This window comes from Streptomyces sp. NPDC059169, from assembly GCF_042755225.1.
Taxonomy (GTDB): Bacteria; Actinomycetota; Actinomycetes; order Streptomycetales; family Streptomycetaceae; genus Streptomyces.
This window is the reverse complement of the sequence record NZ_JBHZCF010000004.1, coordinates 178875-292676: the sequence shown is the minus strand read 5'-3', so window position 1 is coordinate 292676 and position 113802 is coordinate 178875. Positions and strand designations below refer to the sequence as shown.

Below are 113802 nucleotides of genomic sequence, written 5' to 3'. Positions count from 1 at the left end.
ACATGTTGGGGAAGTTGGCGATCGCGGTTCCCTTGTAGCACTGACGGCCCACCTCGTCGAAGACGTCGCCGAGGCTCCGGCCGTCCTTCCCGTGGATCTTCCGGTACGTGGGCGAGTCCGTGACGTGGAAGCCGGTCGCGACGACGATGGCGTCGACGTCGCGCACGGTGCCGTCGGTGGTGACGACGGACTTCTCGCGGATCTCGGCGATGCCGTCCGTGACGAGGTGGACGTGGTCGTGCCGGAACGCCGGGTGGTAGGTGTTGGAGAGCAGGATCCGCTTGCAGCCGAGGCGGTAGCGGGGGGTGAGGCGCCGACGCAGGGTCGGGTCGGGAACGTCCCGGCGCAGCCTCGCCCTGGCGAGCAGTTCGACCGGGCGCAGCAGCACGGGATTCTTGGCCAGGGCGATCGCCTGTGCCTCGTGGGCCCAGTAGATGCCCGAACGCACCAGGCGCTGGTAGAACGGGACGTACGTGCAGGCGAGGCGTTCGAGCCGCGAGTAGCGGCGGTCCAGGCGGGGCAGCACCCACGGGGCGGTGCGCTGGTACACCTGGAGTTCGGCGACTTCCGGTGCGATGGCGGGCACGATCTGGACGGCCGATGCACCGGTGCCGACGACGGCGACCTTCTTGCCCGCAAGGTCGACCTCGTGGTTCCACCTGGCCGAGTGGAAGAGGTGGCCGGCGAAGGTGTCGATCCCGGGGATGTCGGGCACCGCGGGCTCGCACAGCGCTCCGAACGCACCCACCAGGACGTCGGCGGCGAACGGACCCTTGGAGGTCTCCAGCTCCCACTGTGCGGCGTCCTCGTTCCAGCTGGCGCGGTGCACCTCGCACCCGAAGACGTGTTTGTCGCGCACTCCGTGGCGGCTCGCCACACGGGCGATGTAGTCCTGGATCTCCGCCTGCGGGGAGAAGGACCGGGTCCATCCGGGATTCCGGGCGAACGAGTACGAGTAGAGGTGTGAGGGTACGTCACACGCCGCGCCGGGATAGGTGTTGTCGCGCCAGGTGCCACCGACCTCGTCGCCGCGTTCGAGGACCAGGAAGTCGTCCCGGCCGTCGCGGCGGAACCGGACGGCGGCGGCCAGTCCGGCGAGCCCGGCGCCGATCACGATGACGTGCGCGCGGCGGCGCTGCCGGGCGTCGGTACCGGGGCTCCCGGACGCCCGGGGGCGTGGCTTTGCCTTCTTGTGCGTCTGAGTCGGGCTCAAGGGGGATCAGATCTCCCATCTCACCTGTCCCGCAGATATGGACGTCCCGATGCTGCCAAACGGATCTGACGGGACTCTGACGTCGGCTCGTCCGCACGGGCAGAGCGGTTTCAGGGACGTTCCGGATGATGGACCCGCCACCGGCCCGCTGTTCCCCGCGTGCGGCGCGCTCCGCTCCCCCGCACCGGCCGAGAACACGCCGATCGAGAAGGTAAGGAGACGCCTGATGGGTTCTGCACCGGCGAACGCAGGGGAATTCGAGACGCCGGACGTGCTGATCACGGGTACCGGGCTGGCCGGTCTCGGCATGGCGATGAAGCTGCTGGACGCGGGTCATTCCGACTTCGTCCTGTTGGAGAAGGCGGACGGCGTCGGCGGCACCTGGCGGGAGAACACGTACCCCGGTTGCGCGTGCGACGTCGCGAGCGTCATGTACTCGTACTCCTTCGCCCCGAACCGGGGCTGGAGCAGGATGTACGCGAAGCAGCCGGAGATCCTCGACTACGTCAAGGGCGTGGTCAAGGAGCGCGATCTGGAGCGGTACATCCGGTTCAACAGCGAGGCGGTCTCCTACGAGTTCGACGAGGAGAGCGACCGTTGGCGGGTACGGACCCGGTCGGGGCAGGAGTACCGGCCGCGCATCGTCGTCCTGGCACACGGCGTGCTGCACAAGCCGAACGTCCCCGACCTCCCGGGCATGGACCGCTTCGAGGGGGCGCTGTTCCACTCGGCGCAGTGGGACCACTCCGTCGACCTGAAGGGCAAACGCGTCGCCGTCATCGGAACCGGCGCGAGCGCGGTGCAGTTCATCCCGGAGATCGCCGGTACGGCTGCGCATGTGGACGTCTTCCAGCGCAATGCGCACTGGGTGCTGCCGAAGGCGGACCGCCCGATGCGGGAGGCGGAGCAGAAGCTCTTCCGAGCCGTGCCGTTCGTCCAGCGACTGTACCGGCTCGCCGCGTACTGGACGCACGAGCTCCCGGTGCTCGCCTTCCTCAACCCGAAGTTCGTCAAGGTGCTCGAACTGGTGGCGCGCCGCACGCTGGAGAAACAGGTGCCGGATCCGGAGCTCCGCAGGAAGCTGACCCCGACGTACCAGATCGGGTGCAAGCGCATCCTGCTGACGAACGACTACTACCCCACGCTGCTGCGGGACGACGTGGACCTCGTCACCTCCCCGATCGCCGAGTTCACGGAGAGCGGCATCCGGACGGCGGACGGGGATCTGCACGAGGCGGACGTGGTGGTCCTCGGCACCGGCTTCTCGACCGACAACCGGTGCGCCGACGAACACATTGTCGGCCGTGGCGGACTCACCATCCAGGACGCCTGGCGCGACGGCATGACCGCGCACCTGGGCACCACCGTCGCGGGGTTCCCGAACCTCTTCACGCTGATGGGCCCCAACTCGGGTGGTGGAGCCCAGTCGATCCTCTTCGTCATCGAGGCCCAGTTGCACTACGTCATCGAGTGCCTGCGCATGATGCGCAGGCAGCGAGCCACCCGGATCGAGGTGCGCGCCGATGTCCAACGGGCGTTCAACGCTCGGCTGCACGCCAAGTTGGGCCGGTCGGTGTGGAACACCGGTGGCTGTCACAGCTGGTTCCTCGACCACACCGGACACAACAGGCAGTCCTGGCCCGGTACCGGCACGTCGTACTGGAGGGCAACCCGGCGTCCGGACCCCCGGGCGTTCACCCTGACCGCCGGTGACGGTGCGCGACCGCTGCGGGCGGTCCCCGATCCCGTCGACGCCCCATAGCCACTGCCCCTCGGGGCGGGACGCGCGCGGAGGCCACGCCAGCGATTGCAGTAAACATACGGTCGTGCGTACACTCTTTTTGCGCGCACAGGCCTCTCATCCCCCGTAGGGGCCTGTGCGCGGCGGCGGCGACCGCCCTACGTGAGATCTCTCTCACCGACCAGCACAGACGAGAAGGGAATGTCCCCGTGACGAATGCCCGAGACCAGGTCGTGGCGACTGCGGCGCCGCCGGAGAGTGCGGCGCCCGCCGTGCCCTGGCGCGCCGTGTCGATCGTCATGGTCGGGATGTTCATGGCGATCCTCGACTCGTTCATCGTCGTCGTGGCCGGTCCCGCGATCCAGGAGGACCTGGGAGCGTCCGCCGGCGAGTTGCAGTGGGTCCTCGCGGGCTACCAGCTCAGCTACGCCGTGTTCATGATCACCGGAGGGCGCCTCGCCGACCTCTACGGGCGCAGGCTGGTCTTCGTCCTGGGAACGACGCTGTTCACCCTGTCGTCCGTCGCCTGCGCCATGGCGCAGAGCCCCGGCGTACTCATCGTGTCGCGCATCGTCCAGGGCCTGGGGGCCGCACTGATGGTGCCCCAGGTGTTCGCCCTCATCACCCTGACGGTGCCCGAGAAGAGGCGCTCCAGGGTGTTCGGCACGCTGGGCATCGTCATCGGCATGGCCACCATCAGCGGTCAGCTCGTCGGCGGGCTGCTGATCGGAGCCGATCTGTTCGGCTCCGGCTGGCGCTCGGTGTTCTGGGTGAACGTACCGATCGGACTCGCCACGGTCCTGGCGGCCCTGAAGTTCGTGCCGGAGTCCCGCGCGACCGGCGCCCGCAGGTTGGACGTGCCCGGAGTCCTCTCCCTCAGCGCAGCACTGCTACTGCTCACGTACCCGCTCATCCAGGGACGCGAAGAAGGCTGGCCGTGGTGGACCTGGGCCTGCTTCGCCGCCAGCGCGGTCGCGTTCGGCGTGTTCATCGCACTGGAACGGGCCGTCGACCGGCGGGGTGGTGACCCGCTGATGAAGCTGTCCCTGTTCTCACAGCGGTCGTTCTCGCTCGGGATCGTCCTCGTCCTCGCCGTGTACGCGCTACTGAGCTCCTACTACCTCGCCCTGTCCGTCTCCATGCAGGACGGACTCGGCAAGTCCGCCCTCGGCGCGGGGCTGGTGTACACGCCCGCCGCGGTCACCTTCTTCGTCTTCAGCATGGTCGCGGGTCGGCTCGTGCCGAAGTACGGGCGCCGCGTCCTGGAGGTCGGTTCGGTGGTCCTCGCGGTCGGCTACCTGACGACCGCCGTCGTGCTGCTGTCGGGTCCGCGGCTCACGCCGATGCTGGTGATCCCGACACTCATGCTGCAGAGCGTGGGCGGCGGTCTGCTCATCACGCCACTGCTGAACACGGTCCTGACGAGGATCGCCCCGGAGACGGTGGGCATGGCCTCGGGGGCCCTGTCGACCGCCCAACAGATCGGTGGCGCACTGGGCGTCGCGGTGATCGGGGCGGTCTTCTTCAATGCGTTCCACCCCGCAGCCGACGGTGCGGTGGAGGCCGCCGGACACGCTTTCGCGATGGCGTCGATCACCACGTTCGTCATCGCGTCGCTCGCGTCGCTGCTCGTCTTCCTGCTGCCCAAGCCGGCCAAGGCCCAGGACTGAAGGCCGGGCCCGGCGCCCAGCCACTCGGCGCCGTCCCACCTGGCCGAGAGCACCACGCCGGTGCGGCGGACCTCGACCGGTCCGCCGCACCGGCGTTCGTTCTCCTCGGAGAGCCAGCCGCACCCTGCGGCGAGGAACGACCGCGGGCTCGTCCCGAGCGGGCGGGACCGCCCGTCACCGTGGGGACTGGAGGAATCCGTCGATGATGCGGTGGACCTTGTTCATCACGTCGCCCTCACCGGTCCGCAGGGCGGTGTTGGCGGCACACAGCAGGGCGTCGATCTGGAACACGGCCAGGTCGATGTCGAGTTCGGCGATCTCACCCGAGGCCACGGCGTACCGGAGCTCGCTCGCGAGGCTCTCCCGCCACTCCCGCTGGTCGTGGAAGAGCGCGTCGCGCACCGGCCCCGGCTTGCTGTCGAACTCCGCGAGGTTGGCGGCACGGAAGCATCCCCCCGCGAACAGGGGTGCCCCGGCGTAGTCGGTCCAGTGGTCGAGCAGTGCCCGCAGGCGCCTGACGCCGCGGGGCGCGGACCTCGCCGGCCTGATGACGGCGTCGATGAACATCTCGCGCGCGAACTCGACGGTCGCCAGTTGCAGCGCTTCCTTCGTCTTGAACAGCGTCTGGATGCCCGCTTTGCTGAGCCCGGTGTCGGTGGCGAGGCGACCGAAGCTGAGGTGGGTGAGGCCTTCGAGCGAAGCGAGGTCCACGGCCTGGCGGAGGACGACTCCGCGCGTTCTTGCGCCGCGCAGGAGGCGCTTGTCAGTGATCTCCGTCCGCGTCGGGTCCGTGGCGTTTCGCATACGGTCGATCGTACCTCGTTCGATAGGGGTTGCACCATTTGTTCGACACCAGAATTCGTTGAACCATAACGCGAATCAGTCCCGGAAGTACGCCAGCAATCACTGGCCACTATTTCGAGTGGGTTGCCCCACTCGAATGTGTGGGATGTATACGGAACAGCCCCCCGGATAAGCTCAACCCCGTTGATCACCGAGTGTTCAATGATGAACATTTTCCGGCCTGGAAATTCGCAGGTGCGTCTCTTGTCTTTGCTGTAGGGGGATAACGACAGTGGCCATCGCGGAAATAAGCATACTTGGCCCTTTGCGCGTGACAATTCACAATGATGCGGCGGTGCTGAGCGGCCTGAAACTGCGCAGCATCCTCGCCGTCCTCGCGCTCCGCGCCGACCGCGAGGTCCGCCGCGACGAGCTCATCGAGGAACTGGACCTGACCAGGACGACGGGCGACGCCATCAACGCCGTGCACGCCCACGTCGCCCGACTGCGCCGCTGGCTGCACCGTCATGGCGGCAAGGGCGTCCTGGAGACGGTCAACTCCGGTTACCGACTCAACCTGGATCGGGGCGCGGTCGATGCCCACCGGTTCGTCGACCTGGTGGAGCAGGCCTTCGAGCTGGCGCCGTCCACTCCTTCCGTGGTCGCGACCATGCTCGAGGACGCACTGTCGCTATGGCGGGGCGACGCCCTGCTCGACGCCCTCGAAGGACCCGTCGTGGCCGGCGCGGCCGACGAACTGCACCAGTGGCGCGCCGCGGCGCGGGAGACGCTGATGGGCGCGTGGCTCTCGCTCGACGAGAACCAGAAGATCGTGCTGAACGCCAGGCGGTTCATCGCCGGAGATCCGCTCAACGAGTCGATCAGAGCCCGACACATCGTCGCGCTGCAGCGCATGGGCCGGCACGCGGAAGCGGTCGAGGCGTACCGCAACGCCGAGCAAGTGCTGAGGGAGGAGCTGGACATCGAACCCGGGGGCGAACTGCGCGCCGCATCGGGCTCCGCGCCGGACGCCGGCTCGCGCCTCTTGATCCCGTCGACCGGTCGTCCGCGTCCGCGGGTCGCCCTGCGCATGGCGTCCTGACGCCTCCGGGACGCCCCGCGCCGGAGGCGTGAGGACACGGCCGGTCCGTGAAGGCCGGACCGGCCCGCCGTCACGCGTGGGTGGAGTGAGCGAGTACGTGGGCGAGCGACTTGGCCACTTCGGTGGCCATCACCGCCTGCCCCGAGGTGGAGAAGTGGATGCGGTCCGCGCTCAACAGGTTCTCCCGGGCGTTGATCGGGTGGGCCCACATGTCGACGACGACGGCCGAGTACTCGGCGGCGAGGGCCCTGGTGATGCCATTGAGCCTGACCACGCGGTCGGCCCAGTCGGGGAACACCGGCACGACGTACGCCTTCCCCAAGGTGAACGTCGTCAGCTGGGCACCGGTCGACGACGCGAGATCGTACATGCGCCGCATGGTTCGCTCGATCCCGTCGAAGTCGGGCTTCCGGCGCACGAGGTCGTTCGCTCCGCACGGCACGTGGAGCAGATCGGGACCGAATTCCAGCATGTGCTCGATCTGCTTTTCCAGCGTGTCGGCCGTCGTGGCACCGATTACCGCGGTGTTGAGGTACTCCAGGTCCGGCCGGACCCTGCGGAGGATGCCGGCGAACCTGTCCGACCAGCCCGTGTCCGCATATCCGGGAGTGGGATCCCCGGTGCCCGCGGACAGGCTGTCGCCGATGACGGCGTAGCGGTGCCAGGGGGCGTCGAAGAGCAGCGCGGCGGCGTCCAGCGGCGGCAGGCAGAAGGGGTCGGACTCTTCGGTGAGCTGGGTGGCATCCATGAGCAAAGAATACGTTCGGCCGTATGCATGGGCAAGGGTCCGAAGCAGCCGAAGCTTCCACCGCAACGTGGTCGTCGACGAAGGCTGCGCGCACCCCGCGAGCGGAAATGACGGGCGCACCAGTCGGGCTGGGCGCGCGGCCGGCTGCCGACGGGCACGTACGTCGCGCGAGCCGCCGGCGGTCGGACGTGCCCACACACCGCCTCCGGCAGCAGCGTCCGTCCTGGGTACACCGGGGTGCACCCAGGACGGACGCTTCTTGAGCACTGCGGCCGACCACCCCACGCCGCGGTGCTGGACTCCTGGGCGCGGCCGGCCGGATCCACGAGGTAGGTGACCCGGAGCCGTCGTGGTTGATCGCGCCGGGCCGCTTCCCGTGCGGAACGGCACGGCTGGGGCCACCGGGCGGACGACCACCCGGCCGGCCCCCTACTCGCCGTCGCGCGGACTGATGCGGAAGCCGAAGGGCACGGTTCCGGGATCCAGTGCGGTCACACCGCCGTCGACGGTCAGCACGGCGCCGTTGACGAAGGACGCGGACGGCGACATCAGCCAGGCGATGGCCTCGGCCACCTCGCGCGGCTCTCCCGCCCGGCGCGCGGGCAGCAGCCGGGTCGCCTCCCGGTACGCCTCCTCGACTCCGCCGTCGGACAGCCCGGCCTCCTGGGCGAACCGGGTCATCCGACGGTCCGCCATCTCCGTCCGTACCCAACTGGGGCACACCGTGTTGGCGCGCAGGCCCCTCGGCCCGTAGTCGACCGCGAGGGAACGACACAACTGGAGGAGTGCCGCCTTGGACGTGGCGTACGCGGCGTTGCCCACTCCGTTGCGCAGCGCGGAGACGGAGGCCACCGCGACGACGCAGCCCCGGGCCTTCAGCAAGTGCGGCAGGGCCGCCCGCATCAGCAGGAAGGGGCCCGTGACGTTCGTACGCAGCACGCTGTCCCAGTCCTCGTCGGACAACTCGTCCACGCCTCCGCTGCGTCCGGTGCCCGCGTTGACGACCAGCCCGTCGATCCGGCCGAAGCGTGCCACCACGGCGTCGACGAGGCCGCGCACGGCGTCCGGGTCAGCGGTGTCCGCCGGGTGGGCGAGCGCTCCGGTCTCGGCGGCGACCCGGTGCAGCGGTTCCGGCCGCCGCCCCGAGACGACGACGTCGTGGCCGGACTCCCGCAGCATCCGTGCGGTGGCCGCACCGATGCCGGTTCCCCCTCCGGTGACGATCACAACGCGCTGGTCCGGCATGGGTGTTCGGCCTCCCACGGTTGCGTGGACGTGTCGCCCGATCCTACCGTCGGGACCAGGGCGGCGGGGCTGACGCGCCCGTCCCGCACACGGCCCAGGGCACGCCCGCCGCCCTCGTGAGGAGGGACCGTCCGGCACAGGGGAGAGCACAGTGGACGTCGCCGCGTTCAGCCGGTCGCGGGCGCCGAACCACTGCGTCAGCGCAGCCCGTGCAGCCGCAGCTCGCAGGCGAGCATCAGCCCGGTCGGTCCGCCACCGGTGACGATGTCGTCCGTCAACGCCCTTGCGCCAGGCCGGTGTCCAGTTCGCGGAGGACCCGCTCCTGGTCGTCCAGGAACCCTTCCGCGAACAGGGCGCGGGGCAACACCGCCGTCAGGGTGAGCTCGGTCCCCGACCGTTCGACGTCGTCCTTCACCAGGGAGTGCGCCGCGTCCGGGTAGTGCCGGACGGTGAGGTGTTCGGGCCGGAGGATCCTGCGGTACGTGGTCTCGGTGTCAGTGACGTCCACGTTGACGTCGTGCCCTGCGAGAACCAGCAGGTCGCGGCCCCGAGCACTCGCAGGACCCGGACCGCCGCAGCAGCCGGGAAGGCCTCCGGCGACCGTCCCCGCGCGAGCGCCCCGACCCTTCCGACTGCGGGGCTCGACTAGCCGGCGCCCCGCGCGGCCGAACGGCGGCGCGCCATCCGGCGCCGCAGGGAACGCCGTTCGTCCTCCCCGAGTCCTCCCCACACACCCGAGTCCTGGCCGTGCTCGATGGCCCACCGGAGGCACTGTTCCCTGACCGGGCAGCCCCGGCAGACGGCCTTGGCCTCGGCAACCTGCAGCAACGCCGGTCCGGTGTTGCCGATCGGGAAGAACAGGTCGGGGTCTTCGTCCAGGCATGCCGCGTCATGGCGCCAGTTCTCGATCTCCACGGGAGTACCTCCTCCATTCGCAGACGTGCAACCGGTCCTCCTACGGGTCACCGAAGATCCGCCCCTGAAACCACCGGCGTCGACGTGTCGACGTGCGGAACCAGCCGTGGGCACCTCCACGGCGATGCACGGGGACGGCCCGGATTCACCGGTGGGGCAGGGGACTTGGCCAACGGACGGACCCGGGTGCCCTCGGCGAGGCCCAGCCCGGGGACGGCCTCGGTGGGGACGGCGGCGGTGACCTGGCCGATCCCGTCGGGACGCACGCCGACGGTGGACACGGCCACCGCTGGTGGCGGCGATGACGACACCGGGGGACTGGTTGCGGATGCTCGGCCCACGGAGTACACGTCGACCGATCGGCGACGCGGATTCCCCACCTGTGCCACGCACCGTGGCCACCTCGGCCTTCCCCCGGGACCGGGGAGCCGTTGCGGACCACGACGCCTGCGCCGCCGCATACCGCTCGACGGGCGCCGACCGGGCCGTGGAGGGCCACCGGCCCCACCGCGGCCGTCGTTCCGTCGACGCGCCTGCGCCGACCCCGTACGGTCCGGCCTGCTTGGCAGTTCCTCCAGCCGATGCGGCATCTGCGGGTGTCTATCTACAAGAATATTGCATATGCCAGGACCAACGGCCTAGCGTATTGCATATGCAGTTCCTCAACCTCGGCAGGACGGCACGTCTGCACGGGTTCGGTCCGGACAGCGCGCATCGCCGGGCCGACGCCCGCCGTCCCGCGACCCACCGCCAGGACACCGGCCGCCACCTCGTCGCCCGCCGTGGTCGGGCGGCCCTCGCCGTCGAGGTGACACACCGGCACGATGGGCGCGCTCCCTCCACCACTTCGATGCACGACACCGTTCCCGCCACCGCCACCACGGCCGGGCACGGTGACGGACCGGCGGGAGGTGTCCAGCACCGGCGCGCCCCCGCCCGGCTCTCCCCAGACGACGGAGGCATCGGCAGAAGCGGGCCCTGAGAGCCGCAGGCCGGGCCGTCGGTCGCGCGCCGTCCACCGCACTCGTCGACCTCGTTCTACCTGCTGGCGCGACCAGCGGCGCCGCACTCACCGACACGGCCCACCACCTCCCGCTCGGACGGCACCAGCCGGCCCACCTCTCCCCCGAGGAGTTCCCCCATGCCCCCCACGCCCATCAGACGCCGCGCCGCACTCGCCCTGTCGGTCGCGTTGCTCGTTCCGCTCGCCGCCTGCATCGGCGACGGAAAGACGAAGGAGGGCACGACGGGGGCCACCGGCTCGACGAAGGCCCCCGCCGCCGACCTGACGGTCCTGGCCGCCTCCTCACTCACGGACGTGTTCACGACCGCAGGCGCCGTGTACGAGAAGTCCCACCCCGGCACGAAGGTGAGGTTCTCCTTCGCCGGGTCCCAGGAGTTGGCCGCCCAGGTGAAGCAGGGCGCTCCGGCGGACGCACTGGTCACGGCCGACACCAGGACCATGGACGGCCTGAGGTCCGACACCGGGACCCCGAGCGTGATCGCCAAGAACCGGCTGGTGATCGCGACCGGCGGGGGCAATCCGAAGAAGATCGACGGCCTCGCGGATCTGTCCGACCCCACGCTCAAAGTCGTTCTCGCAAGCCCCGAAGTTCCGGTCGGCCGCTACAGCAGGAAGATCCTCGACGCCCAGAACGTCGTGGTGCGACCGGTCTCCCAGGAGCCCAACGTCCGGGCCGTGCTCAGCAAGGTCGAACTGGGCGAGGCGGACGCCGGACTCGTCTACCGGACCGACGCGTCCAGCGCGACCGAAAGGGTCGACGCGATCGAGATCCCCGATGCGCAGAACGCGATCGCCTCCTACCCGGCCGCGACCCTGAAGGGGTCGAAGAACGCCGAGGCGGCGTCCGCGTTCGTCGCCTGGCTCAGCGGTCCGGAGGCGCAGAAGGTCCTCCAGGACGCGGGATTCCAGAAGCCGTAACCCGCCACAGCGGTGAGGGCCGCCCGTTTCGGGGCGGGCGGCCCGACCGCCACCCGCCACCCGCCGCCCGCACCCCAGGGACGTCCTGATGAAGAACCGCCGCACCCTTTCCCGTGCCGCTGCGGGAGAACGCCGTGCACCCGCTGCCCGAGGGCCCCTGGTACTGGTGGTTCCCGCGCTGCTCGCCGTCGCCTTCCTACTCCTTCCGCTGGCCGGCATCCTGGTGCGCACGCGGTGGGACCAGGTCGGATCCCATCTGACGAGCCCGGGCACCAGGGAAGCGCTGCAGCTCTCCGTGCTCGTCTCGTTCTGGGCACTCGGACTGTCCCTGCTCCTCGGCGTCCCGCTCGCCTGGCTGCTGGCCCGGGTGTCCTTCCCCGGCAAGGCGTTCGTCCGCGCCCTGGTCCTCCTGCCCATGGTGCTGCCGCCGACGGTGGGTGGCGTGGCCCTGCTGCTCGCCTTCGGACGGCGTGGGCTGCTCGGCCCCTGGCTGGAGGATTCCTTCGGCATCACGCTCCCGTTCCACACCTCCGGCGCCGTCATCGCCGCGACCTTCGTCGCCATGCCGTTCCTCGTGATCAGTCTCGAGGGCGCACTCGGCGGGCTGCGCCCTCGGTACGAGGAGACCGCCGCGTCGCTCGGAGCGCCTCCGGTGAGGGTGTTCCTCACCGTGACGCTGCCGATGGTGGCTCCCGGCCTGATCGCCGGGGCGGCCCTCACCTGGGCACGTGCCCTGGGCGAGTTCGGTGCGACGATCACCTTCGCGGGCAACCTCCCCGGGGTCACCCAGACCCTGCCGCTCCAGGTGTACCTGCTGCTGCAGGAGCAACCCGAGGCCGCCACCTCCGTCTCCCTGCTGCTGCTCGCGATCGCCATGATCGTTCTCATCGCGCTGCGAGGCCGCTGGGCCGGAACGCCGCGCGGGCGCAGCGCAGGGGCGCACGGGCCCGCGGTGCAGGGCCCCACGGCGGACGCGCCCGCCCCCGAAGCGGCCACGGCGCCTCAGGAGCCTCAGGAGCCACGGGAGCGGTGGGCGCTGCACGCCGAGGTCACCGGTTTCAACAGGCTGACCCTCGACGCCGAACCGGGCACGACGATCGCCGTCGTGGGTCCCAACGGCGCCGGAAAGACCACTTTGCTGCGGTCCTTGCTCGGCCTCACCCCCCGCGCACACGCCCGACTCCGGCTCGGTGACACCGACGTCACCGGTCTGCCGCCGCACCTCCGCCACGTCGCCTGGGTCCCGCAGGACGGCGCGCTGTTCCCGCACATGAGCGCCCTCGCCAACACGGCGTACGGGCTGCGTGCGCGCGGTGTGCGGCGCACCGAGGCGCGCCGCAGCGCGCAGGAGTGGCTCGACCGGCTCGGCGTCGGCCACCTCGCACACCGCAGGCCAGCCCAACTCTCCGGCGGGCAGGCCCAGCGGGTCGCCCTGGCCCGGGCGTTGGCGGCCAAGCCCCGCCTGCTGCTGCTCGACGAGCCTCTCGCGGCGCTCGACCAAACGACCCGCGCCCGCGTACGGCACACCCTGCGCACGCACCTCGACGGCTTCGGCGGCGTCTGCCTGATCGTCACCCATGACCCGGTTGAGGCCGTGTCACTCGCCGATCGGGTGCTCGTGCTCGACGGGGGACGCGCGCTGCAGGACGCATCGCCGGGCGAGGTCACCCGACATCCACGCTCGCCGTGGGTGGCCCGGATGCTCGGCCGCAACGCCTGGCCCGGCACGGTGGCCGGCGGCGGGCTCGCGCTCTCCGCAGGAGGGTTCCTCGTGGTCGCGGACCCCCTCCCCGAGAGCGGCGACGTGCTCGCGATCATCGCTCCCGAGGCGGTTTCCGTGCACCGGGAGAAGCCGACCGGCAGTCCGCGCAACGTCTGGCGGGGAACGGTCCGGGAGATCACCACCAGCGGGAGCCGGCTGCGGGTCTTGATCACCTCCGAGCAGGTGCCCGACCTGGTCGCGGAGATCACTCCCCAGGCGGCGGCCGAACTCCGCCTCGCCGACGGGACTCCGGTCTGGACGGGTGTCAAGGCGACCGAGGTGACCGTCGTGCCGCTGTGAGGTTCCGACCGCCGAGCGGGCCGGGCACGATCCGCTGGACACACCGGTCCGCAGGACCGGGCGCTTCACGGACCGGCACCACCCGTGTGCCCCACGGAGCGCACTGGTCGCCGCGGCCACGGCGACGGCGGTGCACCCGGGTCGCCACGGTGGCCGTCCACCGAGGGCGACGGGGTGTTCCTGGCGGCGGCCACCGGAGGGACGGGGGGCGACCGTTCGCCGCCCCGGATCAGCACGGCGGTCCCGCCGGGGCGGCAGCCGCCCGCCACCCGGGCTCGTACCGGGTTGATGCGTCAATCAGCGCGGGGATAATCTCGACCGGTGACCGAACCTCAGTGGCTGGACGACCTTGAACAGCGCGCCTGGCACGGCTTCATCGCCATGAGCCAGGTACTGGAGGAGCAGGTCAACCAGGGTCTACGCCAGGCGGGCGGCCTGTCGCTCGCCGACTACCGCGTGCTCGTGCCGCTCTCCGAAGCCGAGGACCATCGGCTGCGGATGCAGGAACTCGCCGCCCAGGCCCGGTGGGAGAAGAGCCGGCTGTCGCACCAGGTCCGCCGGATGGAAGGCCGCGGACTCCTCAGACGCGAGGAGTGTCCCACCGACGCGCGCGGCGCCTACGCGGTGCTCACCCCCGAGGGACTCGAGGCGATCCGCTCGGCCGCCCCCGTACACGCCGCGAACGTGCGCCGGATCTTCGTCGACGCACTGTCCCGGGAGCAACTGGAAGCGCTCGCCGCGATGGCGGAGAACGTCACCCACCGGCTGGGCGCCAGAACCGGCGGGGAGTAGGAGGCACGCTCTGCGGCAAGGGCGCGGCCTGTTGGGCTTCCCACGGCAGCAATCACCCGCACCCTAGAGGTTGACACGTCAACATTGAGGCGTACCGTGGAACCCGTGGACGTGTCACCACCTCCTGCGGCTCCCGGTCCGAGCGGTGCTCCCGCGGATGCGCACACGGTCCAGGAGGGTCAGGATCTTCTCGCGGAGGGGTGCACACCGGCGCGGGACCGCTCCGCGCGCACCGGCGGAACACACGGCGGGTGCCGCCCCGGAGCGGCACCGCCAGCGACGAGAAAGGCGCCATCATGACGGACCCCCACCCCTCCCCGGACGGCGCACGCGCCGCTTCCCCGCCAGTCGACCGCACGGACCTGCGCGTCTTCGTCCTCTCCGGCTCCTCGCGCGCGGGTTCCGTGAACTCGCGCCTGGCCTCGCTCGTCGCCTCGCTCGTCGAGGAGGCGGGGGCCGCGGTCGACCTCGCACGGCTGAGGGACTTCGAGACCCCCGTCTACGACGGGGACGTCGAGGCGGCCCACGGGCAGCCGGAGGGCGCCGCCGCGCTCCGCGACCGCATCGGGGCGGCCCACGCGCTCGTCATCGCCTCTCCGGAGTACAACGCGTCCGTGCCGGGCCCGGTGAAGAACGCCATCGACTGGGTGTCACGGTTCCGGCCGCAGCCGTTCAAGGACAAGCAGGCGATGCTGGTCTCGGCGTCCCCGTCCATGGTCGGCGGGAACCGGGGGCTGTGGGCACTGCGCGTCCCGTTGGAGCACCTCGGCGCCCGTGTCTACCCGGACATGTTCAGCCTCGCCGCCGCCCACCAGGCCTTCACCGACGACGGCGACCTGGCCGACGCGGGGCTGCGCGAACGGCTGGCGGCGACCGTCGACTCGTTCCTCGGCCTGGTGGAGGCGGACGTGCGGTACCCGTGCCTGCAGCACCGCTGGTACGAGTTCCTCGGTGACGGCAGCAGCGCGCCCGTGACACAGCGCACCGAGTCATGACGCTCCACCGGCTCCGCTCCACCCCCACGGCTACAGCACCGGGAGGACACCGGTCATGACGACTGCGTTCCCCGAAGGCGCGGAACTGACCCACCTCCTGGTCGTCGGTGACGTCGACCGGTCCCGCGACTTCTACCGTGACGTCGTGGGCGCCGAGCTGGTGCGTGAGTACGGCGGAACCAGCGCCGTACTGCGGCTGTGCGGCACCTGGCTGCTTCTGGTCGCCGGTGGCGGACCGACCGCCGACAAACCCCGGGTCACGTTCGCCCCGCCCGAGGACCCGGACCGGGCGAGCCACGAGATGACCTTCCGGGTGCCCGACTGCCGTGCCGCCTACGACGCCCTGCGGGCTCGGGGCGCCGACTTCCTCACTCCGCCGGTGGACCACGGCATGGAGGTCCGTTGCTTCTTCCGGGACCCGGACGGGCACCTGCTGGAACTGAGCGAAGTGAGGCGGTGAAGGGGTGACACCGGCGCGGCGGTGCCGGGAAGGGGCCTGCGGTACCGGGTAGGCACTGTGGCACTTCGTCCGCCGGGCACTGGGCTGACCGGACGGCTCGACGGAGCCTCGATCCCAGGCCCCGTGCGCCCCGTGCCCGGTCCGCCAGAGGACAACCGGAACGACGCAGAACCGATGCAACTTGAGATGGGCATCCCGCACGGTCAGTCTGATCGTGCTGGGCGCACCGGACGCGCCCCGCCACGACCGTCCTGACGGGCAACGTCACGGCGTCGTGTCCGGACACCACCTGCCGGGCCCGTCCCGGCACAAGGAGCCGACACCATGGTCATCGTCGGATCCGGAACGTCCCCGCACCTCGACGAGCGGCAACTCGCCGCGGGGTTCGCCTCAGGTGACGAAGCGTGCCTGGAGGCGGTGTACCGGCGCTGGGGCACGCTCGTCTTCGCCCTCGCACGGCGGGCCCTGGCCGACGACCGGGAGGCCGAGGACGTGACCCAGCAGGTCTTCCTCGCCGCGTGGCGCGGCCGGGGCGGCTACCGCCCGGGACGCGGAGGGCTCCCCGGCTGGCTCGTCGGCATCGCCCGTCACAAGATCGCCGATGCACTGGCTTCCCGCACCCGGCGCGCCGAACTGGTCGCTGCCGTCGGTGCCCAGTGCGGGACGGCCCGGGGCCCGGCCTGCGGGCGGGGCCCGGAGCAGGCGCTTGACCGGGTGCTGGTGCTCGACGAGCTGGCGCGCCTACCGGCCGCCCAGCAGCGGGTCCTGCGCATGGCCTTCTACGGCGACCTCACCCAGACGCAGATCGCCGAACGCACCGGACTCCCCCTCGGGACGGTCAAGAGCCACATGCGCCGCGCGCTGCTGTCCCTGCGGCACTCGCTGCAGACGGAGCCGGCCTGACCCCCGGAGCCGGCAGGCCGTCGAGGGCGGCACGCGAAGCGTCAACGCCCGCTCCCGGCTGCAGTGTTCAGCGCGCCAGCAGCGAGTCCAGGACGTCGAGCCCCGAGCTCAGGCCGTGCAGCCGCACCGTCCCGGGCGCCGGTGGTCCGCCGCTCCACCCCGGCCCGGCCAGCAGCAGCGAGGGACGCGTCCTGGCGCCGCGCACACCCCACCCGATGCCCGACAGGTAGTGGACCAGGGCCCGGTCGGCCGTCGACCTGGACTGGGCCCACAGGACCACGGCGGAGGGACCGAGGCGGCGTACCGCCTCGCAGAGCGACTCCGCGGGAAGCGCGGCACCGAACATCCTGGCGGGCAGACCGCGTTCGCCGAGCGCGGCGGTCAGCGCCTCGATGGGGAGGCTGTGTTGCTCCCCGGGAGCGCAGGCGAGCAGCACGGGCGGTGCTCCGGCCCGTTCGCCGGAGGGACGCACCCGACGCAGCGCGCAGGAGATGTGCCAGGACAGCAGGTGCTCGACCTCCACATACCGCTCGCCCGATGTGGCCCACTTGCGTCCGACGGCGTGCAGGGTCGGTGCGCAGACCTCCTCCCAGGCACCGACGAGGCCGTGCTCGGCCAGTGCCGATTCCAGCAGTTCCTCCACGGCGGGGGCGTCGAGGCGCACGGCCGCCCTCGCCAGTCCGCGGCACTCCTGCCGCACGTCCCCGAGGGGCAGGGCCCCCGGGCCGCCCGGTGCCCTGCGGGTCGGAGCTGCGGGAGGGACGCCGGTGTCCGGCACCCGCGGAGCGACGGACGTGCGCAGGACGGCGCGGGCCGCCTCGCCCGGAGGGACGCCCTGGGCGGTGAGCCGGCACATCGCCTCCAGCCGGGCGATGTCCTCGGAGGTCCAGCGGCGGTGCCTGCCGTCCTCGCGGGTTGCCGGACCGATGGCGTAGCGCCGCTCCCAGGAACGCAGGGTGGTCGGTGCGACCCCGAGCCTGCGGGCCACCGCTCCCGTGCTCAGGGCGACCGCGGGGCCCGGGCCGGACGGGTCCCCGGCTGGCCTGCGGGCTGTCATACCGCCCATCGTACGACGCACAACCGGTGCAAGCCCGAGCGCCGTGCCCGGCTCATCCGCTGGCCCGGGCACGGGTGAAACGTCCCAGTGCGTCGGCGAGGTCGACCAACGGCTCGGGGTAGTCGTACCGTGCCCGCTCGGTGCCGGCGAGCTTCCACGGAGTGTGCACGGCCGCTCCGGCGATCCCTTCGAGCTCCGGCACCCAGCGCCGCACGTAGGCGCCGTCCGGGTCGTACCGCAGTCCCTGGCGCACGGGGTTGAGCACGCGGTTGGGGCGGGTGTCCGTGCCCGTTCCCGCGACCCACTGCCAGTTGAGCTGGTTGTTGGCGATGTCGCCGTCCACCAGCAGTTCCAGGAAGTGCCGGGCCCCCACCCGCCAGTCCACGTACAGCGTCTTGGCGAGGAAGCTGGCCGCCAGCAACCTGCCGCGGTTGTGCATCCACCCCTCGTGGCGCAGCTGGCGCATCGCCGCGTCGACCACGGGGTAGCCGGTCCGGCCTTCCCTCCACGCTTCGGTCTCGTCCTCGGCCGCGGATCCGGAGCGCCAGCGGTCGTGCCGGTCACGGTAGTCGTGGGCGGCGGCCCCGGGGCGCGCGGCGAGCACCTGGTGGTGGAAGTCCCGCCAGCACACCTGCCGGACGAACGCCTCGGCTCCTGCTCCGCCGACGGAGCGTGCCCTGTGCACCAGCTCGGCCGGCGAGAGGGTGCCGAAGTGCAGATGTGGCGAGAGCCTTGACGTCCCGTCACCCGCGAGGTCGTCGTGCCCGTCTTCGTAGGCCCCGACGCCGCCCCGCAACCACGCGGTGAAACGCCGTCGGGCCTCCCGCTCTCCGCCGGCGGCGAGGCCCGGGGAGGTGCCCGTGACCTCCGTGCGGGACGGGACCTGCTCCGAGCGGACGCCGTCGGGCACGGGTACGGCGCGCGGGGCGCCCAGGCTGCCCCGGATCTCCTGCGCGGCCCAGCGGCGGAAGTAGGGCGTGAAGACGGCGAAGTGGTCCGATCCGGAAGGGACGACGGCGCCGGGCGGGAGCGCGGTGACCACGGCGTCGTGGACGTAGAGCCTGCGTCCGTCCCGTTCCAGTGCCGCGCGCAGCCGCTCCTCGCGACGGCGGGCGTAGCCGCTGACGCCTGCCGCCATGTGCACCTCGTCCGCGTCCGTCTCGTGCACCAGGGCATTGACCTCGTCGACGACGTCACCGGAACGGATGACGAGCCGGCCCCCGCGGTCCCGCAGCCCCCGGTCGAGGTCCGTCAGGCAGTCGGCGAGGAAGGCCTTCCTGTTCGGTGCGGTGAACATGGAGGACGCGGCATCCGACGTGCCGTCGTCCCTCACGAAGAGCGGCACCACCTGTTCGCACGCACTGAGGGCGGCGCGCAGCGGGGGGTGGTCGTGCAGGCGCAGGTCGGAGGTGTAGAGGACGACCGCGACGTTCATGGAGCCCCTCCCGGGGGTGTCCGACGGTGCTGTTGTCGGTGACTTCCCCCGCCGTGTCGCCGGCGGATGCGGACTCAGCCGCTGCGCCCGGCTCCGGGGCCACCGGCGGCGTCCGCCCGCAGTGCCGCGGTCTTGGCGATGTTGCGCGCCATGCCGCCGAACACAACGGCGTGGAAGGGAGACACGCTCCACCAGTACAGGTGTCCGAGGAGGCCACGCGGGTGGAACAGCGCCCGCTGCCGGTAGCGGGACCGGCTGCCGTCCTCGTCCTCCTCGGCGTACATCTCCAACCAGGCCAGTCCGGGGAGCCGCATCTCGGCACGCAGCCGCAGCAGCCGGCCCGGCTCGATCTCCTCGACCCGCCAGAAGTCGAGGGAGTCGCCCACGCGCAGTCGTGCGGCGTCCCTGCGGCCCCTGCGCAGGCCGACACCGCCGACCAGCCGGTCCAGCCTGCCGCGCACCGCCCAGGCGAGCGGGAGGGAGTACCAGCCGTTCTCCCCGCCGATCCCCTCGATGACCTGCCACAGTGCCTTGGGCGACGCGTCGACGGTGAGTGCCCTGCGGTCGGTGTAGAGGCTCCCCCCGGCCCAATCGGGGTCGGTGGGCAGCGGATCGCTCGGCGCGCCCGGTACGGAGGCGGACGACCAACGGGTCATGACCTGGGCCTCCCGTACCCGCTGCAGTGCGAGGACGAGGGCCTGGTCGAATCCGATGGGGGCGCCGGGCGGGTCGGGGACGTAGCGGGCGATGTCGTGTTCGCGGCAAACGACTTCATGGCGCAGGGACTCGGCCAGCGGTCGGGCGAGGGCCGGGGGAACCGGTGTGACCAGGCCGATCCAGTGGCTGGACAGCCGGGGGGTGAGCATGGGCACGCGCAGGATCAGGCGGCGCGGCAGCCGGGCGACCGTCGCGTACCGCCGCATCATCTCCTCGTAGGTCATGATGTCGGGCCCGCCGATGTCGAAGGCACGGTTCACGTCGCCGGGCATCTGGGCGCTTCCGACGAGGTACCGCAGGACGTCCCGGACGGCGATGGGCTGGATGCGGGTGCTCACCCAGCTCGGGGTGACCATCACCGGCAGCCGTTCGGTGAGGTAGCGCAGCATCTCGAAGGACGCGGAGCCGGAGCCGATGATGACGGCGGCGCGCAGGACGGTGGCCGGCACTTCCGACCGGAGGAAGATCTCGCCCACTTCGGCCCGGGAGCGCAGGTGGGGGGACAGGTCCTGCCCGGGCACCTCGGCAGGGGTGAGGCCACCCAGGTAGACGATGCGCCGCACACCGGCGGCGCCGGCCTGTTGGGCGAAGAGACGGGCCGCCTCCCGGTCGGTCTCCTCGAAGCCGCGTCCGGTGCGCAGGGCGTGGACAAGGTAGTAGGCGACGTCGACGCCCCGAAGGGCCGCGGCCAGCGAGCCGGCGTCGGTCACGTCGCCTCGGACCACCTCGGCTCGTCCCGCCCAGGGATGGTCCCGCAGCTTCTCCGGGGACCGGGCGAGGCATCGCACCCCGTGCCCGGCCTCCAGCAGTTCGGGCACCAGTCTGCCTCCGATGTACCCCGTCGCGCCGGTCACCAGGCAGTGCGCGGGCCTCCGGTCCGGATGCGGTGCCTGACCGCTCATCGTTGCCTCCGCTCTGTGGGTGCGCGTCCGCCCCTGCCGGACACGCCGTCCACTCTCGCCCTTCCCCTGGCATTCCGCCCCCGGAGGCGGCCCGGATGCGGCCGCCCCCCGGCCACCGGACCGCAGCCCCGCGCGGCACGTCCCGCGTCGCACGGGTCGGTGGAAGCCGGTTGTGCGGGTAGAGGGAGTCCATGAACAGTTCCCGCGTCCAGCGCATCAGACGGATCTTCCGCACGGGCGACCACGCACTCTTCGGGCTGGTCGCCTCGCGCCACTGGCCGGGCGCGGAGCCCGTACTCCCCCGGCTCAGCCGGAGCGCGAACCACGGACTGTTGTGGTTCGGCGTCGGAGCGGGCATGTGGGTGCTCGGTGGAGTGCGCGGGCGTCGCGCCGCCGTCCGCGGAGCAGCCTCGCTGGCACTGGCCTCGGCCACCGTCAACACGCTCGCGAAGGGAGCGGTCCGCCGCAGCCGCCCGATCATGGACGCCGTACCCGTCATGCGGCACCTTCCGCACCAGCCGTGGACCAGTTCCTTCCCATCAGGGCACTCGGCGTCCGCCGCCGCGTTCGCCGCCGGCGTGGCGATGGAGTCCCGGGGGTGGGCTGCCGCCGTCGCACCGGTCGCGGCTTCGGTGGCCTTCTCCCGGGTCTACACCGGCGTCCACTATCCGAGTGACGTGCTGGTGGGGGCCGCCCTCGGCGTCGGCGCCGCGTTCGCCGTCCGCGGGCTCGTGCCCTCCCGGTCCCAGCTCCCGCCGCCGGCGCGGCCACGGACCGACGCCCCCGCACTGCCCGAGGGCAAGGGCCTGACGGTGGTGGTCAATCCCTCGTCCGGATCCCAGCCTCAACTGCTCGATCCCGTACGCCAGTTGAAGACCGCTCTGCCCAGAGCAGACGTGGTGGTCTACGAACCGGACAAGGGGCCGCTTCCGCAGGTGCTGGAGAAGGCCGCACGGGACGCCGCGGGGTCGGGCGGTGCGCTGGGCGTGTGCGGCGGCGACGGCACGGTCAACGCCGCAGCGGCGTGTGCGCTGCGGTTCGGCGTCCCGCTCGCCGTACTGCCCGGGGGCACGTTCAACCACTTCGCCGCCGACCTGGGTGCCGACACCATCGCGGTCGCGTGCGCCGCGGTGGAGGCGGGCAGTGCGGTCCGGGCCGACGTCGGGCGGGTCAGGCCGCTCGTCGACGGTGGCGACGGGCCCGGCAACCCGTCACCCTCCGCGCAGCCGGACGGATCCGCCTACTTCCTGAACACCTTCAGCATCGGGGTGTATCCGGAACTCGTGCGGATCCGGGAGCAGTGGTCCCCGCGCATCGGCGGCCCGCCCGCGGCCCTGCTCGCCGTGCTGCGGGTCCTGCGGACCGGACGCACGGTCCGGGCCCGGGTCAACGGGAAGCGCCGCTCGATCTGGCTGCTGTTCGCGGGCAACGGTGCCTACCGCAGCTTCGGGATCGCGCCCGGCCGCCGCCACGACCTGTCCGACGGAATGCTCGACGTGCGGATCGCCCACGGCGGCAGGTTCGCGCGCACCCGACTGCTGGCGACCGCCCTCGCGGGCGGGGTGGCGCGGACCCGGCTGTACGCGTCGGCCCGACCGCGGCGGCTGGTGCTGACCGAGCTTCCCCGGGGCACGGAGATGGCGTACGACGGCGAAGTCGTCCCGGCCCCCTCGGCACTCGTGGTCGACAAGCTGGACGAGGCGCTCACCGTCTACCGGCCGGCTCTGGACTGACCGGCACCGAGGACCGGGGAACCGGCGGGGCGGAACGGGTCGGTCGGGCAGCGAGCTGATGCGCGCCGTCCGTGACAGGAGGGACAGTCCTACCGCGGACGGCGCGTCCGCGCTGGCGTCCGCGGCAACGGACAGGAGCACGGACACGGACAGGGGCACGGGCACGACCTCGTCCACGGGTGTCGATGGGCCCCTCACCCCCCACCCGGCGCAGGCCGACACCGGGCGGATCCAGCCGGTGGCAGGAGCCGGAGAAGTGCGGCGAGTGTGTACCCCCGCGTGCCGCGGTCGGTGCAACGGCTCCGGGCCGCCCCGCGTGGTGCCGGGCCCGCGCGTTCAGCGGGCGGGCTTGGTCCAGCGGTGCCACCAGTGGTGCCTGCGCGGGTGCACCGCCCGGCCGAGGCGGCGGCCGAGCACGAGGTAGCCGAGCAGGGCGCCGGTCGTGTTGAGGATGACGTCGTCGATGTCGAAGGCACGGCCGGTGATCAGCGCGCCCTGGACCACCTCGACGAGCACCATGACGAAGGCCGTCACGACCGCCACCCGAAGCAGTCCCCTGGCCCTCGGCAGGAGCACCGGCAGCAGCACGCCGAAGGGAACGCCGAGCAGGACGTTGCCGCCGAGTTGCTTGACGGTGTCGAGGAAGGCGGGCCGCATCAGGTAGTCGCGGATCGAGTCCCCCGGGCGGAAGTTGCTGTGGGTCAGCGCTTCGGAGGCCGCGGACGGCTCCAGCGTCAGCCGGGCGAGGACGATGCCGAAGGCCACCGTCGCCGCGAAGGCCAGCAGCACCGCGAGTGCCCGTACGAGCGGCGTGGTGGGTCGACTGCCCTGCGCCCGCCCCGCGTTCGTGTCCTTCGCCGCCGTGTCGTCCGTTCCAGCCTGCGTCATCGTCGCCCTGCCTCAGTCCGTCGACATGGCGATCCGGGTACCCGCCGGCCGGCCCGGCATGCGGGGGCGCCACCACGTCGCGGAGAATGGCAGCACCGGATGATCCCGCCGTTCACGCACGGCACACGTGCCCACCGCACACCGTACGTGGTACGGCCACCTCGGGGTTGCACGCTCGGCGATCGCCATGCCCCCGACAGCGAGGAGTATTCGTGACCAGGCACCGCCCCGCGCGGCAGCTGGCCCTCGCGGCCGCAGCGGCCTTCGCGGCGCTCACCGCGGCCGCGCCCGCCGATGCGCACACCCCCGACCCGCGCCCCACGGGACCGCTACCGTCGATCGCCCCCCGGGCCGAAACCGCCACGTTGTACGACGACGAGGCGGGCGGCAACGCCAACGCGGACGACCCGGCGATCTGGCGCAACGCCGCGGACCCCGACCGCAGTCTGGTCATCGCCACGGCCAAGGAGGGCGGGCTGCGGGTGTACGACCTCGCCGCGCGCCAGGTGCAGTCGTTGCCCGCGCCCGCCCCGCCGCGTCCCGGCGACGCCCCCGGGCGGTTCAACAACGTCGACCTCGTGCACGCCCTCCGGCTGGCACCCGGCCGGGCCGACGTCGCCGTGACCACCGACCGCGGCCAGGACCGGCTCCGCTTCTACCGGATCGACGGGTCGCGCCGCAGTGCCCCGCTCGTCGACATCACCGACCCGGCAGCCCCTCCGGTCTTCTCCACGGGACAGGCCGACATCAACGAACAGGCCACCGCCTACGGCCTCGCCACCTGGAAGGACCGGACGAACGGCCGCTCGTACGCGCTGGTCAGCCGGCGCAACAGGACTACCGTCGCGCTCCTGCAGATCGTCCCCACCGCGTCCGGCACCGTGACCTACCGCGCGCTGCGCACGCTCGACCTCCCGCACGCGTTCCGGCTGCCGAACGGTACGCCCTGGTCGCCCTGCGCCGAGCCGGGCGAGCTCCCCCAGGTCGAAGGCATGGTCGTCGATCCGGCGAACGGCATGCTCTACGCCGCGCAGGAGGACGTCGGCATCTGGCGCGTTCGGGCGGACCTCACCGGGACCCCCAAGCTGATCGACAAGGTCCGCGAGTACGGCGTCCCGGGTACGTACGACGAGAAGAACCAGACGTGCACGCCGGGCAGGGATCCCGGCTACGGCGGCACGCACCTGACGGCCGACGTCGAGGGCCTGACCCTCTTCACCGAGCCCGGCGGCGACGGCCACCTCCTCGCGTCGAGCCAGGGGGACGACAGCTTCGCCCTGTACGACCGTGAGGTCGGCACCGCCAACGAGTACGAGGGCGGCTTCCGCATCACGGCCGCCACGCCGGCCCTCGACGGCTCCGAGCAGTGCGACGGTGCCGCGGCCCTCAACGCGCCGCTCGGCCGTCGGTACCCGCACGGACTGCTCGTGGTGCAGGACGGCCACGACACGCCCGGGGACGGCGAACGGGAGGCCACCGGCTTCACGTTCGTCGACCTCGGAGACGTCGTGGACAGCATCGACGACTGACGATCGCACCCGCGCCCCGCGGATCCCACCAGCTTCCCCGTCGCCCGCACGCGGCGTCGACGTGCGGGCGAAGAGGAAGGTGCGGGTGTCCGGGTCCTGAGGGAGTTCACGCGGACCGGGCGCGGTGGCGTTCCCGACTCAGCCCCGTACCGTGATGGCGCCCTGGGTGTCCTTGCTCAGCGCACGGCTGATGACCATACGCTGGATCTGGTTGGTGCCCTCGAAGATCTGCATGACCTTGGCCTCGCGCATGTAGCGCTCAACGGGGAAGTCACGGGTGTAGCCGTAACCTCCGAGCACCTGAACGGCATCGGTGGTGACCTTCATCGCGTTGTCGGTCGCCACCATCTTCGCGATGGACGCCTCGCGGCTGAAGCGCTGGCCGCGGTCCCTGAGCCGGGCGGCCGCCAACGTGGTGGCGCGGGCGGACTCGACGGCACCGGCCATGTCGGCCAGCACGAAGGCCAGGCCCTGGTGCTCGATGATCGGCTTGCCGAAGGTCTCCCGCTCCTGCGCGTAGCGGACCGCGTGGTCCAGCGCGCCCTGGGCCAGGCCGGTCGCCACGGCCGCGATGCCCAGCCGTCCGGAGTCCAGCCCGGCGAGGGCGATTTGCAGTCCCTGCCCCTCCTCACCGAGCCGGCGGCCGACGGGGACGCGCACGTCGTCGAAGCGCATGGTCGCCGTGGCCGACCCGGTCAGGCCCATCTTCCGTTCGGGTGAGTCCGCCGTCAGCCCCGGGGTGTCCGCGGGGACGAGGAAGCACGAGATGCCGTGGGAGCGATCGTCCGACGTGCGGGCCATGACCTTGTAGAAGTCGGCGTGACCACCGTGGGTGGTCCATGCCTTCGCGCCGTTGAGGACGTAGTGGTCCCCGTCCCTGACCGCCCGGGTGCGCATCGCGGCCGGGTCCGAGCCGGCGTGCGGCTCGGACAGGCAGTAGGCCCCGAGCAGCTCGCCGCCGAGCATGTCGGGCAGCCACTCGGCCTTCTGCTCCTCGGTGCCGAACTCGGCGAGGCCGTAGGCGGACAGGGCGTGGACGGAGATGCCCACGGCGACGCTGGACCAGACGGCCGCGACCTCTTCGAGGACCTGGAGGTAGACCTCGTACGGCTGGCCGCCCCCGCCGTACTCCTCGGAGTACGGCAGGCCGAGCAGGCCGGCACGGCCGAGCGTGCGGAAGACCTCCCGGGGGAACCGCTCGTCCGCCTCCGCCTCGACGACGCGGGGAGCGAGCTCCTTGGCGGCGATGTCACGGGTCAGACCGACCAGGTCGGCGGCTTCCTGGGTGGGCAGCGTACGCGTGGCAGGCATCGTCGACTCCTCGCGAATGATACGGAACTGAGTACGACAGTATCATTCACAGTACGTGCATGGCGCACGCAGAGGCACCGCACGGGGGAAGGCAGCTCACCGCGAGGCTGCGGGGGCGGCAGCAGCCGGCTCGGGACGGGCGATGCCCCGACCGGAGAGATACGGCCGGGGAGACACAATCGGCAGGGACAACCGGGACCGGACGCAGCGGAGGCAGGGCGTCTGCGAACCACACCTACGGGTCCGCGGACCCGTAAGGGAGCGCCACGTCAACCGGGGGCGACCCCACCCCGGACGGCGGGCGGAAGGTTTCCGGCCACCCGATGGAGAGCTCCGGATCACGAAGAGACGGCATGCACGATGAGCGAGGCGAGTTCGGCGTACGCGGCAGAGTCGCTGAGGCCCGTGCGCGCCGAGACACCGCCGCGCTGGATCTCGTGCATGGTCGAAGCGACGACCTCTCCCACGAAGGCGGCGTGGACGTCCCGGAAGGCCCCCGCGGCCACACCCTCGGTGATCAGCTGCCTGACCCGGTCGGCGGCGTGCCGGGTGTTGGCCTCGTACACCTCCCGTGCGGGCTCGAAGCCGGCCATGTCGTCGAAGAACTCCCGGGACAGCGGCCTGAGCTGCTCGGCGACGGCGCTCAGGTACTCCACGACGCGCTCCGCCGGACCGGAGGCGTCGGCAACCCGCTTCTCGACGGCTTCGGTGGCCCTGCGGAAATAGTGCTTGACGGCCACCCGCACCAGCTCCTGCTTGCTGCCCGCGAGCTGGTACAGCGTCGTCTTGGAACAGTGCAGCCGTTCGGCCAGGTCGTCGAGGGTGAACGAGGCGAAACCCTCCGCCGTCACCAGGGCGACCAATCGCTCCAACAGGTCGTTCTGGCGAGCGGTGCGACGCATGGGCTGCATGGCTTCAGCCTATCCGCAGACCGCGACACACCGCCGCGGCCTGCAAGGACACCGGCGCAAGACCCCTCGCAGCCCGGAACGTTGCAGGAACGGGCGACCCGACGAGCGGACCGGGCTGCGCCCTACTGCGACCCGGCCCGCCCCAACCGGCCACCCGCGGACCGCACGGCACAGCCGGCCCCCGAGCCGCACACCCGGCCCGGCCCCCCGAGGCCGGACGGTCGCACCCACGCGGGCGCGGACCGGCGGGCGCGGACGGGCGGGACACACGGACCCGGTGGAGCACCCGGCACCCGGCACCCACTCAGGTCAGGCGCCGCAGCCCACCGACTGGGCGAGCGTCGCGTGAACGCACTTTCCGCCACCGAACGCCTCGATGAAGAGGTGGGCGCCGAGGTCCTCGGCGATGTGCAGCCCCATACCCCCGGTGCCTTCGGTCATGTCGGGGTCACGATGGGCCGGGGCGACGTCCGAGCCATCGACCACCGCGACGTCGAAGGCTCCCGCATCGGCGCGCAGGGCGAGGGCATAGGGGCCGGACGCATGCGTGATCGCATTGGTGACGAGTTCGGACACGATCAGCAGGACGTCATCACGTCGGGCATGGGCGAGCGGGGGCCAGAGCCCGTCGAGGAATCCGGCCGCCACCCTGCGGGCGAGCGCCGGGGCGTTGAGCCCCGGGGGAAGCGAGATCGACAGCTGGCCGACCTGCCGGCACGCTCCGTCTGCTGCTGTGGCAGTCATGACGCCGCCCCAACCCCTTCACCATGTCCGAAATTTCCCTTTACGCACTAAATGACGCACTACAGTTCGTGAGACGCACGGGAGGGCGCTGAGGTTCCGACGACAGCGCTCCCTGATCCGGCCGTATCGGGGCCCCGCCCATCGGCGGAGGACCTGACCGCCGGCGGTGCCCGTGCTCGCCGCGCCACTCCCACCAGTGGAAACGGCCCACGATCAAGATTCTCGGGGCGTCCCGGTCGCCCCGGACCCGGCTGATTCTCCCGTGCACCGCTTTTGCCACTTCTTTCCCAACGACCTCAAGGGCGTCACGTCCCCCAGAGATCCCCTACCCACCTCTCAGCCGCATGACCCTGTGCCCCTGCACGCGCCACGAGGCATCCCGTCAGCGGGGCGGTTGGCGCAGGGGAAGCCCGATCAGCCGTAGCGGCGGGGCTCCGACGGCACCTCGCCGCACCCCGGCAAGCGGGCGAGGTCGTTCGTCCGGCGCGCCCGGGCCCCTCCCCGCCGGTGTTCCCGTCCGTGCGCGGCCCGTCGGAACCCGGCTCGCCGAAGCCCGGCAGGCTCGATGACGCTCCCCGTGACGCCCCCCCTTCCACCACCCTGACCCCCTCCGGAAGCCCCTCGAGCCATCGGACCGCGGGCCTGTTTCCCGCACACCACGGCAGCGCCGATCACGGATCTCCCCGGAACACGAAGACGCTGGGCACCGGCCCCACCGAATCCGCCGGGTCCGGGCCGCTCCCCGGCATGGCGGCGGCCCGACGACTGAAGCGTGGTCACCTCAAGGCTGGGGCACGGCCCCTGTGGGGACCGAGCCCCCCGAACCGGGCCACGGATCGCGCCTCCGGACAGTGCGTGCCGAACCGAAAATCGTTGCGCATCAAACCAGTTGATGACCAGTCGGAAGGTCGAGCGCGACGGCTCCGGCATGGCACGCCACTGCCGCTCCCACTCCCCATGCGACGCCCGAGCCGAGCGCTGCACGGCGGCACCGAGCTCGTCGGCCGCAGGATGAACGACCAGCTCGAACCGCGCCGCAGGCAACGAACATGACGGCCCTTCCGGTCGATCAGCGGCCGGGAACGCGAGCCGGTACGGGGCGGAGGACGATCCCGCAGCGAACACCCCCTCCCGGCGCGCACCCGCGCCTGTTGCAGCGCCCGTTCGCCACGCCTGGTGGGGGCGGGGCAGCCGCTCCGACCGGTCCCACCCACGGTCAACGCCGTAAGACGGCACCTGCTACTCCGACTTCCTTGCCGCCCAACGGGTGAATGTGCGGCGTGTCGCCACTCGAAGGGCGCACGGTGTCCCTCGAATGCGGCGCTCTCGGCTGGTGCGGACCCGGGTTCCGGCTGACGGTGGAACGTGTCGCTGCTGCGATCCGATGAGCCGACGAAGTGTCAGCCCTCGCAGTCGCGGCGAAAGGAATGGGTTCCCATGCGCTCTGCCCGCACCCTGTGCGCCTCAGCCGCCATTACAGCGGCCCTCACGATCGCCGCCCCCACCGCATACGCCATGACCATGGCGAACGACTGGGGTCAGGACAGCGGCTCGTCGTCGTACGAGAAGGACGACAACAGCAGCAAGGACGACAACGGCAAGAAGGACGGCTACGGCAGCAAGGACGACAACAGCAGCAAGGACGACAACGGCAAGAAGGACGGCTACGGCAGCAAGGACGACAACAGCAGCAAGGACGACCACGGCAAGGGCGACAAGGGCGACGACCACGGCAAGGGCGACCACGACAAGGGCGACAAGGGCGACGACCACGGCAAGAAGGACTGGGGGTCGTGGAAGGGCCACGGCAAGGGCGACCACGACGATGACGACGACGACCACGGCAAGCCGAACGGCGGCGTGCACACCGGCGGCGGCGCCCTCACCCTGACGGTCACCGACGACTCGGACCACGGCAAGGGCGACAAGGGCGACGACCACGGCAAGGGCGACCACGACAAGGGCGACAAGGGCGACGACCACGGCAAGAAGGACTGGGGCGGCAAGGGCGACAAGGGGGATGACTACGGCAAGGGCGACAAGGGCGACGACCACGGCAAGCCGAACGGCGGCGTGCACACCGGCGGCGGCGCCCTCGCTCTGGCTGGTGCGTACGACTCGGACGACGACTCCAAGAAGGACGACCACGGCAAGGGCGACAAGGGCGACGACCACGGCAAGGGCGACGACCACGGCAAGTCCTGGAAGGACAAGAAGGACTGGGGCGGCAAGGGCGACCACGACGATGACGACGACGACCACGGCAAGCCGAACGGCGGCGTGCACACCGGCGGCGGTGGTCTCGCCACGAGCAGCAGCAGCCTGGCCGCCGGCTCGGCCCTGATGCTGCTCGGCATCGGCGCCGGCGCCTACAAGATGCGCCGCCGCAGCATGGGTGGCACGTCGGCCTGATGACGCCGCACCCCCTCTAGCAGTTCGCAGTGCTGTCGCGGTCGCCGTCCTCATCGGACGGCGGCCGCGGCGATTGCGTTTCCGCCGCCGTCCCGATCCGCCCTCGCCCCCACGACCTTCGGCCCGTACACGAAAGGCACTTCTCATGACCGCCAGACAGCCGTCCGGTCCGTTCCCCCAGCAGGCGACGCCCCATTCCCGCCGCGGGGGCCGCTCATTCCTGTGGCCCCTCGCGTCGGTGGGACTGGGCGCACTGCTGTTCTGCAACTCCCTCAACGGGAACAGCATGGACAACGCGAACCCCGCGGAGAGTTCGAGGTCCGACTCGGCGGCCGCCCCCGCCCCTCCCATCCCCGTGATCGCCGTGCCGCCGTTCCCTGTGCCCTCGCCCCCCGCCGCTTCCCCGAGACCCAAGATCGTGCTACCCCGGTCCGCACCCACCCGGATCGTCATCCCCGCGATCAGTGTCGACGCCCCGTTCACCGATCTGTCCCTGAACGCGACCGGTCAGCTGAACGCGCCGCCCCCCAATGACGCCAATCTGGTCGGCTGGTTCAAGGACGGCGTCACCCCTGGGGAGCGCGGCACCTCCATCGTCGCCGGGCACCTGGACACCAGGACGGGTCCTGCCGTGTTCGTGGAGCTCAGCAAGTTGAAGCCCGGCAACACCGTGAGCATCACGCGCAAGGACAAACAGACGGCCACGTTCAAGGTGGACTCGGTGGAGACCTTCAGCAAGGCGGCCTTCCCGAGCGCTCGGGTGTACAACGACGCGCCCACCGCCGAGCTACGCGTGATCACTTGCGGCGGCCAGTACGACAAGAAGGCCAAGGACTACAAAGACAACGTGGTGGTGTTCGCCCACCTCGACAGCGTGAAGAAGGCTTGACGGAGACGAGCGCCGCAGGCGCCCGGGAGGGCACGCGTCCGCCCCGGACCCGCGCGGACGGCGAGGAGTTGCCGCCTCGAACCGGGCGACGGCCGTCGAGCGGTTCCCACGAACCGGAGCGTGCAGTGCGAGGCGCCGCGACGGGATCCGCGATCCGGACCACGGGCGAGGCTCCGTGCCGGGAAGATGGAACCACCGGTCACGCCGCCCTGCGTACCGCCGCCTGTCAAACGGGCGGTGCGCGGCGACGGCGCGCCGGTGAGAACTCTGCTTCTCCGGCGGTCCCGGCCCAGGGGTTGACCGGGGCCGCCGGGGGGCACCCGAGGGGAGCGGTATGCCCAAACAGAACACCGTGGGGCCGACGAGGAGGAGTGTCGTCCGCAGTGCCACACGCAGTAAATATATTTACTGCCAAGTAAGCAAGTGCATGAAAAAATTCATGCACCGCTTGGCGTGAAAACTCCACTCCAAGATCCGCCTTGCCCCCTCCCCCGTCAGTACTCCAGGAAGAAGTCGTGCTGCTCAGCGGCCTGCTCGTACTTCTCGAGGCGTGCCTGGGTGCGCTCGGGATCGGCGTCGGCCATCGCCTGGAGAATGGCTGCCGAGAGCACCCCGGGCGCCGCGTAGGAGTCGAAGACCAGCCGCGATCCGGTTCCGGCGGTCAGCGCGACGTCGGCCGCGTCGACGATCGGCCCCATGGTCAGGTCCGTGATCAGAGCGACGCGCATGCCGGTGCTGCGCGCGGCCCGCACCGCCGCCAGGGTCTCCTTGGCGTGGCGGGGCATCGCGAAGGCCAGCACCCACGTTCCTCCCGCCTCCCGGGACTGGAGCAGCGCGTCGTACGCAACGCTGCCGCCGCGCGCCACCAGACGCACGTCCGGGTGGATCCGTCTCGCGGCGTAGGCGAAGTACTCACCGAGCGAGGTGGAGATCCGCAGACCCAGGATCGTGAGCGGCACCGAGCCGGCGAGTGCACGACCGACCTCCACCACCCGGGCGGGGTCGGCGAACACACGGCGCAGGCTCTCCAGGTTGCCCATCTCGGCGTCGACCGCCGCCTGCAGCTCGTTGCGGCGCCGCTCGCCCGCGTCCGGTGCACCGGCGACCGCACTCAGCGCGATGGGCTGCAACGCCTCACGAAGCGCAGGGAATCCGCTGAATCCGACGGACACCGCGAAGCGGGTCACCGACGGCTGGCTCACCCCCACTCGGTCGGCGAGATCCGTGATCGACAGGAACGCGGCCTCGGTGAGATGGTCCGTGATGTACTGCGCGATTCGCCGCTGACCGGGAGAGAGCCGGTGCCCACCGAACAGGGCACGGACCTTCTCCACAGGACCCGGTTCTTCGTCCGGAGACTGCTTTCCCGGCGTGATCGCAGACGCCTGCGCGCGCGCCTGCTGACCTGATGGCACCGTGTGCCTCCTTCTCGTCCCGCTCGAGCTCAACATAGCTCACCTGACGTGGCGCCCAGTGAACTCCCTGTACAACCGGAAGGCCCCGGCCTTCACGGCCGGGGCCTTACGGAGTGGACGGTGCGGGATCCATCACTGCAGGGGGCCGATGTCCGGGCCGCCGCGTGCGGACGCCCGGGAAAGGCGCCCCCTGCCGCCGCGGGTACCGGCGGTGGCGGCCATGGCCAGGCCCAGGAGCAGCGCCACGACGCCGACGATGACGTTGCTGACGACACTGGCGACGGTGTCGACCTTGCCGGCGACGACCCACGGCGACACGATCGTCCAGGCTCCGATGGCGATGGCACACCAGGCCATGGCATGGGTGCGCTCGTACGCCGAGCCGACGCCTCCCATGCACAGGGCGTAGGCCACGCCGGTGATCAGGTTGCAGACGGCCAGCGTGGTGAGTCCGTTGAAACCGACTATCCACGGCGAGGCCGCCAGGTAGAGGCCCGTGAGCAGGGCCAGCGCCTCTATCGTCTGGCCGCGCGGCGTGGCGGCGGCGCGTTCGAAGCGGGCGCGCATCTCGGCGAGATCAGGATGCTGCTCGATGCTGGGGTGGGTGGTCATGGCGGGCCGCCTCCTTCGGCGTGAAACAGGCCCTTCACCTGCAATGAAACGCTCCATGCGCGGCTCGGGTCAACGCGGGCGGAGGAAGTCGTCGCGAGCGACACGGAGCGTGCTCGCCCTCCGGGCGACAGGTCACCCGCAGTGGTGGACGGAGGCCGGATCGGGGCGCCCCAGTCGTGGCTTGAAGGATGATCAGGTGACGCCGGTCCGCGTCAGGTCGCCGGCCCGTATCCGGTCAGGTCAGGTCACGAGCTGCACCCGACCCGATCGACGCACGACCGTCGGGGCCGGCGGGAGGACGCCCACCACGCCGTAAGGGCCCACCGCCGGCACGTCCGGCGAGCCGGTCGCCGAGGGACGCGGGCCGCTGCCCACCGTGGCCCGGCACCTCCTCTTCGCTCGCGGTCATGTCACCGCCGCCGCATGCCGCTTGGCGGCCGAGATCAGCGCCAGCGCCTGTCCCAAGGGCGCTCGACACGCTTGCTCAGGGCTGCGGCCGCACGGCCGGCGGAGGTGCGTCGGACGGCGCGTCGGGTGCGACGAGCGACTGGGTGAGCGGAATGCGGGCGAGGGCGACCGCACCCGCCGCGATCAGCGCGAAGCCGATCAACTGCGGGAGCAACCACCAGCCGGAGCGGACGTGCTCCTCGTACACCACGATCCCGAGGGCGAGGCTCACCATGGCGTCGCCCAAGGTGATCGCGGGCTGGGAAGCGACCAGCGGACCGGCCTGCATGGCGTTCTGCAGCAGGAACAGGGCACTCGCTCCGGCCGCCGCGAAGGCGTAGGTCTGCCAGGCGGTGAAGAACGCCACGGCCCCGTAGTCGTCCAGGATGTGGGTCGCCTCCTTCATCAGCGCCGCGGTCAACGCGAAGCAGATGGCCGTGGCCGTGCCCAGGCACGCCGCACGCGTCCTGCCCTCGGGCCGCCGCAGCGCAACGCCCGCGAGGATGATGACCGCACCCACGCAGACGGTGAGGGCGGGAAGCCAACGATCCATGGGGACGTGCGTGCGATTGCCCGTCGGGGACAGCGCCGCCAGGGCGATGCCCAGTCCCACCACCACGCAGATCACGGCGATCCATCCGGTGCGCGCGAGATGCCTGCGCATCAGGAGCGAGGCGACGACCAGGGTGAGCGGCAGTTCCAGGACGAAGAGCGGTTGGACGACGGTCAGCGGCCCGGAATTCAGCGCGAGCGCCTGGAACAGGCCGGCGGCGATCACGGTGAGGATGCCCGCGATCCACACCGGGCGCTTCAGCAGATCCAGCATGAGACCGGCCCGGAAGCCCGAAGAACTCGGCACCGACAGGGCGGCCTTGCGCTGCAGCACGGTCGCGACGGCATTGCTGAGCGCCGCGCAGAGCGCGAAGAGAACCGGCAGCAGCAGCGTGTGCACCGTGGGCCCTCCGACAGTCGGGCGACGACGGGTTTCGGGACGTCCCTGCCATGGTGGCCCCCGCTCGTGCTTCCCCGCGACCGACGGGCACCCGCCCCCCGTGCATGCCGAGGTTGCCCCACCCGGCTGGGGCAACCGGGCTGCGGTCCGTATCGGACCGCCCCACAATGGGACCAGGTCGGATGCCCGACCCCCACTCGCGACGTCGCGCCGGCGTCGCCCGAGAGGACGTGCCCATGCGCGCAGAGTGGTCGTCGGCCGCGCGGACTGGGGCCTTCATCGCGGTCGGCTTCGCGCTGTTCTGCATCCAGATCGATTGCGGCGTGTACGCGCCCAGCCTCGCGACGGCGTGGTGGGCTTGTGCCCCCGCCATCGCCTGCTGCGGTCCGGGCTGGACCTTCTCCACCGTGACCGCCCAGCAGGCCGTGGCGCCGTTCCAGGTGGGTGAGGCGTCGCGCGTACCACTGACGTTCCTCGTGGCCGTGGGACTGATCGCGCTCGCGGCAGCGGCCGCCGCCATCGCGGCGATGACTCCCGAGTCACCGCAGGAGGAGCACGACGCGATCCCGAGGTGCGGTGGCCTCGTGTTCCTGGCCGTCTCCGGGGTCGTCACGGTAGCCGTACGCCACCGGCCCGTCGTCCGCGGCAAGGCCCGAACGCTGTCCATGCGCGCGCCGTGGCCGCACGGCGACGCGCCTCCGCACGATGAGGGGGCGCGATGACCGGCGGGCCCGAGCGGGCGGCGATCGTGCACCGCGCGGTCCGGACGACCCTGGCCGCGTGCGCCGGGTTCTACTCGTTCCTGTACGGGCTGCACGAGAGCGTCATGGCGCTCTACGGGCTGTTCGCTCCGATCGCGCTCGGGATTCTCTCCTCGATCCCGGGGTCCGGGCGGGAGCGGGCGGCGGTGATGCTCCGGACCCTACCGGTCGGGCTGGTCCTGGTGACGCTGGGCACCGTTCTCGCGGTACGGACCTGGGCCGCGGTGACCGGGATGCTGGTGGTCGGCTTCCTCCTCGCCTTCGCGGCGGTCGCGGGTCCCCGACCCGCCGGAGCAGCCCCGGGGCTACAGCTGTTCTACATCCTCGCGTGCTTCCCGCCGTACGCCCCGGACACGCTCGGCATGCGGCTGGCAGGTCTCACCGCGGGCGTGCTGATGCTCGCCCTGTGCGAGGTGCTCCTGTTCCCCGAGCCACCGACGCCGTCGTACCGGGAGCGCCTCGCCCATGCGATGTCGATCGCGAGCGAAGCCGCCCCGCGGCCGGCCGCCGCCTCGGCGGCACTTCTGCGCGCCACCGGCGCCAGCCTGCGCCTGTCCAAGATCCCGCCAGCCCAACGGCCCGCGGGGCCCGGGCGCACGGACCGAGCCCTGTCCCAGGCGGGTGCGGCTGCCCGACGGATGCTCGACCAACTGGCCCGGCTCGCCGATCTCGCAGCTGCCCGGGAGGACGGACCGGACGGCGCCGCGGGGCCGGAGGCACGCCGTCGGGCGGGCGGGGCACCGCCCGACGGTCTCGGCGCGGCCCCCGGCCGGACCGGGCCCGAGCCCGCGGGGCCCACGGAAGGCGGGGACGCGACTGCGCTCGCGATGGCGGCGTCGGGCACGCTCCTGCGCAGGGTGGCGTCGCTGTGCGATACCGCCGCCGCGGCACTGCGCACCGGCCGGTCGGCCCCCGAAACCGAGCGCCTCGACGACGCGATCAGCGGATTCCAGGCACTGCGCTTCGAACAGGCGACCGGGCCGCCGTCCGGCGTACCACCGGCCCCCGTACTGCGCCGGCAGGCCGCGGTGCTGGGCGTCGCCGAGTCGGCACGGGTCCTGGAGACGGCCGTGCGGATCGGCCTCCGCGGGAAGCCGACGGCACCCGCCCCGCCCACGGAGCTGTTCTGGTACGCCGACCTGCCCACACCTGAACTGTGGTGGCGGCGGCTCGCGGGCAACGTGGCGCTCCACTCGGTGCAGTTCCAGAACGCCGTGAGGATCGCCCTGGGCCTCGGCGCCGCACGGCTGGTGGCCGGTTCGCTCAACCTCACCCACGGCTTCTGGGTGCTGCTCGCCGTCCTGACGCTGGGGCGCACCACCACGAGGGAGACCTGGACTGCCGTCCGCAAGGCACTCGCCGGCACCCTGGTGGGCGCCTTCACCGCAGCCGTGCTGCTCACGGGCATCGGGCAACACACCGAGGCGTACGCGGTCGCGCTCGCCCCCGGCATGCTGGCGGCGTTCGCACTCGGGCCACTGCTCGGGATCGCCTGGGCACAGGCCATGTTCACCCTCGTGGTGACCTTCGCGTTCGCCCAGATCGCCCCCACAACCTGGAAGCTGGCGGAGGTGAGGATGGTGGACGTGCTCACGGGCAGCGTGATCGGCCTGGTGTGCGGGCTGCTCGCCTGGCCCGCCGGCGCCCGTAGGGAAGTACGGGCCACCATGGCGGAACTGCTGCGCTCCTGCGGACCGCTCGTGGCGGGAACCGTCAAGACGCTCGTGGCCGTCCCACCCGGGTCGGTGCCGGCGCCGAGCACCCGGCCCACGCTGCACAGGCTCCGCCTCGCCGAGACCGCGTACGCCCAGTACCGCAGCGAACCGAGCGGAGGCGCTCCCGTGCAGGCCGACTGGCACGCGGTGCTCATCGTCGCCAACCACGCCCTGCTCGGCTCCCAGTGGCTGCTGCACGTGGACCTGCCACCGGATTCCCTCCCGTCGGACGCAGCCGACTGGGCCCGTGCGACGGCGGAGGAGATTTCGACCGCCACCGAACGCATCGCCGGGCTCTGCACCTCCGGGAAGCCCCCACCTCAGCCGCCGCCACCACCTCCCCCCACGCCGGGCGACCCGGCGCTCCCCATGCTGATCGACCTCGAGCACTGGCTCAGGAGCCTGGCGGCCCAGCTCGGGCGCATCGAGGACTCGATCCGGGACGGGGCAGAGTCGGGACACGGTCGAACGGTGGCAGGTCTCGCCGAAGGCGGCTCCTAAGGTGCGCGGTATGTCTCGGTGGAGTCTGCGTCTGCCGTCCCTGCGTCAGGGATGGGTCTGGTGGCTGCCGTTGGCCATCATGGCCGTCGACGTGGTCGTGGAGCTGATCGTGCGGGGGGAGGAGCCGGTCAGCTTCATGTTGATCGCCGTGCCGCCGCTCGCTTCCGCGACCCGCGGGCCGCGCGTCACCGCACTGTTCGCCGTGGTGTGCATCGGCCTGGAAATGTGGATGGCCGTCCGGCGCCCCGGCCACTTCGCCGAGCAGCACCACGTGGCCGTCTACATCGCCACTCTGGTCATCGGAGTGGCGAGCGTGGCCCTCTCGTGGCAGCGCGAGCGCACCAGACAGCACCTGATCCGTGCCCACTCGGCGGCGGAGGCGATGCAGAAGACGCTGCTGCGGCCGGTGCCGCAGCGGCTCGGACCGGTGCACGCGGCGGCGTTCTACGAGGCCGGGGTGGGCGGCACACTCGTCGGCGGTGATCTGTACGACGTGTGCCGAACGCCGTACGGCGTCCGCGCGATCATCGGTGACGTCCGCGGAAAGGGCCTGGACGCGGTGCAGACGGTCGCCGCCGTCCTGGGCAGCTTCCGGGTGTCCGCCCACGAGTGGCAGAGCCTGAGCAGTCTCGCGGAACGCCTGGAGCTCAGCATCACCCGCAACAGTCCCGCCGGGGACCACGGGGACCCCGAGCTGTTCGTGACGGCACTGGTGCTGGAGTTCCCCCTCACGGGCGGCACGGTGCGGATCGTCGACCGCGGTCACCCGGAGCCGATCGTGGTCGGGCCTCACGGGGCACGGCGGTTGGTCACCGCACCGGCACTCCCGCTGGGCCTCGGCGCTCTGTACCCCGACGGCGCCACGGACCCTACGGAGCATCAGTTGAAGCCCGGTGAGGTGCTCGTCGTACACACCGACGGGGTGAGCGAGGCGCGGGACGCGGAGGGACGCTTCTACCCGGTGCTGGAGAGGCTGGACGAACGGTTCAGTAACGGTACTGCTCCTGACCCGGCGTCCGTCGTGTCGTTCGTGAGGGCCGATGCCGAACGCTGGTCGGCGGCCACGGACAACGACGACCGGGCAGTGCTCGCACTCACGCTGACGCCGGTGCCGATGCGATAGGGGCGGGGCGAGGCCGTCGGGCTCGCCTCCGCTGACGTCCGGATCGTCCGTGGCGCATCGGCAGCAGACCACTGCCGTCGCGCAACGCATCCACTCGACGTTGCTGGGCCGAGGCCGGAGTGCCGCCCTACATTGACATCCTCTCCGCCCTAAAGGACGGGGATTCCTGGCTCACGTTGGCTGGGGACCAGCGGTCCGCCAGCTCTTACACGATCAGCACCAGCCGGGTTGAGACCAGCCCGGACCAGCATCACGCGCGCGGAGTTCTTATCCCGAGGGGAGAGGACTCCGCACGCGGTGCAGGTGTAGGTACGTTCCGAAAGAGGAAGTGCGTGCTTGGTTCTCGCTCCGCACGACGCGCAGTCCATGGTGGTGTGCGCGGGATGTACGAGACGGATGTCCCGTGCATGCTTGCGGCCCATCTCGATCAGGGCCGTCTTGGTGGCGCCGATCGCCGCGTCAGCGGCCTTGCGGGCCATGGTGGTACGGCTGAGGAACTTCGGCCGGAAGTCCTCCACGGCGATTGCGTCGTGGTCGCGGACGACGGACTTGGCCCACTTGCGGGCGGTGTCCTGCCGCTGCCGGGCCACCTTCTTGTGGAGCGTCGCGGTCTGCTTCTGGGCTTCGCGATAGCCCTTGGAAGCGGCTTGTCCGCGCGCGGGCTTACGGCGGGCCATCATCCGCTGGTAGTGGGCCAGGCGCTGCGCCGCGCGCTTGCCGTGCTGGGCGTGGGGGAGGTCGTGGGCGTCGGATGTGGTGGTGGCGGTCTCCTTCACGCCCCAGTCCACACCCAGCACGGCACCCGTTGCCGGGAGCGGCTGTGCTTCGGTGGCGACGACGAACGACGCGTACCAGTGCCCGACGGAGTCCTGGTAGACCCGCACGCTGGTGGGTGCGGCCAAAAGTTCGCGGGACCAGACGACTGTCAGGGCGATGCCGCCCGCGATGTGGAGGCGGCCGTCCTTCAGCCGGAACCCGCGTGTCGTGTAGTTCAGCGTCGGCAGCGCGTCTCGCTTCCGCTTGATGCGGGGCATCCCGGCACGCTGCGGGAGCGGCAGCTTCGCCTTGATGTCCTTGAGCGCCTTGGCGCGGGACCTGGCGAAATCGCGGATGGTCTGCTGCTGCGGCACCGAGGCACCCTCACGCAGCCAGGCCATGGCGTTGCGGGCCTCGGTCAGCATCTTGTCGAGCTGCGCCGGGCCGCACGTCGTCTTCTCGGTGGCGCCCTGGTTCGCGGCGTGGACCTTGCGGGACATGGCCACGCACTCGTTCCACACCCACCGGCAGCGCGCCCACTCGGCTTCAAGGCCAGTGCGGGCGGTCGACGACACGCGAAGCCGGTAGGTGTACCGGGCATGCCCGGCGCCCTCCGATAGTGGTGTCGTCATGCCACCATTCTACCACTACGATTGAGGGCATGGATCATGAAGTGCGCATCACGCTCAGGCTGCCCGCCGACCTGCACGAGTGGCTGGTCTCTCAGGCCAAGTCCGCCCGCAGGTCCCTCAACTCCGAGATCCTGCACCGGCTTGAGGCCGGGCGCGGCAGCGACTCGGCAGACGACCAATCGCCCTGACGGCGATTGCTCTTCCCTTGCCCTGCTCCGCAGGGGTCCGATTCCTCCCCGGCCTGAAGGCCGGGGCATCCTCGCAGGTATCAGGTGACGCCATGCCGAAAGCACAGCACACAGTGGTCGTGGACAGGGGAATCGAGATCCCGGTCCCCGCCGACGGGGAGGTCTGGACCGTCGGAGCGGTCGTCCTCGATCAGCACGGCCGCGCCTTCGCCCAGAAACGCAGCCCCGACCGACGGCTCTTCCCCGACTGCTGGGACATCGTCGGCGGTCACGTCGAGCACGGTGAAACCCTGCTGGACGCCCTGATCCGGGAAATGGAAGAAGAGACCGGCTGGCGCCTGGACCGGGTACGCCGCCTGCTCGGGATGTCCACGTGGACCGGTGACGACCACGGTGGCGTCCGGCAGGAGGCCGACTACCTCGTCGAGGTCGACGGCGACCTCGACCACCCCACGCTGGAATGGTCCAAGCACACCGCCTACCACTGGTTCGGGCCCGACGACCTCCCCCGGCTCAAGGAGAACCGGGCACCCGGCGAATACCTGGTCCACGACCTGGTCGCGAAGGCTCTGCACGATCGGAAGGAGGAGCGCTCGTAGGGCTTCGGCAGTGCTTCGGTCCGCCCCTCTGCCGCTTCGCCGGGGTACGGGGTCGGGGAGCCCGCGGAAGTCGATGCGGTGGGACGGCGACCGCCGCTCGCGGGGCCGGTACCCACGGGCAGCTCCGGTCGGCCGGAACGGCCGGGACACGGGCCCGGTGCCGACGTGGCCGCGGCGGAGGACGCGTTGGCCGCGGCGGACCGTCAGAGCGGCTGCAACCGGGCGCGCAGGAGGCAGAATTCGTTGCCCTCCGGGTCGGCCAGGACGTGCCAACTCTCGGTGCCCGTCTGGCCGACGTCGACGGGCCTGGCGCCCAGGGCGAGCAACCGCTCCAACTCCGCTTCCTGGTCGCGGTCGGTGGGGCTGACGTCGATGTGCAGTCGGAGCTTCCCGGCCCGCGGGACGCCGTTGGGGCTGAGGACGAGGGTGGGCTGCGGACCGCCGAAGCCGGCGTCGGGCGGCCCGATCTCGATGCTCCCGTCGTCCTCCCGACCGAGTTCGACGTAGCCCAGGACCTCGCTCCAGAACGAGGCCAGCCGGTCGGGGTCGGCGCAGTCGACGACCAGTTCGCTGATGCGGCATGCCATGCCCGGCAGTGTACGGAGCCGGCTCGGGAGCCGACCGCCCGCCGTGCGGCAGGCGACGTGTTGCACGATCGCGTTCTGCCGGCGGCACCGGTGCACGATCGCGTGCGCGGCGCTCCGAGCGGTACCGCGTGCACGCCGGCCCCCGCCCCCGAGCTGCGGGGGCCAGACGGTGTCCGGGCCGGATCGACCAGTACGGTGGGCTCCCCGGTTCCGGAGCCGGACCGGTCGTACGGCGAAGGGGCCGACCGGCGGGCAAGGGCGTCGGGACGGGGTGACGCACGTCCGAGCACCGCCGAGCGCCCTGCTGATGCGGTCCGGGAGCGGGGTGGGGCAAGCTGGGGGCACCGCCCCGCGAGGGGAGGAGGTGATCGCGTGACCGCCGACGGCCGGGGCTGGTTCCAGGACCACCACGTGCTCAGCACGGCAGAGGCCGGTGGTCTGGGAGGGCCCCGTGCACTGGAGGACTTCCTGCGGGACGCCGCGGCCGGCGTCTGCGTGCTCGCTCCGGACCTCCGCTACGTCTACGCGAACGACGCCTACCGCCGTATCACCGGGGAGTCCCCGGACCGGCTGGCCGGTCGCTCCCCTGGAAACTCGGCGAAGCAGTACCTCGAACCTGCCGGCCTGCTGGCCGAGGTGCTCTCCGACGGGATCCCCCGCGGCCGGGCGACCGGTCCCGGCGACGGCTGTCGCACCACCTGCGTCCGGCTGGAGGAGCGGGGGACCGTGGTCGGCGTCCTGTGCATCGTGATCGAGGATCCCTCCACCGAACTCCAATCGGAGCTGCGACTCGCACGCGTCCGGTCCGCCGCGGCCGACGAAGCCGTCGAACGGATCGGAACCTCCCTCGACGAGCGGAGGACCTGCGGGGAACTCGCTCATTTCGTCACCTCGTGGCTCGGTGGTGCCGCAGCCGTCGAGCTGCTGCCGTCCCTGCCCGCGGCGCGGACACCGGCCCTCCCCTCGTCGATGCTCCGCGTCGCCGGGGCCGGTCCCGTGGAGCTGCTCGGCAACGGCGAACTGGAAGGGGCAGCCCGGTCGGCTGCCGACCGGGCCGTCGGGTCCGGGCTCCCCGCGACCGAGCACGGGCCCGGTGCAGGCACCGCCGTCCTCGCCGTTCCCCTGGCCGCTTCCGCCGACCGGAGCGGCGCGGACGACGTCATCGGGGTGGTTGTGCTCGCCCGTGTCGGCTCCCCCTACGCCGCGCACGACCTCGCCCTCGCCCGGCACGCGGTGCGCCGCGCAGCCGTGGGCGTACGGCACTCCCGTGAGTTCGCGGCGGAACAGCGCAAGGCCGTCGACCTGCAGCGCGCCCTGCTCACCGAGCCCGGAAAACCCCACCCCAACCTCCAGCTCGCGACCCGCTACCTGCCGGTCGGCGGCAGCGACCTGGTGGGCGGCGACTGGTTCGAGACCGTGCGTCTCCACTACGGGCGGACCCTGCTCGTCATGGGCGACGTGATGGGCCACGGTGTCGAGGCAGCGGTCGAGATGAACACCTACCGGGGGATGCTGCGGGACACCGCCGCGGCCGACCTACCACCGCACCGGGTACTGCGTCGGCTCGACCTCGCCATCGCCGACACCGTGGCCCGGCCGGCGACGTGCCTGCTGGTCCGGATCGACCCGGCGCGCGGGCTCGGGTCGTTCGCCAGCGCCGGTCACCTTCCGCCGGTGGTCTTCACCCGCGACGGGACCGCGGACCTCGTCGACGTACCGGCCGGCCCCCCGCTCGGCACCGGTCTCGGCGGCTACGAGCTGGTCACCCGCGAACTCACCGCCGACGAAACGCTCCTGCTGTACACCGACGGGCTGGTGGAGCGGCGCGGCGAGGACATCGACGCTTCCCTGGCCCGGCTGACCCGGGTGCGGCAGCAGTCCGGCACACCCGTCGAGGAACTGGTCGACACGGTGCTCCGGGAGCTGGACGCGGAGCACGCCGAGGACGACGTCGCGCTGCTCGCGGCGCGTCTGCGCCCCCGCCGCAGCGCCGGGTAAGGTACGCGCAGGAGCCACCGGTCCGGGCGCAGGACGGATCCGGCACGGCCCGCTGAGCCGGAGCCCGTGGCTCCCGCCCGGAGTCCTGCTGACCCGCCGGACGCACGCCCCGGGTCGCGTCTCGGCGCCCCGCCCCGTGCGCCCCCTCACGGTGCGCCCTTCACGCTCCCCCGCCGCGTCCCGTCGGTCGCAACAGCATCAGGGCCACGTCGTCGGCGCGTTCACGGATCTGCTCGGTGTGCCGGATCAGGCTCTCCGCCGCTTCCTCCAACGGTCGGCCGCCCACCTCCGCGAGGTGGGCGGCGAGGTCTGCCAGTGCCGCGTCCGGATCCGTACCCGGCGCTTCGAACAGTCCGTCGGTGTACAGCGCCAGGACGGAGCCGGGCGGCAGGGGCACCTGGGCAGCGGGATAGTCGGTGCCGTCGTCGACGCCGAGGAGCGCACCCCCGGGCACGTCGAGGACGCGCACGGAGCCGTCCGGGTCGCGCAGCAGTGGCTGCGGATGGCCGGCGCGGGCGAGCAGCACCCGGTCTCGCGCCAGGTCGAGCTGCGCGTACACGCACGAGACGAAGAGTTCGACGTCGAGGTCGATCAGCAGACGGTTGGTCCTGGCCATGACCTCCCCCGGCGACTGCCCGACCGCGGTGAAGGCGCGGACGGCGGTGCGCACCTGTCCCATCAGCCCGGCAGCCGCGACGTTGTGGCCCTGGACGTCGCCGATGACGGCGACCGGGCCGGGATGCCGGCCCTCGGTCCCGACCAGGTCGTAGAAGTCGCCGCCGATCTCCATGCCGCGCGTGGCGGGCAGGTAACGGGCCGCGCGCTCCAGGCCGGGGACGTCGGGCAGGGAGTGGGGCATGAGCGCGGCCTGGAGCCCGTGGGCCAGTCGGTGCTTGGTGTCGTACAGCCGAGCCCGTTCGAGCGCCTGGGCGATCAGGCTGACGAGGCTGGTCAGGACCGCTCGGTGGTCGGGCGAGAAGCGGTGCGGCTCCCGGTAGCCGATGATGCAGGTGCCCACCGGGCGACCCGAGGCGATGAGCGGAAGGAACGCCCAGGAGGCCATGCCGTCGCGGGTGGTCTGTCGGGCGGGGTAGACCTGCTCCAGCTCGCGGCGGGACTCGAAGAACGACGGGACGCCGGAGAGCAGCGCCCGGGTCCCCGGGGTGTGCGCGTCCAACGGCATCCCGTGGAAGCGCTCGACGAGGTGGGGGTCGCGGTAGCCACGGTGGCCGAGGACGTGGAGCCGGCCGGCTTCGGGCACGAGGATCACCAGGGACTGGCATCCGACCGCGGGCATGAACTCGGCGCCGACCATCTCGAAGACGTCGTCCACGCCGACGGCCTCGGTCAGCCCGCTGGCCAGGTTCAGGACGCGGGAGACCTCCACGAGGCGCGTGGGCGTGGGTTCACCGACCCGCTCCTGCGGACCCCGTTCCGTGGGGACGGGGTTGATGCGCACGCTGATCCCGGTCGCGCTGGGGTCCAAGCGGAACGAGAGCCAGTCGCGGGGCGGGCGCAGCGCGACGAACGAACTGGCCTGCTGGCTGATGAGGCTGGCCCGGTACCGGTCCTCGTACACGGGGTCGTTCAGCCACGGCAGCGCGCCCCACAGGGGTCTACCGACGAGTTGGCGCCGGGGCAGGCCGAGGAGCCCCGCGGCGGACGCGTTGACGAAGGTGACCCTCCCTTTGAGGTCCAGGGAACACAGTCCTTCGGGGATCCTGGACACCAATTCGACGGCCTCGGCCTCGTCGCCCCCGCCGGTGAGGCCGAAGTCACCGAGCACGTCCCGCTCGGCGCGCAGCGGCAGGCCCTGCTCGCTGACCCGTTGCAGTCGCAGCGCGAGCCGTCGGCAGGCCGCGGTGAGGTGTTCGCGCTCCCACTCGGACAGTTCAGGGGAATGCGAACCCGGCCAGGTGACGAACACCGCACCGTACACGGTGTCGTCGGTGGCCACGGGCAGTGCGGCGAGGGCGAAGGGGTACGGCAGGACCACGGCGATCCGGGGGTAGCGCGCGGTCATCTCCTCCTCGCCGCCGACCCAGACCAGGCGGTGTTCCCGGGCCGCGTCGGCGACCGGGAGCGGGGCGTTGACGCCGACCCGTTCCCAGGGCGCGGCGAATGCCCTCGGCAGGCCCGCCATCACGGCCATCTCCAGCGCCGCTCCTCCGGGGTCGAACAGGTAGACCGCTCCGGCGACCGCGCCGACCTCGTCCATCATTCCGGCCAGCGCAAGCGAGATGAGTGGCTGCCCGCCCTTCCCTTCCTCACTGCCGGGCGTGGCTGCGGACGGGGGCAGGTCGGTCATCGCCGGTTCACCTCCTCCGCGGGCTCACGACTGGGGCACCTGGGCCGAGGGCGGCGGTTCCTGCGACGGGGGTGCGATCGACTGGGGCAGTGACTGGGGAGCGGGTGGTTGTTCCTCCGGCGGTGGCGGCTCGGACGTGGGCTCTTGCGGAGGGGGCTGCTCCGGAGGCGGACCGACCGTGGTGCCCTCCTGCGACGACGTCTCAGGCGCCGGCGGAGACGTGGTCCCCGGGCCTGTGGTCTTCCCGTTCTGCTTCTCGGACGGGCTTTCCGACGACGGGGGCCGTGACGACGGCTCCCCGGACGGGCTCGTCGACGTCCCGCTCCCGGAGGACTCCCGTGCCGGCTTCGACTCCTTTCCGGTGGTCCCGGTGGGTGACGGCGGCACCAGGGTCGGCGTCGACGGGTGGTGGGGACGCGGCGCGGGCCTGTCCTTCGTCCCGTCGTCGCCGCGATCCCGGGCGAAGTAGGAGTCGTCGGCCCGGTCGTAGACGACGAAGACGGTCACCGGCTTCGGGGCGGGCTGGACGATCACGGTGTTGGACGCGCTGTAACCGGACCAGGTGTCGCCCGTCCGTTCGGGCGTGCCCCGCACGGCGACCGGGGGCTGCAGCGGATTGCTGCAGGCGCAGCGGACCCGCGGCACGCCCCGGTCGTCGACCAGGACGGCGGTGCCGGCCTGCAGCACGGCCTGGTGGGGCTCTGCCGCTCCGTTTTCGTACCCGTTGTAGGTGACGCGGGTGTCCATGCGCAGCGAGACGGAGGTGAGGGAACCGAGGTAGCTGGGGACCGAGGTCGGCGCGATGCGCAGGACCGACGCGAAGGCACGGTTCTTGGCCGGCTCGGCACGCAAGGAGCTGATCATCTTCGCGGTGTCGCAGCTCCCGCGCTGCTCGGTGCCGCCGTAGAGGCCGGGGGTCGAGCCGTCCACGCCGCGGGTGACGTTGGCAGCGGTGGGGGCCGTGTTGGTGCTGGGCGGCAGGGCGGCGGGGGGCTGGGACTCGGCGGGACCCCGCACGGCGGAGTCGGTGAAGGGGGACGGCCCGGTCTTCGACGCGGACTGCAGGAAGATCTCGCCGCCGGCCTGGGAGCCGCCGCCGGGGCGAGTGAGCACGAGCGAGACGGCCACGGCGGCGACGATGACCGCGGTGAGCAGCGCGACCTTGGGCACGGAGCGCCACCACGGCCCGCCGCCCCGGTCCCCGTCGGAGGGCCCTGCCGGGCCCCGGCCCGGCGGGGTGGTTCCTCCCCCGCTGCTCGTCGGGCCGCTCGGCGGCCCGGGTGGAGGCGGCGGCGTCGCCGAGTCCGGACCCGAGAGCGGGCCCGAGGGGGGTCCTTCGGGCTGGCCTGATGGCGGTTGGACACTCACGGGCCCTACTTCCCAGACATCCCGGGCGCCGCCGCTCAGGAGGTCCCGGACGTCCCAGCTGTCCCCAGGATCACAGTGGTTTTCTCCACAATTGTGTGCTCAGCCTGGCCACGGCCCGCAAGCCGAATCGGTTGGAGTACCCGACGGGCGGTGAGCCACCCCCTTGCTTACGGTGACAGCGTGAGTTCGCACGCATCCCCCCGGGGCGGCAGGGCGTCGCGCGCCGTGCGCGACTGGCGCGACGCCCTGGTGACGGTCCTCGGGGGCTTCGTCGCCATGATCGTCGTGGCTTCTCTCGGTCTCTGGGCGGCAGGCGGTGCGGACCTTCCCGGGAACGCCTTCCCAAACGTCGTCGCCGCCCTCGTCGTCATGGCTGCCGGGGGTTCGGTGGATCTGACGGGGGACGCGGGCGTGTTCGCCGAGTCGCAGGCCGAACTGAACGTGATGCCCCTGTCGGTGAGCCTCGCCGGGGCCCTGGTGGCGGCCGCGTTCTTCCTCCGGCCCATGCGGCACCGCGCGGTGGCCACGACCGGCGAGTTGCCGGCCAGGTTCGCCCGGCTCGCGGTGCTGTGGCTGCTGGCCCTCGCGGGGCTGTCGGCACTGGCCTCGAAAACCTTCACCGTCGAGCTCGGTGACTCCCTGTTGAGCGACATCGGGGACGCCCTCGACGCCAATCCCCGCGTCGGATTCCGTACGGATCTGGGCCCCACGCTGCTCTTCGGCCTGCTCTGGCTGGTCGGGGTGGTCGCCGTGGCCCTGCTGGTGTCCCGCAGGGCGCCGCTGCCCACCCGTCTGGTGCGCTTCGAGGAAGCGGTGCGTCCGGCGGCGTCCGCGATGGTCCAGCTGCTCCTCGCCTACGTCGTGGTGGGGCTGTGCGCCGGTCTCGTCGTCGCAGCGACCCAGGGACATGCGGACCGCACCTTCGCGGTGATCCTGCTGGGCTTGCCGAACGTGGCGTGGCTGGCGTTCACCCTCGGTCTCGGCGCCTCGTGGAACGGACGGGTGGACGGGCCGTTCGGACTGCCGATGCCGCAGGCGTTGGACGACGTGATGCGCGGGAGGCAGACGACCACCGTGAACGTGTCCACGCTCGCCGAACGGGACGGCCGGGTGTGGTGGCTGGTGGTCGTCGCCGTCGTCCTGGTGCTCGGCTCGGCGTTCCTGATGGCGGTGCGCTCCCCCGCACGGATCCGGCCGTGGCAGCACGCGGTGCGCATGGGGGTGGCGATGGCGCTGACGGTTCTGGTCGTCTGCCTGATCGTGCAGGTCACGGCACGCTACGGGCTGTCGCTCGTCGGCATCGGCGATGTCGGGGGCCTGGGCGGCGAGGTGTTCCTGCAGCCCCGTCCGTGGGCGGCGACGGGCATCGGACTGGTCTGGGGACTCATCGCCGGGCTGATCGGCTCGCTACTGGCCGCTCCGGTGCGGCGCCGGGGCGGTGCGGGGGCGTCCACCGGTGCCCGCGGAGCGGGCTGAGGCCGTTCGCCGGGCGCACCGTTCGGTGCGGCCGGTTCCGTCCGGCACGTCGTGGGCGTCCGGTGGGCGGGTCGGTCCCCACGGGCGGGCGCTTCACGGGGCTTCGCCCGCTTCTTCCGCCCCGGCTTCACCGCGGTCCGTCCCCGGAGGAGCCGGGAACGTTGACGGTCTGCGTGGGCGAGGGGCCGGAGGTGCCCCTCCCCGGGGCGGTGTCGCGGGGCGGAGCGGACGAAGCGAACGGGGTCAGCCGGGTGCCGTCGCAGTAGACCCATCGTTCGTGCTCGGCGTCGTACAGCCACATCGACTCGCCGTCCACGACCATGCCGACCCTCAGGCCCCGGGTACGCCTGCGGAACGTCTCGCCGTCCGACCGGCCGGCCGCGAGGTCTTCCGCCGCCCGCCGGTAGTCGGACAGGGCCTCCTCGACCCGTGCGATCAGTGGCTGCGGGTCTGCGGTGCGAGTGGTCTGCTGTCCGGCCGGCGGCGACTCGGGGACCGCGATGAGCAGCCGTCCGTCCACCCACGCCGACCAACCGTTGGCACACAGCACGTGCCCCCAGTCGCCGCGGCGGTCGAGCAGTTGGACGGGGAGGAAGGGGTCGAGGGGCGAGCTGGGCCGTGCTGCGTCCGGCGCCTCCCACGTGGCCAGTCCGTCGCGGGGAACCACGTGGGTGGGCCGGAAGTCGGGGACGGGTACGTTCACGGCGGCACCCGTCTACTTCCGCATGACCGCGGGCTCCTGGCGCCGCAGCAGCAGTCCGATGACGACCCACAGGACGGCGCAGTACGCCACCAGGACGACGATGCTCCGCAGCCACACTCCGGCGGAATGCCGGAACAGGGGGTCTGCGGTGTCCGGACCCGGCACGATCTTGCCGATGTCGACCGTCCCCGACATGGCCGCGAAGGCCCACCGCGCGGGGACCAGCCAGGCGAGCTGCTCCAGGCCGATGACGCCGTACAGCTTCAGCAGGGCCCCGCAGAACACGATCTGCACCATGGTGAGGAGCACCAGCAGCGGCATGGTGACCTCCTCCTTGGGTACGAGCGCCGACACGAGCAGGCCGATCATCATCGCGGTGAACGCCAGGAGGGCCACCGCCACCGTGATCTCGATGAGCGGAGGCATCAGGACGCCCCTGCCACCGGGTGCGCTCAGGTCGACCCCGAAGAGGCCGACGAGGGTGAGCACCACGGCCTGCAGGACGGTGATCGTGCCCAGCACCACCACCTTCGACATCAGGTATGCGGATCTGGACAGGCCGACGGCGCGTTCGCGCTGGTAGATGACTCGTTCCTTGACGAGCTCGCGCACCGCGTTCGCCGCTCCGGTCAGCACCCCGCCGACGCACAGGACGAGCAGCGCGTCCAGGGCGGTGTCCAGGGTGAACCTGCTGCCGGCGAGGCTCCGGGCCATCGCCCCCATGCCGAACGGCAGGGCCACCATGATGATCATGAACGTGCGGTCGGCGCTCAGCACCGACACGTAGCGGCGCACGAGGGTGTTGAGTTGTGCGAACCAGCTCTGCGACGTGGGGGGTGGCGCGACGTCCCCCGCCTGCCGGTCCTGCCCTGCCGGTGGGTGGGCCCCCACGACGGCGTACCGCTGATGGTACGAGGAGGCCTGGTACTCCCCCGCCCAGTCGCGTTCGCGATCGTTCTCGAAAGCCTCGAATGCCTTGGGCCACTGGTCGAAGCCGAAGAAGTCCAGGGCGTCGTCGGGCGCGCCGTAGTACGCGATCCGGCCCCCCGGTGCCATCACCAGCAGCCGGTCGCACACGTCGAGGCTGAGCACGCTGTGGGTGACGACGATGACCGTACGGCCGTCGTCGGCGAGCCCGCGGAGCATGTGCATCACCGAACGGTCCATGCCCGGGTCGAGTCCGGAGGTGGGTTCGTCGAGGAAGAGCAGTGACGGTTTGGTGAGCAGTTCGAGGGCGACGCTGACCCGCTTGCGCTGACCGCCGGAGAGGCTGTGGATGGGCTGGTCCGCCCGCTGTTCCAGGCCGAGTTCCCGGATGACTTCGTCGACCCGGGCCTCGCGCTCCTCGTCTGCGGTGTCCTCGGGGAAGCGTAGTTCCGCCGCGTATCCGAGTGCCCTGCGCACGGTGAGCTGGAGGTGCAGGATGTCGTCCTGCGGCACGAGTCCGATGCGTCGGCGCAGTTCGGCGTAGTCCCGGTAGAGGTCGCGGCCGTCGTAGACGACGGTGCCGTGCTCGGCCGGCCGTAGCCCGGTGAGTGCGTTGAGGAGCGTCGACTTCCCGGCGCCGCTCGGCCCCACGACGGCGAGCAACGTCTTCTCGCCGACGGGGAAGGTCACGTGGTCCAGGAGGACCTTGCGCCCGTTGTCCACGGCGACGGCGAGATCCTCGACCCGCAGCGAGACCTCTCCCGAGTCCACGAACTGCTGCAGTTCGTCGCCGACCAGGCTGAACGCGGAATGACCGATGCCGACGATGTCCCCTTCGACGACGCGGGCGCTGGTGACGGGCTGCCCGTTGAGGTAAGTGCCGTTGTGGCTGCCGAGGTCCGCGATCTCGAACGTCCCGTCGGCGTGCGCGCGGAGTTCCGCGTGGCTCCTGGAGACGATGAGGTCGTCCAGGACGATGTCGTTGTCGGGGGACCGCCCGATGCGGATGGTCCGCGTGGGCAGTGGTCGCACGGTGGTGGGCTGCCGGAAGGTGCTGGTGGCGGCGGGCATGAAGACGGCTGAGGGGCGCGCAGTTCCCTCCGGGCGCTGCGGCACCGGCTCCGGCTCCCTGCCGACCAGGACTGCACGGGGACCGTCCTGGGGGTTGCCGAAGCGTATGACGCTGCCCGGTCCCACGCCCCATTCCTGGATGCGGTGACCCTCCGCGTACGTCCCGTTGGTGCTGTTCTCGTCCTGCACCGTCCAGCGGTCGCAGACCGCCCTGAGTACGGCGTGGTGCCAGGACACGCGGGCGTCGTCGAGCACGATCTCGCTCAGCGGATCCCGCCCGACGTGGTAGACCCTGCCCGGGCTCATGAGCGTCGAGCCCCCGTCGGTTTCGATGACCAGCTCGGGCGCGGTGGGCGCAGCGGGCCGCTCAGGCATGCCAAGATTCTAACTTTTGGGCGCTTTGCCCGCCCGGGGGCGCTCGCCGGCCGTACGACACCCCGGGGGGCGGGGACCCGGAACACGTGGCCGGACCCCGGTTGCCCCCGTCCGGCGGGTGCCGTCACGGCACGACACCGGCAGCCGGCCGCGACGGGGCGACCCCCGAGTGGGAAGCCGCTCAGGGGCGGTCGATGTGCACGTTCGTGGACTTCACGCGGGCCGTCGCCTGCATGCCCACCTCCAGGCCGAGCTCCTCGACCGCTTCCCTGGTGAGCAGCGAGACGAGCCGGTGCGGTCCCGCCTGGATCTCCACCTGGGCGGCCACGTCACCGAGCTTGATCCCGGTGACGATGCCCGGGAAGGCGTTCCGCGCCGAGGTGTAGGGCGTCTCGTCGTCCTCGGCTGTACTCCTGACGAGCTCCACGGAGAACGCGGCCAGGTCCTCGCCCTCGATGAGGCGGCGCCCGGCGTCGTCGCGGTGGGTGGCGACCCTTCCGGCGTCGGCCCAGCGGCGCGCGGTGTCGGGGCTCACTCCGAGCAGCCGTGCCGCTTGACCGATGGTGTACTGCTGCATACCGGCACGATACGCATCGCACCTAGCATGTACAAGCAAAGTCCTCATTCTTGCTCGCATTTGCGAGCCATTGCCGCGCTCTGAGATCAGGCGACGGAGCCGAGCGCCTCGGCCGGCGCCCGCGGTCCGTCATGGTGGATCGGGACGTGCGCACCGGTCAGCGGGAGCCCGCTGCCTCCCCGACGGCCGGCGACGATCTCCGCCGCGATGGACAGGGCCGTCTCCTCCGGGGTGCGGGCGCCGAGGTCGAGGCCGATGGGCGAGTGCAGCCTCCCGAGCTCCCGCTCGGTGACCCCGACCTCGCGCAGCCGTGCGTTCCGGTCCTCGTGGGTACGCCGCGACCCCATCGCCCCGACGTACGCGACGGGGAGCCTCAGGGCCCGCTGGAGCAGCGGCACGTCGAACTTGGCGTCGTGGGTGAGGACGCACAGCACCGTCCGCCCGTCGACCCCGGCCGTCTCCAGGTACCGGTGCGGCCAGTCGACGACGATCTCGTCCGCCTCCGGGAAACGGGCCCGCGTCGCGAACACCGGGCGGGCGTCGCACACGGTGACGTGGTAGCCGAGGAACTTCCCCACCCGCACGAGCGCGGAGGCGAAGTCGATCGCGCCGAAGACGATCATGCGGGGTGCGGGCACGCTGGACTCGACGAGCAGGGTGAGCGGCCGGCCGCACCGGGAGCCGTCCTCGCCGATGAGCGCGGTGCCGGTGCGTCCCGCGTCGAGCATCGCGCGAGCCTCCGAGGCGGCCGTGCGGTCCAGCGCGGGATGACCGCCCAGGGTCCCCTCGAACGAGCCGTCGCCCCGGACGAGCAGGGCCTGGCCCAAGAGCAGCTCCGGTCCGTCCGCGATCCGTGCCACAGCCACCGTTTCGCGCCCCGCCGCGGCGCAGAGCGCCGCGGCGAACACCTCCCCCGCGGGGGAGTCGGCGCGTACCGGAGTGACGAGGACATCGATGACGCCGCCGCAGGTCAACCCCACGGCGAAGGCGTCCTCGTCGCTGTACCCGAAACGCTCGAGGACGGTCCTGCCGTCCTCGAGCGCCTGCAGGCACAGGTCGTACACGGCACCTTCCACGCATCCGCCGGAGACCGAGCCGATCGCCGTGCCCTCGCGGTCGACGGCGAGCGCGGCCCCGGGCTGACGCGGCGCGCTGCCGCCGACGGCCACCACCGTGGCGACGGCGAAGTCACGTCCTTGCCCGACCCACCGGTTCAGCTCGTCGGCGATGTCCAGCATGGCGGTCTCCTTCGGGGCTCGTGGATGCGTGGCAGGTCCGGAGGGGGTCAGCGGACTCCCAGCCAGCCTTCGATCGGATGGAGAGCGAAGAACACCACGAAGATCGCAGTGAGTCCCCACATGAACGCCCCCACCTCTCGGGCCTTGCCCTGGGCGGCCTTGATGGCCACGTAGGCGATCACACCGGCAGCCACACCGGGGGTGATGCTGTAGGTGAACGGCATCAGCACGACGGTGAGGAAGACCGGGATGGCGACTGAACGGTCGCTCCAGTCCACGTGCTTGGCGTTCTGCATCATCATCGCGCCGATCACGACCAGCGCCGCGGAGGCGACCTGCGGGGGCACGATCGCGGTGAGCGGGGTGAAGAACAGGCACGCGGCGAAGAACAGGCCGGTGACGACCGAGGCGAGGCCGGTCCTGGCGCCTTCGCCAACGCCGGTCGCCGACTCGACGAACACCGTCTGACCCGAACCACCTGCGACACCGCCGATCGCTCCACCCGCACCGTCGATGAACAGTGCCTTCGAAAGACCCGGCATCCGGCCCTTGTCGTCGGCCAGCTTGGCCTCCGTACCGACGCCGATGATGGTGGCCATGGCGTCGAAGAAGCCGGCCAGCACCAGCGTGAACACGATGAAGCCGACGGTCATCGCACCGACGTCGCCCCAACCGCCGAACTCGACGTGCCCGAAGAGCGAGAAGTCGGGCATGGAGACCGCGCCGCCGCTCAGCTCCGGCGGGGCCATGTTCCACGCCTTCGCATCGAGTCCGGCCACGTTGTGCACGACGACCGCGACGACCGTACCGACGACGATGCCGATGAGGATCGCGCCGGGGATCCCCCGTGCCTGGAGCATGAAGATCAGCAGCAGGGTGAGGCAGAAGATCAGGACGGGCCAGCCCGCGAGCTCACCGCCCGAACCGAGGGTGACGGGCGGACCGAACTCGGCCCCCTTACCCACGAAACCGGCCTTGACCAGGCCTATGAGGGCGATGAAGAGGCCGATCCCCATCGTGATGCCGTGCTTCAGTGCAAGCGGGATCGCATTCATGATCAGCTCGCGCAGTCCGGTGACCACCAGCAGGCAGATCACCAAGCCGTACACCACGCACATGGCCATGGCCTGCGGCCAGGTCATCTGGGGCACGACCTGCGAGGCGAGCACGCCGGAGACGCTGAGTCCGGCTGCGAGGGCGAGCGGCACCTTGCCGAGGAAACCCATGAGCAACGTGGTCACGGCGGCCGCGAAAGCAGTCGCAGTGATGAGTCCCGGCTGGCTGAGGACGTTGCCTGCGACGTCCTTGCCGTTGAGGATCAGGGGATTGAGCAGGAGGATGTACGCCATCGCCATGAAGGTGGTGATGCCGCCGCGCACCTCGCGCGCGACCGTCGATCCTCGTTCGGAAATGTGAAAGTAGCGGTCGAGCCAGGACCGTCCGGCGGGGACGCGCGAGCCGGAGCCTGCATCCTCAGCGGTGGTTCTGGGCTCCACTGACGACTGGGTCATGGTGCCTACTCCCAAGGTTCATAGGGGCACCCGCGGCGGACTGGCGGACGTCGGTGAGTGCGCGGGATTTGGGATCACTTCGTTGGCTGCACGACCCGGGGGACGGCCCGAGGCGAACGGTGGCCGCAGAGGTGCCGCCGACCGGAGTCGGGGTCCTGCGCCGGAGGTTCCGGCCTTGCGGTCTTCTTCGGGGTGGTGCTGTGGACCACGAGCGGTGCGGTCCGGGTCTCCGGACGGTGCGGGCCGGAACACGCGGGGTTCCGTCCGGCTCCTGGGGGCGGTCGCCGCCCGGAGGGCTCTGGGGGGCGGATCCGGGGAAGCGGTTCCCCGGACCCGCCGGGTGGGGTTACGTTCCGGTGAGGTGTTCCGGGCGGACCGGTGTCCTGTTGAGCTCCAGGCCCGTCGCATTGCGGATCGCAGCGAGGACGGCGGGAGTGGACGACAGGGTCGGCGCCTCACCGATGCCGCGCAGCCCGTACGGGGCGTGCTCGTCGGCCAGTTCCAGCACGTCGACCGGGATGGTCGGCGTGTCGAGGATCGTGGGGATCAGGTAGTCCGTGAAGGACGGGTTGCGCACCTTCGCGGTCTTCGGGTCGACGACGATCTCTTCCATCACGGCCACGCCCAGGCCCTGGGTGGTGCCGCCCTGGATCTGGCCGACGACCGACAGCGGGTTGAGCGCCTTGCCCACGTCCTGGGCACAGGCCAACTCGACCACCTTGACCAGCCCGAGCTCAGTGTCCACCTCGACGACCGCGCGGTGCGCGGCGAACGAGTACTGGACGTGGCCGTCGCCCTGACCGGTGACCAGGTCGAAGGGCTGGGTGGGCCGGTGGCGCCACTCCAGTTCCACTTCCACGGCCTCGTCCTCGAGGACCTCGACCAGGTCTGCGAGGACCTCGCCGCCGTCGGTGACGACCTTGCCGTCCTCCAGCAGCAGCTCCGCGGTGGCCCAGGCGGGGTGGTACGAACCGAACTTGCGACGGCCGATCTCCAGGACCTTCTCCCGGACGGCTTCGCAGGAGTTCTTCACCGCGCCGCCGGTGACGTACGTCTGGCGGGACGCCGAGGTGGAACCGGCCGAACCGACCTGGGTGTCGGCGGGGTGGATGGTCACCTGCCCGACACCGAGTTCCGTTCGGGCGATCTGGGCATGGACGGTGATCCCGCCCTGCCCGACCTCGGCCATCGCGGTGTGCACGGTCGCGACCGGCTCCCCGCCCACGACCTCCATGCGGACCTTGGCCGTGGAGTAGTCGTCGAAGCCCTCGGAGAAGCCGACGTTCTTGATGCCGACCGCGTACCCGACACCGCGGACGACGCCTTCGCCGTGCGTGGTGTTGGACAGCCCGCCGGGCAGGGCCCGTACGTCCGCCGCGCCACCGGCGACCTCCCACTGGCGCTCCGGCGGGAGCGGCCGCGCCTTGATACGGCGCAGCAGTTCGGCGACCGGCGCCGGGGAGTCCACCGGCTGTCCGGTCGGCATGATGGTGCCCTGTTCCATGGCGTTGATCTGCCGGAACTCCACCGGGTCCATCCCCAGCTTCGCCGCGAGCTTGTCCATCTGCGCCTCGTACGCGAAGCACGCCTGGACCGCGCCGAAGCCGCGCATCGCACCGCAGGGCGGGTTGTTGCTGTAGAGCGCGATCGCCTCGATGTCGACGTCGTCCACGACGTACGGTCCGACGGAGAGGGAGGAGGCGTTGCCGACGACCGCCGGGGAGGCGGACGCGTAGGCACCGCCGTCCAGCACGATCCGGCACTTCAGGTGGGTGAGCTTGCCGTCCTTGGTGGCGCCGTGCTCGTAGTACAGCTTCGCCGGGTGGCGGTGGACGTGGCCGAAGAAGGACTCGAACCGGTTGTAGACGATCTTGACGGGCTTGCCGGTACGCAGGGCGAGCAGACAGGCGTGGATCTGCATCGACAGGTCCTCGCGCCCACCGAACGCACCGCCGACGCCGGCGAGCGTCATCCTGACCTTCTCCGGGGGCAGGCCCAGGACCGGGGCGATCTGGCGGAGGTCGGAGTGAAGCCACTGGGTGGCGACGTACAGGTCGACGCCGCCGTCCTCGGCGGGCACGGCGAGTCCTGATTCCGGGCCGAGGAAGGCCTGGTCCTGCATGCCGAACACGTATTCGCCCTCGACGATGACGTCGGCGCGCTTGCGGGCCTCCGACACGTCGCCTCGGACGATCGGCTGGCGGTGCACGATGTTCGGGTGCGGGACGTGGCCGATGTGGTGGTCGGTGCGGCCCTCGTGGACCAGGACCGCACCGGGCGCAGTCGCCGAGGCCTCGTCGGTGATGACCGGTAGCTCGGCGTAGTCGATCTTGATTTTGGCCGCGGCCCGCCGCGCGGTCTCCGGGTGGTCGGCGGCGACCAGCGCAACCGGCTCCCCGTGGTGGCGGACCTTCTTGTGGGCGAGGACCGGCGTGTCCTGGATCTCCAGGCCGTAGTTCTTCATCTCGGCCGGCAGGTCGTCGTAGGTCAGCACCGCGTAGACGCCGGGCATCGCGACGGCCTCGGAGACGTCGATCGACCGGATCTCGGCGTGCGCCACGGTGGAGCGCAGCGTCTGGCCCCACAACATGTCCTCGTGCCACATGTCCGAGGAGTAGGCGAACTCACCGGTGACCTTGAGGGTCCCGTCGGGACGCAGCGTGGACTCGCCGATGCCGCCCTTGGCCTGCGAGCCCTGGGTGACCTTGCCGGGTGTGCCCGCCGGGGTGGTGGTGACTCGTGGATTCAGCGCCATGGTGCTCAGACCGCCTCTTCCTGACGGGCGGCCGCGAGGCGGACCGCGTCGAGGATCTTCTCGTAGCCGGTGCAGCGGCACAGGTTTCCCGAGAGCGCCTCGCGGATGTCCGCGTCGGACGGGGAGGCGTTGTGCTCCAGCAGTTCGTCGGCCGCGACCAGCAGCCCCGGGGTGCAGAAGCCGCACTGCACGGCTCCGGCGTCGATGAACGCCTGCTGGATCGGGGAGAGTTCCGTGCCTTCGCCGGTCAGCGAGTCGGACGGCTTCGCCTGCCACTGCTGGGCGGCGTCGAGCGGCGTGCCACACGCCCCGCCGGCACAGCCACCGTGCTCGCCGCGCTGCTTGGCGTAGTCCGCCAGGCCCTCTACCGTGACGACCTCCCGGCCCTCCACCTGGCCCGCGGCGACCAGGCACGAGCAGACCGGCACACCGTCGAGACGAACCGTGCAGGAGCCGCACTCACCCTGCTCGCAGGCGTTCTTGGAGCCCGGCAGACCCAGACGCTCGCGCAGCACGTAGAGGAGGCTCTCGCCCTCCCAGACGTCGTCGGCTTCCTGCTTGCGCCCGTTGACCGTGAAATTGACGCGCATGGTCATGCAGCTCCTTCCAGCGTGCGGCCGGTGCCGCGGTACTGCTCCCAGGTCCAGCCGAGGGTGCGGCGGGCCATGATGCCGACCGCGTGGCGGCGGTACCGGGCGGTGCCGCGGACGTCGTCGATCGGGTTGCACGCGGCGGAGGCGAGCTCCGCGAACTGCTTGGCGATCGAAGGGGTGATGATCTTGCCGCTGTCCCAGAAGCCGCCCTCGTCGAGCGCGGCGTTCAGGAACTCCTCGGCGGTCGTCGCCCGCACCGGGGTGGGGGCGGCCGAACCGATGCCGGTCCGCACGGTGCGGGTCTCCGGGTGCAGGGCGATACCGAAGGCACACACTGCGATGACCATCGCGTTGCGGGTGCCGACCTTGGAGAACTGCTGCGGGCCGTCGGCCTTCTTGATGTGGACGGCACGGATCAGCTCGTCCGGGGCGAGTGCGTTGCGCTTCACTCCCGTGTAGAACGAGTCGATCGGGATGAGACGGGTTCCCCGCACCGACGCGACCTCGACCTCTGCGCCGGCGGCCAGCAGGGCCGGGTGGGCGTCACCGGCCGGGGACGCGGTGCCGAGGTTGCCGCCGACACCTCCGCGGTTGCGGATCTGCGGGGAGGCGACGGTGTGCGAGGCGAGGGCCAGTCCGGGCAGCTCGCCCCTGAGGTTCTCCATGATCCTCGTGTACGGGACGGAGGCGCCCAGGCGGACGTGCTCCTCGCCGACTTCCCACTCGCCCAGCTCAGCGATGCGGTTGAGGTCCAGGAGGTACTCGGGCCTGCGGTGGTCGAAGTTGATCTCGACCATGACGTCCGTGCCACCCGCAATGGGCACGGCTGTGGGGTGCTCGGCCTTGGCGGCGAGCGCCTCCTCCCAGCTGGCGGGGCGAAGGAAGTCCATGAGTGGCTCTTTCTTCTACGTGTTCGGGTCGTTCGCTTGAGGCCCGGGGAGCGGCCGGCCCTGGCTGGAATTCATGTCGTGTTAACGCGGTGTGGCCCAAGTACACAAGCGCCGCCCCACCTGGTGCAGTCACCAAAACCATGAAGGAGTTGGCTGGTCGCCATCCTCGTCTTGTAGATTCGAACGAAAGGAGGGGCTCAGTTACCTTTCTGTTTTCCTCCGGAAACGACTGACACGACACTCAGACCGGCTAACGGCTACAACGAGACAGATCGGCGGCGACGAGATGCGGCTCCGCGCACTGCTGGAAACCGACGCGCTGGGACTGCGGCTGCTCGGCGGCGACGACGAGCTGGACAGGACCGTCCGCGGCGTCATGACGACCGACCTACGGGACCCGAGCCGCTACCTCTCGGGCGGTGAACTGGTCCTCACCGGCCTCGCCTGGCGACGCTCGGCCGAAGACTCCGAGTCCTTCGTACGCATTCTCGCAAGCACGGGCGTCGCAGGGCTCGCCGCCGGCGAAGCAGAGCTCGGCGACATCCCGGACGACCTCGTCGCGGCGTGCGCCAGGCACCGGCTCCCGCTGTTCGCCGTGGACGAGGACGTCGCGTTCGCGACCATCACCGAGCATGTGGTGCGCCAGGTCTCCGGTGAGCGTGCGGGCGACCTTGCCGCCGTCGTGGACCGGCACCGCAGGATGATGACGTCCGGGCCCGCGGGCGGCGGCCCGGAGGTGGTCCTGGACCTGCTGGGCTCCGACCTCGACCTGCACGCCTGGGTCCTCTCCCCCACCGGGCGGCAAATCGCGGGCGCCGGTACGCCGATGCCCGCCGACCTGGGCGCGGAGCTCGCCGCGGTACACCTGGCCGCCACGCGCACCGGACGGCGCCCCCCGCACCGCGCCAGTGCCGCAGGATCCACGTATTCGCTCTTCCCGATCCGCAACAGCGGCCGCGGCGCCACCCCCGCCTCCCGCGACGTCCGCGAGACCGTTCTGTCCGACTGGCTGCTCGCCGTCGAGGCCGACGCCGCCGACTGGCCGGCGGCCCGGCTCGATCTGCTCCAGGGCGTCACCCAGCTGATCGCCGTGGAGCGGGACCGCCGCGACGCCGCCCGCACGGTGCGCCGGCGCCTGGCCCAGGAAGTACTGGAACTCGTGCAGACGGGCGCGGCGCCCGCCGAGATCGCGGCCCGGCTGCGGGTCGCCGCGCCCGTGCTGCTGCCGGGCCTGGGCGCCGCGCCGCTCTGGCAGGTCGTCGTGGCCCGGGTCGACTGGGACCAGCAGGACAGAGCCGCTGCGATGGAGGCCGGCCCGATCGCGCAGTCGCTCCTCGAGGAGATCCTGGTCGACCCGGCCACCGCGGGAACGGACTCCGCCGACCGGATCGCCGTCGCCCACACGGGCGACGAGGCCATCGCGCTCGTGCCACTGCCGTCGGTCGCCGTCCCCACGGCCGGCGGCCTCGGGGACGACCCGGCCGAGGCCGCGGGGAAACTCGGCAGCAGTGAGGCAGGGCTGCACGCCGACGAACTGCTCGTCGCGGTCCGCGACCCGCTGTCCGCCGGTCTGGCCGACGACGGCCGGCTCACCCTGGGCGTCAGCGCGGCCGTCCACTCGGCGGATGGCCTGCGCGGCGCGCTGGAGGAAGCACGTCACGCCCGCCGGGTCGCCGCCGCGCGTCCCGGCCGGGTGTGCGCTGCCGGACACCACGAACTGGCGTCGCACGTCCTGCTGCTTCCGTTCGTCCCCGACGACGTGCGCCGCGCCTTCACGGCCCGGCTCCTCGACCCGCTGCGCGAGTACGACCGCCGCCACCGCGCCGAGCTGATCCCCACGCTGGAAGCCTTCCTCGACTGCGACGGCTCGTGGACGCGCTGTGCGGCCCGTCTGCATCTGCATGTGAACACCTTGCGGTACCGGGTGGGCCGGATCGAGCAGCTGACGGGTCGGGACCTCTCGCGTCTGGAAGACAAGCTGGACTTCTTCCTGGCGCTACGGATGAGCTGAACCGCCGCCCCGGCGACGACGTACCGGCCCGGCACTCGGATCCCAGCCGTCGGGCCCGGGGCGCTCGGTCCCGGCGCGGCGGCGAGGAGCAGGCCGGCGGGGGGGCGCCGCCAGGGCCGGCGCGGAACCGCGGTGTCCGGCACGGCGGGCACCGGCCCCGTCTGTGGGTGCCGGTGCCGCTTGGGCCGGCGCACGAGGACCTGGTCGGGGAGAGGCGACCTCACCGGTGCTCTCCCGCCAGGTCCAACGGCTGTGCGTCAATGGTTGGTTCCCGAGGTGGATGTGACGATTCGCCCACACCGTCGGCCTGTTGCCCCGCATGGCGGCTGCCCCATACTCCAGGACCTGACGAACCAACGGGCGAAGGAGCACGGTGAGCGCAGCAGCGGCAGCAGGGACCTGGAAGCTCGGGGACCTGGGAGTGAATCGCATCGGCTACGGCGCGCTGCGGCTGACGGGCAACGGCATGATGGGGAACTCCGACGGCACGCCGATCGACCGCGATGTCGCCGTCAACCTACTGCACAGCGCGTTCGAGCAGGGCGTCGACCACATCGACACGGCCTCCTTCTACTTCTCGCCGCTACGCTCCGCGAACGAGCTCATCAACCGCGCCCTCTCCTCCTGGAACGGCGACGTGGTCGTGGTGACGAAGGTCGGCCCGGCGCGTGATCCCTCCGGCGAGTGGCTCTCCATGGCCCGCCCCGAACAGCTGCGCGGCCAGGTCGAGGAGAACTTGCGCCAGCTTGGCCGGGACTGTCTGGACGTGGTGAACCTGCGCGCCAACGGCCCCGGCACGACGTCGATCACCGAGCACTTCGGCGCCCTCGCTGAGCTGCGCGAGGCCGGCCTGGTCAGGCACCTCGGGCTGTCCTGTGTCCGACCCGAGCAGGTGACCGAGGCGCAAACGATCGCGCCCGTGGTCTGCGTGCAGAACCCCTACGGCCTCGAGTGGCGCCGCGCCGACGAGAGCGGGCTGGTGGACCTGTGCAGGGAGCAGGACATCGCCTTCGTTCCGTTCTTCGCGGTTTCCGGCCTGCGGCGGGAGGGAGCCGCAGGCCAGGAGCACGATGCGCGCGTCCGCTCCGTCGCCCGCGCCCACCGTGCGACGCCGGCCCAGGTGCGGATCGCCTGGACACTCCACCGCGGTCCGCACGTGCTGGCCATTCCCGGCACCACGAACCCGGCACACCTGGCGGAGAACATCGCCGCTGGAAGCCTGCGCCTGACCGAGGAGGAGCTGGCCCTCCTCGACACGCCGGACGAGGAGACCGCCCGGCCCCCTGCCCACGCTGCCCGGTGAAGGTTCGGTCGAAGGCGACGACGTCACGCCCGTCGCGCCCGTCACGGACATGATCACGCGTGGCCGTCAACCGGGAGGCGGCCGATTTCCCGGCGCACGTCCTGGGGCTTGAGGTCGGGGCCGCGTGGGGCCCGTTCATCCCTGTGGCCACCAGCAACGGGGGCATCCTGGGCTTTGCCGCCGTCTCGGCGGAGTCGATCGTCGTGCAGCACTACGCGTTCCTCATTTCCGACGAGGAGTTCGACGCGGCCCTCGGGTGCATCCGGCACGCCGGGGATCACGTACTACGCCGATCCGCGCCTGAAGCGGCCTGAAGAGATGAGACCTGACGGTTGAGTGATCCGAAGTGATCCAGGTGAGGGCGAGTTGTCCGGGTTGACCCCGGTCGCGGGAAGGCTACCGGGGCCGGAACGTGAACGGTGGCTTGGGTCGTGGCCGGTGAGTCGTTCAGCTCTGGGGCATTCAGCGGCCGATGTCGTCCAGCTCCGTCAAGTCTTCATGAGAGAGGGTGAGGCTCGCGCCGGCGATGTTCTCGTGCAGGTGTGCCGTCGATGACGTGCCGGGGATGAGCAGGATGTTCGGTGATCGCTGCAGCAGCCAGCCCAGTGCGACGGACATCGGTGTCGCCTCCAGTCGAGCGGCGACCGCCGAGAGCTCCGAGGACTGAAGCGGGGTAAAGCCCCCGAGGGGGAAGAAGGGCACGTAGGCGACGCCGTCGGGGGCGAGCCGGTCGATGAGCTTGTCGTCGTGGCGGTGGGCGAGGTTGTACATGTTCTGCACGCACACGATCGGCGCGATGCTCTGTGCCTCGGTGACCTGCTCCTCGGTGACGTTGCTGACTCCGAGGTGGCGGATCAGGCCCTGCTGCTGGAGTTCGACGAGCGTCTCGAACGCCTCGGCGAGCGAGCCGGGCTGGGGACCTTCGGCGTTGCCGAGTCGGAGGTTGACCAGGTCGAGTACGCCGAGTCGGAGGGACGTGAGGTTGTCGTGGACCTGGCGGCGCAGATCTTCGGGTCGCCGGGCCGTGGGCCAGCCGCCCTGTGCGTCGCGGGTCGCGCCCACCTTGGTCACGATGTGCAGCGATTCGGGATAGGGGTGCAGTGCCTCGCGGATCAACTCGTTGGTGACGCGCGGCCCGTAGGCGTCGCTGGTGTCGATGTGGGTGATACCGACGTCGACCGCTTCACGCAGAAGGGCCAGGGCACCCTCGCCGTCGGCGGGCGGCCCCATGACCCATGGGCCGGCCAGTTGCATGGCGCCGTAGCCGAACCGGGTGACGGTCAGGTCACCCAGAGTCCAGGTGCCGCCGGGAAGGGAGGGGGAGGGGGTGCTCATCTTGTTGCCTTTCGTCGTGCACTTGGGGGGTGGCGCCTGCTGCCTCCCTGCACCAGCATTGGAGAGAAACTTCCTGCCGGGAAGTAGGCACTTCGGAGTGCGTAACCCACCCATCGGTGAGAGGTGCGATCAGTGACGACGATGAAGGCGGTCCAGAAGAGGGCTCAGGCCAAGGCGGAGTACAACGCCTTCCTGGCAGAGTGCCCCAGTCGGCAACTGCTCGACCGAATCTCGGACAAGTGGGTCGTCCTGATCCTGTGTGCACTGGGCGGCGACGACAGCCCTGACCAGCCCGGTGCAGCACACGCAGACGCTCCGAAAGCGATGCGCTACTCCGAGATCTCTCGCCTTCTGGCCGGGGTCAGCCAGAAGATGCTGACCCAGACGCTACGGTCACTGGAACGCGATGGCCTCCTCACCCGCACCGCGACGCCAACCGTCCCTGTCACCGTCTCCTACGAGCTGACCGACCTCGGCCTCTCGCTCCACCACATGACGCGCGGGCTCAGGAACTGGGCGCAGACACACATGGCCGAGGTCCTCGCAAACCGCGACAACCACGACGCCCGCACCTCCTGACGACTCGCATCCAACCGTGCAACAGCTCTACGGCCCGCTTCGAAGCCGGCGTGTGCCGCCCCAACGGCGTGACCGTTCCCCTCGGAGTGATCCCGAGGGTGTCGACCCCGAGCTGTATTTGTGGACCGGCCGCCCGGTCGGCGAGGGCGTGACGACTTCGATCGTGGGCGCGGTGCTGCCGCGCGAGCACGTCTCCGAGGCGATCGCCCCCTGGCAACCGGCCTTCGAGGGATACCCGGACGCGCGACGCGTCACCAGGTCACGCTTCCAGACCGCCCAGGCGTACGGCCTGACCGTCAGTGACCCTCGGATCGGGCCGGTCGACGGTCAGGAGGGATCCGCGACGTCCAGCACCGGTACGAACAGGCCGGCGTCCTCCTCGCCCTGGGCGGCGAAGGGTTCAGCCTCCCCCTCGTCGAGGGCATGGCCAAGGACCTGCCCGCCCGCCATGAGGTCCGCGGCGCGTACGCACTGAAGACCTGGCGCCTCCTGCGGAAGCCGCGATGCGGCACCACCCGCGTCACCGACGTCGTTCGAGTAGTCCTCGCCCTGGCTCCGACCTGATCGAACTGAGGTCGGAGAGGGCTCACCCTCGCTCGCGAGGTGCCTTGCTTGGGACTGATGCGGGCGCAGGAACTCCCGTCATTCCAGGTCGGCGGGTGTCTCTGCTCTTTCCTTGCTCCAGGGCCGACCGTCGCACGGTGGGTGCAGGCTCAGATCCTCCTGTGTTTCTTATGGGTTTCCTGTGCCTTGTGGTCTCTCTGTTGCCTGGGACGGCCGTCCATACGTACGTTCCGGATGACGTCGGCGGCCAAGTACGGCGTGAACGAACCGAAGGGCGACCGAGCGGGGGGCTCTCGGTCGCGTGACCGGCCTTCCTGCCACGCGGTCGAGGCGGCCGGCCCGGCCATGCTCCACCTACCGGTGAGGTAACTTCCGATGTATCGAATCCGTGCTGCCATTCTGTGTCTCCTGTTCTCTTCTTCGGCTGCCGCCTGCACGGCGGGAGCCGATTCACAAGGAGTGGATCAGGCAGACGGATCGGAAACCACGTACCAAATCGACGTCTGGGCTGACAACTGGATGGCGGTCCATGTCGATGGTTCACCGGTCGGAGAGGACTCCGTGCCGATCACGACCGAACGTTCTTTCAATTCCGAGACGTTCACGTTCACGGCCACGGCTCCGTTCACGGTCGCGATCGAGGCGAAGGACTACAAGGAGACGGATTCGGGACTCGAGTACATCGGCACGGAAAAGCAGCAGATGGGCGACGGCGGCCTGATCGCACAGATCACGAACACCGAGAACGGGGAAGTCGTCGCAGTGACGGACTCCTCCTGGTCCGCCCTTGTCGTGCAACGCGCCCCGCTCAACACCGCGTGCGAGCAGAGCAACGACCCCACCTCGTGCGAGTCCGAGACCCTCGACACGCCGGAGAACTGGACGAGTGCCGACTTCGACAGCGCACCGTGGGCGTCGGCAACGGAGTGGACTGCCGACGAGGTCGGGCCGAAAGAGGGATACGCCGACGTCGACTGGGACGCCGGCGCCAAGCTGATCTGGGGTTCCGACCTCAAGGTGGACAACACAATCCTCTTCCGCAAGGAAGTCGGCGAGTGACGTGCCTCCAGCGTGCCCAGGGCTGTTCCAAAGTCCTCCGGGGGTTGCAGGGCAGCTGCAAGTTCCGTGGCCGTGTGGTGAGTTCGGGTAGCTGCTGGCTTGGGGCGGGCAGAGGTGCGGGCACGGGCTTCGTGATCATCGTGGTGTCCGAACACTCCCGATCCTGCGCATCTTCAACAACCCGGACCCTCAGGGAACTTGATCAAGCCCTGCATTCTCGGCGCTACACCCTCAACCGCGAAGAGCCCACTGAAAGCCGGGTAGGGAAGAATGTGCGCACTGACTTCATGTTCGAAGCCGGGTTCTGCACACAATTCACCCGCTCCGCACTCACCGCTAAGAATTGACGGAAGGGAACTTCGACGACCTGCTCCGTAGCACCCAAGGGAAGTCGCCTCCTCAAGTCGTACGCAACCCGAATTCGACTCCATTGCCGGCAGCACGGCAGAGTGATCATCATGCCGGCAATATGATCACCGAGTCCCGTCAAACTCTCCGGACGAGATCACTCAGACCTCTCGCACCCATCATTTTCCGAAATTCCGCTACCGCTCCTCATAGGCGTGTCGGGTCACCCTGCCATGGTCGCCCTCCTGTTACCTTGCGGCTCCGAGGATTGCCCACAAGGAGCTGAACACGCCGGCCTGCGGACAAGATTCTCCTCAGCCGAGTACTGGCGCAGCCCGGCCGGGAGGATGCAATCATGCACGAACTTTCTCGTCGCGGAGTGCTCAGGGCGACTGCTGCCGTTGGTGCCGGAGCAGTCGCCCTCCCCGGCATTTCGACCGCGGAAGCACCGGCCGTGAGCGCCGCGGACAAGGGGCCCGGAGGCGTGAGATGCGGTCCGGCGACGCTGACCGGTCGCATTGTCCGTCCCAACGACGCCGGGTACGCGAGTGCGAGCCTCGGCTGGGACGAGCTCTTCGTTCACTACCCGCTGGTCATCGTCTACGCCCAAAACACCCAGGACGTGGTCAACGCCCTCACGTGGGCCCGCCAGCACAACGTCGCGCTACGGGTCCGCAGCGGCCGCCACAGCCTTGAGGGCTGGTCGAACGTGGACAACGGCATCGTGATCGACGTCAGCGAGTTGAAGTCGGTTCACATCGACGCTCGCTCTCATGTCGCGACCGTCGGAGCCGGGCTCACCCAATTGGAGGCGGTGACCGCGCTCGCGAAGCAGAACCTCGCGGTGACGACCGGATCGGAGGGCACCGTAGGGCTGTCCGGCGCGACGCTCGGCGGCGGCTTCGGCTTCCTCAACCGCTGGATCGGCATGGCATGCGACAGCCTGATCGGGGCTGAGGTCGTCGTCGCGTCGGGGACCGAGTGCGCCAAGGTGGTCAGGGCGGACCTGAGGCACAACGCGGATCTTCTCTGGGCGCTCCGCGGCGCGGGAAACGGCAACTTCGGGATCGTCACATCACTTACCTACAACGTGACTCCGCTCAAGAGCGTCGCCTACGTGCAGGCGACGTGGAGCGGCCTCGGCGACCTGCACGCGGTATTCGACACGTGGCAGCGTACGGCGCCGATCGCTGACAACCGCCTCGGAAGCCAGCTCGAGGTCCATAGAAACGAGATCCTGCTGTTCGCGGTTCTCGCGGAAGGGTCGGAGGCGGAGGCGAGGAATCTGCTTGCCCCGATCCTGTCGGTCGGCAGCCCCGCCGTCTCGACGCAGATCGGCAACTGGGGCGACGTGTACAACGGATTCCAGATTCCAACCCAGGCCGATCCAGCGAACTGGAAGTTCTTCTCGCAGTTCACCAGCAAGCCGTTCCCGGAGCAGGCGATCAGCCTGATCGGCTCGTTCATGGAGAACGCCCCGTCCGATGCCAGTAACTTCTTCACCCAGTCCTTCGGTGGGGCGGTGAGGAGGAGTCCTCGTGGCGGTACAGCGTTCCCTCACCGCGACGCGATTTTCTACTCCGAGCCCGGCGCCGGTTGGGGGACTCGCGGACAAGCGGGCAGCGGCGACGCGATCACCCCGCAGGCCCAGGCCTGGATCGCCGAATTCAGTCAGGCGCTGCGGCCCTACGTGAACGGCGCCTACGTCAACGTGCCGAACGTCGGGATGCAGGAGTGGGAAACCGCCTACTGGGGGGACAACTTCGACCGACTGCGCGAGATCAAGGCGAAGTACGACCCCCACAACGTCTTCCAGTACGAGCAGAGCATCCCGCCCGCGTCATGCCGGACCGACAGGCCGGGGCACGGGCGCCCCTGACCCACGGCAGGTCCGCCCGTGCTCGTAGCGGCTGTTCAGCGGCGGGGGCGGGACGGGTGCGGGCGCGAGGCCGAACGCCTCGTCCATGGGGTGTGACGTCACGCCGCAACGGGACGGCGCTTCGGCCACGGCTGACGACGCGGGCCCCGGCAGGGCTCCCGAGCCTTGTCGGCCTCGCCGTCCGACCACTTCGCCCGCTCCGGGGACAGCCGGGTCGCGCGGATGGCCCGGGGCGTGCGACGACCCGCGCCGTAGCGGTCCGTCACCTTCGGGGCGGCTGCGGCCGGGCCGGGAGCCCATGGGCGGCCCTCCGTGGCGTGGACCCGGGTACAGGGGCCCGGGCGAAGGACGGCATCCGTGCTGCCCGCGCCTCCTGCCGTCACCCCTGCTCGGCACCACGCAGAACAGCTGTGGGGCGACCCACCCCCTGGATGTCAATGTGCATACACATTCATTCACCCACAAGGAGGAAGGAGGGTCGGGCGTCCCCCTCTGCGACACCCGGCGGAATGCCACTGATCACCACGATCACGCGCCGGCCAAACCCCGGGGCGATTGTGAATTCATTCACCAGACCCCTTGGCCAGGCATGCCTATCCATGCTGAGATTCGGACTGACTCAACAGCACAATGGCGCGCTCGGGGAGGGCAACGTGGCGCATACCGCCATGTCTGGTTCCGGAACGACATCAGCTGACGATCCACTCCAGACCGCGGTATGGCGGCTGCGCTCGCGCGGCTGTTGGGCTGATGCCGCCGCGCTGCTGGCCCCACACTCCGCATCCCCCACACTGACCTTGCAGCGCGCCGCCCTGCTGGTGGAACGCTGCCTGTTCACGGGCACCGGCTGGGCCGACGCAGAAGACGCCCTGCGCAGCGCGGAGGCCGCGGCACGCGACGATGACGAACGCGGCGCGGCGGCCTGCGAGCGCGGACAACTCGCCTACGCCTCGACCGTGCTGGGCGTGCGCGACCGCGCCGACGAGGCCCGCGCAGCCCTCGGCCGCGCGGCGGCACTGCTCGCCCCGGACGCCGCTGGGCGCCCGCTCCTCGACTTCCGCCGCGGCCTCGTCGCCGAACACCTCGCCGACTCACCTCAGGCAGCGCGGGCCGCCTACCACCGCGCCCACGCGGGGGCCATCACGCACGGGGACACCCTGTTGCTGTCCTTCACCTGGCGCCACCTCGCCGCGCTCGCCCTGCGCGACGGCGAAGTGGCCGAGGCCAGGCACGGATTCTCCGAGTCACTGCGGATCCGCGAGGAACTGGGGTACCTCATCGGCACGGCACCCGCGCTGACGGCCCTCGCCGACACCGAACCGGAGCCGGAGGCAGGACGCCTACGGGCCGAGGCCGCCCGGCTGTTCCGCCTCCTCGGAGGCGTGCCGACGTGGCTGGCGGACCAGTTGACCCCGCCGGCCCCGGCAGCCTGACGTCACCCCGCCGGCCCCGGTCGCCTGCGATCGTCCCTGCGAGGACGGGACCCAACCCGTACAGGGGACACCGCGATCCACCTGTTCGACGTGGCGGAAGACGCACCCGGACACTCCTCGTGGAGGACCGCCTTCGGTGTCCTGGTGGGAACGCTCGTCGCGGCAGCGATCCTCGGGGGCTGGTGGTGGCCCCGGGGGTTCGGCTTCGGCTGGGTCTCGGTCAAGGCCGGGGTCGAGGTCGGACGAACTCCCCCGTCGCTGTGGGTGGCGGGACGCCGGCCTCCGCGCCGCGAGCTCGACGCAGAGGCCGGACCGCGACGGAGGCCGGGGCGGGCAACGCACCAACGGCGGGAGCGCGCACCGGGCCGGCAGACGGGACACGCTGAACGGAGTGCCGGCCGAGCAGAGTGCCGGGGCGTACGGCCCTCAGTGCCGGAATCGCGCCGTGAGGCGGACCAGTGAGTCATCCGTACCGACGACGACCGACCGCTCGCCGTCCAGGGCCACCGCACGAACCGGCGGCCCCGGGCGGAAGTCGACGGCCCGGCGCCCGTCGAGGTCGTGGAGCTCCACCAGGCCGTCCGCCCAGGCGACCGCCAGTGAGGCGCCCCCGCCGGAGAGTGCGGCCACGGGACAGTCGCGCCGTGCGACGACCTCGCCCGCCGGCGGCCCGCCCGGCGCCCACGAACGCACCGTGCCGTCCGCACCCCCACTGCAGACAGTCGGCACGCAACTGCCGGTCACGGCCAGGGCGGTGACCCTGCCGCGGTGCGGTGACGCCTGGTCCAGGCCGTCGGGACCGAACGCGTGCAGCGAGCCGTGCCGGTCGCCGACCAGTACGAGACGGTCGGTTGCGGCCAGCGCGGTACCCGGGTGCTCCGCCAGTGTGGCCGCGACCGCTTCCGCGAGGGGCGTGCGCCCATGGGCATGCAGGCGGCCGCTCTCGTCCAGCATCAGCAGGGTGCCGTCGGGCAGCGGCGCAAGTACCGTGATCCGTACGGGCATCCGCACGGAACGGTCCGCGGGCACGGCGTTCTCCGGGCGCAGCGAACGGATCGTTCCGCGCTGGTCGGCCACCAGAAGATGCTCCGCCCAGCGGCCGGTACCACGGGCCAGCGCGGCCACGGGTCCGGGCCAGGGCGGGCTGAGGTCGCCGCGTACCCGGGTCCAATCGGTCCGCCACGGGGCGTCGGCGGCGAGCTCTGCCAGGGCGGGGCGCAGCCGCGGGTCTGCGTCGTCGCCGAGTGCGGCAAGGAGGACGAGGGCCCGTTCCGCCGCCGGCTGGTCGCGCACCAGGGACTGACCGGCCCTGAACCACGCCCTCCGCAGGCCGCTGCTGCCATCGGCGGGCGCTCGGTCTTCGTACGCTGCCGTCACCCGTGCCGGGTGCGCGGCGCACACCGCCGCCGGATCGTCCAGGTCGAGCGGGGCGGCCTCCGCGCCGTACCCGGTGCCGGTGGCCGCGGCGGGACCGGTGTGGAGCTCGACGTCGCCCACCGACCGCAGCGCACGGACGAGCCCCTCGACCCCGTCCGGGTCGTGGGCGGACTGCAGGTCGGACAGCGCCACGACCGTCCTCCGCGGAGCGGACGCCAGGGCACCGATCAGCTCTCCGGGGGTGCGTGCCACCACTCCGAGCTGGTTGGCGAGGGCCCACACCGTGCCCGTCACTCCCTGGCCTGCAAGGGGGACCACCGCGTCCGGCACGGTCGGCCTCAGCGTTCCGCGCCCGCGAAATGCTCCCGCACCAGCGTGTTCACCACGGCGAGGTCCTGGGCGATGAGCGCTTCCAGCAGCGCCGAGTGCTCGGCCGCGTCGGCGACGAGCAGCGCGCGGTCGGGGATGCCCGGCGGGAGCCGGGGCGCGGCCGAAGGGTGGCTGACGAGGGGCCACTGGGAACGGCGGTGGAGATCGTCCGCGACGGCGACCAGTTGGTCGTTGCCCGCGAGGGAGAGCACGGCACGGTGGAAGGCACGGTCCGCCTCGGCGTAGTCGGCCCGGTTCCCGCTCGCCGCCGCGACGGCGGTCGCCTCGGCGAGGGGCCACAGCTCCGCCCACCGGTCGGCCGGCACCGTCCGGGCCAGTCGCAGCATCACGGGGACTTCGAGCAGGGCCCGCACCTCGGCGAGCTCGGCCAGCTCGCGGGCGCTGCGGCTGACGACGCGGAAACCGCGGTTGGGGACGACCTCGACGGCGCCTTCGAGCGCGAGCTGCTGCATCGCCTCGCGCACCGGGGTGGCGGAAACTCCGAAGCGTTCACCGAGCACGGGTGCCGAGTACACCTCGCCCGGGCTCAGCTCGCCGCTGACGAGGGCGGTGCGCAGGGCCTGGAGGACCTGCCCGCGGACCGAGTGGCGCCGGACGGCGGTCGCGGGCGCCGGGGGCTCGGCGTGGGTGTGCTCGCCGCGGACGGGCTCCCCGGGCCGCCGTGTGGCGGGGACCGCCGGGGTCCGGCCGGGTACCTGCTGTGCGTGTGCCTGCCCGGGGATACCGGCGGACGCGTACGGCCGGGCCGCGGCGGGACCGCGCGCTCTGCCCTGCTCCACTCGGGTCCTCCTCCGGGCTCGGTACGGGCCCGGCGCGCCGCACGGGCCCCCAGTGCACGATAGGCGGACACCGCCGGAGTTCAAACCTCGATCATTCTGGGTAAGGTAAGCCTTACCTGAAAACGATCGCGATCGGTGGTCCCTCCATGGCCCTCCACGCCGCTCCCCCCAGCTCGCGACGCGCGGCCCCCACTCCCCTCGGCGAGGCGTACGCACGCCTGACTGCCGTCTTCCCCGGCCTGCGCGTCCTGGAGCTCACGGACGGCGAGGAGACTCCGCGCGGGAACGGCTGGATCGCCGCCGCGGACCTCGCGGCCGGCGGCGTCGCCCTGGACGGGTTCTTGGAATGGGACGGCGCGCAGCTGCGGCGCGACTACGGGCAGGCGGCCCGGCCGGACGTGATCGCGAGCCTCGGACTTCACCGCTACGCCTGGGCCGCCAGCCTGCTGATCACCGTCCCCTGGTTCCTGTGCCGGCGGGTGCCGCGGCCGACCGTAGCGGACGTGTCCGTCCAGCGGACGCACGGCCGGATGGCCGTGCGGGCCCGTGACGTCGCGTGCCTCCCCGGTGACCCCGTGGCCTCACTGCCCGGGATCCGGGTCGTAGCGGACGAGGAGGCACTGCGCAACGAGGTGCGGGAAGCCACCGCCGGGCACCTCGGACCGATCCTCGATGCCTTCGGCCCGAGGATGCGGCGCGGCAGACGGGCCCTGTGGGGCATGGCCACCGACGAGGTCGTCGAGGGCCTCTGGCACATCGCCCGGCTGCTGGGCGAGGAGCGCCGCGCGACGGCCGAGCTCGAGGCGCTCCTTCCGGGCGGTACCGGCCCCTATGTCGGCGCCGCCGGGTTCCGCGAGCTGACCGGTCCCGCCGGCGGGGCACCGACGGGTCCGTCCGGCGGGCCGCCACCCACGCGCGACCGGGTCAGCTGCTGCCTCTTCTACACGCTGCACCCGACGGGCACCTGTGCCACTTGCCCCCGCAAGTGCGATGCCGAGCGGAACCGTCGTCTCGGCGCCTCGTGAGTGCCACTGCCCCGGTCGTGCCGGACCGGAGTACAGAATTCGAACTCATGCCCCTCGCCATGAAGTGCGTTCGAGCGGAACGCCCCGATCCGTGCGCACAACGGCCCCCTTGGTGTCCTCTTGCCCCGAAACCCCCAGACCGCCACGGGACTTCGGCCAATATGACGCCGGACACGCCCTAACGCGATGCAGATGCAAGGGACACGCATGAGACTGACCGACATATCGCTGAACTGGCTGCTCCCGGGTGGCGTGATGCTCGCGGGAGTCGTCGCGGCGGTGGCGGTGCTCGCGCGCAGCAAGCGCGCCGGTGACGACTCCAAGGCCGACGACTCCTGGGAACGCAGTGAGGAACGCCGCAGGCGCAAGGAGGCGGTGTACGGCACGGCTTCCTACGTTCTCCTCTTCTGCTGCGCCGCGGTCGCAGCGGCCCTCTCCTTCCACGGCCTGGTCGGTTTCGGACGGCAGAACCTGAACCTGTCCGGCGGTTGGGAGTACCTGGTCCCCTTCGGGCTCGACGGAGCCGCCATGTTCTGCTCGGTCCTGGCCGTGCGCGAGGCCAGCCACGGCGATGCGGCGCTCGGCTCGCGGCTGCTCGTGTGGATGTTCGCCGGGGCGGCGGCCTGGTTCAACTGGGTCCACGCACCCCGCGGGTTGGGGCACGACGGTGCGCCGCACTTCTTCGCCGGCATGTCACTGTCCGCCGCAGTGCTCTTCGACCGCGCGCTGAAGCAGACCCGTAGGGCCGCGCTGCGCGAGCAGGGTCTGGTGCCGCGTCCGCTGCCGCAGATCCGGGTGGTGCGCTGGCTGCGGGCTCCCCGCGAGACGTTCGGTGCCTGGTCGCTGATGCTCCTGGAGGGCGTCCGCACACTCGACGAGGCTGTCGACGAGGTCCGCGAGGACCGGCGGCAGAAGGAGCAGAACCGGATGCGCAGGCGGGACCGGGAGAAGCTGGAGCGCGCCCGCCTCAAGGCACTCAACCGGCAGCACCGGGCGTGGGGGCGTGCGCGCGGCGGACGTCAAGTGGACGTCACGGGCACGGCCGGCCCTGCGGGCTCCCCTCCATCGATGGGCCAGCTCGCGGAGCCTGCCATACACGAGCCGGAGCAGCTGCCTGTGCACCCCCGGCCCTCCCTCCAGGCCGTGAGGGCCGCTGAACCCGTCACCGTCGACCTCACCGCCGAGGACGACACCCAGACGCTGCCGCGTCTCGACTCCCTCGAGCAGAAGCTCAAGCATCTTGAGCAGCAGTTCGGTTGATGAATAGGTCACGGCTCGGGCGAGAGGGTACGGCGGGCGGGCGGATCACCGGATCACGCCCTCCCGCCGTTCAGTTCGAACCACACCACCTTGCCGGGTCCCTGTGCCCACACCCCCCACGAGTCCGCGAGGCTCTGGACCAGGACGAGCCCCCTGCCGTGGGGGTTTTCGTCCGACGGGGCGCTCACTCGCGGCTCGTACGCCCCCGTCGTGAAGTCCCGCACCTCGACACGGAGTCCGGCCGGAGCGACGGTGGCCGTCACCACGGCTCCGTCCTCCGTGTGGATCAGCGCGTTGGTCACCAGCTCACTGGTCAGCAGCTCGGCCACCTCAGCCGAGCCGGGGTCACCCCAGTGTCCTAATAAGGCGCGCAGAGCGCGCCGCACCTCCGGAACGGCCCTGAGATCCGCGCGCGCCACACGACGACGCAACTGCGCACCCTCGGACCCTTCCTGACGTTTCGTCATCATCCCCCACCGCACGTCGGAACGGTCCTTTCCCGAGACCTTCGCCGGACTGGCGCTCCTGACATGCATGCCCCACCCGGGTGGCGCCACGCATCGGGTTTCACCCGGCGTCACGGGCGCGGCACGTTCCGCAGGTTGGAGCGGGCCATCTGGACCATCCGGCCGACTCCGCCGTCCAGCACGATCTTGCTGGCCGACAGCGCGAAGCCGGTCACCATCTCCGCACTGATCTTCGGGGGGATGGACAGCGCATTGGGGTCGGTGACGACGTCGACCAACGCCGGGCCCGGGTGCGAGAAGGCGTCCTTCAGCGCGCCGGCGAGTTGCCTGGGCCTCTCCACCCGCACGCCGTGGGCGCCCGCTGCACGCGCGATGGCGGAGAAGTCCGGGTTGCGGTTCGTCGTCCCGTACGACGGCAGCCCCGCGACCAGCATCTCCAGTTCCACCATGCTCAGCGAGGAGTTGTTGAAGAGGACGACCTTGACCGGAAGGTCGTACTGGACGAGGGTGAGGAAGTCGCCCATCAGCATGGCGAACCCCCCGTCCCCCGACATCGAGACGACCTGCCGGCTCCGGTCGATCAATTGCGCCCCGATGGCTTGGGGCAGGGCGTTCGCCATCGAGCCGTGACTGAAGGAACCGATGATGCGACGCCTGCCGTTGGGCGTGAGATAGCGGGCCGCCCACACGTTGCACATCCCCGTGTCCACGGTGAACACCGCATCCTCGTCGGCGAGTTCGTCGAGGACTGAGGCCACGTACTCGGGGTGGATCGGGACGTGCTTCTCCACCTTGCGGGTGTAGGCCCTGATCACGCCTTCCAGGGCGTCGGCGTGCTTCCGGAGCATCTTGTCGAGGAACCGCCGGTCGTTCTTCAGCCGCACCCGCGGAGTGAGGCAGCGCAGGGTCTCTCGGACGTCGCCCCAGACCGCGAGGTCCAGCTTGGAACGACGGCCGAGGTGTTCCGGACGGACGTCGACCTGGGCGATCCTGACGTCGTCGGGGAGGAACGCGTTGTACGGGAAGTCCGTGCCGAGGAGGATCAGCAGGTCGCACTCGTGGGTGGCCTCGTACGCGGCCCCGTAGCCCAGCAGACCGCTCATACCGACGTCGTACGGATTGTCGTACTGGATCCACTCCTTGCCGCGGAGCGCATGACCGACGGGGGACTTGACGCGCTCGGCGAACTGCATGACCTCGGCGTGCGCCCCGGCCGTACCGCTTCCGCAGAAGAGCGTTACCCGGTCTGCGTCGTCGATCATCCGTGCGAGTGAGTCGATCTCGGCGTCCCCGGGGCGCACCGTCGGGCGGCTGGTGACCAGGGCGTGCTCGATGGACTTCTCCGGTGCCTGGTGGGCGGCGATGTCACCCGGGAGCGACACGACGCTGACGCCGCCGCGGCCGACGGCGTGCTGGATGGCCGTCTGGAGCAGCCGCGGCATCTGGGCCGGGTTCGAGATCAACTCGCAGTAGTGGCTGCACTCGCGGAACAACTGGTCGGGGTGCGTCTCCTGGAAATAGCCGAGGCCGATCTCGGAGGAGGGGATGTGCGAGGCGAGGGCGAGCACGGGGGCCATCGACCGGTGGGCGTCGTAGAGGCCGTTGATGAGGTGCAGGTTGCCCGGGCCGCACGATCCCGCACAGGCGGCGAGCCGTCCCGTGATCTGAGCCTCGGCGCCCGCTGCGAAAGCGGCGGTCTCCTCGTGGCGGACCTGGACCCATGCGATGGACGCGTTGCGGCGCACCGCGTCGACGACCGGATTCAGGCTGTCGCCCACCACCCCGTACAGCCGCTCCACCCCGGCCCTGGCGAGGATGTCGACGAACTGCTCCGCGACGTGCTTCTTGGCCATGGGTCCATCTATCCACGGCCCGTGCGGTTACGCCTCCCAGACGGCGCAGGCCGTACGGTCGTCGGCGTAACCCTTCACCCTGAGCTGGGCATCGGCGAGGAAGGCGGCGAGGCCGGGCGGCGGCCCGCCCGCCCAGCGCCCTGCCAGTTCCGCCGCGAGCCCGGTCTCGCCGCGCAGCGGCTCGGCCATGCCCGCGCTGCACAGCAGGAGGACGTCGCCCGGGCGGGCCACCGAGGCGCGGAAACGGAAGGGGTCGGCGGGCGGCGGGGCGGGAGCCTCGACGAAGGGGGCGGGCGGCGTGGCGACCCCGAAGTCCATGGTGAGCCGGTCCCCCTCGAGGGTCTCGGACGCCGACGAACCGTATCCGACGACGGGTTCCCCGGTGACGGCGGACGGCTCGGGGACGGAAGGTTCGATGTCCTGCCATGCGCCGTCACGGAGCCGGAAGAGCCCGCCGTCCCCGACGCCGAAGAAGACCCGGGTGCGGCAGGCGGGATCCGCTGGGAGCAGGAGGCATCTGAGACTCGCCGCGTACTCCTCGGGGGCCACGCCCTGTTCCGCGGCACGGGCACGGAGCTTGCCCAGGGAACGGTCGGTGAGCCGGTGCAGCCCGGACTTCAGGTCGCCACGGCGGCCCGCCCTGATGTCCTCGGCCAGCCGGACGTGACTGCGTCCCACCGCTCCGCCGATCCAACGACAGGCGTCCCCGGCAGCCCGGTGCGCGCCCTCCGTGGCACGCGTCCCGGTCGCCACCGCCACCAGCAGCAGTGCGCTCTCGCCCCCACCGAACCGCGCCGTGAGCAGTGCGTCGCGCCGCAGCTCGCCGCGGTAGCGCGCCGAGTCCCCGCGCACCGAAGCGGCGCGCAGCGTGTACGTCCCGTAGCGCGCGCCGTCGAGCACGGTGTCCGCAACGAGTTCGTCCAGTTCCTGCGGGTCCGTGGCCGGCAGTGCGGTGGGCTCGGCCTCGTAGGTCGGCGGACGGTCCCCGATGTACCCGATGCGCGGCCGAGGCGGCCCGGACGACGACCGTTCCCCGCGCGCCGCGGCGCCAGCGGGCACGACGTGCTCTCGCCCGGTGCCCGACGGCGCGTCACCGGCGGGCGCGGCGTCCGGCGGCGCGGGGCTGACGGAGGGGGGCGGCGGCGTCTCTCCGGGCGCCGGGGGGTGGGGGGACGGGGGCCCGCCGGACTCCGTCGACGAGTGTGCGGGAGCTGCGGGCGCCTTCGGGCGGTGTGTCGGCGCCTCCCACGGTGCGCGGCTCCCTACGGGCGACGGCGAGGGAGACGGGTCCCACCACTGTCCGGTGCGCTCCTCGACGGGCGCGCCCGGAGCCGGGACGACACCGACCGTGTCGACCGCGGAGTCGTAGCGATCGTCGAGGGTGTCGCCCGCTGAGGGAGCGGGGCCCGCGTCCAAGGCGGCATCGTCGTACAGCCGGCTCCACCAGTCGTCGCCGGCGGTCGGCGTCTCCCCCTGCTGACTCATGCCCCCTATTGTCGACCGCACCGGCCGCACGACGACGGCGCATTGCGAAAAATGAACCCGTAGTGCGCCCTGCGCGCGTCGGCGAGGTACCGCCGTTCCCTGCGGGCCCGCGACCCGACACCGTTGCGCGCGGCGGCAGCACGCCGTACGGCCCCGCCGGCACGGCCCACCCCGAGCAGGCGATGGCTTCGCGGCACCGGCCCGGTGCGCGCCGTGCACGACGCCGGATGCATGATGCTCCCAACATGATTTTTCGACCCACGGCAGGACAAGACACTTATGTCAGGAGGGCGTTGGAGCTGCGAAGGCGCCGTCTTGGCGCATCCGGCAGGGGTGCGGGGATGATGTGACCGGCGGGTTTACCTCGTGGCCGCCGTGCGCCACGATCGGTCCGCCGCATGCGGAATGGACTGGTCCGGGGAGGGACCGGTCCGGGGAGGGGGCAGGGGTGCTCGGAGTCATTGGTCTCGACGCGCGGCAGGAGTCCGCGTACCGCACGCTGGTGGCGCTCGGCGCCGCGGAAGTCACCGATCTGGCGCACCGTCTCGCGCTCCCGGAAACCGACACGGAGCGCACGCTGCGGAGGTTGGAGCGGAACGGCCTGGCGGCGCAGTCGTCGGCCGGGGCGGACCGGTGGGTGGCCGCTCCGCCGGGTGCCGCGCTGGGTGCGCTCCTCACCCAGCACCGCCACGAGCTGGAGCAGGCGGAGCTCGCCGCCGCGCTGCTCGCCGAGGAGTACCGGGCCGAGGCGGCGGAGACAGCCGTGCACGACCTGATCGAGGTGGTGACCGGGGCGAGCGCGGTGACTCGTCGCTTCCTCCAACTGCAGCTGAGCGCCACCGCCGAGGTCTGCGCGCTGGTCGCCGGGCGGGCCGTCGGGGTGCCGGACGCGGAGGGAGAAGGCGCGGGGCTGGGCGCACGGAACGGAGTCGTGCACCGGGTCGTCGTCGGGCGGGAGGTCCTCGCCCAGCCGTGCGGCATCACCGAACTGTCGGCGGCGCTGGGCCGCGAGGAGCAGGTCCGGGTGGTCGAGCGGGTGCCGACCAGACTCGTCGTGGCGGACCGGAGGACGGCGATGGTGCCGTTGTCGGTTCGGGGTTCGCAGCCCGCGGCGCTGGTCGTGCACGAGAGCGGGCTGCTGGAGTCGCTGGTGGGCCTGTTCGAGGCGGTGTGGCGGGAGGCGCTGCCGCTGCGGTTGGGGGCGGACGACACGCTCTCGGAGGAGGGCGCGCCAGGACCCGACGCGACCGACCTGGAGGTCCTGTCGCTGCTGCTGGCGGGGATGACGGACACGAGCGTGGCGAAGCAGTTGGACCTGGGGCTGCGGACCGTGCAGCGGCGAGTGAGGGGGCTGATGGAGTTGGCCGGGGTCACCACCCGGCTGCAGCTCGGGTGGCGCGCCTACGAGAAGGGCTGGGTGGCGCGCGGCGCGGGCGACCGACCGGTGCACGGGGGCGACGCGCTGCCGGGCGGGGACGGGGAACGCTGAGGCGTCCGGGGAACCGAGTCGGGTGGGGCGCGCCGGCACCTCTCCGTGGTCGCCGCCGACCGCGGAGAGGTGCCGGACCGCGTGCGCGCCCGGCGCTCAGGGAGCCGGCCGTTCCACCAAACGGATGGTCACGGCTTGCCCCGCCTCCTTGGCTGTCGCCCTCCGCAGGTCGGCCTTCACCGGGAGCATGCGCGTGCCGTCGCCCAGCGCCATGGACGAGCTCCGGAACGGATGTCCGTCGATCCTGCCCCGGACCTCGACCAGGCCGCGGGGGCCGAAGAACTCCACCGATCGGCGCCGGACGACGTATGTCCAGCCACCTCTTGAGGATTGCCGTGAAGTGCGCCATGTCATGCAGGGAGGACGCCCGGGGCAGGCGGAACTCCTCGCTAGGTCCCGCGTTCTAGGTCCCTGAACCGACCCGGCCGGGACCCCGGTCCGATGCGGGGCGGCGGATGGGGCGTGATGCTGTCCTCATGACCACATTCAGCGAGGCCGAGCGCGCCTACCTCGGGACCCAACGTCTCGGACGGCTGGCGACCGTCGACCCCGGGGGCCAGCCCCAGGCCAATCCCGTCGGATTCTTCCCCCAGGAGGACGGGACGATCCTGATCGGCGGGCTCGCCATGGGAGCCACCAAGAAGTGGCGCAACTTGCAGGCGAACCCGAAGGTCGCGCTGGTCGTGGACGACGTCGTCAGCGTAAGGCCCTGGCGGGTGCGCGGGGTCGACGTCCGAGGGGAGGCCGAGCTGCTGACCGGACCGCACGGACTCGGGCCCCAGTTCAGCGACGAGGTCATCCGGATTCACCCGAAGAAGATCATCAGTTGGGGCCTGGAGCAGGTGTCCGCCTAGGACGCGGCGTCGCGGCACGCATCGCGAAGCGACCGGATGGGAGCTACGGGGCGCCCCGTTCCGCCGTCCCCGAACCCGTCCGGACACACTGACCACTGGTCACACACACGCGTGTGACCACGACGGCTCGCGGGCCGCTGAAGCCGGGCACGCGGTCGGTTCCCGATCGCGTCCGTTACGCATCCTCCGGCTCCTCTCCGGGCGGTCCGCCCTGCTCCCGGCGTCCGCGTGTCCGGACGGGAGCGCCTCCGACCCGTGCGACGGCGCCCCGGCGTGCGCCGACGAGGGCCGCACGTCGCTCGGTGTGTTGCACCGGGCCCGTGCGTGCCGGCTGGTCGGGGCGTGCGGGCGGGTTCCCGTGCCCCGGCGACTCCAGGTACCGGACCGCGTACGAGCGCCAGGGCCGCCAGGACTCGGCGCCCTGCCCGCCTCCGGGAGCCACGTCGGGGTCCCCCAGCGCCCGCATGCGGATGAGGGCGGCGGTCACGGGCGGCACCCCGGGCACGGCCAACAGGGCAGCCTGCGTCTCGTCTCGGTCGGCACCCGGGTCCAGCCGTACGCGTCCCTCGACGATCGCGGCCGCCAGCGGACCCGCGACCGGGTGCCCCGTCAGCACCGCCGGCTCGGGGAAGAGGTGGGTGAGTCCACCGCAGGGTCGCTCCAGCACGGTGCCGTGGGTCTCCACGAGTCGTGCGGCCCCGTCGGGACCGACCACGGCCCGCAGCGCGAACTCCTCGGGTTCCGCGGTCCCCGGCGAGCGGAGTCCCGGCCTGCCGGCGACGAGCTCGGCGAGTTCGGGGTGGGTCGAAAATCGCTCCGCGATCGCGAACGGGTCGGCGTCGAGGTCGAACAGGCGTCGCAGCCGCTGTACGGCGGTGGTGAGGTCGCGCAGGTCGACCAGGTGGATCCGGGCCTCCAGCCAACCGCCCGGCGAGCGCTCGTCCACGGCGGCGATCCCCGTTCCGTGGGGCAGCCTGAGGGTGCGCCGGTACGTGCGCGCACCGGGCGCCCCGATGACTTCCTCGACCCGGTCGACCGCTTCCCGGGCGAGGAGGTCGAAGACCTCGCGTGCGGCGTAGGGGCCCCGGTGGGCCAGCCGCAGCGGGATGCCCGCCGCACTCACGGCGCCCCTCGCCGGCGCCGATTGCCTGGCGCGCGACTCCGCACGGAGCTGGGTCGGGGTACGGGCGTAGATCTGCCGGATCGTGTCGTTGAACTGGCGCACGCTCGCGAACCCGGAGGCGAACGCGATCTGCGTGATCGGGAGGGTGGTGGTCTGCAGCAGCACCCGCGCGGTGTGCGACCGCTGGGCCCGCGCGAGCGCGACGGGCCCCGCACCGAGCTCCGCGGTGAGCTGCCGCTGCACCTGCCGGGTGCTGTAGCCGAGCCGTCCTGCGAGTCCGGGGACGCCCTCGCGGTCGACCACCCCGTCGCCGATCATCCGCACGGCGCGCCCGACGACGTCGGCGCGGACGTTCCATGCGGCCGACCCGGGAACGGCGTCGGGGCGGCAGCGACGGCAGGCGCGGAACCCGTGCCCCTGGGCCGCGGCGGCAGTCGGGAAGAACCGGACGTTCTTGCGTTTGGGTGTGACGGCCGGGCAGCTGGGGCGGCAGTAGATGCCGGTCGTCTCGACAGCGAAGAAGAACTCCCCGTCGAACCGTGCGTCACGGCTGCTCACGGCCTCGTACCTGCTGTCTTCGTCCATCACACCCTCCAGTGTCCGGGATGCCCGACCGAAGGACCGGCGGATTTCGGACACGGCGTACCGGCACCGGTCCGCTCAACGACGGCGCGACGACGGGGACCGGGCAGCAACCCCGGGAGACGCCGAGCCCTGGCCGACCCGGCACTACGGAGCCCGGACGGAACGGAGGAGCCCGGACGGAACGGAAGGTTCGGAGCGCGGAGGGATCGGAGCGGGGACCGGCCGGGGACGGCCCGGCGTCCGCTCCGGCAGCTCCGGTCCCTGCTCCCAGGAGCAGGGACCGGAGCACGCCGCTGCTGCCGGACGGCGCGCTCAGCGCACGCGTCCCCGCTTCGCCTCCATGGCCGCCCGGCCCTGCGCGTGCTTCATCTTCCAGTCCCGGCGGATCTCCGCACGGAGCCTCGCGTCGGTCTTGGCGACGATCCACTGGTTCTCGCGCAGCAGCTTCCGGTAGCTGCCCAGCCGGCGCTCGGGCAGACTGCCGTCCTCGACGGCGGCGAGTACGGCGCATCCGGGCTCCGACTCGTGCGCGCAGTCGTGGAAGCGGCAGTCGCCCGCCAGTTCCTCGATCTCCGCGAATGCCTGGCCCACACCGGTGCCCGCGTCCCAGAGCGCGACCCCGCGCAGGCCGGGCGTGTCGATCAGGACGCCGCCGCCGGGGAGGACGAGGAGGTTGCGGGTGGTCGTGGTGTGCCGTCCCTTGCCGTCGACGTCTCGGGTTGCCTGCACGTCCATGACCTCCTGGCCGATCAGAGCATTGGCCAGGGTGGACTTGCCCGCACCGGAGACGCCCAGCAGCACGCTCGTACCGCTGGAGACGACGGCTGCGAGCACGTCCATACCCTCACCGGTCAGCGAGCTCACCGGCAGCACCTGAACGCCCGGCGCGACGGTTTCCACGTCCTGGACGAGGTGGGACATCACGACCGGGTCGGGCACCAGGTCGACCTTGGTGAGGACGACGAGCGGCTGGGCGCCGCTCTCCCAGGCCACGGCCAGGAACCGCTCGATCCGTCCCAGGTCGGGCTCGACGGCGAGGGACACCGCGACGAGCACGTGGTCGACGTTCGCGGCCAGGATCTGGCCCTCCGACCGCTGCGAGGACGTGGACCGCACGATGGCCGTGCGGCGCGGAAGACAGGTCCGCACGTAGCGGGGGTTGCCGTCCGCGTCCACGGCGGCCCAGTCCCCGGTGCAGATCACCCGCAGCGGATCGTGCGGGGTGACGAAGGCGGTGTCGGCGCGGACGGTCCCTTCCGGGGTGACGACATCACACTGCCCCCGGTCGACCCGCACCACCCGTCCGGGCAGCAGGCCCTGGTCGGCGAAGGGGGCGAACGCGGCGGCGATTCCTTCGTCCCAGCCGTACGCGGCGAGCGGGTGCGACGGGGACGCGAGCGAGGAGTAGGACAAGGGGAAACCCTTCGTAGGGTGGCCCCGGCACGCACGCACAGGTGCGGGAAAAAGGGAGAGAGGTCAGCCGGAGACCACGGGGGTGGGGTGAATGAACTCCTGGTTGCGGGCAAAGCCCGTCGCGGCAACAGCCATCGTCCACACCTCCCGATGCATGCTCAGCTGATCGGGCGACTCCGGTCGCCCTGGGAACACGACCACCTTAGCCCGGCGGCCGGCACCGCACCAGCGCATTTCCGGCGCTCCTGAACAGGGGTGACGCGGCGTCGGTGCCTGCGGTGGCGACCACCCCGGTTCTGATGAAGGGTGTGAGCGAGTGGCTTCCCGCCCCGGGACGACGTGAATGAGGTGAGCGGCCTTGGCGGCCACAGTGCGCGGGGTCCAAGGCACGCCCTGCTGGGTGAGCCTGATGGCACGGGACATCCAGGCCGCCCAGGACTTCTACGGTGCGGTGTTCGGGTGGGAGTTCAGACCCGGCGGCCTCGAGCAAGGGTCGTACGTGGTCGCCTACGCCGGCGGAGCCCCGGTAGCGGGTCTGGTGGAGTCCGACCGCACGATGGGGGTGCGGCTGCCGGTCGCCTGGACGGCGTACTTCGCGGCGGACAGCGCCGACGAGGCGGCCTCGCGCGTGCGGGAGCGGGGCGGCACGGTCGCGGTCGGCCCGCTCTCCTTCGACAACGGGCGGATGGCCTGGGCCGCCGACCCCTTCGATGCGACGTTCTGCATCTGGGAGGGGCCGGTCGAGACCGGCTGGCAGGCGGGGCTCGGCTCCGGCGCCGTGGCGTGGTTGGAGTTGCACACCAGGGACCCGTTCGCGTCCGCGTTGTTCTACGGCGGGGTGTTCGCCTGGGACTCCCCGTCGGCTGACGTCATCGACGTGCACTACGAGCACGACCGGGTGATGCTGCGCGCGTGGGGGCGCACGGTGGCCGGGATGTACGGCGGCCTGAAGCCGTCACCCGATCCGGCGATCCGGCCGAAGTGGCACGTCCACTTCTGCCGCGACGACGTGGACGACGCGGTGGCGCGGGTGGGTGCGGCAGGCGGCAGCGTCGTCACGGCACCGCACGACACACCGCTGGGGCGGGTGGCGACCCTGCGCGACCCGGAAGGCGGGCTGTTCCACCTCTCCGCCGGTGAGAGCTCGGCACCGGACACGTCCTGAGCCACGTGCTCCGCCGGGCGGCACCAGGGGAGGCGGCTCGGCCGGGGCACGACACGGACCGGGCACGGACGGGCACGGGGTGCGGCCGCGATCGGCAGCGGAACGCACCGCACCGGGCGGTGACCGCCGACCGCGCCAGGACGCACGCCGCCACCCCGTGCGGCACGCCGCGGGGCGGAACACGCGCTCCGACGCGGCGCCCGCTCGCCTCTTCGTCCTTCAGGGCCGGCGGCGGAGCAGCTCCGAGCGGTGCAGCACGAGCATGTCGGCCACGAAACACGCGACCTCGCCGTCGGCGTCACGGCCGATCCAGACCGGGTAGGAGCCGCCCCCCGTGCCGCTGGGGAAGGCGACGAGGTTCGCACCGGTCAGCGGGTCCACCAGCTCCGCCACACCGTCCGGGTCCAGTTCCCCGGCGTACTCCCCCGGAGCCGTCATCTGTTGGTCGTACTGGTCACCGAGCCGCTTCACGGCTGACGCGTCCACGAAACAGCCCGCGCCGCTGTCGACGCCGAACCCGAAGTACTCGCCGTTGCGCAGCAGTCGCGGGTCGTTCCCCTGCTGGAGCGCTGGCTCCCAGGAAACCGCGGGACGCCCGCTGATCACCAGCCGGGCCGCGACGGTTTCGGCCCGGTGCAGTCCGGCACCGCGGGACCCGGAGGCGTAAGCCGCCCGGGCTATCTCCACCGGATAGCTGCCCGGGGCGACGGTCACGGTGTACCCATCGCCCCGCTCCAGCCAGCCCCAGCCCGGGTCGCAGGCCAGGACGCGCCCGGTGGGCAGTCTCAACGGGCCTGCCTCGCGCACCTGTTGGACCACCCACGAGCCCGTTTGGCGGTCGCTCGCCGAGGAGAAGGCACTCCCGACGGTGAACATCTCGTTCACATGGCGCGGCCGCATGCCCGTGGGCGGCTTCCAACCCGGCCCCGGCGCCCCGCGGGCGTCCGAGCTCGCCACGGGCGCGTCCCGCAGGACGACGTCGAGCGCCTCTCCGCCACCCAGCGCACCGAACAGTGCCGTCCACTCACCGAAGTCCGGGGCCGGTACCCACTTGACCCCGTCCGGGACGTCGGCGTCCGTCCACGTGGACGGACCGCGGTTGCCCCGGGGCCGCACCGTCCTGCGGCCGGTCCCGTCGGGTCCGAGGTCGACGGAGCTGCGGCCCGCGTCGTCGGCGAACTCGGCCATGCCCGGCGACTCGTAGCACCACTGGGTCATGTGGCAGAGGAACAGGCGTCCCGGCTCCAGCCGCCTCAGGTCGACCTCGCGCCAGCGCCGTCCGTACTCGTCGTACGCCCAGATCCCGAGGTAGTGCTGCTCCCAGCAGACGTTCAACACGGCACTGGGCTGGGGACGCCCAGGAGCCTGCAGCACGACCGAGTACTGGGCACCCTGGGCGTCCCTCGCAGCGGCCTGCGAGCGGCTCAGGGGGCCCACGACCCTCTGCTCCGCCGCGTTCCAGGTCTCGCCGTAACTCACTTCCACGACCGCCACACCGGTTCTCCTCTCCGACAGCACGGCGGCATCACCCGCTACGCAGTACAGCGTGCGAAGGGCCGAAGGCATCACGGGGGCCGGCGCACCAGCGTGCAACGGGGGCGTGCAACCACCCCCCGGACACCTGATCCACATCGCCTGTCGGTGGCAGGTACCGGTACGTCACCCGCCGGGGCGGCGCCGGGACAACGGACGGCGCAGTCGCGCCACGGGACGCCGCCCGTGCACCTCGTTGCGGGCGGCTCGACGACCGCGCAGGGCACTTCGGCCGCACCTGCACAGCTCGGCCGGCGACACACGGGCGCGCTCCCCGGCACTGGTGATCAGGGCGTTGACGGGCGTCAGCGGGTCCGCGGCCGTTGCCTTGGCCATCAGTACGCCGACCGCGAGAGGGAGCAGCGCGGCGGCCAGCGCGACGCCGGAGTCGGTGAACTGCCTTGCGCGGGGGCGCCGTGGTGCGTCAATGGTCATGTCCCCATTCCAGCGGGGCGGTACTCGCCCGGCATGGGCCGGGGTACTCATGTCGTCGTACCCGCGTACTCAGGCACTCGGCAGGCGCCCAGGTATCCGGTGGAACGCCGGTACCGACGCCCGGTGGTTGCCACGGGCATGTGGTTCGGCATCGGTTCGGGCGCACGGTGCTGCGACGCCCGTCGCCCCTGCGGTCCGCCGCCCGGTCCTGCAGGGGCCCGCGTGGGCTGCGCGCCGGCTCCGTCCCCCCGGTGGCGCCCGGTCGCCGGCCGCTCGGGGCGGGTCACCCGTGGCGGCTCGACCCGGGACGGTCGCCGTGGACGGTCACTCGACACCGCCGGACGGTCCGTCGGCCCCCTCGAGGAGGTCCGCGAGGGTCTGGACGTGACTGCCTCCGACGCTCTTCACCGAGGTGACGAGGGTGATGCGGCCGCGGCGCGCGAGCTCGACCAGCCGCTCCAGGGCGGCCGCCGCCGGACCGGATGAGAGCTCGTGCCGATAGCGGGCGGCGAACTCCTCGTACCGGGACGCGTCCTTGTGGTACCAGGTCCGCAACTCATTGCTCGGAGCAACGTCCTTGAGCCACTCGTCGACGGCGGCCCGCTCCTTGGACACCCCTCTGGGCCAGAGCCTGTCGACGAGGACGCGGACGCCCTCGTCCGGGTCCGGTGCCTCATAGACCCTGCGCACGGTGATGGCGGCCATGCCGCAACTCTGGTGCGGCCCCCGCCGTACCGCAACCGGGACGCCATCTCGTCTTCTTGACGATAACCAGGAACCGCAATATCGTCGGACTGACGAAAAAAGGGGTTGCCTCATGGCCGACATCACCAGGCGCTTCGGATGGCGCCACCTCCGCTCCACTCCCACCGCACACGTCCGCCACCACAGCCGCGGGAGGCTCCTCCACGACGGACCGGGCCTCAGCTTCTGGTTCCGCGCACTGACTGCCGCGCTCTCCGAAGTACCGGTTGATGACCGGGAGTTGGCCATGACCTTCCACGCACGGACCTCCGACTTCCAGGACGTGTCGGTGCAGTCCACGGTGACCTACCGGATCGGCGATCCGGGCATCGCCGCCGAGCGGCTCGACTTCTCCGTCGACCCGGACACCGGAGCCTGGCGGGGCGCGCCGCTGGAGCAGATCTCCACCCTCCTCACCGAAACCGCGCAGCAGCACGCACTGGACGTCCTGGCCCGAACACCGCTGGCGGCAGCCCTGGTGGACGGCGTCGCCGCGGCGCGGGAACGGATCTCCGAGGGCTTGCGCGCGGAGCCGCGCCTCGCCGCCACCGGCATCGAGGTCGTCGCCGTACGCGTCATCGCCCTCCGCCCCGAGCCCGAGGTGGAGAGGGCCTTGCGCACGCCGGCACGGGAACAGATCCAGCAGGAGGCAGACCGCGCGACGTACGAGCGGCGGGCCGTCGCCGTGGAACGGGAGCGGGCCATCGCCGAGAACGAACTCGCCAGCAAGATCGAACTGGCCCGCAGGGAAGAGCAATTGGTCGACCAGCGGGGCACGAACGCCCGTCGGGAAGCCGAGGAGGACGCCACGGCCGACGCCGTACGCGCGGAGGCGGAGGCCGCTCGCGCGGTACGGCTCGCACAGGCCGAGGCCACGGCCGCACGCGAGGTCGGCGAGGCGCGGGCCGCAGCGCAGTCCGCCTGGCTGCGCGTGCATTCCGAGACCTCCCCGGCCACCCTGCACGCGCTCGCCGCGACCCGCCTGGCCGAGAACCTGCCGCGCGTGGACAGCATCACGCTCTCGCCCGACGTCCTCACCGGTCTGCTCAGCCGGCTCGGGGATTCCGGCACGCAGGGTCGATGAGCCTCGCGCCCCGCGCGGTGCTGGTGCACCGCACCACCGAGTACGAGGAGTTGCTCGCCCGGCATGGCACCCACGGCCAGGCCGAGTTCTTCCTGTCGTCGCGGGGGCGGTGCATCGAGGAGGTGGCGGAGCGGCACCACCGCACTCGTCAGGCGCTCGCGCAGGTCGCGGCCGCGGTGCCGCTGAGTTGGCGGCACACCCGGGTGGAGCGGGCGGACCTCGACCGGTTCCTCTTCGCACCCGAGGACGTGGTGGTCGTAGTGGGCCAGGACGGGCTCGTGGCCAACACCGCGAAGTACCTGTGCGGGCAACCGGTCGTGGGGATCGACACCGACCCCGGGCGGAATCCGGGCGTCCTCGTGCGACACGCGGCCCGGAACGCGGACGGGCTGCTCCGCGCCGCCGTCACCGCCGACCCGACGGTCGAGGAGCTCACCATGGTGGAGGCGGTAGCCGACGACACCCAGCGACTGGTGGCGCTCAACGAGATCTACCTGGGGCGACCCGGTCACCAGACGTCCCGCTACCGGCTGTGCCCCGACGAGGAACCGGGCCCCGGCGGACCGCGCGGCGGCGAAGCGCAGGCCTCGTCCGGTGTACTCGTCGGTACGGGGACCGGGGCGACGGGCTGGCTGCGCTCGCTGTGGCGCGAACGCGGCTGCCGGGAGCCGCTTCCTGCGCCGGACGAAGCCCGACTGCTCTGGTACGTACGGGAGGCGTGGCCGTCGCCGGCGACCGGCACGTCGCTGGTGGACGGCGTTCTGACGGGAAGTGAGCGACTGCGGGTCACCGTCGAATCCGACCGGCTGGTCGCGTTCGGCGACGGAATGGAGTCCGACGCACTGGAACTGACGTGGGGTCAGACCGTGCGGCTGGGGGTGTGCGGCACGTCCCTGCGGCTGCTCTGTTGATGCCCGACACCCGCCCCGGAGCCACCCGCCGGGAAGTCCGCAGGGGATGCGCCGTGCAGCACCGCTCACGCCCGGGCCCCCGGGGGGCGACGCACCTCGGCACGTAGGATCGGCCGGCCCGGCTCCCTGCTCCGCGGGCCGTCCGTTTCGGGGCGGCCCGCCGGGAACCGCAGGGGCCGGCGCCTGCCGCCCGCCCACGGCCCGGGACCGCCGGGCGCTCTCCGAAACGCGCACGGCAGACCGGCCGGCCCTGCGCGTTCGGAACTCTGGAGATTCCCCCGTGGGCACACGTCGTTGCTCCGGAGACGCCCCGTGGGCACGCGCAGGGCACCGGTGCAGGAAGTCTCCGTGCGGCGCGGTGACCGGAACACGGGCTCATCGTCCGATCCCCGTCCCGGAGCCCGACGCCACCGCGCCGTCCACCACCGCATCGTGCCCGCCCTCTGCCCACCTAGTATTCCTAGGACAATTCCTAGGGGTAGCAGCAGGTGGGAACGGGAGGTGCCGATTGGCGCGCGCAGGACTGACCGCGGCGAGAGTGACCCAGGAGGCCGCGGAGATGGCGGACGAGACGGGGTTCGACAAACTGACGGTGTCCGGCCTCGCACGGCGCTTCGGCGTCAAGGACGCGAGCCTCTACTCGCACGTGAGGAGCTTGAGGGACCTGCGGGTGAGGATCGCCCTGCTGGCGGCCGACGAGCTGACCGACCGGATCGCGACCGCCGTGGCCGGACGGGCGGGCAGGGACGCCCTCACGGGGTTCGCCAACGCCTACCGGGACTACGCCCTGGCCCACCCCGGCCGTTACGCGGCCACCCAGATGCCGTTCGACCCCGAGGAGGTCGCCGACTCCCCCGGCTTCCGCCGCAGCGTCGAACTGACCTACGGCATGCTGCGTGCCTACGGACTGACGGAGCCGGACCTGACGGACGCCGGTCGACTGCTGCGCGCCGCCTTCCACGGATACGTACACCTGGAGCTCAACGGAGGTTTCGGTCACTCCCGCGAGGTCCGCGAGTCATGGTCGCGTTCGCTCGACGCACTCCACTCGCTCCTGGAGAACTGGCCGCCCCGGCCCGGAGGGGACGTCGGACGGAGGGAGGGCGGGGACGCCTAGCGAACGCCGGGGTCGAACACCGTGATCCTCCGGTCCCGCACCTGCCAGGATCCGCAGGGCCGGAAACCTCCTCCCCACGCCCGGTCCCAGTGCGCCCTGCGGGAACGCGGTTCGACGGCCTCCGCGGAAGGAGCCTCGCGATGGGAGGCGACCATGGTGAGCACCGTCATGAGGGCGGCGAGCTCGGTATGGTCGGGTGTCCCGCGGAGTATCTTCATGTCGCAGTCCACGACGGCTCACCCGCTCCCCGGTTGGGTCGCCGTCTCAGGCCCTGACGTCATCGAGATCATCTCCCGGATGGTGGTTCGGCCCGCCGGGCGGAACCACCTGCAGTCGACTGGCACGCCCCCGCCGGAACTCCATCCCTTCCCGATCGCACGGCGATCGGCCCGGACACGCCCATGGACCACCCGTTCGGCGCACACGGGACCGCGGACCGCGACCCGGCGCGGTCCGCGGTCGTCTCGGTCGCGGCCCGGGACTCCCGACCGGGACCCGGGATGGGTGTCGAGGACCACCCTGAGGAGCAGGTCCCCGCCAGGGGCACCTCGGCGACCGCCAAGTCGACGTCGCCCCGGGCTGCTACGCCCTCCGGTCGTCGACCGCCGGCGAGCCGGGCGGCTCGCGGCACCCGAAGGCGGACGCGCCCTGGGCCTTCACGAGCGGGCCGATGGCTTGTGGCTTGCCGCCGGCACCGGCTCCCGCCGCGGGACGGGCATCGCTCGATGACCACCGCGCAGGACCGCCCGGGTGGGCACGGCGCACACACGCCCGGCGGGAGCGGCGCCGACAGGTCCGCCGAGGAGCCGCGCACCTCCGTGACGGATCCACCCCCAACGTGGTGCGGCAGCGGCCCCAAGCCCGTCGCGTGCGGCCCGCCTGGCCCCGGGCCAAGGCGAGTTGCGGCAACGGCGCGGCGGACCGAAACCGGCCGTCCGGACCGATGCCGCGGCGAACCTTTCACCGGAAGGAGCCCGAGCCCGCGTGGAGTGCTCCCACCAGGGAGAACAACTCCGCCTCGTTCCCCGCGAATCCCGCCTCTGCCAGGGCCCGGTCGGCCTCGGCCATGGGAGAGGGAGGGGCGTTGGCCTGCTCGGCCACGACGACCGATCCGCCCTCGGCCCTGTGCTCGTGAAGCTACGGCAGACCGAGCATCACGCAGGGCCGCCAGCGATGTACTTCGAGCAGATCCAACCCTTCTGCCCTTGGGCTCCGGACTTCACCACGCCATACGTCCAGTGCAGCCCGCATATTAAGATCGTCTCCACGGGGAACGTTGGAAGCTTCCAACGGGAAAAAGCACGTGCGTGCAGCGAACACCGCCGGGCGGGCCCAAGGGACTGCCCGGCGTTCGTTAGTCGCACGGACAGAGAGAACGGGTGAATCGTGCGAATAGCAGCTCGAATGGTGGTCGCGGGCGTTGCTGCGACAGCTCTCATGGGGACGTCCGCGACGGTCGCTGAAGCTCAGGCATCCCGCGCCACGGCCAATGGCGTGTGGCGTTGTGAGGGTGAGAAGGTGCTGCGGTGCATCATGCGCGTCAGCGCGAACAAGGTGCAGCTGAACTTCACCAATAAGACGTACGGGACGATCCACTCGGAGTTCCGTCTGAACTGCGCGGGACCGAGGGGTCAGAAGGTCTACGACTTGAAGAAGGGCCTCAAGCCGCGCGGCGGGTACCTCTCCAGTGTGATCACCTGCCCCAAGGGGCTTCAGGACTCGGCCATAGGGATCCAGAGGACGCCGTCCGGCTCCGACGCCTGGTATACCCCCAGGATCGCCATCTGATCCGCTCTGGTCAGTGAGGGAGCGGATCGGCCGCCTCCTTCGAGGTCGAAGTGATACGGCACCGGCAGGAGCCGCGGACCGGACCCGGCCCACCTGGGCCTTGTACTCGTGAAGCTACGGCCGGGGGACATGTCCCCCGGCCGTAGCTTCACGAGTACAAGGCCTTTGTGGCGCTCGGCCGCAGGTCAAGTGGCCTGTGGGTGGGGAGATCCAGAGAGCAGGTCTGGGGTCACCCCCGAGCAGCGGGTGGCCGAATTCAGGGAGCGCCATCATGGTCGGGGTAGACGTAGACGGAGTGTGGTCCGTTGTCCCGGTAGACCAACTCGCCCCGCTCTGCCGCAGCTTTCAACGCGTCTCGAACGGCCTGCCTACTGCGGCCTACGAGGTCGGCGATGGCGGAGGGTTTCATGCCCATTGCTCCGGCGGACTCGATCGCGGCGATGGCGTCCGCCATCCATGCCGGGCCCGCGTCCTTGTCGCCGCGGAGGGCGGAGAGGTTCAGCCCCGGCGCGGGCGGCTGCTCCGTGTCGTCGTGGGTTGTCGGGTTCGGGGGTGGTGGCGAACTGGGGGCCTTGACCCGGACTCCTGGACACGGGCTATGCGGCTTGGGCCAGGGTAGTTGATGTTGTGTCGAGTGCTGTCTCGTAGGCGATGGGACTGCGTTGTCCGAGGCGGGAGTGGCGGCGTCGGGTGTTGTAGCGGTTGAGCCAGCGGAACGCGTCGAGGCGGGCCTCGCGTTCGCTGGGCCAGGTTTTGCGGCCCTGAAGCGTCTCGCGTTTGAACGTCGCGTTGAAGGACTCCGCGAGCGCGTTGTCCGCGCTGGAGCCGATCGCGCTCATGGACTGGCGGACGCCGGCCTTGCGGCAGGCGTCGGCGAAGGCCCGGCTGGTGTACTGGGCCCCGTGGTCGGTGTGCAGGACCGCTCCGGCGAGGCTGCCGCGGGTCCGTTCAGCGGCAGCCAGGGCGTCGATGACGAGATCGGTGCGCATGTGGTCCGCGATCGCCCAGCCGGCCAGGCGCCGTGAGACGAGGTCGAGGACGGTGGCCAGATACAAAAACTTCCCGCTGTCCAGCGGGAGATAGGTGATGTCGCCGACGTATTTCGTGTTCGGCTCGCTTGCTGTGAAGTCACGGCCGACGAGGTCCGGGGCCTTCGCCGAGGCCGGGTCCGCAACGGTGGTGCGGTGTCTGCGACGCAGCCGCACGCCTGCCAGGCCGATGCTGCGCATCACCCGCGCGACCCGCTTGTGGTCGATTCGCTCGCCCGCCTCGCGGAGTTCGGCGGTGATCCTGAGGACGCCGTAGGTGCCGTCCGACTCGCGGTGCACGGCCCGTATCCGGGCGGCGAGACGGGCGTCGGCCGCCTGCCGGCCGGCCCGGTCCGCGGCCGTCCCACGCCAGTAGTAGAAGCTGGAGCGGGCGATGCCCAGGATGATTCACAGCCGCTTCACGCCGTAGCGGCGCTGGTGGTCTGCAACGAACTGGAAGCGGTTCACCAGCGCGTCTCCCCAGCGAAATACTTCGCCGCCTTGCGCAGGATCTCGCGTTCCTCCTCCAGCTCACGGACCTTCTTGCGCAGAGCGGCGTTCTCCGCCTCCAACGGTGTCGGCGGCTCGGTCGGCACCTCCGCCCGGCGCCCGCGGGGCCGGCTCGCTCCGGCTGCCCGCACCCAGTTCCGCAAGGTCTCGGGGTTGATTCCAAGATCGGCGGCGACCTGCCGGATCGTCGCCTCGGACTGGTACAGCGCGACTGCGTCCGCCTTGAACTGCGGCGGATAGTTCTTCATGACCACGAGATGTCCGTTCTCAGATCCTCAGGATCCAGTGTCTCGTGTGTCCAGGATCAAGGGTCAAGGCCCGATCGCTGCTACACCACTCGGCGGGACACCATCGGGAGAGGCCGGGACGAGCGGTGGCGGACCCGCGGAGGATGGCCCTGCGAGTGCCGCACGGACCGCACCGAGAAGCCGCATGTACGCCTGGACGGCGGCTCGTTCGCGGGACGTCATCACGGTGCTGGCGCTCATCGGGGCGGCTTCCTCTCGACTGCGGACGACGGTGCACCGGCCACCCTGCCCCATGCCACTGACAACAGCCGGACCGGAACACGCTCCGACGCCCTTCGGGAAGGCTCGGGAAGGGTCTTCCCGAAGGGGCCGCGACACGCCGGGGAAGCTACCGGGAAGGATCCCGGAGCCGACCCCTCGGGGTGTGCGGGGCGGTCACGCCGCCGCGGTCAGCACCTCCACCACCCGTGTCCCGGGCGGCTCTTCGGCGCGGCGCGCCACCGGCGGCTGCTCGGCGTCGTGCAACAGCTCCACGAGCGCCGCGCGCGCCCGGGCCACCCGTGAGCGCACCGTGCCGACGGGGCAGCGGCACAACGCCGCCGCTTCCGCGTACGGCAGCCCGAGGAGCTGCGTCAGGACGAACGCGTCGCGCCGTTCGCCGGGCAGCACCTCCAGCAGTTCGGCCAGCGCCACGCCCTCCTCGAAGCCGGGGAGCCCGTGGGGTTGTGTCCGTTCCACGGCCGTCTGCCAGTCGGTGGTGTCCGCTCGACGGGGGCGGGCGGCAGCATGGCGGAGGCTGTCGACGACGGTCCGGCGCGCAATGGTCAGCAGCCACGTGCGGGCCGACGAACGACCCTCGAAACGGTGCAGGCTCCCCAGCGCGCGCAGGAACGTGTCCTGGGTCAGGTCGTCGGCCGACTGGGGATCGGCGCTCAGGTACGCCACGTAGCGCCAAACGTCGCGGTGCAGCGCGCGCACGAAGCGCTCCACCGCCTCGGGGTCTCCGCCTCGGGCGTCCAGGGCCCATGCGGTGACGGTCTCCTCGGCCGTCTCGGCTGTCCGGGAGCGCGGTTTGGTCCCGGGTGGGCAGGGCAGGGCAGACGTCATCGCCTCGTGTCCCTCTCGGTGTTGCGGGATTCCGGTACGCCACGCCGGGCGGACCGGTGCTCATGTCGAACGGCCACGCCTGGGGCGGGGCCGGGAAGCCGGCTGTCAGACGACAGCAGGAGCGACAGGAGGCCCTCGGGAGGTGATGACGGAGACGAGGAGGAGCAGACGGGGCGCACGTTCGTCCGCTTCCCGGTGGCGGTCCCGGTCGGGGCCGACCGGGAGCACGGGCGGGCGGAGGAGCAGCGTCAAGGATGCGGCGATGCGTCCCGGAAGCTCACGGAGCGCGTGGAAGGCGCTCCGCGCCCGGGCGGTGGTGCGCAGGCGCCCGACGGCGCGCTCCCCGTGCGCGAGCCACAGACCGGAGAGCAGCGCGGCGAGGACGTGCAGGGCGAGCATGCCGGCCGGGGACATGCCCGCCATGTGGTGGCCGGCCGAAGACATGTCGTGCGCGGGGCCCGACATGTCGTGGACGGCCATGTGGTGAGCGCCCATGTCACGCATGCCCATGGCGGGGGTCCCCGTGGTGTGGGCCCCCGTGAGGTGGACGTCGACCGTGGCGGGAGCCGGCACTTCCACGGCGCCGCACGTCACGTACTGGGTCCACTGCAGTAGGCGGGACGGACCGCCGACCGCGGCCGGGCCGGAGACGACCTGGCCGAGCGAGTACCAGGCGTGCAGGACGGCCTGGGCCGCAACGGCCGACGACGTGACCGCGAACAGCCCGCGCTCGCGCCGGGCGAGCGCCCACGCTCCCCCGGCTGTGAGGACGAAAGCCGCCGCCACGGCACGCACGGGAACGGCGACACCGGACATGGCGGCGTGGCCCAGGGCGGTGAGCAGCACGCACACGGCCGCGAACACCGCGGCCCGGAGCGCTTGCACACCTCGCCCTGTCGTCATGGCGGCCTCATCCTCGCATCCACGAAGCGGATTTCACCCAGCGGTTACGTAAACGACCCGGTATGCCGCTCAAGCGACCCGTATGGCACACCGCACAACGATTCTCGGGAACCCATGCACCGTTCCGCCCGACTCACGAGGGGGTTTCGTCGGTTCCACACCGGAGCCGAGGGCACAGCACCCGAACGGCCGAACACCTGCGGCCGCACGGAACGTCGGCGACCGTTCCGGGAAGCACAGGTCCCGGGCGCGAGCCCTTCGGCTGCGGGCCGGATCCGTCGCAGCCCGGTCCGCGTGCCGCACTCCTGCCGATCGCCCCGTCCCGCCCGGGCCCTCGTCAGGCCGGCGCCCGGGACGAACCGTCGCCACGTCCGTCCCCCCGGCGGCCACGGCTGCACGCCGACCACCGCGGTGCCTCGCGGCGCCGTCACCGCCCGGTCAGCGATGGCCGAGGATATTGACCACCCGGCCGCCGGGATCCCTGACGAAGAAGCGGCGCACCCCCCATGTCTCGTCCTGCAGCGGGTGCACGATCTCCGCGCCACTGTCACGCATCGCCGCGTACGCCTCGTCCACATCGTCCACCTCGATGCTGATGTCGGGCGTGACGGGCGCCGTCGCGTCGTGAGTCATCACGCTGATCTGGGCGGCCGACCGGGAAGGGGCCGCCAGGGTCACGATCCACCCGTGGTTCATCACCTCCTCGAATCCCAGCAGACCGTAGAACTCCCGGCACTCCTCCACGGACTCCGACCGGAGGTTGGGCACTACCCGGCGCACTGCCATCGACGGCTCCCTGCGGTTTCGCGTGCGTGCTGATGTCCCGTCATGATGACCACGGAGCGGTGACCTCCGCAGGCGAACCGGTGGCGTGCGGCCGGATCGCGGGGAGCGGGATGCCGACATCAGGGAGCGGCGGGAAGCGTCACCTCGAAACGACAACCGCCCGTCACGTTGTGCACAGCGGCCCGTCCGGAGTGCGCCTCGACGATGCCCCGGACGATCGCCAGGCCCAGACCCGCGCCCGCAGGAGGCGTGCGGGCCTGGCTGCCGCGCCACCCCGTGTCGAAGACCCGTGGCAGGTCCTCTTCCGGGATCCCGCCGCACCCGTCGGTCACGGACAGCACGACCGAGTCCTCCCGGCGCTCCGCGGCTATCGCGACCGTTCCGTCGGCCGGCGTCCGCCGGATAGCGTTGACCAGCAGATTCGCCAGGACCCGGGTCATCTCCTTGCCGTCCACCTCCACCGGCACCGGCTCGACCCCGTCCCCCACGAGCCGCACGCCGTGCTCCCGGGCGAGCGGGTCGGCTCCCGCGAGGGCCTCGCCGACCAGGTCGTACAGCGACATCCGGGTCGGGGTGAGGGCGAGAGCCCCGGCGTGGATGCGGGAGAGTTCGAAGAGGTCACCGACCATGCCGTTGAGCCGGTCCACCTCCGTGCGGATCTGCGCGAAGTACCGCTGGGGGTCCTGGACGACGCCGTCTTCCAGCGCTTCCGACATGGCGCGCAGTCCGGCGAGCGGGGTGCGCAGGTCGTGGGAGATCCACGCGACCAGTTCCCGGCGCGAACTCTCCAGCGCGCGCTCCCGCTCCCGGGACTGGGCGAGCCTGGCGCTGGTGGCCGCCAGCTCCTGGCTCAGCTGGTCGAGCTCCGCCGTGGCCACCCCGCCCGGTGCGGCGAAACTGCCCTCCTCGCCGAACGTCCGTGCCGCGAGGGCCAGTTCCCTGCTCCTGGCGACGACCCAACGGCCGAGCAGCAGCGCGGTGGCGAGCGAGACCACGGCGGCCATCGCGACCACGGTGGTGACGACACTGAGGTCGTGGGGGGACAGGAACATCGCCTGCGCGACGGCGAGCGTCCCGGCCAACATGGCCGTGACCGTCACTGCGGCGACGACGGTCAGGGACACGATGACCGACCGGTGCCGCAGCAACCTCAGGGCGAGCGCCCCGAGGAGGCCCGCCACGGCCGCCCCGAAGAAGGCGAACAGGGCGATGAGGACGAAGTCGTTCATGGTCACGCCCCTTCCTCTGGCGCGTCGAAGCGGTAGCCGACGCCCCACACCGTCTGGATCAGACGGGGTTTGGCCGGATCGTCCTCGATCTTGCCGCGCAGCCGCCGGACGTGGACCGTCACGGTCGACACGTCGCCGAATTCCCAGCCCCACACATCGTGCATGAGCTGCTCGCGCCCGATCGCACGTCCCCGGTGCCGCATCAGGTGCACCAGGAGGTCGAACTCGCGGAGAGTGAGGGCCAGTTCGTTGCCGCCCTTGGTGACGCGGCGGGCCGTCGGATCCACGGTGATCCCGGCGCAGCTGAGCTCCGGTACGGCGGAGTGCCCGTCCGCCACCGCCGAGCGGCTGCGCCGCAGCACGGATTCGACGCGCAGCACCAGCTCACGGGGGCTGAACGGCTTGGTGACGTAGTCGTCCGCGCCGATCTCGAGCCCCAGGATCCGGTCGTCCTCGTCCCCGCGCGCCGTCAGCATGATCACCGGAACCGGCCCGTGCCCGCGCAGCCGCCGGCAGACCTCGAGCCCGTCCATGCCGGGCAGCATCAGGTCGAGGACGACCAGGTCGGGCCACTGGTGCCCGGCGGCCCGAAGGGCCTGGAGCCCGTCGGCTGCCCGGTGGACCGCGAAGCCCGCCCGCTCCAGATAGCCGGTGACCACTTCGGCGACGGTCGGGTCGTCATCGACGACCAGGATGTTCTGCATGGGTCCAGTGTCGTCCGCGCCGGTTCGCGGGGGCACGCCGGGCACCTTACGAACCCGTGACGTGACCGCCGGCACGCCCGCGTGGCGGCGGGCCGTCGAGACGCTGGGGAGCTCGCACTGGCTGCCGTGGTGCGGAGGGAGCCGGAGACGGACGGACGGCAGGGCCGTGGTGGGCGGCGGGCCGGGTGTGCAGGGAGGGCCCCGGAACGCGCCACGGCCCCCGGTCCGCGTTCCGCCGCCGTCCGACACCAGGACGGGCGTCTCACCGCAGTGCGGCGCCCTCCGCCGGGGACGACGGAGCCGTGCGTCCGATTCCTACAAGACCGTCTGCCGTCCCGTCGCCTACGGTCGGGGCATGACTCCACGACTCGACGCCATCGGCCTGGTGGTCGCCGACATGGCCGCCTCACTCGCCTTCTACCGTCGCCTCGGCCTGGACCTGCCTGCCGCGGCCGACTCGGCCCCGCACGTCGAAGCGACGCTGCCCGGTGGGCTGCGGGTGCTCTGGGACACGGAGGAGACGATCAGGTCCTTCGACCCGGAGTGGACCCGGCCCGAGGGCGGTGACCGGGTGGGCCTCGCGTTCCGCTGCGACGGTCCGGGCGCGGTGGACGCCCTGTACGACGATCTCGTCGCGGCGGGCTACCGAGGCCACCTCGAGCCCTGGGACGCCGTTTGGGGCCAGCGCTACGCGGTGGTCCTCGACCCCGACGGCTGCGGGGTCTCGCTCTTCGCCAACGCGGCGTAGCGGCCGACGGTGAGTCCCGTCAGCTCCCGCATCTCGCGGGCGAGGTGCGCCTGGTCGGCGCAACCGGCCGCCAGTGCGGCCCCGGCCTGCGGCACGCCCGCCCGCACCAGCGCGAGCGCCCGCTGCAGCCGGAGGATCCTGGCCAGGGTCTTCGGACCGTACCCGAAGGCGTCCAGGGACCTCCGGTGGAGCCGGCGGGCTCCGAACCCGACGGCGTCTGCGGTTTCCGCGACGCTCCTCCCGGCGTCCAGGGCCCGGACGACGGCCTCCAGCACCGGATCGGCCGGCGGCCGGCGCGCCGCGAGCGCCAGCGCCACGGCTTCCAGTCCCGCAGCCGGGTCCACCGCGTCACCGACCCGCTCCGCGAGCCCCCTCACCTGCTTCCCGGGCCAGAGGTCCGCGAGGTCCACCCGGCGGTCACGGAGTTCGTGGGCGGGGACGCCGAGGAGGGCCGGCGCGGCGCCCGGGGCGAAACGCACCCCTGCGTAGGACGCGGTGCCGACACCGCCGGGCAGGTGTGCATGGGTGTCGGGGCCGGCGACCAATAGCCGTCCCGCGGTCCACATGAGGTCCATGCACCCGTCTGGGAGCACGGGCAGCACCGGGCCGGGGCCGAACGGCCCGTTGGTCCAGACGACGGCCCCTGCGACGAGGGAGGCCCGCTCGGCGTACATGGATCGAGGCTAGAACGTTCCCGCTTCCCGCAGCCACCGGCGGAGGCTCCCGGCGGCGTACCGTCACCGATCAGCACCGCGCCGTCACCCCGCACCGGCCGCCGCCCCCCACGAACGCCCTGCGCCGGCCCGCCGCTCCATCACTCCCCCCGGTGCCGTCGGGACCCCGGTGCCCGCTAGGACTGGCCCTTCTCCCGGTGCTGGGGCTGGCCTTTGTCCCGGTGGTCCCAGGTGCCCTGGAACCGTGACCTCACGTCATCCGGCGGCAGGAACTTCGACCAGCGCTCGGGGAACTCCGAGGGCATGTCCCCGCCGTCCTCGTCCTCATCGGCATCCTCGGCGTCCTCGGCATCCTCGCTCTCGCCTTCCGCAGCCCTTGCGCGGGCCACCAGTTCGGCGGCGTGGGCGGCCCGGACCCGCTGGTTGGCGGCACGGGCCGCGGCCGTGGCGACGGAGGGCCACACCCGGTCGATCGCGGCGTTGACCGCGGCGCCGACGAGGACCGCGAAGGCGGAGATGCCGATCCACAGGAGTACGGCGATGGGGGCGGCGAGCGAGCCGTAGATGGTGGGGCCCTCGACGGTGCTGGTGAGGTAGATCCGCAGCAGGAAACTGCCGAGCACCCACATGGCCAGGGCGACGAGCGCACCGGGGATGTCCTCGGCCCACGGCGAACGCACGGGCACGGAGACGTGGTACAGCGTCGTGAGGAAGGCGACGGACAGCAGGATCACCACAGGCCAGTACAGGACGCTGACGACTTCCGTGCCGAAGGGCACGAATTCGACGACCCGGTCCGGGCCCACCACCGCGAGCGGCAGCACCACGGCCCCGATCAGCAGCGCCACGATGTAGAGCAGGAACGCGAGCAGCCGGGTGGCGACGATGCCGCGCTGGCCGTCGAGTCCGTACATGACGGTGATCGTGTCGACGAAGACGTTCACGGCCCGCGATCCCGACCACAGGGCGATGGCGAAGCCGATGGAGATCACATCGGGCCGGCCGGCCCGGGTGACGTCCTCCAGCAGGGGTCTGGCGATCTGGTTGACGCCCCGGTCGGAGAGCACGGTGCCGGCCGCGTGCAGGATGTTCTGCTGGATGGAGGCGACGGTGGTGGTGTCGGTCCAGTCATCGACGTACCCGAGGAGCCCGAGCATGCCCAGCATCAGCGGCGGCAGGGACAACAGGGTGAAGAACGCCGCCTCGGCCGCGAGACCGAGGATCCGGTACTCGATGCAGGAATTGACGGTGTCCTTCAGGAGCAGCCAGACCAGCTTCCGCTTGGAGACGTTGCGGTAGAGCACTCTGACCCGGTGGAGTCGGCCTCTGGGCCGGTCGGGTGTTTCCATTGCTGCCTGCACCTCCTTACCGTATCCGCATGGCGACCAGCACCCACACAGTGACCAACCAGGCCCCGCCCCTGGTCGGGTACGACGTCTTCTCCGCAGACCGCGCGCTCACCGAGGCGGTGGAACGGCACCTCGACCCGGGGCTCCTCGAGACGGCGCGGGGGGAACTGACCCTGCTCGGCCGCTCCGCCGGCTCCGCGCAGGCCCAGACATGGGGGTTTCAAGCCAATGACCATCCGCCCGTGCTCCGCACCCATGACCGGTACGGCAACCGGATCGACGAGGTCGACTTCCATCCGGCCTGGCACCGGCTGCTGGGCAAGGCGGTGTCCGCGGGCCTGACGAACGCCTGGGGGCGGCCCGGAGGGCACGTGCGGCGGGCGGCGGGCTTCCTGGTGTGGACCCAGGCCGAGGCCGGGCACGGCTGCCCGGTGTCGATGACGCACGCCGCGGTACCGGCGCTGCGCACGGATCCGGAGCTCGCGGCCGAATGGGAACCACTGCTCACCTCCCAGACGTACGTGGAGGGGCTGAGGCCCGCGGCGGAGAAGTCCGGTGCCCTGTTCGGGATGGGCATGACGGAGAAACAGGGGGGCAGCGACGTACGGGCGAACACGACGCGCGCGGAGCCCCTGGCCGCGGCGGGCGAGTACCTGCTGACCGGTCACAAGTGGTTCTGCTCAGCGCCGATGAGCGACGGGTTCCTGGTGCTGGCGCAGGCGTCCTCCTCCTCGGGTTCCTCGGGCCCGGGCGGCATCACCTGTTTCCTGGTGCCGCGGGTACTGCCGGACGGCACGCGCAACGCCTTCGCCATCCAGCGGCTCAAGGACAAGCTGGGCAACAAGTCGAACGCGTCCAGCGAGGTGGAGTTCGACGGGACGTGGGCGCGCAGGGTCGGTGAGGAGGGGCGCGGCGTGCGCACCATCATCGAGATGGTGGCGGCCACCCGGCTCGACTGCGTGGTCGGCTCGGCGGCGCTGATGCGCCAGGCGGTGGCACAGGCGGTGCACCACGCGGCGTACCGCAGCGCGTTCGGCGGTCTACTGATCGACAAGCCGCTGATGCGCAACGTGCTCGCGGACATCGCCCTGGAGTCCGAGGCGGCGACGACGCTGGGGTTGCGGCTCGCCGCCGCGTACGACTCGGACTCCGAGGCGGACCGGGCTCTGCTGCGCCTCGCCGTGCCGGCCGCCAAGTACTGGGTGACCAAGCGGTGCACGCCGGTGGCGGCGGAGGCACTCGAGTGCCTTGGCGGCAACGGCTACGTCGAGGAGTCGGGGATGCCGCGGCTACTGCGGGAGTCCCCGCTGAACTCGATCTGGGAGGGGTCGGGGAACGTCCAGACCCTGGACGTACTGCGGGCGCTCCAGCGGGAACCGCACGTGCTCGACGCCTTCCTCCAGGAGGTCGGGCAGGCCCGCGGTGCCGACCACCGTCTCGATGGTGCGATCAAGGGGTTGCTGACCGAGCTGGCGGACCTGGAGTCGATGGAGGTTCGGGCGCGGCGGCTGGTCGAGCGAATGGCCCTGGTGCTCCAGGGTTCGCTGCTGGTCCGGTGGGCTCCGCCGGCCGTGGCGGACGCCTTCTGCGCCTCGCGACTGGGCGGTGACTGGGGTTCGGCCTTCGGGACGCTTCCGCACGGGCTCGATCTGGAAGCCGTCGTCGAGCGGGCGCGCGCCGAGGTCTGAGCCGTGCGGTTCGCACGGTCCAGTGGTGAGCAGTGGTTCACAAGCTGCTCACCGCTACCGTGCGCCCCGGCGTGCGCCGGGACGGAACACACGCAGAAAGCGGAGGGTGGTGCTGCGCCGACACGGCACCCCCCTCCGCTCGGCCCAGCTTCGCGCAACGTGACCGCGGCTCGCCAGAGTTGCACACCGTTGCAGCAGGTAGGGGGACCGGTATCTTCCGACGGGTGCGGTGCACGGTGCCGTGGGACGGGAGCAGTTCCCTCCCTGGACCGCAAGCCTTGCAGAACCGACAGCGCGTGACATCCGGGACGCGCGCAGCACCGGCGGCGGGGGGGGGTTGGCGATGAGAAGGACGGCTCTGGACCTGGCACGGCTGTCCGCCATGGACGCCGGGCACGCCGTTCGGCTGCTCCACCAGGTACGCGCGGCGACGCTCGCGGGCAGGCGCCCGCCGATCGCGCCCCGTCCGGACATCGACGCCTCCTGGCAGCGGATGCTCCGGCTGGGCCTCGATCCCGACCGCTCCACCAGCAGTGCGCTGCTGCAGCGGGACGAATTGGAGTACCGCCGGCGCGGAACGGTGCTCGGCGACGTGATGCACATCCTCAGCGGGGGGCTGACGGAGATCGCCGACGCCTCGCTGCAGATCATGGTGGTGACAGATGCCCAGGGCCGGGTGCTGTGGCGCGAGGGAAACGCCTCGGTGATGCGGCAGGCGAACGCCATCTGCTTGGAGGAGGGCGCCGCCTGGAGCGAGGACAGCACGGGTACCAACGCCATCGGCACGGCCCTGGCCGCGCGCCGCCCCGTTCAGGTCCACTCGGCGGAGCACTTCGTACGCACCCTGCACGGCTGGACCTGTGCGGCGGCACCGGTGCACGACCCGCGCGACGGGCAGTTGCTCGGCATCGTCGACGTGAGCGGACCGGCGTCGAGCTTCCACCCGGCGACGCTCGCGCTCGTCAGGTCGGTGGCGCAGCTCGCCGAGGCGGAGCTGACCCACCGACACCTGCGGACGGTCGAACGACTGCGTTCGCTGGCCGCACCGATCCTCTGTCGCCTCGACGGCCGGGCACTGGTCGTGGACGCGCACGGTTGGACGGCGGCTATCACGGGCATGGCGCCGGTCGACCGACTGCAGTTGCCCAAGTCCTTCCGGGCGGGCCGGGTGTGGCTGCCGTCGCTGGGCCTGTGCAGCGTGGAGCCACTGCCCGGGGGCTGGCTGGTCCGTCCGGCCGGGGCAGGACCCGTGGAGCCCGCGAACCGAGTGGTCCTCGACGTGAGCCGCGCCCGCTGCTGGACGATCGCGGTCTCGGGCCCGGCGGGCGGATGGAGCAAGGAGCTGAGCCCGCGGCACGCCGAGCTGCTGTACGTCCTGGCGACGCGGCACCCGGAGGGCCGTACCGCGGCGGAGCTGGCGGCGGACCTGTTCGGCGACGCCACCCGCACGGTGACGGTTCGGGCCGAGATCTCGCGTGTGCGGCGCACCCTCTCGGGCGTGCTCGCCCACCGGCCGTACCGGTTCAGCGAAGGGATCGACGTGGAGGTCGTACGGCCGACGCACCCGGCCGATCTGCTGCCCCATTCTTCCGCCCCTGCGGTGGCGGCCGAGCGACGCCGCCCGCGTTAGCGGGCACCCGGGACACGACGCTCCGCGCCCGTCGGACGCGACGGCCCGCCTCGAGGCCCTGGCACCCTCCAGAGCCGGGGTTCCGGCGGACGGGACCAAACCGTGGCGGTGCGATCGCCGACCGACGCCCGGGCGACCCGCCGCGTGCAACGCCCCGGGGGCAGCAGGAGGTCTCCCGCCCGACTTTTGGCGGCGGGCCGCGGACGTGGTTCCCTGGCGGTCATGAGCATCGCTGTGACCACGTGGTCCCTGGAGCAGAACTCGCCCGACGACCTGCGCCCGGCCGCGGAGCCCCCGGGCGACGTGCGGATCGTCCGTGCCGAGGTGCCGTCGCCCGAGTTCAGTCGCTTCCTCTACACGGCGGTCGGCGGGGACATCCACTGGACGGACCGGCTCGGTCTGACGTACGCACAGTGGGACGAGGCCGTGAACAGGCCGGGGGTGGAGACCTGGGTGGCGTACGAGAGGGGCACGCCCGCCGGGTACGTCGAGCTGGAGGCTCAGGCCGGCGGCGCGGTCGAGATCGTCTACTTCGGCCTGCTCCCCGCCTTTCGCGGGCGACGCATCGGCGGCCACCTACTGGCGTACGGGACCGCCCGGGCCTGGGACCTGGCGGAGCGCTGGCCCGGCCGCACCCCGACGAAGCGGGTCTGGCTGCACACCTGCTCCAAGGACGGGCCGCACGCGATGGACAACTACCTGCGCCGTGGCTTCACGCTCTTCGACACCGAGGTCGAGGAAGAGGCGGAGGTCGAGACGCCCGGGCCGTGGCCCGGCGCCGGGAGCTGACACCGGGCGTCGCCCGGACTGGGTCCGGGTGTCGCCGGGCTCTTCACGGTCCCGCGTGACCGGGGACACACTGTCTCGCCTGACGAGACAGTATTGTCCATATTTTGGATGGCGGTGGACTGAGTCCAAAGTGCCGTGACACGCTTCCGTCATGTCTCGAGCTGGAATTACCTTGGTGAGTCGGCGGCACGTCGACCTCGGGCGCATGTCCAGCGCCATCTGTCGGGCGAGCTGAGCAGCCGCAGGGGCCATGCGCCCCCGGCACAGCAGCACCACGATCACCGAGACCCCCCACTTTCTGCGCAGTGCCGCGCCGCACCCTGACCGGTGCGCCAGCGCGCAGGTCAGAGCCGCCCTCCCGCAGTCCCGAAGGACGTATCGTCATGGCCGCCACCCCGGAAACGCCCACCTCCGCCACGCCCCGCCGCAAGGCCGGACGCCACCGCGGCGAGGGCCAGTGGGCCGTTGGCCACTTCACGCCGCTGAACGGCAACGAACAGCTCAAGAAGGACGACGACGGTCTCAATGTGCGGACACGCATTGAGACGATCTACTCCAAGGCCGGATTCGACTCGATCGACCCCAACGACCTGCGCGGACGGATGCGCTGGTGGGGCCTGTACACCCAGCGCAAGCCCGGGATCGACGGCGGCAAGACCGCGGTCCTCGAACCCGAGGAGCTGGACGACTCCTACTTCATGCTGCGCGTCCGGGTCGACGGCGGCCGCCTGACCACCGAGCAACTCCGCGTCATCGGCGAGATCTCCGAGGAGTTCGCGCGCGGCACGGCCGACATCACCGACCGCCAGAACATCCAGTACCACTGGATCCGCATCGAGGACGTGCCGGAGATCTGGAACCGGCTGGAAGCCGTCGGCCTGTCCACGACGGAAGCCTGCGGCGACACGCCCCGCGTCATCCTCGGCTCACCCGTCGCCGGCATCGCCGCTGACGAGATCCTCGACGGCACACCCGCCATCGACGAGATCCAGCGCCGCGTCGTGGGCAACAAGGCATTCTCCAACCTGCCTCGCAAGTTCAAATCCGCGATCTCCGGCTCCCCCCTGCTCGACGTGGCACACGAGATCAACGACGTTGCGTTCGTCGGGGTGGAGCACCCCGAGCACGGCCCCGGCTTCGACCTCTGGGTCGGTGGCGGACTGTCCACCAACCCCAAGATCGGGGTGCGGCTGGGCGCCTGGGTGCCGCTGGACGAGGTCCCCGACGTGTACGAGGGCGTCATCTCGATCTTCCGGGACTACGGCTACCGCAGGCTGCGTACCCGCGCCCGGCTGAAGTTCCTGGTCGCCGACTGGGGCGCCGAGAAGTTCCGGAAGGTACTGGAGGACGAGTACCTGAAGCGGGCGCTCATCGACGGCCCGGCACCCGAGCAGCCCGTGCAGCGGTGGCGCGACCACGTCGGCGTGCACCGGCAGAAGGACGGCCGCTACTACGTCGGCTTCGCACCGCGCGTCGGGCGGGTCGACGGCGCGACACTCACCAAGATCGCCGAAGTGGCGGAGGCACACGGCTCCGGCCGGCTGCGCACCACCGCCGAGCAGAAGATGCTCGTCCTCGACGTCGAGCAGGATCGGATCGACTCACTGGTGTCGGCGCTGGAAGCGCTCGACCTGCGCGTCAGCCCGTCCCCGTTCCGGCGCGGCACGATGGCCTGCACGGGTATCGAGTTCTGCAAACTGGCCATCGTCGAGACCAAAGCCCGGGGCTCCGCACTGATCGACGAACTCGAGCGCCGCATCCCCGAGTTCGACGAACCGATCACGATCAACATCAACGGCTGCCCGAACGCCTGCGCCCGTATCCAGGTCGCGGACATCGGTCTCAAGGGTCAGCTGGTGCTCGACGCCGACGGCAACCAGGTCGAGGGGTTCCAGGTCCACCTCGGTGGCGCGCTGGGCCTGGAGGCCGGCTTCGGCCGCAAGGTCCGCGGGCTCAAGGTCACCTCGGCCGAGCTGCCGGACTACGTCGAGCGCGTCCTCAAGTGCTTCCAGGCGGAGCGCGAGGACGGCGAGCGCTTCGCGACCTGGGTGGCGCGCGCCTCGGAAGGGTCCCTGTCGTGAGCGACGCGCACACGGCCGGTCGGCCGCAGACGACGAGGAAAGCCACGCCCGTGCACCCCGCGGGCGAAGAGGCGACCAGGAGTGCACCGTGAGCGAGCGCGCCGCCCCGTTCTACTGCCCCTACTGCGGTGACGAGGACCTGCGTCCGAACGAGCAGGGCCACGGAGCCTGGGAGTGCACGGCGTGCAACCGGGCCTTCCAGCTGAAGTTCCTCGGGCTGCTCACCCGCGGTGTTCAGCGCAACGACGGTGGAGGGGAGCAGATATGACGGCCATGCAGTCACAGGACGAGCTGCAGTTGCTTGCGGGGAAGGCCGGGAGAGAGCTCGAGGGGGCCTCCGCCCTCGACGTCCTGCGCTGGGCGGCCGAGACCTTCGGTTCGCGCTTCTGCGTGACCTCGTCCATGGAGGACGCGGTGGTTGCGCACCTGGCGTCCCGTGTCCTCCCGGGTGTGGACGTCGTCTTCCTCGACACGGGCTACCACTTCCCCGAGACCCTGGGCACCCGCGACGCGGTGGACGCGGTGATGGACGTCAACGTCATCACGCTCACCCCCCGGCAGACCGTGGCCGAGCAGGACGCCGAGTACGGACCGAAGCTGCACGACCGCAACCCCGACCTGTGCTGTGCGCTGCGCAAGGTCAAACCCCTGGAGGACGGTCTCGCGGGGTACGTCGCGTGGGCCACGGGCCTGCGCCGCGACGAGTCCCCGACACGGGCGAACACGCCGGTGGTCGGCTGGGACGAGAAGCGCAGGAAGGTCAAGATCTCGCCGATCGCCCGCTGGACGCAGGACGACGTGGACGCGTACGTCACCGAGCACGGAGTCCTCACCAACCCGCTGCTGATGGACGGTTACGCCTCCGTCGGCTGTGCGCCCTGCACCCGCCGGGTGTTGGAGGGCGAGGACGCACGCGCCGGCCGCTGGGCGGGGCGGGCCAAGACCGAGTGCGGGCTGCACGGCTGATGGCGGCGCCCTCCGACACTCCGGCCGCGACGACCGGGGCGACCCGACCGACCGAACAGGCCCGACCGACCGAACCGACCCTGAACCACCGGGAGAAGCACGTGACTGGGGCCACCATCTGGCTCACCGGGCTGCCGAGCGCGGGCAAGACGACCATCGCGTACGAGCTGGCGGACCGGCTGCGCGACGAGGGCCGCCGCGTCGAGGTGCTCGACGGCGACGAGATCCGCGAGTTCCTCTCCGCCGGCCTGGGCTTCAGCCGTGAGGACCGGCACACCAACGTGCAGCGCATCGGCTTCGTCGCCGAACTGCTCGCCTCGAACGGCGTCACCGTCCTGGTGCCGGTGATCGCCCCGTACGCCGACAGCCGCGAGGCGGTCCGCAAGCGCCATGACGCCCAGGGGACGCCCTATGTGGAGGTGCACGTGGCCACTCCGGTCGACGTGTGCTCGGTACGCGATGTGAAGGGGCTGTACGCCAAGCAGGCGGCGGGCGAGATCAGCGGGTTGACGGGGGTCGACGACCCGTACGAGGAGCCGGAGTCACCGGACCTGCGGATCGAGTCGCACACCCAGACCGTGCAGGAATCAGCCGCAGCGCTGTACGCGCTGCTGGACGCGAAGGGGATCCGGTGAGCGGGGGGAACCGCCCGGCAGCGGCCGGGGAAGCACACCGCGCCGCCGGGCCGCGGACGAACAAGGACGCCGTGCCCCAGGGCCGGGTGGGCGGAGAAGCTCATGAAGGGAATGCAGCATGACGACCGGCATCAACGTCGTGGGCGAGGCTGCGCACCGCTCCGGGGGCGACAGCCCGTACGCGCTGACGCACCTGGACGCGCTGGAATCCGAAGCGGTGCATATCTTCCGCGAGGTGGCGGGGGAGTTCGAACGCCCGGTGGTCCTCTTCTCCGGGGGCAAGGACTCCATCGTCATGCTGCACCTGGCGCTGAAGGCCTTCGCGCCGGCAGCGGTCCCCTTCTCCCTGCTCCACGTGGACACGGGACACAACTTCCCCGAGGTCATCGAGTACCGCGACCGTGTGGTGGCCGAACACGGGCTGCGGCTCCACGTGGCCTCCGTACAGGACTACATCGACCGCGGTGTGCTGCGGGAGCGTCCCGACGGGACCCGTAACCCGCTGCAGACCGTTCCGCTGACCGAGGCGATCCAGCAGTACCGCTTCGACGCCGTGTTCGGTGGGGGTCGGCGCGACGAGGAGAAGGCCCGGGCCAAGGAGCGGGTCTTCTCACTGCGGGACGAGTTCTCCCAGTGGGACCCCCGCCGCCAGCGCCCCGAGTTGTGGCAGCTCTACAACGGCCGCCACGCGCCCGGTGAGCACGTGCGGGTCTTCCCGCTGTCCAACTGGACCGAGCTGGACGTGTGGCAGTACATCGCCAGCGAGAAGATCGAGCTGCCCGGGATCTACTTCGCGCACGAGCGCAACGTCTTCCAGCGCAACGGCATGTGGCTGACGGCCGGCGACTGGGGCGGCCCCAAGGACACCGAGACGGTGGAGAAGCGGCTGATCCGCTACCGCACGGTCGGCGACATGTCCTGCACCGGCGCCGTCGACTCCGACGCCACCACGCTGGACGCAGTGATCGCCGAGATCGCCGCCTCCCGGCTCACCGAGCGGGGCGCCACCCGCGCGGACGACAAGTTGTCCGAGGCCGCGATGGAAGACCGCAAGCGCGAAGGGTACTTCTAACCATGACCAGCCCCACCGAGCAGTCGGCCGAGCACCTTCCGGTCACCACCCTGCTGCGCTTCGCCACCGCCGGGTCCGTCGACGACGGCAAGTCCACCCTGGTCGGACGGCTGCTCCACGACTCGAAGTCGGTGCTCGCCGACCAGTTGGAGGCCGTGGAACACGCTTCCCGCTCCCGCGGTCAGGAGGCTCCGGACCTGGCGCTGCTCACCGACGGCCTGCGGGCCGAGCGGGAGCAAGGCATCACGATCGACGTGGCGTACCGTTACTTCGCGACGCCGCGGCGCCGGTTCATCCTCGCCGACACCCCCGGGCACGTGCAGTACACCCGGAACATGGTGACGGGAGCTTCGACCGCGGAGCTGACCGTGATCCTGGTCGACGCCCGCAATGGAGTCGTCGAGCAGACCCGCCGTCACGCCGCGATCGCCGCGCTGCTGCGCGTCCCGCACGTGGCCCTCGCCGTCAACAAGATGGATCTCGTCGGGTACCAGGAGTCCGCGTTCGCTCGCATCGCCGAGGAGTTCACCGCCTACGCGACCGAGCTCGGCGTCCCCGAGGTCACGGCGATCCCGATCTCCGCGCTCGCCGGGGACAACGTCGTGGATGCTTCCGCGAACATGGACTGGTACGGCGGCCCGACGGTCCTGGAGCACCTGGAGACGGTCCCGGTCAGCCACGACCTCGCGAGCTGCCACGCCCGTTTCCCCGTGCAGTACGTGATCCGCCCGCAGACGGCCGAACACCCCGACTACCGCGGTTACGCGGGCCAGATCGCCGCGGGAACGTTCCGCGTCGGCGAGCGGGTGACCGTCCTGCCGTCGGGTCGGACGTCGAGGATCTCCGGCATCGACCTGCTCGGCGAACCGGTGGACGTGGCCTGGACCCCGCGGTCGGTGACGCTCCTGCTGGAAGACGACATCGACGTCTCGCGCGGCGATCTCATCGTGCCGAGCGAGGACGCACCCGCCACCACGCAGGACGTCGAGGCGACCGTCTGCCACGTGGCGGACCAGCCGCTCGCGGTGGGCCAACGGGTGCTGTTGAAGCACACCACCCGCACGGTCAAGGCCATCGTGCAGGAGATTCCGTCGCGGCTCACCCTCGACGACCTGTCCCAGCACCCGTCCCCCGGGCAGCTGGTGGCCAACGACATCGGCCGGGTCCGGGTCCGTACGGCCGAGCCGCTCGCGCTCGACTCGTACGCGGACTCCCGCCGCACCGGATCGTTCCTGCTGATCGACCCGGCCGACGGCACGACCCTGGCTGCGGGCATGGCGGGCGAGTCCTTCGCCACCTCCGTGGCCGTACCCGCCCAGGACGACGAGGGATGGGACTTCTGATGGCCGTCGACGCCTTCGCAACCTTCGCGAAGGAGGGCGGCCGCGTGGGCAGCGGCGGGCTCGGAGCGGGCACGGGAGGTGTCGCGCGATGCGTCCGATGACCCGCGCGCGGCACCGCACGCACCACAGACGAAGACACCGACCCGCCGTACTGCCGGCGGTGTCCCGCTACACCCGGAACGACCGGATGACGGGACCGCCGGGTCACTGAGAGGAAAGTCTCCCGTGCCAGCCACCCCCACCACTCTGCGCCGCATGGCCGTCGCCGCTGCCGCCCTCCCGCTGCTGGTCGGGGCGCTCGCCTCCTGCGGCTACGGGTCCAAGGCCGACGACCGGAAGACCGCGGTGGCGGCCGAGGGCAAGAAACTCTCCACGGACACTGTGAAGATCGGGTACTTCCCCAACCTGACGCACGCCACCGCGCTGGTCGGCATCCAGGAGGGCTTCATCGCCAAGGAACTGGGCGGCACCAAGGTCGCCGCCCAGACCTTCAACGCCGGCCCGTCCGAGATCGAGGCCCTGGGCGGCGGTTCGATCGACATCGGCTTCATCGGCCCCTCACCGGCCGTCAACGGATTCAGCAAGTCCAAGGGCCGCGCCCTGCGCATCGTCTCCGGGTCCGCGTCGGGCGGCGTGAAGCTGGTCGTGAACCCGGACAGGATCAAGACGCTCGACGACGTCAAGGGCAAGAAGATCGCCACGCCGCAGCTCGGCAACACCCAGGACGTGGCCTTCCTCGACTGGGTGTCCAAGAAGGGCTGGAAGGTCGACGCCCAGAGCGGCAAAGGGGACGTCTCCGTGGTCCGCACGGACAACAAGATCGTTCCTGACGCCTACAGTTCGGGCTCCGTCGACGGTGCCTGGGTTCCCGAGCCGACCGCGTCGAAGCTGGTCGCCGAGGGCGGGAAGGTGCTCCTCGACGAGTCCTCGTTGTGGCCGGACGAGAAGTTCGTCATCACGAACGTCATCGTGTCGCGGGACTTCCTCGAGGAACACCCGGACGTCGTCGAGGCCGTGCTGCGCGGCACGGTGAAGACCAACGCCTGGATCAAGGCCAACCCGGACAAGGCCAGGGCTTCCGCCAACGCCGCGCTGAAGCAGCTCGGCGGCAAGGAACTGCCGCCCGAGGTCATCGACCCGGCGTGGCGGAGCATCCAGGTCACCGACGACCCGCTGGCCTCCACGCTCCGGGCCCAGGCCGACCACGCGGTCGAAGCCGGCCTGCTGAAGAAGCCGGACCTGAACGGCATCTACGACCTGAGGCTCCTCAACAAGGTGCTGAAGGCCGAGGGCCGGCCGGCGGTGGCGGACGCCGGGCTCGGCGCCGAGTAGTACCCGATCCGACCCATTCCCGCTCCCAGGAGGTGACGACCATGGCCACCACTCTCACCGAGGCTGCCGAAGGCGCCGCTGCGGTCTCCCACGCCGCCCGCATCGAGCACGTCTCGAAGTCCTTCGCCGGCCCGGCAGGACCGCAGCTCGTCCTCGACGACATCGATCTCGATGTCGCTCCCGGCGAGTTCGTCACCATCCTGGGAGCCTCCGGGTGCGGGAAGTCGACACTGCTCAATCTGGTCGCCGGCCTGGACCGGCCGACCTCCGGGTCGATCCGGACCCCGGGCGGACGTCCGGCCCTGATGTTCCAGGAGCACGCGCTCTTCCCGTGGCTGACGGCCGGCAAGAACGTCGAGCTGGCCCTGCGGCTGCGCGGGGTCCCCAAGGCCGAGCGCCGCGACGAGGCCGAGCG

At 71.5% G+C, this 113802-nt stretch carries 100 protein-coding genes and 2 pseudogenes (2 of these 102 running past the window's edge); 51 read left to right on the top strand and 51 right to left on the bottom strand.

From position 1 onward, the window contains the following. Window positions 1–1213, bottom strand: the 5' portion of a protein-coding gene (locus ACFXOM_RS09860) for a flavin-containing monooxygenase (RefSeq protein WP_384934181.1). It extends 335 nt beyond the left edge of the window; 1213 of the gene's 1548 nt are visible here — the first part of the coding sequence; it begins with the start codon at window positions 1211–1213; its stop codon lies beyond the left edge, outside the window. A 226-nt stretch (window positions 1214–1439) separates the two neighbouring features. Between ACFXOM_RS09860 and ACFXOM_RS09855 the strand changes: the two genes are divergently transcribed. Together ACFXOM_RS09855 and ACFXOM_RS09850 are read left to right on the top strand one after the other, a co-directional pair. Next, window positions 1440–2975, top strand: a complete 1536-nt coding sequence (locus ACFXOM_RS09855) for a flavin-containing monooxygenase (RefSeq protein WP_384934179.1) — start codon at window positions 1440–1442, stop codon at window positions 2973–2975. A gap of 188 nt (window positions 2976–3163) precedes the next feature. Further along, a complete protein-coding gene (locus ACFXOM_RS09850) occupies window positions 3164–4624 on the top strand; it encodes an MFS transporter (RefSeq protein WP_384934176.1) in 1461 nt (486 codons plus the stop codon). Window positions 4625–4798: 174 nt separating this feature from the next. Here ACFXOM_RS09850 and ACFXOM_RS09845 read toward each other — a convergent pair whose 3' ends face one another. After that, on the bottom strand, window positions 4799–5428 hold the full coding sequence (locus ACFXOM_RS09845; RefSeq protein ID WP_384934173.1) for a TetR/AcrR family transcriptional regulator: 630 nt from the start codon (window positions 5426–5428) through the stop codon (window positions 4799–4801). Between the two features lie 310 nt (window positions 5429–5738). On the opposite strand from ACFXOM_RS09845, the gene ACFXOM_RS09840 reads away from it, so the two are divergent. Beyond that, window positions 5739–6509, top strand: a complete 771-nt coding sequence (locus tag ACFXOM_RS09840) for a BTAD domain-containing putative transcriptional regulator (protein WP_384934170.1) — start codon at window positions 5739–5741, stop codon at window positions 6507–6509. A gap of 70 nt (window positions 6510–6579) precedes the next feature. Here the strand turns inward: ACFXOM_RS09840 and ACFXOM_RS09835 are convergent, their stop codons facing one another. The 4 genes from ACFXOM_RS09835 to ACFXOM_RS09820 form a co-directional block, all read right to left on the bottom strand. Next, window positions 6580–7257 carry an SGNH/GDSL hydrolase family protein gene (locus tag ACFXOM_RS09835; RefSeq protein WP_385037590.1) on the bottom strand — a complete coding sequence of 226 codons (678 nt, stop codon included), beginning with the start codon at window positions 7255–7257 and terminating at the stop codon, window positions 6580–6582. Window positions 7258–7686: 429 nt separating this feature from the next. Beyond that, window positions 7687–8502 carry an SDR family NAD(P)-dependent oxidoreductase gene (locus tag ACFXOM_RS09830; protein WP_385037587.1) on the bottom strand — a complete coding sequence of 272 codons (816 nt, stop codon included), beginning with the start codon at window positions 8500–8502 and terminating at the stop codon, window positions 7687–7689. Window positions 8503–8776: 274 nt separating this feature from the next. After that, window positions 8777–9010 carry a hypothetical protein gene (locus ACFXOM_RS09825; RefSeq protein ID WP_384934164.1) on the bottom strand — a complete coding sequence of 78 codons (234 nt, stop codon included), beginning with the start codon at window positions 9008–9010 and terminating at the stop codon, window positions 8777–8779. Window positions 9011–9147: 137 nt separating this feature from the next. Continuing rightward, entirely contained in the window at window positions 9148–9417 is a 270-nt protein-coding gene (locus ACFXOM_RS09820) for a WhiB family transcriptional regulator (protein ID WP_384944336.1), read from the bottom strand. Between the two features lie 652 nt (window positions 9418–10069). Between ACFXOM_RS09820 and ACFXOM_RS09815 the strand changes: the two genes are divergently transcribed. From ACFXOM_RS09815 to ACFXOM_RS09785, 7 genes are all read left to right on the top strand, one after another. Next, entirely contained in the window at window positions 10070–10399 is a 330-nt protein-coding gene (locus ACFXOM_RS09815) for a MerR family transcriptional regulator (protein WP_385037584.1), read from the top strand. 159 nt (window positions 10400–10558) lie between these two features. Then, window positions 10559–11359 carry a molybdate ABC transporter substrate-binding protein gene (gene modA, locus ACFXOM_RS09810; protein WP_385037581.1) on the top strand — a complete coding sequence of 267 codons (801 nt, stop codon included), beginning with the start codon at window positions 10559–10561 and terminating at the stop codon, window positions 11357–11359. An 88-nt stretch (window positions 11360–11447) separates the two neighbouring features. Continuing rightward, window positions 11448–13421 carry an ABC transporter permease gene (locus ACFXOM_RS09805; protein ID WP_385037578.1) on the top strand — a complete coding sequence of 658 codons (1974 nt, stop codon included), beginning with the start codon at window positions 11448–11450 and terminating at the stop codon, window positions 13419–13421. A 321-nt stretch (window positions 13422–13742) separates the two neighbouring features. Beyond that, a complete protein-coding gene (locus ACFXOM_RS09800) occupies window positions 13743–14213 on the top strand; it encodes a MarR family winged helix-turn-helix transcriptional regulator (RefSeq protein ID WP_384934153.1) in 471 nt (156 codons plus the stop codon). 293 nt (window positions 14214–14506) lie between these two features. Further along, on the top strand, window positions 14507–15208 hold the full coding sequence (locus ACFXOM_RS09795; RefSeq protein WP_384934519.1) for an NADPH-dependent FMN reductase: 702 nt from the start codon (window positions 14507–14509) through the stop codon (window positions 15206–15208). A gap of 55 nt (window positions 15209–15263) precedes the next feature. Continuing rightward, entirely contained in the window at window positions 15264–15668 is a 405-nt protein-coding gene (locus ACFXOM_RS09790) for a VOC family protein (protein WP_384944332.1), read from the top strand. Window positions 15669–15992: 324 nt separating this feature from the next. Beyond that, window positions 15993–16571: an RNA polymerase sigma factor gene (locus ACFXOM_RS09785; protein WP_384934149.1), complete on the top strand. Its 579-nt coding sequence runs from the start codon at window positions 15993–15995 to the stop codon at window positions 16569–16571. 67 nt (window positions 16572–16638) lie between these two features. On the opposite strand, the gene ACFXOM_RS09780 is transcribed toward ACFXOM_RS09785, so the two are convergent. From ACFXOM_RS09780 to ACFXOM_RS09770, 3 genes are all read right to left on the bottom strand, one after another. Then, the gene (locus ACFXOM_RS09780; protein WP_384934146.1) at window positions 16639–17628 is read right to left on the bottom strand and encodes a MerR family transcriptional regulator; all 990 of its coding nucleotides are present in this window, start codon (window positions 17626–17628) and stop codon (window positions 16639–16641) included. Window positions 17629–17680: 52 nt separating this feature from the next. Continuing rightward, the gene (locus ACFXOM_RS09775) at window positions 17681–19063 is read right to left on the bottom strand and encodes a cryptochrome/photolyase family protein (RefSeq protein ID WP_384934144.1); all 1383 of its coding nucleotides are present in this window, start codon (window positions 19061–19063) and stop codon (window positions 17681–17683) included. A gap of 74 nt (window positions 19064–19137) precedes the next feature. Next, window positions 19138–20682, bottom strand: a complete 1545-nt coding sequence (locus ACFXOM_RS09770) for an SDR family oxidoreductase (protein WP_384934141.1) — start codon at window positions 20680–20682, stop codon at window positions 19138–19140. 191 nt (window positions 20683–20873) lie between these two features. Here ACFXOM_RS09770 and ACFXOM_RS09765 point away from each other — a divergent pair, with 191 nt between their 5' ends. Then, complete coding sequence (locus tag ACFXOM_RS09765) at window positions 20874–22415, top strand: bifunctional phosphatase PAP2/diacylglycerol kinase family protein (RefSeq protein WP_384934138.1); 1542 nt, start codon at window positions 20874–20876, stop codon at window positions 22413–22415. Between the two features lie 336 nt (window positions 22416–22751). On the opposite strand, the gene ACFXOM_RS09760 is transcribed toward ACFXOM_RS09765, so the two are convergent. Next, window positions 22752–23303: a VanZ family protein gene (locus tag ACFXOM_RS09760; RefSeq protein WP_384934135.1), complete on the bottom strand. Its 552-nt coding sequence runs from the start codon at window positions 23301–23303 to the stop codon at window positions 22752–22754. Between the two features lie 212 nt (window positions 23304–23515). Here ACFXOM_RS09760 and ACFXOM_RS09755 point away from each other — a divergent pair, with 212 nt between their 5' ends. After that, the gene (locus ACFXOM_RS09755) at window positions 23516–24832 is read left to right on the top strand and encodes a phytase (RefSeq protein ID WP_384934133.1); all 1317 of its coding nucleotides are present in this window, start codon (window positions 23516–23518) and stop codon (window positions 24830–24832) included. Window positions 24833–24970: 138 nt separating this feature from the next. On the opposite strand, the gene ACFXOM_RS09750 is transcribed toward ACFXOM_RS09755, so the two are convergent. The 3 genes from ACFXOM_RS09750 to ACFXOM_RS09740 all read right to left on the bottom strand — a co-directional run bounded on the left by ACFXOM_RS09750 (window position 24971) and on the right by ACFXOM_RS09740 (window position 27798). After that, window positions 24971–26161: an acyl-CoA dehydrogenase family protein gene (locus tag ACFXOM_RS09750; protein WP_384934516.1), complete on the bottom strand. Its 1191-nt coding sequence runs from the start codon at window positions 26159–26161 to the stop codon at window positions 24971–24973. Window positions 26162–26481: 320 nt separating this feature from the next. Beyond that, on the bottom strand, window positions 26482–27054 hold the full coding sequence (locus ACFXOM_RS09745) for a TetR/AcrR family transcriptional regulator (RefSeq protein ID WP_384934130.1): 573 nt from the start codon (window positions 27052–27054) through the stop codon (window positions 26482–26484). Window positions 27055–27363: 309 nt separating this feature from the next. Then, window positions 27364–27798, bottom strand: coding sequence for an ATP-binding protein (locus ACFXOM_RS09740; RefSeq protein ID WP_384934127.1), 435 nt, complete (start codon window positions 27796–27798; stop codon window positions 27364–27366). Window positions 27799–29235: 1437 nt separating this feature from the next. Here ACFXOM_RS09740 and ACFXOM_RS09735 point away from each other — a divergent pair. Beyond that, entirely contained in the window at window positions 29236–30210 is a 975-nt protein-coding gene (locus ACFXOM_RS09735) for a hypothetical protein (RefSeq protein WP_384934125.1), read from the top strand. A gap of 145 nt (window positions 30211–30355) precedes the next feature. Beyond that, window positions 30356–31099: a class F sortase gene (locus ACFXOM_RS09730; protein WP_384934123.1), complete on the top strand. Its 744-nt coding sequence runs from the start codon at window positions 30356–30358 to the stop codon at window positions 31097–31099. 494 nt (window positions 31100–31593) lie between these two features. On the opposite strand, the gene ACFXOM_RS09725 is transcribed toward ACFXOM_RS09730, so the two are convergent. The 3 genes from ACFXOM_RS09725 to ACFXOM_RS09715 all read right to left on the bottom strand — a co-directional run bounded on the left by ACFXOM_RS09725 (window position 31594) and on the right by ACFXOM_RS09715 (window position 34525). Further along, window positions 31594–32514: a MurR/RpiR family transcriptional regulator gene (locus ACFXOM_RS09725; protein ID WP_384934120.1), complete on the bottom strand. Its 921-nt coding sequence runs from the start codon at window positions 32512–32514 to the stop codon at window positions 31594–31596. Between the two features lie 132 nt (window positions 32515–32646). Then, entirely contained in the window at window positions 32647–33126 is a 480-nt protein-coding gene (locus ACFXOM_RS09720) for an SPW repeat protein (RefSeq protein ID WP_384934117.1), read from the bottom strand. A 484-nt stretch (window positions 33127–33610) separates the two neighbouring features. Beyond that, window positions 33611–34525, bottom strand: coding sequence for a DMT family transporter (locus ACFXOM_RS09715; protein WP_384934114.1), 915 nt, complete (start codon window positions 34523–34525; stop codon window positions 33611–33613). 236 nt (window positions 34526–34761) lie between these two features. On the opposite strand from ACFXOM_RS09715, the gene ACFXOM_RS09710 reads away from it, so the two are divergent. Genes ACFXOM_RS09710 through ACFXOM_RS09700 form a run of 3 tightly spaced genes read left to right on the top strand, consistent with a single transcriptional unit; the run spans window position 34762 to window position 38625 of the window. Next, complete coding sequence (locus ACFXOM_RS09710; protein WP_384944326.1) at window positions 34762–35247, top strand: hypothetical protein; 486 nt, start codon at window positions 34762–34764, stop codon at window positions 35245–35247. After that, window positions 35244–37502 carry an FUSC family protein gene (locus tag ACFXOM_RS09705; RefSeq protein WP_385037575.1) on the top strand — a complete coding sequence of 753 codons (2259 nt, stop codon included), beginning with the start codon at window positions 35244–35246 and terminating at the stop codon, window positions 37500–37502. Before ACFXOM_RS09710 ends, ACFXOM_RS09705 begins: the two co-directional genes overlap by 4 nt. A 10-nt stretch (window positions 37503–37512) precedes the next feature. Further along, window positions 37513–38625 carry a PP2C family protein-serine/threonine phosphatase gene (locus ACFXOM_RS09700; protein ID WP_385037572.1) on the top strand — a complete coding sequence of 371 codons (1113 nt, stop codon included), beginning with the start codon at window positions 37513–37515 and terminating at the stop codon, window positions 38623–38625. Between the two features lie 149 nt (window positions 38626–38774). Here ACFXOM_RS09700 and ACFXOM_RS09695 read toward each other — a convergent pair whose 3' ends face one another. After that, window positions 38775–40013: an RNA-guided endonuclease InsQ/TnpB family protein gene (locus tag ACFXOM_RS09695; protein WP_385037569.1), complete on the bottom strand. Its 1239-nt coding sequence runs from the start codon at window positions 40011–40013 to the stop codon at window positions 38775–38777. A gap of 29 nt (window positions 40014–40042) precedes the next feature. Here ACFXOM_RS09695 and ACFXOM_RS09690 point away from each other — a divergent pair, with 29 nt between their 5' ends. Continuing rightward, window positions 40043–40201: an Arc family DNA-binding protein gene (locus ACFXOM_RS09690; protein ID WP_093658788.1), complete on the top strand. Its 159-nt coding sequence runs from the start codon at window positions 40043–40045 to the stop codon at window positions 40199–40201. Window positions 40202–40293: 92 nt separating this feature from the next. Then, a complete protein-coding gene (locus ACFXOM_RS09685; RefSeq protein WP_384933187.1) occupies window positions 40294–40800 on the top strand; it encodes an NUDIX hydrolase in 507 nt (168 codons plus the stop codon). Between the two features lie 203 nt (window positions 40801–41003). Here the strand turns inward: ACFXOM_RS09685 and ACFXOM_RS09680 are convergent, their stop codons facing one another. Continuing rightward, window positions 41004–41387, bottom strand: a complete 384-nt coding sequence (locus tag ACFXOM_RS09680; RefSeq protein ID WP_384933190.1) for a VOC family protein — start codon at window positions 41385–41387, stop codon at window positions 41004–41006. Between the two features lie 372 nt (window positions 41388–41759). On the opposite strand from ACFXOM_RS09680, the gene ACFXOM_RS09675 reads away from it, so the two are divergent. Continuing rightward, window positions 41760–43385, top strand: coding sequence for a SpoIIE family protein phosphatase (locus tag ACFXOM_RS09675; protein WP_385037568.1), 1626 nt, complete (start codon window positions 41760–41762; stop codon window positions 43383–43385). 160 nt (window positions 43386–43545) lie between these two features. Here ACFXOM_RS09675 and ACFXOM_RS09670 read toward each other — a convergent pair whose 3' ends face one another. Continuing rightward, window positions 43546–45693, bottom strand: a complete 2148-nt coding sequence (locus ACFXOM_RS09670) for a SpoIIE family protein phosphatase (RefSeq protein ID WP_384933195.1) — start codon at window positions 45691–45693, stop codon at window positions 43546–43548. A 24-nt stretch (window positions 45694–45717) separates the two neighbouring features. Next, complete coding sequence (locus ACFXOM_RS09665; protein ID WP_384946525.1) at window positions 45718–47061, bottom strand: DUF6777 domain-containing protein; 1344 nt, start codon at window positions 47059–47061, stop codon at window positions 45718–45720. 180 nt (window positions 47062–47241) lie between these two features. Here ACFXOM_RS09665 and ACFXOM_RS09660 point away from each other — a divergent pair, with 180 nt between their 5' ends. After that, window positions 47242–48537 (top strand): streptophobe family protein, encoded by a 1296-nt coding sequence (locus ACFXOM_RS09660; protein ID WP_385037565.1) that lies wholly within the window; start codon window positions 47242–47244, stop codon window positions 48535–48537. A 127-nt stretch (window positions 48538–48664) separates the two neighbouring features. On the opposite strand, the gene ACFXOM_RS09655 is transcribed toward ACFXOM_RS09660, so the two are convergent. From ACFXOM_RS09655 to ACFXOM_RS09620, 8 genes are all read right to left on the bottom strand, one after another. Then, window positions 48665–49240, bottom strand: coding sequence for a hypothetical protein (locus ACFXOM_RS09655; RefSeq protein WP_385037563.1), 576 nt, complete (start codon window positions 49238–49240; stop codon window positions 48665–48667). A 12-nt stretch (window positions 49241–49252) separates the two neighbouring features. Further along, window positions 49253–51613: an FHA domain-containing protein gene (locus ACFXOM_RS09650; RefSeq protein WP_384933206.1), complete on the bottom strand. Its 2361-nt coding sequence runs from the start codon at window positions 51611–51613 to the stop codon at window positions 49253–49255. A gap of 181 nt (window positions 51614–51794) precedes the next feature. Continuing rightward, entirely contained in the window at window positions 51795–52190 is a 396-nt protein-coding gene (locus ACFXOM_RS09645) for a molybdopterin-binding protein (protein ID WP_384933209.1), read from the bottom strand. An 86-nt stretch (window positions 52191–52276) separates the two neighbouring features. Next, complete coding sequence (locus tag ACFXOM_RS09640; protein WP_384933212.1) at window positions 52277–53428, bottom strand: XdhC family protein; 1152 nt, start codon at window positions 53426–53428, stop codon at window positions 52277–52279. A 47-nt stretch (window positions 53429–53475) separates the two neighbouring features. After that, entirely contained in the window at window positions 53476–54939 is a 1464-nt protein-coding gene (locus ACFXOM_RS09635) for an NCS2 family permease (RefSeq protein WP_384933216.1), read from the bottom strand. 346 nt (window positions 54940–55285) lie between these two features. Further along, entirely contained in the window at window positions 55286–57694 is a 2409-nt protein-coding gene (gene pucD / locus ACFXOM_RS09630; protein WP_384946526.1) for a xanthine dehydrogenase subunit D, read from the bottom strand. Between the two features lie 5 nt (window positions 57695–57699). Then, window positions 57700–58284, bottom strand: a complete 585-nt coding sequence (locus ACFXOM_RS09625; protein ID WP_384946601.1) for a (2Fe-2S)-binding protein — start codon at window positions 58282–58284, stop codon at window positions 57700–57702. Window positions 58285–58286: 2 nt separating this feature from the next. After that, window positions 58287–59177, bottom strand: a complete 891-nt coding sequence (locus ACFXOM_RS09620; protein WP_384933221.1) for an FAD binding domain-containing protein — start codon at window positions 59175–59177, stop codon at window positions 58287–58289. A gap of 286 nt (window positions 59178–59463) precedes the next feature. Between ACFXOM_RS09620 and ACFXOM_RS09615 the strand changes: the two genes are divergently transcribed. The 3 genes and pseudogenes from ACFXOM_RS09615 to ACFXOM_RS09605 form a co-directional block, all read left to right on the top strand. Continuing rightward, a complete protein-coding gene (locus tag ACFXOM_RS09615) occupies window positions 59464–61188 on the top strand; it encodes a PucR family transcriptional regulator (RefSeq protein ID WP_384933224.1) in 1725 nt (574 codons plus the stop codon). A gap of 373 nt (window positions 61189–61561) precedes the next feature. Then, on the top strand, window positions 61562–62491 hold the full coding sequence (locus ACFXOM_RS09610; protein WP_384933227.1) for an aldo/keto reductase: 930 nt from the start codon (window positions 61562–61564) through the stop codon (window positions 62489–62491). Between the two features lie 59 nt (window positions 62492–62550). After that, a pseudogene (locus ACFXOM_RS09605) lies at window positions 62551–62812 on the top strand (VOC family protein); the annotation flags it as partial. A gap of 141 nt (window positions 62813–62953) precedes the next feature. Here the strand turns inward: ACFXOM_RS09605 and ACFXOM_RS09600 are convergent. Next, complete coding sequence (locus ACFXOM_RS09600) at window positions 62954–63826, bottom strand: aldo/keto reductase family oxidoreductase (protein WP_384933230.1); 873 nt, start codon at window positions 63824–63826, stop codon at window positions 62954–62956. 141 nt (window positions 63827–63967) lie between these two features. On the opposite strand from ACFXOM_RS09600, the gene ACFXOM_RS09595 reads away from it, so the two are divergent. The 5 genes from ACFXOM_RS09595 (at window position 63968) to ACFXOM_RS09575 (ending at window position 69688) form a co-directional block, all read left to right on the top strand. Next, window positions 63968–64405, top strand: coding sequence for a winged helix-turn-helix transcriptional regulator (locus ACFXOM_RS09595; RefSeq protein ID WP_384933628.1), 438 nt, complete (start codon window positions 63968–63970; stop codon window positions 64403–64405). 423 nt (window positions 64406–64828) lie between these two features. Then, on the top strand, window positions 64829–64969 hold the full coding sequence (locus tag ACFXOM_RS09590; protein WP_384933656.1) for a hypothetical protein: 141 nt from the start codon (window positions 64829–64831) through the stop codon (window positions 64967–64969). A 561-nt stretch (window positions 64970–65530) separates the two neighbouring features. Continuing rightward, window positions 65531–66028 carry a hypothetical protein gene (locus ACFXOM_RS09585; protein WP_385037560.1) on the top strand — a complete coding sequence of 166 codons (498 nt, stop codon included), beginning with the start codon at window positions 65531–65533 and terminating at the stop codon, window positions 66026–66028. Window positions 66029–66731: 703 nt separating this feature from the next. After that, a complete protein-coding gene (locus ACFXOM_RS09580; protein ID WP_385037557.1) occupies window positions 66732–68255 on the top strand; it encodes an FAD-binding oxidoreductase in 1524 nt (507 codons plus the stop codon). A 653-nt stretch (window positions 68256–68908) separates the two neighbouring features. Continuing rightward, window positions 68909–69688, top strand: coding sequence for a hypothetical protein (locus ACFXOM_RS09575; protein ID WP_384946531.1), 780 nt, complete (start codon window positions 68909–68911; stop codon window positions 69686–69688). 426 nt (window positions 69689–70114) lie between these two features. Here ACFXOM_RS09575 and ACFXOM_RS09570 read toward each other — a convergent pair whose 3' ends face one another. Both ACFXOM_RS09570 and ACFXOM_RS09565 read right to left on the bottom strand, forming a co-directional pair. Further along, on the bottom strand, window positions 70115–71395 hold the full coding sequence (locus ACFXOM_RS09570) for a hypothetical protein (protein ID WP_384933243.1): 1281 nt from the start codon (window positions 71393–71395) through the stop codon (window positions 70115–70117). Window positions 71396–71403: 8 nt separating this feature from the next. Continuing rightward, window positions 71404–72234, bottom strand: coding sequence for a GntR family transcriptional regulator (locus ACFXOM_RS09565; RefSeq protein ID WP_384946533.1), 831 nt, complete (start codon window positions 72232–72234; stop codon window positions 71404–71406). 146 nt (window positions 72235–72380) lie between these two features. On the opposite strand from ACFXOM_RS09565, the gene ACFXOM_RS09560 reads away from it, so the two are divergent. Next, window positions 72381–73259: a (2Fe-2S)-binding protein gene (locus tag ACFXOM_RS09560; protein WP_384933248.1), complete on the top strand. Its 879-nt coding sequence runs from the start codon at window positions 72381–72383 to the stop codon at window positions 73257–73259. 207 nt (window positions 73260–73466) lie between these two features. After that, the gene (locus tag ACFXOM_RS09555; RefSeq protein WP_384933251.1) at window positions 73467–74519 is read left to right on the top strand and encodes a DUF2637 domain-containing protein; all 1053 of its coding nucleotides are present in this window, start codon (window positions 73467–73469) and stop codon (window positions 74517–74519) included. 53 nt (window positions 74520–74572) lie between these two features. Here ACFXOM_RS09555 and ACFXOM_RS09550 read toward each other — a convergent pair whose 3' ends face one another. From ACFXOM_RS09550 to ACFXOM_RS09540, 3 genes are all read right to left on the bottom strand, one after another. After that, window positions 74573–74986 carry an ATP-binding protein gene (locus ACFXOM_RS09550; protein WP_384933253.1) on the bottom strand — a complete coding sequence of 138 codons (414 nt, stop codon included), beginning with the start codon at window positions 74984–74986 and terminating at the stop codon, window positions 74573–74575. Window positions 74987–75096: 110 nt separating this feature from the next. Next, window positions 75097–76839 (bottom strand): pyruvate dehydrogenase, encoded by a 1743-nt coding sequence (locus ACFXOM_RS09545; protein WP_384933256.1) that lies wholly within the window; start codon window positions 76837–76839, stop codon window positions 75097–75099. A gap of 27 nt (window positions 76840–76866) precedes the next feature. Next, a complete protein-coding gene (locus ACFXOM_RS09540; RefSeq protein ID WP_384933259.1) occupies window positions 76867–78324 on the bottom strand; it encodes a protein phosphatase 2C domain-containing protein in 1458 nt (485 codons plus the stop codon). Window positions 78325–78772: 448 nt separating this feature from the next. On the opposite strand from ACFXOM_RS09540, the gene ACFXOM_RS09535 reads away from it, so the two are divergent. After that, complete coding sequence (locus tag ACFXOM_RS09535; RefSeq protein WP_384933262.1) at window positions 78773–79813, top strand: helix-turn-helix domain-containing protein; 1041 nt, start codon at window positions 78773–78775, stop codon at window positions 79811–79813. Between the two features lie 96 nt (window positions 79814–79909). Here the strand turns inward: ACFXOM_RS09535 and ACFXOM_RS09530 are convergent, their stop codons facing one another. Then, window positions 79910–80167 carry a DUF1905 domain-containing protein gene (locus ACFXOM_RS09530; RefSeq protein WP_384933265.1) on the bottom strand — a complete coding sequence of 86 codons (258 nt, stop codon included), beginning with the start codon at window positions 80165–80167 and terminating at the stop codon, window positions 79910–79912. Window positions 80168–80289: 122 nt separating this feature from the next. Here ACFXOM_RS09530 and ACFXOM_RS09525 point away from each other — a divergent pair, with 122 nt between their 5' ends. Beyond that, window positions 80290–80667 (top strand): PPOX class F420-dependent oxidoreductase, encoded by a 378-nt coding sequence (locus tag ACFXOM_RS09525; RefSeq protein ID WP_384946539.1) that lies wholly within the window; start codon window positions 80290–80292, stop codon window positions 80665–80667. Between the two features lie 175 nt (window positions 80668–80842). On the opposite strand, the gene ACFXOM_RS09520 is transcribed toward ACFXOM_RS09525, so the two are convergent. After that, entirely contained in the window at window positions 80843–82375 is a 1533-nt protein-coding gene (locus ACFXOM_RS09520; protein WP_384946541.1) for a DNA-3-methyladenine glycosylase 2 family protein, read from the bottom strand. A gap of 312 nt (window positions 82376–82687) precedes the next feature. Continuing rightward, window positions 82688–83788 (bottom strand): ribosome small subunit-dependent GTPase A, encoded by a 1101-nt coding sequence (rsgA, locus tag ACFXOM_RS09515; RefSeq protein WP_384933270.1) that lies wholly within the window; start codon window positions 83786–83788, stop codon window positions 82688–82690. Window positions 83789–84197: 409 nt separating this feature from the next. Here rsgA and ACFXOM_RS09510 point away from each other — a divergent pair, with 409 nt between their 5' ends. Then, the gene (locus ACFXOM_RS09510) at window positions 84198–84953 is read left to right on the top strand and encodes a VOC family protein (RefSeq protein WP_385037555.1); all 756 of its coding nucleotides are present in this window, start codon (window positions 84198–84200) and stop codon (window positions 84951–84953) included. A 219-nt stretch (window positions 84954–85172) separates the two neighbouring features. Here the strand turns inward: ACFXOM_RS09510 and ACFXOM_RS09505 are convergent, their stop codons facing one another. From ACFXOM_RS09505 to ACFXOM_RS09495, 3 genes are all read right to left on the bottom strand, one after another. Continuing rightward, window positions 85173–86447 (bottom strand): DUF4241 domain-containing protein, encoded by a 1275-nt coding sequence (locus tag ACFXOM_RS09505; RefSeq protein ID WP_384933273.1) that lies wholly within the window; start codon window positions 86445–86447, stop codon window positions 85173–85175. 165 nt (window positions 86448–86612) lie between these two features. Beyond that, window positions 86613–86921, bottom strand: coding sequence for a hypothetical protein (locus tag ACFXOM_RS09500; protein WP_384933275.1), 309 nt, complete (start codon window positions 86919–86921; stop codon window positions 86613–86615). Window positions 86922–87245: 324 nt separating this feature from the next. Continuing rightward, window positions 87246–87626, bottom strand: a complete 381-nt coding sequence (locus tag ACFXOM_RS09495; protein ID WP_384933278.1) for a DUF488 domain-containing protein — start codon at window positions 87624–87626, stop codon at window positions 87246–87248. 112 nt (window positions 87627–87738) lie between these two features. Between ACFXOM_RS09495 and ACFXOM_RS09490 the strand changes: the two genes are divergently transcribed. From ACFXOM_RS09490 to ACFXOM_RS09480, 3 genes are all read left to right on the top strand, one after another. After that, complete coding sequence (locus tag ACFXOM_RS09490) at window positions 87739–88749, top strand: SPFH domain-containing protein (protein WP_384946547.1); 1011 nt, start codon at window positions 87739–87741, stop codon at window positions 88747–88749. After that, on the top strand, window positions 88746–89660 hold the full coding sequence (locus tag ACFXOM_RS09485) for a hypothetical protein (RefSeq protein WP_384946550.1): 915 nt from the start codon (window positions 88746–88748) through the stop codon (window positions 89658–89660). Before ACFXOM_RS09490 ends, ACFXOM_RS09485 begins: the two co-directional genes overlap by 4 nt. A 508-nt stretch (window positions 89661–90168) precedes the next feature. Beyond that, on the top strand, window positions 90169–90777 hold the full coding sequence (locus tag ACFXOM_RS09480; RefSeq protein ID WP_384933287.1) for a TetR/AcrR family transcriptional regulator: 609 nt from the start codon (window positions 90169–90171) through the stop codon (window positions 90775–90777). Here the strand turns inward: ACFXOM_RS09480 and ACFXOM_RS09475 are convergent. Continuing rightward, entirely contained in the window at window positions 90774–90995 is a 222-nt protein-coding gene (locus tag ACFXOM_RS09475; RefSeq protein ID WP_384946551.1) for an acyl-CoA carboxylase subunit epsilon, read from the bottom strand. The genes ACFXOM_RS09480 and ACFXOM_RS09475 overlap by 4 nt on opposite strands. A gap of 742 nt (window positions 90996–91737) precedes the next feature. Beyond that, the gene (locus ACFXOM_RS09470; RefSeq protein ID WP_385037552.1) at window positions 91738–91878 is read right to left on the bottom strand and encodes a hypothetical protein; all 141 of its coding nucleotides are present in this window, start codon (window positions 91876–91878) and stop codon (window positions 91738–91740) included. Window positions 91879–92310: 432 nt separating this feature from the next. On the opposite strand from ACFXOM_RS09470, the gene ACFXOM_RS09465 reads away from it, so the two are divergent. Further along, on the top strand, window positions 92311–92565 hold the full coding sequence (locus ACFXOM_RS09465; protein ID WP_385037549.1) for a hypothetical protein: 255 nt from the start codon (window positions 92311–92313) through the stop codon (window positions 92563–92565). A gap of 256 nt (window positions 92566–92821) precedes the next feature. Here ACFXOM_RS09465 and ACFXOM_RS09460 read toward each other — a convergent pair whose 3' ends face one another. From ACFXOM_RS09460 to ACFXOM_RS09430, 7 genes and pseudogenes are all read right to left on the bottom strand, one after another. Beyond that, the gene (locus ACFXOM_RS09460) at window positions 92822–93019 is read right to left on the bottom strand and encodes a hypothetical protein (protein ID WP_385037546.1); all 198 of its coding nucleotides are present in this window, start codon (window positions 93017–93019) and stop codon (window positions 92822–92824) included. 142 nt (window positions 93020–93161) lie between these two features. Then, window positions 93162–94357 (bottom strand): annotated as a pseudogene (locus tag ACFXOM_RS09455) (IS3 family transposase). 429 nt (window positions 94358–94786) lie between these two features. Further along, entirely contained in the window at window positions 94787–95458 is a 672-nt protein-coding gene (locus tag ACFXOM_RS09450) for a sigma-70 family RNA polymerase sigma factor (RefSeq protein ID WP_384933295.1), read from the bottom strand. A gap of 105 nt (window positions 95459–95563) precedes the next feature. After that, window positions 95564–96361, bottom strand: coding sequence for a hypothetical protein (locus ACFXOM_RS09445; RefSeq protein WP_385037543.1), 798 nt, complete (start codon window positions 96359–96361; stop codon window positions 95564–95566). Between the two features lie 438 nt (window positions 96362–96799). Further along, window positions 96800–97147: a VOC family protein gene (locus ACFXOM_RS09440; RefSeq protein WP_384933300.1), complete on the bottom strand. Its 348-nt coding sequence runs from the start codon at window positions 97145–97147 to the stop codon at window positions 96800–96802. 119 nt (window positions 97148–97266) lie between these two features. Beyond that, the gene (locus ACFXOM_RS09435) at window positions 97267–98376 is read right to left on the bottom strand and encodes a sensor histidine kinase (protein ID WP_384933636.1); all 1110 of its coding nucleotides are present in this window, start codon (window positions 98374–98376) and stop codon (window positions 97267–97269) included. A 2-nt stretch (window positions 98377–98378) separates the two neighbouring features. Next, window positions 98379–99080 carry a response regulator transcription factor gene (locus tag ACFXOM_RS09430; RefSeq protein ID WP_384933303.1) on the bottom strand — a complete coding sequence of 234 codons (702 nt, stop codon included), beginning with the start codon at window positions 99078–99080 and terminating at the stop codon, window positions 98379–98381. Window positions 99081–99435: 355 nt separating this feature from the next. Here ACFXOM_RS09430 and ACFXOM_RS09425 point away from each other — a divergent pair, with 355 nt between their 5' ends. Continuing rightward, complete coding sequence (locus tag ACFXOM_RS09425) at window positions 99436–99828, top strand: VOC family protein (RefSeq protein ID WP_384933305.1); 393 nt, start codon at window positions 99436–99438, stop codon at window positions 99826–99828. Here ACFXOM_RS09425 and ACFXOM_RS09420 read toward each other — a convergent pair. Both ACFXOM_RS09420 and ACFXOM_RS09415 read right to left on the bottom strand, forming a co-directional pair. Continuing rightward, the gene (locus ACFXOM_RS09420; RefSeq protein ID WP_384933308.1) at window positions 99768–100502 is read right to left on the bottom strand and encodes a DUF6597 domain-containing transcriptional factor; all 735 of its coding nucleotides are present in this window, start codon (window positions 100500–100502) and stop codon (window positions 99768–99770) included. The two genes, ACFXOM_RS09425 and ACFXOM_RS09420, sit on opposite strands and share 61 nt — an antisense overlap. Window positions 100503–100678: 176 nt before the next feature. After that, window positions 100679–101851, bottom strand: coding sequence for a YihY/virulence factor BrkB family protein (locus tag ACFXOM_RS09415; protein ID WP_384933310.1), 1173 nt, complete (start codon window positions 101849–101851; stop codon window positions 100679–100681). Between the two features lie 29 nt (window positions 101852–101880). Here ACFXOM_RS09415 and ACFXOM_RS09410 point away from each other — a divergent pair, with 29 nt between their 5' ends. The 12 genes from ACFXOM_RS09410 to ACFXOM_RS09355 all read left to right on the top strand — a co-directional run. Beyond that, window positions 101881–103539: an acyl-CoA dehydrogenase family protein gene (locus tag ACFXOM_RS09410; protein ID WP_385037540.1), complete on the top strand. Its 1659-nt coding sequence runs from the start codon at window positions 101881–101883 to the stop codon at window positions 103537–103539. Window positions 103540–103882: 343 nt separating this feature from the next. After that, window positions 103883–105169, top strand: a complete 1287-nt coding sequence (locus ACFXOM_RS09405) for a GAF domain-containing protein (protein WP_384933315.1) — start codon at window positions 103883–103885, stop codon at window positions 105167–105169. Window positions 105170–105391: 222 nt separating this feature from the next. Next, entirely contained in the window at window positions 105392–105958 is a 567-nt protein-coding gene (locus tag ACFXOM_RS09400; protein ID WP_384933318.1) for a GNAT family N-acetyltransferase, read from the top strand. Window positions 105959–106109: 151 nt separating this feature from the next. Beyond that, window positions 106110–106193: a putative leader peptide gene (locus ACFXOM_RS09395; protein ID WP_384933639.1), complete on the top strand. Its 84-nt coding sequence runs from the start codon at window positions 106110–106112 to the stop codon at window positions 106191–106193. A gap of 148 nt (window positions 106194–106341) precedes the next feature. Further along, entirely contained in the window at window positions 106342–108039 is a 1698-nt protein-coding gene (locus ACFXOM_RS09390; protein ID WP_384933321.1) for a nitrite/sulfite reductase, read from the top strand. Between the two features lie 88 nt (window positions 108040–108127). Then, the gene (locus ACFXOM_RS09385) at window positions 108128–108307 is read left to right on the top strand and encodes a hypothetical protein (protein WP_384933323.1); all 180 of its coding nucleotides are present in this window, start codon (window positions 108128–108130) and stop codon (window positions 108305–108307) included. Next, window positions 108304–109005: a phosphoadenylyl-sulfate reductase gene (locus tag ACFXOM_RS09380; RefSeq protein WP_384933326.1), complete on the top strand. Its 702-nt coding sequence runs from the start codon at window positions 108304–108306 to the stop codon at window positions 109003–109005. Before ACFXOM_RS09385 ends, ACFXOM_RS09380 begins: the two co-directional genes overlap by 4 nt. Further along, a complete protein-coding gene (cysC, locus tag ACFXOM_RS09375; RefSeq protein ID WP_384933328.1) occupies window positions 109005–109640 on the top strand; it encodes an adenylyl-sulfate kinase in 636 nt (211 codons plus the stop codon). Before ACFXOM_RS09380 ends, cysC begins: the two co-directional genes overlap by 1 nt. 118 nt (window positions 109641–109758) lie before the next feature. After that, window positions 109759–110712 (top strand): sulfate adenylyltransferase subunit CysD, encoded by a 954-nt coding sequence (gene cysD / locus ACFXOM_RS09370; protein ID WP_385037537.1) that lies wholly within the window; start codon window positions 109759–109761, stop codon window positions 110710–110712. A gap of 2 nt (window positions 110713–110714) precedes the next feature. Beyond that, a complete protein-coding gene (locus tag ACFXOM_RS09365; RefSeq protein WP_384933333.1) occupies window positions 110715–112055 on the top strand; it encodes a sulfate adenylyltransferase subunit 1 in 1341 nt (446 codons plus the stop codon). 225 nt (window positions 112056–112280) lie between these two features. Further along, a complete protein-coding gene (locus tag ACFXOM_RS09360; RefSeq protein ID WP_384933335.1) occupies window positions 112281–113387 on the top strand; it encodes an aliphatic sulfonate ABC transporter substrate-binding protein in 1107 nt (368 codons plus the stop codon). 41 nt (window positions 113388–113428) lie between these two features. Beyond that, window positions 113429–113802, top strand: the start of a protein-coding gene (locus tag ACFXOM_RS09355; RefSeq protein ID WP_384933338.1) for an ABC transporter ATP-binding protein. Its footprint extends 418 nt past the window's final position; only the first 374 of its 792 coding nucleotides appear in the window; its start codon is at window positions 113429–113431; the stop codon falls past the right edge of the window.

Excerpts from the sequence above, each read along its gene's own strand:
- ACFXOM_RS09525 (WP_384946539.1), top strand. The coding sequence starts at position 80,290 with ATGACCACATTCAGCGAGGCCGAGCGCGCCTACCTCGGGACCCAACGT.
- ACFXOM_RS09720 (WP_384934117.1), bottom strand. The coding sequence starts at position 33,126 with ATGACCACCCACCCCAGCATCGAGCAGCATCCTGATCTCGCCGAGATG.
- ACFXOM_RS09400 (WP_384933318.1), top strand. The coding sequence starts at position 105,392 with ATGAGCATCGCTGTGACCACGTGGTCCCTGGAGCAGAACTCGCCCGAC.
- ACFXOM_RS09790 (WP_384944332.1), top strand. The coding sequence starts at position 15,264 with ATGACGACTGCGTTCCCCGAAGGCGCGGAACTGACCCACCTCCTGGTC.
- ACFXOM_RS09855 (WP_384934179.1), top strand. The coding sequence starts at position 1,440 with ATGGGTTCTGCACCGGCGAACGCAGGGGAATTCGAGACGCCGGACGTG.
- ACFXOM_RS09425 (WP_384933305.1), top strand. The coding sequence starts at position 99,436 with ATGACTCCACGACTCGACGCCATCGGCCTGGTGGTCGCCGACATGGCC.
- ACFXOM_RS09590 (WP_384933656.1), top strand. The coding sequence starts at position 64,829 with ATGGCCAAGGACCTGCCCGCCCGCCATGAGGTCCGCGGCGCGTACGCA.
- ACFXOM_RS09395 (WP_384933639.1), top strand. The coding sequence starts at position 106,110 with ATGTCTCGAGCTGGAATTACCTTGGTGAGTCGGCGGCACGTCGACCTC.
- ACFXOM_RS09415 (WP_384933310.1), bottom strand. The coding sequence starts at position 101,851 with ATGGAAACACCCGACCGGCCCAGAGGCCGACTCCACCGGGTCAGAGTG.
- ACFXOM_RS09760 (WP_384934135.1), bottom strand. The coding sequence starts at position 23,303 with ATGACGCAGGCTGGAACGGACGACACGGCGGCGAAGGACACGAACGCG.
- ACFXOM_RS09835 (WP_385037590.1), bottom strand. The coding sequence starts at position 7,257 with ATGGATGCCACCCAGCTCACCGAAGAGTCCGACCCCTTCTGCCTGCCG.
- ACFXOM_RS09530 (WP_384933265.1), bottom strand. The coding sequence starts at position 80,167 with ATGACATGGCGCACTTCACGGCAATCCTCAAGAGGTGGCTGGACATAC.
- ACFXOM_RS09690 (WP_093658788.1), top strand. The coding sequence starts at position 40,043 with ATGGATCATGAAGTGCGCATCACGCTCAGGCTGCCCGCCGACCTGCAC.
- ACFXOM_RS09540 (WP_384933259.1), bottom strand. The coding sequence starts at position 78,324 with ATGAGTCAGCAGGGGGAGACGCCGACCGCCGGCGACGACTGGTGGAGC.
- ACFXOM_RS09770 (WP_384934141.1), bottom strand. The coding sequence starts at position 20,682 with ATGAGCGGTCAGGCACCGCATCCGGACCGGAGGCCCGCGCACTGCCTG.
- ACFXOM_RS09430 (WP_384933303.1), bottom strand. The coding sequence starts at position 99,080 with ATGCAGAACATCCTGGTCGTCGATGACGACCCGACCGTCGCCGAAGTG.
- ACFXOM_RS09405 (WP_384933315.1), top strand. The coding sequence starts at position 103,883 with ATGAGAAGGACGGCTCTGGACCTGGCACGGCTGTCCGCCATGGACGCC.
- ACFXOM_RS09785 (WP_384934149.1), top strand. The coding sequence starts at position 15,993 with ATGGTCATCGTCGGATCCGGAACGTCCCCGCACCTCGACGAGCGGCAA.
- ACFXOM_RS09580 (WP_385037557.1), top strand. The coding sequence starts at position 66,732 with ATGCACGAACTTTCTCGTCGCGGAGTGCTCAGGGCGACTGCTGCCGTT.
- ACFXOM_RS09520 (WP_384946541.1), bottom strand. The coding sequence starts at position 82,375 with ATGGACGAAGACAGCAGGTACGAGGCCGTGAGCAGCCGTGACGCACGG.
- ACFXOM_RS09500 (WP_384933275.1), bottom strand. The coding sequence starts at position 86,921 with ATGACCATTGACGCACCACGGCGCCCCCGCGCAAGGCAGTTCACCGAC.
- ACFXOM_RS09735 (WP_384934125.1), top strand. The coding sequence starts at position 29,236 with ATGCGCTCTGCCCGCACCCTGTGCGCCTCAGCCGCCATTACAGCGGCC.
- ACFXOM_RS09695 (WP_385037569.1), bottom strand. The coding sequence starts at position 40,013 with ATGACGACACCACTATCGGAGGGCGCCGGGCATGCCCGGTACACCTAC.
- ACFXOM_RS09550 (WP_384933253.1), bottom strand. The coding sequence starts at position 74,986 with ATGACGAAACGTCAGGAAGGGTCCGAGGGTGCGCAGTTGCGTCGTCGT.
- ACFXOM_RS09815 (WP_385037584.1), top strand. The coding sequence starts at position 10,070 with ATGCAGTTCCTCAACCTCGGCAGGACGGCACGTCTGCACGGGTTCGGT.
- ACFXOM_RS09475 (WP_384946551.1), bottom strand. The coding sequence starts at position 90,995 with ATGAAGATACTCCGCGGGACACCCGACCATACCGAGCTCGCCGCCCTC.
- ACFXOM_RS09780 (WP_384934146.1), bottom strand. The coding sequence starts at position 17,628 with ATGACAGCCCGCAGGCCAGCCGGGGACCCGTCCGGCCCGGGCCCCGCG.
- ACFXOM_RS09640 (WP_384933212.1), bottom strand. The coding sequence starts at position 53,428 with ATGCTGGACATCGCCGACGAGCTGAACCGGTGGGTCGGGCAAGGACGT.
- ACFXOM_RS09465 (WP_385037549.1), top strand. The coding sequence starts at position 92,311 with ATGCGCGTCAGCGCGAACAAGGTGCAGCTGAACTTCACCAATAAGACG.
- ACFXOM_RS09745 (WP_384934130.1), bottom strand. The coding sequence starts at position 27,054 with ATGCAGCCCATGCGTCGCACCGCTCGCCAGAACGACCTGTTGGAGCGA.
- ACFXOM_RS09460 (WP_385037546.1), bottom strand. The coding sequence starts at position 93,019 with ATGGCGGACGCCATCGCCGCGATCGAGTCCGCCGGAGCAATGGGCATG.
- ACFXOM_RS09545 (WP_384933256.1), bottom strand. The coding sequence starts at position 76,839 with ATGGCCAAGAAGCACGTCGCGGAGCAGTTCGTCGACATCCTCGCCAGG.
- ACFXOM_RS09705 (WP_385037575.1), top strand. The coding sequence starts at position 35,244 with ATGACCGGCGGGCCCGAGCGGGCGGCGATCGTGCACCGCGCGGTCCGG.
- ACFXOM_RS09495 (WP_384933278.1), bottom strand. The coding sequence starts at position 87,626 with ATGGCCGCCATCACCGTGCGCAGGGTCTATGAGGCACCGGACCCGGAC.
- ACFXOM_RS09710 (WP_384944326.1), top strand. The coding sequence starts at position 34,762 with ATGCGCGCAGAGTGGTCGTCGGCCGCGCGGACTGGGGCCTTCATCGCG.
- ACFXOM_RS09775 (WP_384934144.1), bottom strand. The coding sequence starts at position 19,063 with ATGAACGTCGCGGTCGTCCTCTACACCTCCGACCTGCGCCTGCACGAC.
- ACFXOM_RS09765 (WP_384934138.1), top strand. The coding sequence starts at position 20,874 with ATGAACAGTTCCCGCGTCCAGCGCATCAGACGGATCTTCCGCACGGGC.
- ACFXOM_RS09420 (WP_384933308.1), bottom strand. The coding sequence starts at position 100,502 with ATGTACGCCGAGCGGGCCTCCCTCGTCGCAGGGGCCGTCGTCTGGACC.
- ACFXOM_RS09700 (WP_385037572.1), top strand. The coding sequence starts at position 37,513 with ATGTCTCGGTGGAGTCTGCGTCTGCCGTCCCTGCGTCAGGGATGGGTC.
- ACFXOM_RS09650 (WP_384933206.1), bottom strand. The coding sequence starts at position 51,613 with ATGCCTGAGCGGCCCGCTGCGCCCACCGCGCCCGAGCTGGTCATCGAA.
- ACFXOM_RS09560 (WP_384933248.1), top strand. The coding sequence starts at position 72,381 with ATGGCCCTCCACGCCGCTCCCCCCAGCTCGCGACGCGCGGCCCCCACT.
- ACFXOM_RS09730 (WP_384934123.1), top strand. The coding sequence starts at position 30,356 with ATGACCGCCAGACAGCCGTCCGGTCCGTTCCCCCAGCAGGCGACGCCC.
- modA (WP_385037581.1), top strand. The coding sequence starts at position 10,559 with ATGCCCCCCACGCCCATCAGACGCCGCGCCGCACTCGCCCTGTCGGTC.
- ACFXOM_RS09805 (WP_385037578.1), top strand. The coding sequence starts at position 11,448 with ATGAAGAACCGCCGCACCCTTTCCCGTGCCGCTGCGGGAGAACGCCGT.
- cysC (WP_384933328.1), top strand. The coding sequence starts at position 109,005 with ATGGCGGCGCCCTCCGACACTCCGGCCGCGACGACCGGGGCGACCCGA.
- ACFXOM_RS09830 (WP_385037587.1), bottom strand. The coding sequence starts at position 8,502 with ATGCCGGACCAGCGCGTTGTGATCGTCACCGGAGGGGGAACCGGCATC.
- ACFXOM_RS09490 (WP_384946547.1), top strand. The coding sequence starts at position 87,739 with ATGGCCGACATCACCAGGCGCTTCGGATGGCGCCACCTCCGCTCCACT.
- ACFXOM_RS09390 (WP_384933321.1), top strand. The coding sequence starts at position 106,342 with ATGGCCGCCACCCCGGAAACGCCCACCTCCGCCACGCCCCGCCGCAAG.
- ACFXOM_RS09670 (WP_384933195.1), bottom strand. The coding sequence starts at position 45,693 with ATGACCGACCTGCCCCCGTCCGCAGCCACGCCCGGCAGTGAGGAAGGG.
- ACFXOM_RS09615 (WP_384933224.1), top strand. The coding sequence starts at position 59,464 with ATGCGGCTCCGCGCACTGCTGGAAACCGACGCGCTGGGACTGCGGCTG.
- ACFXOM_RS09680 (WP_384933190.1), bottom strand. The coding sequence starts at position 41,387 with ATGGCATGCCGCATCAGCGAACTGGTCGTCGACTGCGCCGACCCCGAC.
- ACFXOM_RS09620 (WP_384933221.1), bottom strand. The coding sequence starts at position 59,177 with ATGGACTTCCTTCGCCCCGCCAGCTGGGAGGAGGCGCTCGCCGCCAAG.
- ACFXOM_RS09410 (WP_385037540.1), top strand. The coding sequence starts at position 101,881 with ATGGCGACCAGCACCCACACAGTGACCAACCAGGCCCCGCCCCTGGTC.
- ACFXOM_RS09555 (WP_384933251.1), top strand. The coding sequence starts at position 73,467 with ATGAGACTGACCGACATATCGCTGAACTGGCTGCTCCCGGGTGGCGTG.
- pucD (WP_384946526.1), bottom strand. The coding sequence starts at position 57,694 with ATGGCGCTGAATCCACGAGTCACCACCACCCCGGCGGGCACACCCGGC.
- ACFXOM_RS09450 (WP_384933295.1), bottom strand. The coding sequence starts at position 95,458 with ATGACGTCTGCCCTGCCCTGCCCACCCGGGACCAAACCGCGCTCCCGG.
- ACFXOM_RS09440 (WP_384933300.1), bottom strand. The coding sequence starts at position 97,147 with ATGGCAGTGCGCCGGGTAGTGCCCAACCTCCGGTCGGAGTCCGTGGAG.
- ACFXOM_RS09445 (WP_385037543.1), bottom strand. The coding sequence starts at position 96,361 with ATGACGACAGGGCGAGGTGTGCAAGCGCTCCGGGCCGCGGTGTTCGCG.
- ACFXOM_RS09595 (WP_384933628.1), top strand. The coding sequence starts at position 63,968 with ATGAAGGCGGTCCAGAAGAGGGCTCAGGCCAAGGCGGAGTACAACGCC.
- ACFXOM_RS09625 (WP_384946601.1), bottom strand. The coding sequence starts at position 58,284 with ATGCGCGTCAATTTCACGGTCAACGGGCGCAAGCAGGAAGCCGACGAC.
- ACFXOM_RS09740 (WP_384934127.1), bottom strand. The coding sequence starts at position 27,798 with ATGACTGCCACAGCAGCAGACGGAGCGTGCCGGCAGGTCGGCCAGCTG.
- ACFXOM_RS09365 (WP_384933333.1), top strand. The coding sequence starts at position 110,715 with ATGACCAGCCCCACCGAGCAGTCGGCCGAGCACCTTCCGGTCACCACC.
- ACFXOM_RS09645 (WP_384933209.1), bottom strand. The coding sequence starts at position 52,190 with ATGCAGCAGTACACCATCGGTCAAGCGGCACGGCTGCTCGGAGTGAGC.
- ACFXOM_RS09435 (WP_384933636.1), bottom strand. The coding sequence starts at position 98,376 with ATGAACGACTTCGTCCTCATCGCCCTGTTCGCCTTCTTCGGGGCGGCC.
- ACFXOM_RS09635 (WP_384933216.1), bottom strand. The coding sequence starts at position 54,939 with ATGACCCAGTCGTCAGTGGAGCCCAGAACCACCGCTGAGGATGCAGGC.
- ACFXOM_RS09380 (WP_384933326.1), top strand. The coding sequence starts at position 108,304 with ATGACGGCCATGCAGTCACAGGACGAGCTGCAGTTGCTTGCGGGGAAG.
- ACFXOM_RS09845 (WP_384934173.1), bottom strand. The coding sequence starts at position 5,428 with ATGCGAAACGCCACGGACCCGACGCGGACGGAGATCACTGACAAGCGC.
- ACFXOM_RS09600 (WP_384933230.1), bottom strand. The coding sequence starts at position 63,826 with ATGAGCACCCCCTCCCCCTCCCTTCCCGGCGGCACCTGGACTCTGGGT.
- ACFXOM_RS09485 (WP_384946550.1), top strand. The coding sequence starts at position 88,746 with ATGAGCCTCGCGCCCCGCGCGGTGCTGGTGCACCGCACCACCGAGTAC.
- cysD (WP_385037537.1), top strand. The coding sequence starts at position 109,759 with ATGACGACCGGCATCAACGTCGTGGGCGAGGCTGCGCACCGCTCCGGG.
- ACFXOM_RS09510 (WP_385037555.1), top strand. The coding sequence starts at position 84,198 with ATGGCACGGGACATCCAGGCCGCCCAGGACTTCTACGGTGCGGTGTTC.
- ACFXOM_RS09685 (WP_384933187.1), top strand. The coding sequence starts at position 40,294 with ATGCCGAAAGCACAGCACACAGTGGTCGTGGACAGGGGAATCGAGATC.